General features: G+C 75.1%; 107 protein-coding genes, 1 tRNA gene and 1 pseudogene (2 of these 109 running past the window's edge). 54 read left to right on the plus strand and 55 right to left on the minus strand.

The features are described 5' to 3' along the window. From ACWIX7_RS11025 to ACWIX7_RS11035, 3 genes are all read left to right on the plus strand, one after another. Positions 1–527, plus strand: the 3' portion of a protein-coding gene (locus tag ACWIX7_RS11025) for a glycoside hydrolase family 3 N-terminal domain-containing protein (RefSeq protein ID WP_448621579.1). The gene continues 28 nt to the left of window position 1, outside the view; 527 of the gene's 555 nt are visible here — the last part of the coding sequence; its start codon lies off the left edge, out of view; it ends in the stop codon at positions 525–527. A gap of 124 nt (positions 528–651) precedes the next feature. After that, complete coding sequence (locus ACWIX7_RS11030; RefSeq protein ID WP_448621580.1) at positions 652–963, plus strand: hypothetical protein; 312 nt, start codon at positions 652–654, stop codon at positions 961–963. Positions 964–1,054: 91 nt separating this feature from the next. Then, on the plus strand, positions 1,055–1,294 hold the full coding sequence (locus ACWIX7_RS11035) for a hypothetical protein (protein ID WP_448621581.1): 240 nt from the start codon (positions 1,055–1,057) through the stop codon (positions 1,292–1,294). A 26-nt stretch (positions 1,295–1,320) separates the two neighbouring features. Here ACWIX7_RS11035 and ACWIX7_RS11040 read toward each other — a convergent pair whose 3' ends face one another. From ACWIX7_RS11040 to ACWIX7_RS11055, 4 genes are all read right to left on the minus strand, one after another. After that, positions 1,321–1,509, minus strand: a complete 189-nt coding sequence (locus ACWIX7_RS11040; protein ID WP_448621582.1) for a hypothetical protein — start codon at positions 1,507–1,509, stop codon at positions 1,321–1,323. 235 nt (positions 1,510–1,744) lie between these two features. Beyond that, positions 1,745–1,990 carry a hypothetical protein gene (locus ACWIX7_RS11045; RefSeq protein ID WP_448621583.1) on the minus strand — a complete coding sequence of 82 codons (246 nt, stop codon included), beginning with the start codon at positions 1,988–1,990 and terminating at the stop codon, positions 1,745–1,747. Between the two features lie 5 nt (positions 1,991–1,995). Then, positions 1,996–3,000, minus strand: coding sequence for an LCP family protein (locus tag ACWIX7_RS11050; protein ID WP_448621584.1), 1,005 nt, complete (start codon positions 2,998–3,000; stop codon positions 1,996–1,998). 8 nt (positions 3,001–3,008) lie between these two features. Then, on the minus strand, positions 3,009–3,203 hold the full coding sequence (locus tag ACWIX7_RS11055; protein WP_446769769.1) for a hypothetical protein: 195 nt from the start codon (positions 3,201–3,203) through the stop codon (positions 3,009–3,011). A 148-nt stretch (positions 3,204–3,351) separates the two neighbouring features. On the opposite strand from ACWIX7_RS11055, the gene ACWIX7_RS11060 reads away from it, so the two are divergent. Then, a complete protein-coding gene (locus ACWIX7_RS11060) occupies positions 3,352–3,570 on the plus strand; it encodes a hypothetical protein (protein WP_448621585.1) in 219 nt (72 codons plus the stop codon). Position 3,571: 1 nt separating this feature from the next. Here the strand turns inward: ACWIX7_RS11060 and ACWIX7_RS11065 are convergent, their stop codons facing one another. Then, the gene (locus tag ACWIX7_RS11065; RefSeq protein ID WP_448621586.1) at positions 3,572–4,618 is read right to left on the minus strand and encodes an NAD-dependent epimerase/dehydratase family protein; all 1,047 of its coding nucleotides are present in this window, start codon (positions 4,616–4,618) and stop codon (positions 3,572–3,574) included. 276 nt (positions 4,619–4,894) lie between these two features. Between ACWIX7_RS11065 and ACWIX7_RS11070 the strand changes: the two genes are divergently transcribed. Then, the gene (locus ACWIX7_RS11070) at positions 4,895–5,407 is read left to right on the plus strand and encodes a hypothetical protein (protein WP_448621587.1); all 513 of its coding nucleotides are present in this window, start codon (positions 4,895–4,897) and stop codon (positions 5,405–5,407) included. Positions 5,408–5,442: 35 nt separating this feature from the next. On the opposite strand, the gene ACWIX7_RS11075 is transcribed toward ACWIX7_RS11070, so the two are convergent. Further along, positions 5,443–5,718 (minus strand): hypothetical protein, encoded by a 276-nt coding sequence (locus ACWIX7_RS11075; protein ID WP_448621588.1) that lies wholly within the window; start codon positions 5,716–5,718, stop codon positions 5,443–5,445. A 42-nt stretch (positions 5,719–5,760) separates the two neighbouring features. Continuing rightward, positions 5,761–6,336: a hypothetical protein gene (locus ACWIX7_RS11080; RefSeq protein WP_448621589.1), complete on the minus strand. Its 576-nt coding sequence runs from the start codon at positions 6,334–6,336 to the stop codon at positions 5,761–5,763. A gap of 88 nt (positions 6,337–6,424) precedes the next feature. On the opposite strand from ACWIX7_RS11080, the gene ACWIX7_RS11085 reads away from it, so the two are divergent. Continuing rightward, on the plus strand, positions 6,425–6,973 hold the full coding sequence (locus ACWIX7_RS11085; protein WP_448621590.1) for a response regulator transcription factor: 549 nt from the start codon (positions 6,425–6,427) through the stop codon (positions 6,971–6,973). Between the two features lie 66 nt (positions 6,974–7,039). Here the strand turns inward: ACWIX7_RS11085 and nrfD are convergent, their stop codons facing one another. From nrfD to ACWIX7_RS11105, 4 genes and pseudogenes are all read right to left on the minus strand, one after another. After that, the gene (nrfD, locus tag ACWIX7_RS11090; RefSeq protein WP_448621591.1) at positions 7,040–8,098 is read right to left on the minus strand and encodes an NrfD/PsrC family molybdoenzyme membrane anchor subunit; all 1,059 of its coding nucleotides are present in this window, start codon (positions 8,096–8,098) and stop codon (positions 7,040–7,042) included. Between the two features lie 73 nt (positions 8,099–8,171). After that, entirely contained in the window at positions 8,172–9,242 is a 1,071-nt protein-coding gene (locus ACWIX7_RS11095; protein ID WP_448621592.1) for a 4Fe-4S dicluster domain-containing protein, read from the minus strand. A 25-nt stretch (positions 9,243–9,267) separates the two neighbouring features. Continuing rightward, a pseudogene (fdh, locus tag ACWIX7_RS11100) lies at positions 9,268–12,558 on the minus strand (formate dehydrogenase). Between the two features lie 311 nt (positions 12,559–12,869). Then, complete coding sequence (locus tag ACWIX7_RS11105) at positions 12,870–13,739, minus strand: type IV toxin-antitoxin system AbiEi family antitoxin (RefSeq protein ID WP_448621593.1); 870 nt, start codon at positions 13,737–13,739, stop codon at positions 12,870–12,872. 307 nt (positions 13,740–14,046) lie between these two features. Between ACWIX7_RS11105 and ACWIX7_RS11110 the strand changes: the two genes are divergently transcribed. The 6 genes from ACWIX7_RS11110 to ACWIX7_RS11135 all read left to right on the plus strand — a co-directional run bounded on the left by ACWIX7_RS11110 (position 14,047) and on the right by ACWIX7_RS11135 (position 21,136). Then, positions 14,047–14,847, plus strand: a complete 801-nt coding sequence (locus ACWIX7_RS11110; protein ID WP_448621594.1) for an MBL fold metallo-hydrolase — start codon at positions 14,047–14,049, stop codon at positions 14,845–14,847. Beyond that, the gene (locus tag ACWIX7_RS11115) at positions 14,844–15,470 is read left to right on the plus strand and encodes a DedA family protein (RefSeq protein WP_448621595.1); all 627 of its coding nucleotides are present in this window, start codon (positions 14,844–14,846) and stop codon (positions 15,468–15,470) included. Before ACWIX7_RS11110 ends, ACWIX7_RS11115 begins: the two co-directional genes overlap by 4 nt. Further along, on the plus strand, positions 15,467–17,611 hold the full coding sequence (locus tag ACWIX7_RS11120; RefSeq protein ID WP_448621596.1) for a phage holin family protein: 2,145 nt from the start codon (positions 15,467–15,469) through the stop codon (positions 17,609–17,611). The genes ACWIX7_RS11115 and ACWIX7_RS11120 overlap by 4 nt, the downstream gene beginning before the upstream one ends. An 84-nt stretch (positions 17,612–17,695) precedes the next feature. After that, on the plus strand, positions 17,696–18,670 hold the full coding sequence (locus ACWIX7_RS11125) for a glucosyl-3-phosphoglycerate synthase (RefSeq protein WP_448621597.1): 975 nt from the start codon (positions 17,696–17,698) through the stop codon (positions 18,668–18,670). Positions 18,671–18,968: 298 nt separating this feature from the next. Further along, a complete protein-coding gene (locus tag ACWIX7_RS11130; protein ID WP_448621598.1) occupies positions 18,969–19,931 on the plus strand; it encodes a glucosyl-3-phosphoglycerate synthase in 963 nt (320 codons plus the stop codon). Then, the gene (locus ACWIX7_RS11135; protein ID WP_448621599.1) at positions 19,928–21,136 is read left to right on the plus strand and encodes a glycosyltransferase; all 1,209 of its coding nucleotides are present in this window, start codon (positions 19,928–19,930) and stop codon (positions 21,134–21,136) included. Before ACWIX7_RS11130 ends, ACWIX7_RS11135 begins: the two co-directional genes overlap by 4 nt. 1 nt (position 21,137) lies before the next feature. Here ACWIX7_RS11135 and ACWIX7_RS11140 read toward each other — a convergent pair whose 3' ends face one another. Further along, a complete protein-coding gene (locus tag ACWIX7_RS11140) occupies positions 21,138–22,109 on the minus strand; it encodes a Gfo/Idh/MocA family protein (RefSeq protein WP_448621600.1) in 972 nt (323 codons plus the stop codon). Between the two features lie 345 nt (positions 22,110–22,454). On the opposite strand from ACWIX7_RS11140, the gene ACWIX7_RS11145 reads away from it, so the two are divergent. Next, complete coding sequence (locus ACWIX7_RS11145) at positions 22,455–23,171, plus strand: TetR/AcrR family transcriptional regulator (protein WP_448621601.1); 717 nt, start codon at positions 22,455–22,457, stop codon at positions 23,169–23,171. A gap of 2 nt (positions 23,172–23,173) precedes the next feature. On the opposite strand, the gene ACWIX7_RS11150 is transcribed toward ACWIX7_RS11145, so the two are convergent. The 4 genes from ACWIX7_RS11150 to ACWIX7_RS11165 all read right to left on the minus strand — a co-directional run bounded on the left by ACWIX7_RS11150 (position 23,174) and on the right by ACWIX7_RS11165 (position 25,753). Continuing rightward, on the minus strand, positions 23,174–23,767 hold the full coding sequence (locus ACWIX7_RS11150) for a TetR-like C-terminal domain-containing protein (protein ID WP_448621602.1): 594 nt from the start codon (positions 23,765–23,767) through the stop codon (positions 23,174–23,176). Between the two features lie 145 nt (positions 23,768–23,912). Then, a complete protein-coding gene (locus tag ACWIX7_RS11155; protein WP_448621603.1) occupies positions 23,913–24,245 on the minus strand; it encodes a hypothetical protein in 333 nt (110 codons plus the stop codon). Positions 24,246–24,338: 93 nt separating this feature from the next. Further along, a complete protein-coding gene (locus tag ACWIX7_RS11160; protein ID WP_448621604.1) occupies positions 24,339–25,229 on the minus strand; it encodes a 1,4-dihydroxy-2-naphthoyl-CoA synthase in 891 nt (296 codons plus the stop codon). Positions 25,230–25,258: 29 nt separating this feature from the next. Continuing rightward, positions 25,259–25,753, minus strand: coding sequence for a hypothetical protein (locus ACWIX7_RS11165; protein ID WP_448621605.1), 495 nt, complete (start codon positions 25,751–25,753; stop codon positions 25,259–25,261). A 462-nt stretch (positions 25,754–26,215) separates the two neighbouring features. On the opposite strand from ACWIX7_RS11165, the gene ACWIX7_RS11170 reads away from it, so the two are divergent. After that, positions 26,216–27,022 carry an endonuclease/exonuclease/phosphatase family protein gene (locus ACWIX7_RS11170; RefSeq protein WP_448621606.1) on the plus strand — a complete coding sequence of 269 codons (807 nt, stop codon included), beginning with the start codon at positions 26,216–26,218 and terminating at the stop codon, positions 27,020–27,022. 17 nt (positions 27,023–27,039) lie between these two features. Here the strand turns inward: ACWIX7_RS11170 and ACWIX7_RS11175 are convergent, their stop codons facing one another. Beyond that, positions 27,040–27,507, minus strand: coding sequence for an NUDIX domain-containing protein (locus ACWIX7_RS11175; RefSeq protein ID WP_448621607.1), 468 nt, complete (start codon positions 27,505–27,507; stop codon positions 27,040–27,042). A 54-nt stretch (positions 27,508–27,561) separates the two neighbouring features. On the opposite strand from ACWIX7_RS11175, the gene ACWIX7_RS11180 reads away from it, so the two are divergent. Both ACWIX7_RS11180 and ACWIX7_RS11185 read left to right on the plus strand, forming a co-directional pair. Next, positions 27,562–28,131 (plus strand): LOG family protein, encoded by a 570-nt coding sequence (locus ACWIX7_RS11180; RefSeq protein ID WP_448621608.1) that lies wholly within the window; start codon positions 27,562–27,564, stop codon positions 28,129–28,131. Beyond that, positions 28,128–29,291 carry an NAD(P)/FAD-dependent oxidoreductase gene (locus ACWIX7_RS11185; protein WP_448621609.1) on the plus strand — a complete coding sequence of 388 codons (1,164 nt, stop codon included), beginning with the start codon at positions 28,128–28,130 and terminating at the stop codon, positions 29,289–29,291. The genes ACWIX7_RS11180 and ACWIX7_RS11185 overlap by 4 nt, the downstream gene beginning before the upstream one ends. Here the strand turns inward: ACWIX7_RS11185 and ACWIX7_RS11190 are convergent. Beyond that, positions 29,236–30,324 carry a GGDEF domain-containing protein gene (locus tag ACWIX7_RS11190; RefSeq protein ID WP_448621610.1) on the minus strand — a complete coding sequence of 363 codons (1,089 nt, stop codon included), beginning with the start codon at positions 30,322–30,324 and terminating at the stop codon, positions 29,236–29,238. The two genes, ACWIX7_RS11185 and ACWIX7_RS11190, sit on opposite strands and share 56 nt — an antisense overlap. A 154-nt stretch (positions 30,325–30,478) precedes the next feature. On the opposite strand from ACWIX7_RS11190, the gene ACWIX7_RS11195 reads away from it, so the two are divergent. Together ACWIX7_RS11195 and ACWIX7_RS11200 are read left to right on the plus strand one after the other, a co-directional pair. Further along, on the plus strand, positions 30,479–30,796 hold the full coding sequence (locus tag ACWIX7_RS11195) for an STAS domain-containing protein (protein WP_448622147.1): 318 nt from the start codon (positions 30,479–30,481) through the stop codon (positions 30,794–30,796). Between the two features lie 82 nt (positions 30,797–30,878). After that, positions 30,879–31,166: an STAS domain-containing protein gene (locus tag ACWIX7_RS11200; protein WP_448622148.1), complete on the plus strand. Its 288-nt coding sequence runs from the start codon at positions 30,879–30,881 to the stop codon at positions 31,164–31,166. Here the strand turns inward: ACWIX7_RS11200 and ACWIX7_RS11205 are convergent. The 10 genes from ACWIX7_RS11205 to ACWIX7_RS11250 form a co-directional block, all read right to left on the minus strand. Continuing rightward, positions 31,123–31,209 (minus strand) — tRNA-Ser (locus tag ACWIX7_RS11205). The two genes, ACWIX7_RS11200 and ACWIX7_RS11205, sit on opposite strands and share 44 nt — an antisense overlap. Before the next feature lie 32 nt (positions 31,210–31,241). After that, entirely contained in the window at positions 31,242–31,472 is a 231-nt protein-coding gene (locus ACWIX7_RS11210) for a hypothetical protein (protein WP_448621611.1), read from the minus strand. Positions 31,473–31,648: 176 nt separating this feature from the next. Continuing rightward, positions 31,649–32,278 (minus strand): hypothetical protein, encoded by a 630-nt coding sequence (locus tag ACWIX7_RS11215; RefSeq protein ID WP_448621612.1) that lies wholly within the window; start codon positions 32,276–32,278, stop codon positions 31,649–31,651. Between the two features lie 283 nt (positions 32,279–32,561). Beyond that, entirely contained in the window at positions 32,562–33,269 is a 708-nt protein-coding gene (locus ACWIX7_RS11220; protein ID WP_448621613.1) for a class I SAM-dependent methyltransferase, read from the minus strand. A 46-nt stretch (positions 33,270–33,315) separates the two neighbouring features. Next, positions 33,316–33,798: an N-acetyltransferase family protein gene (locus ACWIX7_RS11225; RefSeq protein ID WP_448621614.1), complete on the minus strand. Its 483-nt coding sequence runs from the start codon at positions 33,796–33,798 to the stop codon at positions 33,316–33,318. Between the two features lie 212 nt (positions 33,799–34,010). Next, the gene (locus tag ACWIX7_RS11230; protein ID WP_448621615.1) at positions 34,011–35,039 is read right to left on the minus strand and encodes an ABC transporter ATP-binding protein; all 1,029 of its coding nucleotides are present in this window, start codon (positions 35,037–35,039) and stop codon (positions 34,011–34,013) included. Beyond that, entirely contained in the window at positions 35,036–36,028 is a 993-nt protein-coding gene (locus ACWIX7_RS11235; protein WP_448621616.1) for an ABC transporter ATP-binding protein, read from the minus strand. Before ACWIX7_RS11235 ends, ACWIX7_RS11230 begins: the two co-directional genes overlap by 4 nt. Next, positions 36,025–36,966, minus strand: a complete 942-nt coding sequence (locus ACWIX7_RS11240) for an ABC transporter permease (RefSeq protein ID WP_448621617.1) — start codon at positions 36,964–36,966, stop codon at positions 36,025–36,027. Before ACWIX7_RS11240 ends, ACWIX7_RS11235 begins: the two co-directional genes overlap by 4 nt. Positions 36,967–37,096: 130 nt before the next feature. Next, positions 37,097–38,038 (minus strand): ABC transporter permease, encoded by a 942-nt coding sequence (locus tag ACWIX7_RS11245; protein ID WP_448622149.1) that lies wholly within the window; start codon positions 38,036–38,038, stop codon positions 37,097–37,099. Next, complete coding sequence (locus ACWIX7_RS11250; protein WP_448621618.1) at positions 38,035–39,570, minus strand: ABC transporter substrate-binding protein; 1,536 nt, start codon at positions 39,568–39,570, stop codon at positions 38,035–38,037. Before ACWIX7_RS11250 ends, ACWIX7_RS11245 begins: the two co-directional genes overlap by 4 nt. A 276-nt stretch (positions 39,571–39,846) precedes the next feature. Between ACWIX7_RS11250 and ACWIX7_RS11255 the strand changes: the two genes are divergently transcribed. After that, a complete protein-coding gene (locus ACWIX7_RS11255) occupies positions 39,847–40,806 on the plus strand; it encodes a UDP-glucuronic acid decarboxylase family protein (protein WP_448621619.1) in 960 nt (319 codons plus the stop codon). A 7-nt stretch (positions 40,807–40,813) separates the two neighbouring features. Here ACWIX7_RS11255 and ACWIX7_RS11260 read toward each other — a convergent pair whose 3' ends face one another. Then, complete coding sequence (locus ACWIX7_RS11260) at positions 40,814–41,740, minus strand: hypothetical protein (RefSeq protein WP_448621620.1); 927 nt, start codon at positions 41,738–41,740, stop codon at positions 40,814–40,816. Positions 41,741–41,786: 46 nt separating this feature from the next. Then, positions 41,787–42,668, minus strand: coding sequence for a sulfotransferase domain-containing protein (locus ACWIX7_RS11265; RefSeq protein ID WP_448621621.1), 882 nt, complete (start codon positions 42,666–42,668; stop codon positions 41,787–41,789). A gap of 124 nt (positions 42,669–42,792) precedes the next feature. Between ACWIX7_RS11265 and ACWIX7_RS11270 the strand changes: the two genes are divergently transcribed. From ACWIX7_RS11270 to ACWIX7_RS11285, 4 genes are read left to right on the plus strand one after another with little or no spacing between them, the layout of a single operon-like run. Next, complete coding sequence (locus tag ACWIX7_RS11270) at positions 42,793–44,196, plus strand: hypothetical protein (protein WP_448621622.1); 1,404 nt, start codon at positions 42,793–42,795, stop codon at positions 44,194–44,196. After that, positions 44,193–45,521, plus strand: a complete 1,329-nt coding sequence (locus tag ACWIX7_RS11275; RefSeq protein ID WP_448621623.1) for a lipopolysaccharide biosynthesis protein — start codon at positions 44,193–44,195, stop codon at positions 45,519–45,521. The genes ACWIX7_RS11270 and ACWIX7_RS11275 overlap by 4 nt, the downstream gene beginning before the upstream one ends. Further along, positions 45,518–46,447, plus strand: a complete 930-nt coding sequence (locus ACWIX7_RS11280) for a sulfotransferase family protein (protein WP_448621624.1) — start codon at positions 45,518–45,520, stop codon at positions 46,445–46,447. Before ACWIX7_RS11275 ends, ACWIX7_RS11280 begins: the two co-directional genes overlap by 4 nt. Then, on the plus strand, positions 46,444–47,652 hold the full coding sequence (locus ACWIX7_RS11285; protein ID WP_448621625.1) for a glycosyltransferase family 4 protein: 1,209 nt from the start codon (positions 46,444–46,446) through the stop codon (positions 47,650–47,652). The genes ACWIX7_RS11280 and ACWIX7_RS11285 overlap by 4 nt, the downstream gene beginning before the upstream one ends. Here the strand turns inward: ACWIX7_RS11285 and ACWIX7_RS11290 are convergent. Both ACWIX7_RS11290 and ACWIX7_RS11295 read right to left on the minus strand, forming a co-directional pair. Further along, positions 47,603–48,868 (minus strand): glycosyltransferase family 4 protein, encoded by a 1,266-nt coding sequence (locus ACWIX7_RS11290; protein WP_448621626.1) that lies wholly within the window; start codon positions 48,866–48,868, stop codon positions 47,603–47,605. The two genes, ACWIX7_RS11285 and ACWIX7_RS11290, sit on opposite strands and share 50 nt — an antisense overlap. Continuing rightward, positions 48,838–49,755, minus strand: a complete 918-nt coding sequence (locus ACWIX7_RS11295; RefSeq protein ID WP_448621627.1) for a sulfotransferase family protein — start codon at positions 49,753–49,755, stop codon at positions 48,838–48,840. Before ACWIX7_RS11295 ends, ACWIX7_RS11290 begins: the two co-directional genes overlap by 31 nt. A 301-nt stretch (positions 49,756–50,056) precedes the next feature. Between ACWIX7_RS11295 and ACWIX7_RS11300 the strand changes: the two genes are divergently transcribed. Then, entirely contained in the window at positions 50,057–51,415 is a 1,359-nt protein-coding gene (locus ACWIX7_RS11300) for a sugar transferase (protein WP_448621628.1), read from the plus strand. A gap of 115 nt (positions 51,416–51,530) precedes the next feature. Further along, the gene (locus ACWIX7_RS11305) at positions 51,531–53,042 is read left to right on the plus strand and encodes a glycosyl hydrolase family 28-related protein (protein ID WP_448621629.1); all 1,512 of its coding nucleotides are present in this window, start codon (positions 51,531–51,533) and stop codon (positions 53,040–53,042) included. Positions 53,043–53,047: 5 nt separating this feature from the next. On the opposite strand, the gene ACWIX7_RS11310 is transcribed toward ACWIX7_RS11305, so the two are convergent. From ACWIX7_RS11310 to ACWIX7_RS11325, 4 genes are all read right to left on the minus strand, one after another. Then, complete coding sequence (locus ACWIX7_RS11310; RefSeq protein ID WP_448621630.1) at positions 53,048–54,796, minus strand: glycoside hydrolase family 2 protein; 1,749 nt, start codon at positions 54,794–54,796, stop codon at positions 53,048–53,050. Positions 54,797–54,889: 93 nt separating this feature from the next. Next, positions 54,890–55,747, minus strand: a complete 858-nt coding sequence (locus tag ACWIX7_RS11315) for a MaoC family dehydratase (RefSeq protein WP_448621631.1) — start codon at positions 55,745–55,747, stop codon at positions 54,890–54,892. Beyond that, positions 55,747–57,090, minus strand: a complete 1,344-nt coding sequence (locus ACWIX7_RS11320; protein WP_448621632.1) for a 3-oxoacyl-ACP reductase — start codon at positions 57,088–57,090, stop codon at positions 55,747–55,749. The genes ACWIX7_RS11315 and ACWIX7_RS11320 overlap by 1 nt, the downstream gene beginning before the upstream one ends. A gap of 10 nt (positions 57,091–57,100) precedes the next feature. After that, on the minus strand, positions 57,101–58,387 hold the full coding sequence (locus tag ACWIX7_RS11325; protein WP_448621633.1) for an acetyl-CoA C-acetyltransferase: 1,287 nt from the start codon (positions 58,385–58,387) through the stop codon (positions 57,101–57,103). 93 nt (positions 58,388–58,480) lie between these two features. On the opposite strand from ACWIX7_RS11325, the gene ACWIX7_RS11330 reads away from it, so the two are divergent. Continuing rightward, positions 58,481–59,137: a TetR family transcriptional regulator gene (locus ACWIX7_RS11330; protein WP_448621634.1), complete on the plus strand. Its 657-nt coding sequence runs from the start codon at positions 58,481–58,483 to the stop codon at positions 59,135–59,137. Continuing rightward, the gene (locus tag ACWIX7_RS11335) at positions 59,134–61,161 is read left to right on the plus strand and encodes an acyl-CoA dehydrogenase family protein (protein WP_448621635.1); all 2,028 of its coding nucleotides are present in this window, start codon (positions 59,134–59,136) and stop codon (positions 61,159–61,161) included. The genes ACWIX7_RS11330 and ACWIX7_RS11335 overlap by 4 nt, the downstream gene beginning before the upstream one ends. 129 nt (positions 61,162–61,290) lie before the next feature. Here ACWIX7_RS11335 and ACWIX7_RS11340 read toward each other — a convergent pair whose 3' ends face one another. Then, complete coding sequence (locus tag ACWIX7_RS11340; RefSeq protein WP_448621636.1) at positions 61,291–62,826, minus strand: amidase; 1,536 nt, start codon at positions 62,824–62,826, stop codon at positions 61,291–61,293. A 250-nt stretch (positions 62,827–63,076) separates the two neighbouring features. Here ACWIX7_RS11340 and ACWIX7_RS11345 point away from each other — a divergent pair, with 250 nt between their 5' ends. Continuing rightward, positions 63,077–63,796, plus strand: a complete 720-nt coding sequence (locus ACWIX7_RS11345) for a trimeric intracellular cation channel family protein (RefSeq protein WP_448621637.1) — start codon at positions 63,077–63,079, stop codon at positions 63,794–63,796. Positions 63,797–63,809: 13 nt separating this feature from the next. Here ACWIX7_RS11345 and ACWIX7_RS11350 read toward each other — a convergent pair whose 3' ends face one another. Further along, positions 63,810–66,557 (minus strand): SpoIIE family protein phosphatase, encoded by a 2,748-nt coding sequence (locus ACWIX7_RS11350; protein WP_448621638.1) that lies wholly within the window; start codon positions 66,555–66,557, stop codon positions 63,810–63,812. 151 nt (positions 66,558–66,708) lie between these two features. On the opposite strand from ACWIX7_RS11350, the gene ACWIX7_RS11355 reads away from it, so the two are divergent. Then, positions 66,709–67,830: an EAL domain-containing protein gene (locus tag ACWIX7_RS11355; protein ID WP_448621639.1), complete on the plus strand. Its 1,122-nt coding sequence runs from the start codon at positions 66,709–66,711 to the stop codon at positions 67,828–67,830. A 110-nt stretch (positions 67,831–67,940) separates the two neighbouring features. Here ACWIX7_RS11355 and ACWIX7_RS11360 read toward each other — a convergent pair whose 3' ends face one another. Continuing rightward, on the minus strand, positions 67,941–68,864 hold the full coding sequence (locus ACWIX7_RS11360) for an aldo/keto reductase (protein WP_448621640.1): 924 nt from the start codon (positions 68,862–68,864) through the stop codon (positions 67,941–67,943). A 205-nt stretch (positions 68,865–69,069) separates the two neighbouring features. On the opposite strand from ACWIX7_RS11360, the gene ACWIX7_RS11365 reads away from it, so the two are divergent. Continuing rightward, on the plus strand, positions 69,070–69,354 hold the full coding sequence (locus ACWIX7_RS11365) for an HU family DNA-binding protein (RefSeq protein ID WP_091223132.1): 285 nt from the start codon (positions 69,070–69,072) through the stop codon (positions 69,352–69,354). Positions 69,355–69,527: 173 nt separating this feature from the next. After that, entirely contained in the window at positions 69,528–70,781 is a 1,254-nt protein-coding gene (locus ACWIX7_RS11370) for a serine hydrolase domain-containing protein (protein WP_448621641.1), read from the plus strand. A gap of 162 nt (positions 70,782–70,943) precedes the next feature. Here the strand turns inward: ACWIX7_RS11370 and ACWIX7_RS11375 are convergent, their stop codons facing one another. Further along, positions 70,944–71,405 carry a MaoC family dehydratase gene (locus tag ACWIX7_RS11375; RefSeq protein ID WP_448621642.1) on the minus strand — a complete coding sequence of 154 codons (462 nt, stop codon included), beginning with the start codon at positions 71,403–71,405 and terminating at the stop codon, positions 70,944–70,946. A 72-nt stretch (positions 71,406–71,477) separates the two neighbouring features. Between ACWIX7_RS11375 and folP the strand changes: the two genes are divergently transcribed. From folP to ACWIX7_RS11395, 4 genes are all read left to right on the plus strand, one after another. After that, positions 71,478–72,338, plus strand: coding sequence for a dihydropteroate synthase (gene folP / locus ACWIX7_RS11380; RefSeq protein WP_448621643.1), 861 nt, complete (start codon positions 71,478–71,480; stop codon positions 72,336–72,338). A 136-nt stretch (positions 72,339–72,474) separates the two neighbouring features. Further along, positions 72,475–72,900 carry a PaaI family thioesterase gene (locus ACWIX7_RS11385; RefSeq protein WP_448621644.1) on the plus strand — a complete coding sequence of 142 codons (426 nt, stop codon included), beginning with the start codon at positions 72,475–72,477 and terminating at the stop codon, positions 72,898–72,900. Between the two features lie 162 nt (positions 72,901–73,062). Further along, positions 73,063–74,664: a 4-coumarate--CoA ligase family protein gene (locus ACWIX7_RS11390; RefSeq protein WP_448621645.1), complete on the plus strand. Its 1,602-nt coding sequence runs from the start codon at positions 73,063–73,065 to the stop codon at positions 74,662–74,664. Positions 74,665–74,693: 29 nt separating this feature from the next. Next, positions 74,694–75,662, plus strand: coding sequence for an alpha/beta hydrolase (locus ACWIX7_RS11395; protein WP_448621646.1), 969 nt, complete (start codon positions 74,694–74,696; stop codon positions 75,660–75,662). Positions 75,663–75,777: 115 nt separating this feature from the next. On the opposite strand, the gene ACWIX7_RS11400 is transcribed toward ACWIX7_RS11395, so the two are convergent. Then, the gene (locus ACWIX7_RS11400) at positions 75,778–76,830 is read right to left on the minus strand and encodes an AraC family transcriptional regulator (protein ID WP_448621647.1); all 1,053 of its coding nucleotides are present in this window, start codon (positions 76,828–76,830) and stop codon (positions 75,778–75,780) included. A gap of 95 nt (positions 76,831–76,925) precedes the next feature. On the opposite strand from ACWIX7_RS11400, the gene ACWIX7_RS11405 reads away from it, so the two are divergent. Next, positions 76,926–77,651, plus strand: a complete 726-nt coding sequence (locus ACWIX7_RS11405; RefSeq protein ID WP_448621648.1) for an NAD(P)-dependent oxidoreductase — start codon at positions 76,926–76,928, stop codon at positions 77,649–77,651. A gap of 180 nt (positions 77,652–77,831) precedes the next feature. After that, entirely contained in the window at positions 77,832–78,827 is a 996-nt protein-coding gene (locus ACWIX7_RS11410; RefSeq protein ID WP_448621649.1) for an NAD(P)H-quinone oxidoreductase, read from the plus strand. A 15-nt stretch (positions 78,828–78,842) separates the two neighbouring features. Here the strand turns inward: ACWIX7_RS11410 and ACWIX7_RS11415 are convergent, their stop codons facing one another. Next, complete coding sequence (locus ACWIX7_RS11415) at positions 78,843–80,066, minus strand: cysteine desulfurase-like protein (RefSeq protein ID WP_448621650.1); 1,224 nt, start codon at positions 80,064–80,066, stop codon at positions 78,843–78,845. A gap of 88 nt (positions 80,067–80,154) precedes the next feature. Here ACWIX7_RS11415 and ACWIX7_RS11420 point away from each other — a divergent pair, with 88 nt between their 5' ends. Continuing rightward, complete coding sequence (locus tag ACWIX7_RS11420; protein WP_448621651.1) at positions 80,155–80,718, plus strand: bacterial proteasome activator family protein; 564 nt, start codon at positions 80,155–80,157, stop codon at positions 80,716–80,718. A gap of 129 nt (positions 80,719–80,847) precedes the next feature. Here the strand turns inward: ACWIX7_RS11420 and ACWIX7_RS11425 are convergent, their stop codons facing one another. Genes ACWIX7_RS11425 through ACWIX7_RS11445 form a run of 5 tightly spaced genes read right to left on the minus strand, consistent with a single transcriptional unit; the run spans position 80,848 to position 85,867 of the window. Continuing rightward, the gene (locus ACWIX7_RS11425) at positions 80,848–81,207 is read right to left on the minus strand and encodes a glycerol dehydratase reactivase beta/small subunit family protein (RefSeq protein ID WP_448621652.1); all 360 of its coding nucleotides are present in this window, start codon (positions 81,205–81,207) and stop codon (positions 80,848–80,850) included. Next, complete coding sequence (locus tag ACWIX7_RS11430) at positions 81,192–83,087, minus strand: diol dehydratase reactivase subunit alpha (RefSeq protein ID WP_448621653.1); 1,896 nt, start codon at positions 83,085–83,087, stop codon at positions 81,192–81,194. Before ACWIX7_RS11430 ends, ACWIX7_RS11425 begins: the two co-directional genes overlap by 16 nt. 1 nt (position 83,088) lies before the next feature. Beyond that, entirely contained in the window at positions 83,089–83,682 is a 594-nt protein-coding gene (locus tag ACWIX7_RS11435; RefSeq protein WP_448621654.1) for a propanediol/glycerol family dehydratase medium subunit, read from the minus strand. A 3-nt stretch (positions 83,683–83,685) separates the two neighbouring features. Further along, a complete protein-coding gene (locus ACWIX7_RS11440) occupies positions 83,686–85,401 on the minus strand; it encodes a propanediol/glycerol family dehydratase large subunit (protein ID WP_448621655.1) in 1,716 nt (571 codons plus the stop codon). Between the two features lie 16 nt (positions 85,402–85,417). Continuing rightward, entirely contained in the window at positions 85,418–85,867 is a 450-nt protein-coding gene (locus tag ACWIX7_RS11445; protein ID WP_448621656.1) for a diol dehydratase small subunit, read from the minus strand. A gap of 173 nt (positions 85,868–86,040) precedes the next feature. Here ACWIX7_RS11445 and ACWIX7_RS11450 point away from each other — a divergent pair, with 173 nt between their 5' ends. Continuing rightward, the gene (locus tag ACWIX7_RS11450; protein WP_091223093.1) at positions 86,041–86,448 is read left to right on the plus strand and encodes a GlcG/HbpS family heme-binding protein; all 408 of its coding nucleotides are present in this window, start codon (positions 86,041–86,043) and stop codon (positions 86,446–86,448) included. Between the two features lie 98 nt (positions 86,449–86,546). Next, entirely contained in the window at positions 86,547–88,067 is a 1,521-nt protein-coding gene (locus ACWIX7_RS11455) for a GAF domain-containing protein (RefSeq protein ID WP_448621657.1), read from the plus strand. A gap of 156 nt (positions 88,068–88,223) precedes the next feature. On the opposite strand, the gene ACWIX7_RS11460 is transcribed toward ACWIX7_RS11455, so the two are convergent. Genes ACWIX7_RS11460 through ACWIX7_RS11475 form a run of 4 tightly spaced genes read right to left on the minus strand, consistent with a single transcriptional unit; the run spans position 88,224 to position 94,118 of the window. Beyond that, positions 88,224–89,027: a Cof-type HAD-IIB family hydrolase gene (locus tag ACWIX7_RS11460; RefSeq protein WP_448621658.1), complete on the minus strand. Its 804-nt coding sequence runs from the start codon at positions 89,025–89,027 to the stop codon at positions 88,224–88,226. Further along, entirely contained in the window at positions 89,020–89,946 is a 927-nt protein-coding gene (locus ACWIX7_RS11465) for an HAD family hydrolase (protein ID WP_448621659.1), read from the minus strand. Before ACWIX7_RS11465 ends, ACWIX7_RS11460 begins: the two co-directional genes overlap by 8 nt. Next, entirely contained in the window at positions 89,943–91,244 is a 1,302-nt protein-coding gene (gene serS / locus ACWIX7_RS11470; protein WP_448621660.1) for a serine--tRNA ligase, read from the minus strand. The genes ACWIX7_RS11465 and serS overlap by 4 nt, the downstream gene beginning before the upstream one ends. A 60-nt stretch (positions 91,245–91,304) precedes the next feature. Beyond that, on the minus strand, positions 91,305–94,118 hold the full coding sequence (locus ACWIX7_RS11475) for a response regulator (protein ID WP_448621661.1): 2,814 nt from the start codon (positions 94,116–94,118) through the stop codon (positions 91,305–91,307). A 111-nt stretch (positions 94,119–94,229) separates the two neighbouring features. Between ACWIX7_RS11475 and ACWIX7_RS11480 the strand changes: the two genes are divergently transcribed. From ACWIX7_RS11480 to ACWIX7_RS11505, 6 genes are all read left to right on the plus strand, one after another. Further along, positions 94,230–94,610: a response regulator transcription factor gene (locus ACWIX7_RS11480; RefSeq protein WP_448621662.1), complete on the plus strand. Its 381-nt coding sequence runs from the start codon at positions 94,230–94,232 to the stop codon at positions 94,608–94,610. Then, positions 94,607–95,659 carry a HEAT repeat domain-containing protein gene (locus tag ACWIX7_RS11485; protein ID WP_448621663.1) on the plus strand — a complete coding sequence of 351 codons (1,053 nt, stop codon included), beginning with the start codon at positions 94,607–94,609 and terminating at the stop codon, positions 95,657–95,659. Before ACWIX7_RS11480 ends, ACWIX7_RS11485 begins: the two co-directional genes overlap by 4 nt. Next, positions 95,659–97,098 carry a glycosyltransferase family 2 protein gene (locus tag ACWIX7_RS11490; RefSeq protein WP_448621664.1) on the plus strand — a complete coding sequence of 480 codons (1,440 nt, stop codon included), beginning with the start codon at positions 95,659–95,661 and terminating at the stop codon, positions 97,096–97,098. Before ACWIX7_RS11485 ends, ACWIX7_RS11490 begins: the two co-directional genes overlap by 1 nt. A gap of 95 nt (positions 97,099–97,193) precedes the next feature. After that, positions 97,194–98,636: a GuaB1 family IMP dehydrogenase-related protein gene (locus ACWIX7_RS11495; RefSeq protein WP_448621665.1), complete on the plus strand. Its 1,443-nt coding sequence runs from the start codon at positions 97,194–97,196 to the stop codon at positions 98,634–98,636. Continuing rightward, positions 98,633–98,980 carry a metallopeptidase family protein gene (locus ACWIX7_RS11500; protein WP_448621666.1) on the plus strand — a complete coding sequence of 116 codons (348 nt, stop codon included), beginning with the start codon at positions 98,633–98,635 and terminating at the stop codon, positions 98,978–98,980. Before ACWIX7_RS11495 ends, ACWIX7_RS11500 begins: the two co-directional genes overlap by 4 nt. A gap of 81 nt (positions 98,981–99,061) precedes the next feature. Next, positions 99,062–99,388: a GroES family chaperonin gene (locus ACWIX7_RS11505; protein WP_245700631.1), complete on the plus strand. Its 327-nt coding sequence runs from the start codon at positions 99,062–99,064 to the stop codon at positions 99,386–99,388. Positions 99,389–99,465: 77 nt separating this feature from the next. Here ACWIX7_RS11505 and ACWIX7_RS11510 read toward each other — a convergent pair whose 3' ends face one another. Then, positions 99,466–99,924 (minus strand): MarR family winged helix-turn-helix transcriptional regulator, encoded by a 459-nt coding sequence (locus tag ACWIX7_RS11510; RefSeq protein WP_448621667.1) that lies wholly within the window; start codon positions 99,922–99,924, stop codon positions 99,466–99,468. Between the two features lie 79 nt (positions 99,925–100,003). Here ACWIX7_RS11510 and ACWIX7_RS11515 point away from each other — a divergent pair, with 79 nt between their 5' ends. Then, positions 100,004–102,115 carry an MMPL family transporter gene (locus tag ACWIX7_RS11515; protein WP_448621668.1) on the plus strand — a complete coding sequence of 704 codons (2,112 nt, stop codon included), beginning with the start codon at positions 100,004–100,006 and terminating at the stop codon, positions 102,113–102,115. A gap of 162 nt (positions 102,116–102,277) precedes the next feature. On the opposite strand, the gene pheA is transcribed toward ACWIX7_RS11515, so the two are convergent. Then, a complete protein-coding gene (gene pheA / locus ACWIX7_RS11520) occupies positions 102,278–103,213 on the minus strand; it encodes a prephenate dehydratase (RefSeq protein ID WP_448621669.1) in 936 nt (311 codons plus the stop codon). A gap of 115 nt (positions 103,214–103,328) precedes the next feature. Between pheA and ACWIX7_RS11525 the strand changes: the two genes are divergently transcribed. The 3 genes from ACWIX7_RS11525 to ACWIX7_RS11535 all read left to right on the plus strand — a co-directional run bounded on the left by ACWIX7_RS11525 (position 103,329) and on the right by ACWIX7_RS11535 (position 108,060). Continuing rightward, positions 103,329–104,984 (plus strand): GGDEF domain-containing protein, encoded by a 1,656-nt coding sequence (locus ACWIX7_RS11525; RefSeq protein WP_448621670.1) that lies wholly within the window; start codon positions 103,329–103,331, stop codon positions 104,982–104,984. Between the two features lie 104 nt (positions 104,985–105,088). Continuing rightward, positions 105,089–107,809 (plus strand): diguanylate cyclase domain-containing protein, encoded by a 2,721-nt coding sequence (locus ACWIX7_RS11530; protein WP_448621671.1) that lies wholly within the window; start codon positions 105,089–105,091, stop codon positions 107,807–107,809. Between the two features lie 53 nt (positions 107,810–107,862). After that, entirely contained in the window at positions 107,863–108,060 is a 198-nt protein-coding gene (locus tag ACWIX7_RS11535; protein WP_448621672.1) for a hypothetical protein, read from the plus strand. A 7-nt stretch (positions 108,061–108,067) separates the two neighbouring features. Here the strand turns inward: ACWIX7_RS11535 and yczR are convergent, their stop codons facing one another. Continuing rightward, the gene (gene yczR / locus ACWIX7_RS11540; protein ID WP_448621673.1) at positions 108,068–109,501 is read right to left on the minus strand and encodes a MocR-like transcription factor YczR; all 1,434 of its coding nucleotides are present in this window, start codon (positions 109,499–109,501) and stop codon (positions 108,068–108,070) included. Between the two features lie 58 nt (positions 109,502–109,559). Between yczR and yczE the strand changes: the two genes are divergently transcribed. Beyond that, positions 109,560–110,183: a membrane protein YczE gene (gene yczE / locus ACWIX7_RS11545; RefSeq protein WP_448621674.1), complete on the plus strand. Its 624-nt coding sequence runs from the start codon at positions 109,560–109,562 to the stop codon at positions 110,181–110,183. On the opposite strand, the gene ACWIX7_RS11550 is transcribed toward yczE, so the two are convergent. Further along, positions 110,176–111,279 carry an MFS transporter gene (locus ACWIX7_RS11550; RefSeq protein ID WP_448621675.1) on the minus strand — a complete coding sequence of 368 codons (1,104 nt, stop codon included), beginning with the start codon at positions 111,277–111,279 and terminating at the stop codon, positions 110,176–110,178. The genes yczE and ACWIX7_RS11550 overlap by 8 nt on opposite strands. Positions 111,280–111,603: 324 nt before the next feature. Between ACWIX7_RS11550 and ACWIX7_RS11555 the strand changes: the two genes are divergently transcribed. From ACWIX7_RS11555 to ACWIX7_RS11565, 3 genes are all read left to right on the plus strand, one after another. Next, entirely contained in the window at positions 111,604–112,203 is a 600-nt protein-coding gene (locus ACWIX7_RS11555; RefSeq protein WP_448621676.1) for a TMEM165/GDT1 family protein, read from the plus strand. Between the two features lie 92 nt (positions 112,204–112,295). Then, complete coding sequence (locus tag ACWIX7_RS11560) at positions 112,296–112,676, plus strand: antibiotic biosynthesis monooxygenase (RefSeq protein WP_448621677.1); 381 nt, start codon at positions 112,296–112,298, stop codon at positions 112,674–112,676. Between the two features lie 42 nt (positions 112,677–112,718). Continuing rightward, positions 112,719–113,565, plus strand: the 5' portion of a protein-coding gene (locus tag ACWIX7_RS11565; RefSeq protein ID WP_448621678.1) for an ABC transporter ATP-binding protein. Its footprint extends 116 nt past the window's final position; only the first 847 of its 963 coding nucleotides appear in the window; the start codon lies at positions 112,719–112,721; its stop codon lies beyond the right edge, outside the window.

The following is a 113,565-nucleotide window of genomic DNA, read 5'->3' on the forward strand; positions in this document are numbered from 1 at the left end:
ACGGCCTGGCCGCGCACGGGGTCACCCCCACGCTCAAGCACTTCCCCGGTCTCGGCCGGGTGCAGGAGAACCCCGACAAGAGCCGGGACGCGACCGACGACGTCATCACCCGCGACGATGAGCAGGTCACCGCCTTCAGCACGCTCGCGACCTCGGACGCCGAACCCTTCGTGATGATGTCGTCGGCCACCTACACGCAGATCGACCCGAGCACCCCGGCCGTCTTCTCCCCCGTCGTCGTCACCGACCTGCTCCGCGAGCAGCTCGGCTTCGACGGGGTGGTCATCTCCGACGACATCGGCGCCGCCCAGGCCGTCCAGGACGTCCCGGTCGAGGAGCGGGCGGTCCGCTACCTCGAGGCCGGCGGCACCCTCATGCTCACCATGGACGCCGACCTGGTGACGGAGATGATCGACGCCATCGTGGCCCGCGCCGAGAGCGACCCCGAGTTCTCCGCCACGGTCGACGCCGCCGTCCGGACCGCGCTCACCGCGAAGGCCCGCACGGGACTGCTTCCGCCCGCGTAGTGCGGTCCCAGCAGTGGCCCTGCGCAGCCCTGTCATGCACCGAGCGGCTGAATCAGCCACACCTTCGCGTGAGCCGATGCTGGGTCGAGCGATTACACGGTGTGAGCCGGTTCACCCTCACGGCATGACGAGGTGGAAGCGGGCCAGGCTCGATGCGCTGCAGCGCTGGGCAGAGATCGAACGATCGGGCTACCTGTCTGCTGTCGTCCAGGACGCCGTGGCCCGGCACGCAGCGGGCGAACGACGAGCGGCCCAGCACGTGGCTCTCAACGTGCTGGAAGACGTGTGGCTGAGCAGCAGCTCCCGGCCGCTGGCCAACCTGGCCTACAGCCGGACGCTCGGCATCTGTCGCCAGGCCATCCATGACGCAGCGGCGACTACACCACCTGCGGTATCCCACGCGCGGCCGGATCGAACGTCCACCAGGACCGGGTGACCCAGACAGGGACACGAGAACCGGGATACCGCCCGCGGCCGCACACCCGGCTGACCAAGCCCCCATGCTCCGCTGACTCTTCACCGTTGTGGTGGCACTGATGCTGTCGGCGGTCGCCCTTCTCTGCGGCCCGGCGGTCCTCCGGCTGGGCGAGGACCACGGAATCCACCGCGACGACGCCTCAGGTCTTCAGCTGGGCGAGCGGCGCTGGTGTCCGAGGTGTGCTGATCCTGAGCGCCGACCCGCGCTCGCGCTCTCCGCCACGGTCGACACCGCCGTCCGGACCGCGCTCACCGCCAAGGCCGACGCCGGGCTGCTGCCAGAGTCCTGAGCGAACGCCTCTGGGGCGGAGGGTCCTCAGCCCCAGCTGCCGACGGCCCGCGCGGCCTCGTTCGGATCGACCCACACGTGGCGGCGGGCGGCGTGCGCTCGGGCGGCCGCCACCCCGGCACGCGGGTCCGGGAGGTACACGGCAGCGATCGCGGTGAAGACCGCCACGAAGACCAGGCCGAGGCCGATCCCCAGCGTGAGGACGAGGTACAGCACGGAGGAGTTCCTTCCGGAGGGTCGAAGGACAGAAGCGCAGGCCCTGCCGCGCGGGCGACTGAGGCCGGGGATGCGCCGATGCACTGGTCGTGGCCGACGGGAGCCTCCAGCCGGCCACAGCGGGATCACACACCGCGACAGTGCGGAATCGACTTCTCACTCAAGGTACCCAGCCGTTCTCCGCCGCGACGGGGAATCAGGCCGACCGTGAGGGGACTCACCGCCCGGTCGTCGCTCAGCCGGCCCGGTCGTCGTCCCCGGGATCGGCACCGAGCAGCACCTGCCGGCGCGCATCGACCACGAGCAGCAGCACGGCCAGCAGCGCGATGCCACCCGCGGCGAGGGCCACCGGCGTCCCCAGTGAGCCGCCGACCCGCCCCCAGAACACCGCCGCCCGCACGTCCAGCACGACGACTCCCAGCAGGACGGCGTACAGCGGCACCGTGAGCCACAGCGGCCGGCGGCCGGGAACGCGGGCCACGGCGGTCAGCCGAACTCGCCCAGGTGGGCGGCGAGGTCGTCCGCCTGCAGGTGACCCCACAGCGCGGCCGCGCGTTGCTCGTCGAGTCGGGTCACCGGCTCGCCCTGTTCCTCCCCCGCCGAACCGACCGGGGCGGGGACGAACTCCGGCTCCCCCACGCCGCGGAACTCCCACGCGGTCGCCACGAGGTCCTCGTCGGCCAGGGAGTCGTCGACCCGCAGGGCACCCGTCACCGAGTCGAGCAACCCGGTGAGCCGGCCCAGGTCGGAGAAGGCCCCCAGCTCGCCGATGCGGCCGAACAGCGCCTGCACCACGCGCTGCTGCCGCTCGGGTGCCCCAGGACGCGTCGCCTCGCTCGCGTCCCGCACGTACGCCACCACCGCGGCGCCGTCCATCCGCTGCGGCCCGGGCGCGAAGCTCCGCCCCCGGTTGCCGTACTCCTCGGGGACGTCGACGGTGATGCCGCCCAGCGCGTCGGTGACGGCCGCGAAGCCCGCGTAGTCCAGCTCGGCGTAGTGGTCGACGCGGACGTCGGTCAGCGTCTCCACCGCGCCCACCACGCCCTGCGGGCCGCCGGTCCCGAAGGCGCCCTCGAGCGTGGTGCTCCGCTCGGCGACCCAGGTGTCCAGCGGGAAGGTGACCACCTGGACGTGCCGGCGGTCGCCGGTCAGCCGCACCAGCAGGGCCGCCTCGGCCCGGGTGCCCCCCGTGGCGACGTCCGCGGGGTCGACGCCCACCACGAGGAACGTGAGGGCCTCCTGCGCCGCCTCGGCGACCTCCGGCCGGTCCTGCTCGTCGGGGAACGGGTCCCCGACCCGGTCGACGTCCTCGGCGACGGTGTCGACCTGCAGGGTGCCCAGCCCGACGGCCAGACCGGCGACGACGACCAGCACGGCGAGCAGGGCCAGCAGGACCGTGCGCGTGCGCGACCGCTGCGCGCGGTGGCGGCCGCCTCCCGCTCGCGGGGTGGCCGGCGCGCCGTCGTCCCTCCCGTCCGGCTCCCCGGTCATCGGGCCGGTCAGGCGACCAGCTCGACGGCGTGCTTGGCGCCGCAGTCCTCGCACAGCTCGTACACGCGCCGGTCGGCGTCGAAGCCCGGGCGCAGGCGGGCCAGGCCGCGTCGCACCAGCTGCGACTCGGTGAGGACCAGCCCCTGGTGTCCGCAGAGGCCGCAGGAGGTGTTGGTGTGCCCGATCGCCCGCCGCTCTCTCACACGGTCAGTGTCTCATCACCGAGCGTCATGGGGTACGACCGGTTCGTCACACGGGCGCGTCGTCCCGGGCACCCGATCGGAGGAGTCCACCGGTCGCCATCCACCGTCACGGGGCGGTCATCGGCCCCCGTGCGGCTACCGTCGAACGGTGCTCCGCTGGCTGTCCGCCCTCGTCGTCGCAGCGATCCTGTCGGTGTTCGCCGTCCTGCTGTTGACCGGGCACTACCTCGCCGACGGGCCCGTCCTCCTGCGTCTCGGTGAAGACCACGGGATCCACGCCGGTGACCTCCTGGTCGTCCTCGGCTGGGCGGTCGCCCTCCTCGCCGTGGGAGGCCTGCTGCGGGCCAGCGGTCGCCGGGACGGCTGAGTCACCCGGCGGCGTCCAGGTCGGGCCAGGACTCCGCCAGCCGGGCGAACCAGGCGACCTCCTCGGCCAGCCCCCGGTCCAGGTCGACCCTCGCCCGGAACCCCAGCAGCTCGCGCGCCCGCTCGGTGCGGCACACCACGTCACCGGCCCGGCGCGCGCCCACGTGCCGCGGCGGCGGGGGCAACTCGCCACGCTGCTCGGCCACGGCCCGCCGCACCCGCTGCGCCAGCGCCACCGTGCGCTCCGCCGTCCCGCTGCCGGCGTTCACCAGCCGGAACCGCTCACCGGCAGGCGACAGCGCGGGCGGCCGCGCCACCGCGCGCAGCACCAGTTCCGCGGCATCCTCCACGTACAGGTAGTCGCGCAGCTCCTGCCCGTCGCCGGTGATCGTCGCCGGGTGCCCGGCCAGCCCGGCCTGGATGAACGTCGGCACCGCCCACGGCATGGTCTCCCCGGGCCCGTAGAGCGTCGTGAAGCGCAGCACCGTGGCCTCCGGACCACCCGCCGCGGCGACCACCCGCAGCTGGTCCTCCAGCGCCAGCCGCGCCGCCGCCGCGGAGTCCTCCGGCGTCGGCCGCATCGACTCGTCCACCGGGGTCGCCGGCGCCCGCCCGTAGACCTCCACCGAGCTGCCCAGGACGACGTGGCCCAGGCCGTCCCCGAGCGCGGCCAGCAGCTCGAGGGTGCCCGCCACGCCCACCGCCACGTGGTGCCGCGCGGTGCCGGTCGCCGTCCGCTCCCCCGGCGGCACGGGCACCGCGTCCAGGTGCACCAGCTGCTCGGTCCCCGCCATCCGGCGCGCGATCCGCCGGGCCGCCTCGGGCCGCCACCACTCCGGTTCCTGGACCAGCTCGACGACGCCCTCGCGGATCGCCCGCCGCACCGGCTCCCGCCACCCCGGGTCGGGCCCGACGACGGCGACGCGGCACCCCGCGCGCAGGAGCCGCGGCACCAGCGCCGCCCCGAGGAAGCCCGTGCCACCGGTGACCAGCACCGGCATGTCGTGCAGCCGACCGTCGTCCACACCGTCCGGGTCGGTTGCCCGCACGCTGCCACCTCCTCGGATCGGCCGTCCGCGCCCGTCGGTCGACGGAGGCTAGGGGCGCCGGCGGTGCCAAGGACCGGTCCGGTCTGCGAGTGGTGGAGTCGCTCCAGCGTGTGCTGACCCGGTGTGTCGTCCCGGGACCCGGCCGTGGCGTCCACCCGGGACGGAGGTCCCGGCCCGGCGCCGGCCCCACCACCGGCCGTCACGGCCCGGACGCCGTACCACCCGTCCGGGTGGGCCCCTCTCCAGCGGAACGGGGGCGGCACCGATCAGAGGCTCATGTCCATCATGCACAACCCGTTCTCGATCTCGCTGCCGACCTCCTCGCTCCTCCCGCCGGAGGACGACGTCACCAGCCTGCTGCCCGGCCCCAACTCGGTCTCGGCCCACACCGCCGAGCGCCTGTCCGCCGTGCCCGCCGTCCCCGGTGCGCTGATCGTCCTGGGCCTGCTCCAGCGCGACGACACGTGGCCGACCCCCGTCAGCAGCCTCGCCGCTGCCACCTCGGTCGTGGCGCGCTCGCTGCGCGGGGACGACTGGCTCGGCCGCTCGGGTCCCCACGAGTTCGCCGTCCTGGTCAGCGGCACCGCCCAGGACGCCGAGGTCGCCGCCACCCGCCTGGCCGCCACCATCACCGAGCTGGGCATCCCCGGCCTGAGCGCCTGCGCCGGCGTCGTCGCGCTCGAGGAGGGCGCCACCGCCGCCGAGACGCTGCGCCGCGCCACCCTGTCCCTGCACACCGCCCGCTCACAGGGCGCCGGCTCCGTCGTCCGCTACCGCGGCACCCGCTGAGCCGACGGGCGTCCCCGACGACGCGGACGCCCGTCTCAGCCCCTCCCCCGGCGCCGCCGGGCCAACTCCCCCGCCAGCCGGGCGGACTCCGCGTCGTCCCCCCGCGCCCGCGCCCGCCGTCGCGCCCGCCACGACCGCGCCCGCCGCGACAGCAGCAGCCACGACACCGCCGCCAGCAGCGCCAGCCCGGTCAGCCAGCCGGCCGGCTCCGGGTTGCCGCCGAACCCGGCCGCCTCCCACACGGTGTACCCGACCACGTAGCCGAGGACGACGACCAGCAGCACCGGCACCGCGAAGACGAAGACCCCCACGCCCCCTCCTTCACCGTCGCCGTCCGCGCCGGACGCACCCGCTCAGCCTCCGCCGAGCCGCGGCTCCTCGCCGGGTGGCCACGTCCACGTGAAGCCCACCGTGACGCCCTCGATCTCGTCCATGAACCGGTGCGCCGAGCACTCGTCGTCCAACGACACCCGCTCGGCCGCCCGCAGCCCGGCGTCGGGGCCGTAGCCGTCCCACAGGGCCCAGTGCAGCTCGGCCGGCAGCCGCCCGGGCGTGAACGCCACCCGCATCTCCAGCCGCTCCACGGGCTGCCGCGCCGCCCGGCGCAGCTGCGGCGGCGGCACCGACTGCCAGTCGAAGACCGTCTCGTACTCCAGCGACGCGGTCTCCCCCAGGCCCAGCGGCCGCGGGAAGCACAGCTCCACCGCCGTGAACCCCTCCACGTCGAGCCGCGGCTCGCTCGCCGTCGCGCCGCGCAGCACCCGCACCGACGCATCGCGCCGGTCGACGCGAAAGGTGTACGAGGCCAGCCCGGGCTGCAGGGCGCGGACCACCTGCACCGTGCGGTGCCGGACCGGCAGGCCGTGCGGGCCGACGACGTGCAACTCGTGCATCGACACCGTGCGGTGCGGCGGTCCTTCCTGGCTCACGCGCGTCGCCTCCGTCGGGCCGGGCGGGACCGACCTGCGGCGCCCCGCTGTCGATGGGAACGTACCCGCAGGTGGGAGGGGGTGCCCGGTGCCAGAGGGGGACGACGAGACCACGCTCCGCGTTGCCGTCGTCGCCGCCGCCCCGCCGGACCGCGCCACGCTGACCGCCGCGCTCGAGGGCGCACCCGGCCTCGAGGTGGTGGCGTGGGCCGACTCCGCCGGGGCGCTGGTCGTCCTCGGGACCCGCGCCGACGTCTGCCTCTGCGACCGCCCCCCGGCCGCCGGGCAGTCCGCACTGCTCGCCGGCCGCGGCTGCCAGGTCGTCGTCCTGGAGCCCGGCGCCGACCCCGTCGACACGCTGCGGCGGGCGCGCGCCGGCCACCGGCCAGGGCCGACGCCGGTCCGGCCGCACCTGGCGCCCCGGCAGCGCGAGGTGCTGCTGGCCTACGTGTCGACCAACGACGTGCAGTCGGCGGTCGCCCGCTCGCTCGGCATGGACACCGAGACGCTGAAGACGCACCTGCGGCGGATCCGCGCCAAGTACGCCGACGCCGGCCGGCCGGCCCCGACCCGCCGCGACCTGTACGTGCGCGCGATCGAGGACGGCCTGCTGCCCCCGCCGTCGTCCTGCCACTGACCGGCTCCGGCGCACATCCGACGCCTTGCCCGCTGCCCGCAGCGGGAGGGCGTCCGGGTCGGCGCGTCAGCGGGTGATCGTCGGGGCGTGCCCGTTCGAGGCGACCTGCTGACCGGCTTCGCGGGCGGCGAGCCGCTCGCGCTGCGGGACGACGGTGTACTTCGGGTCCTTGGCGCTGGCCATGCCGGCCTCGAAGACGCCGAAGCGGGTGAGCAGCGACCCGGCCGCGAGCAGCGCACCCGCGGCGACCGCACCCGCGCGCCGCCGTCCGGCGACCACGGTGAGCGCCGCACCGGCCGCGGTGCAGGACTTGGCCGCCCGCAGCAGCTTGCCCGCCTTGCCCTCGTGGTACGGCTCGCTCACGATGCCGAACTCGGTCTCGACCCGGTGCATCGCGGCCAGCTCGACCACCGCACCGGCCACCGCCATCTTGCGCGACGGCCCGGCCTCCTCGATCGGGCTGATCGCCATCGTCAGGCCCCCGCCGGCAGCCATGCCGGAGGCGCCGAAGACGAACGGCAGCTCCTTGTGCGCGGCGTGCCACGAGGGGACGGCGGTGTTGGCGAACAGCACCCCGGTGTAGGTCGCCAGCGGGCCGCCGAACAGCGCCGCGACCACCCCGCCGAAGCGCTTGAGCCGCGGGAACCAGCCCAGCAGCTCCACCGCCGCCGTCGCCCCGGCCGCCGCGCTGAACGGCGCCAGGATGTAGGAGCCGATCGACAGCGGGGACGTCGGCTTGACCACCCGCAGCATGTGCAGGAACCGCTCGGGCCGGCCCAGGTCGTGGATGAGGAACACGACCGAGGCGATCGCCGCGCCCCCGGAGACGTACCGGGCGTTGCGGGTGAGCGCCGGCCGGTCGGTGAGGTCGGCCATCGCCGCCATGATCGACGACGAGCCGGCCGCACCACCGAGGAAGAGGTACAGCGGCACGTCCGGCGTCTTCCACACCGGCGGCTTGATGATCGGCCGGCCGTAGTACGAGGTGAACTCGGCCTCCTCGACCATCGCCACCTCGCCGCCGGGGCGGCCCCCGCCGCGGCGGCGCCGCTTCTGCCGCTTCTGCGCTGGCGGACCGTCCGCGCGGCGCCAGCCGGCGCCGGGCGTGGTGATGCCCTCGGTCACAGCTCCTCCTCGCCGGCGCTCGTCGCAGCTGTGCCGGACCGTGCTCTGCTCATGGGTGACCTCGCGAGCTCGGTCACCCGGGCCTCCTCGACCCGAGGACGGCGGACAGCGCCACCCCGAGGATCATCACGGCCGCCGCTCCGGCGGACTTCCACATCGCGGGCAGGTCGCGCGTGGTCACCACCGGGTCCGGCGGCAGGCCGTAGACCTCCGGCTCGTCGAGCAGCAGGAAGAACGCGCCCGCGCCGCCGACGCCGTCGTGCTCGTCCCGCCCGTACAGCCGGGCCGTCTCGACGCCCTGCGACTTCAGCGTGGCCAGCCGCGCGTCGGCGCGGGCCTGCAGCTCGTCGAGGTTGCCGAACTGGATGGACTGCGTCGGGCACGCCGTCGCGCACGCCGGCTGCAGGCCGTCGGTCAGCCGGTCGTAGCACATCGTGCACTTGAAGACCCGGCCGTCGCCCTTGCGCTGCTCGATGACGCCGTACGGGCAGGACGGCACGCAGTAGCCGCAGCCGTTGCAGATGTCGCCCTGGACGACGACGGTGCCGAACTCGGTGCGGAACAGCGCGCCCGTTGGGCAGACGTCCAGGCACCCGGCGTGCGTGCAGTGCTTGCACACGTCCGAGCTCATCAGCCAGCGGATCTGCTTGTCCGTGCCCGACTGCCCGGTCTGCGGGTCGAACTCCGACAGGGCCTCGGCGTTGAGCACGCTGGACTGCTGCGCCGTCGCCAGGCTCTCGTCGTTCGGGCCCTCGGTGACCGAGCGGCCGCTGTCCTCGCGGTCGTCCCCGGGCCGGCCGAACGTCGGCATCGGCAGGTCCACGGTGCGGGTCTGCTCGACGAACGCCACGTGCCGCCAGGAGTTGGCGCCCAGCTGCCCGGTGTTGTCGTAGGACATCCCGGACAGCCCGATGACGTCACGCACGCCGTGCGCGTCGTCCATCGGCAGGGTGTTCCACTCCTTGCACGCCACCTCGCAGGCCTTGCAGCCGATGCACACCGAGGTGTCGGTGAAGAAGCCCACCCGCGCCGGGTGGTCGCCGTCGTAACCCGCCTCGGCCTGCACGTCGGGCAGCGGCCCGAACAGCCGGTTGTCGGGGTCACGCCCGGTGAAGGCCGGGCTCGCCGAACTGATCGAGGTCACGCCGGCCTCCTCTCGTCCGTTCCGGTCACAGCGTCGATCCCTCGCCGGCCTCCGCCGCGACCGGATCGCGGCCGTTGACCCCGACCCGCCCGGACGCGACCCCGGCACGCCGCCGGTAGCCCTCCACGAACTCGATGAGCTCTGGGCCGCGCGGGCGCCGTCCCGGCCGGATGTCGGCGGTGCTGACCTTGTCCTCCTGGATGTGCGTGTTCGGGTCGAGCACGATCCCGAGCAGGTCGTTGGCCCCGTCGCCGGTCGAGATGCCGCTGTAGGACCAGTGGTAGGGCATCCCGATCTGGTGCACGACCTGGCCGTCCCGCAGCCGGATCGGCCGGATCCGCTCGGTGACCAGAACCTTCGCCTCGATCGCCGTCCGAGAGCTGACCAGCGTGGCGTACTCGCCGTTGGTCAGGCCGCGCAGCTCGGCGAGCTCCGGGCTGACCTCGACGAAGAACTCCGGCTGCAGCTCGGACAGGTAGGGCAGGAACCGGCTCATCCCGCCGGCGGTGTGGTGCTCGGTCAGCCGGTAGGTGGTCACCTGGAACGGGAAGACCTCGCTGCGCGGCGGGTTCTCCCGGTTCCACGGCCCCTCGATGTGCTCCAGCGTCGGGTTCGCCTGCTGCTTGTACAGGGCGTTCTCGACGACGGACTCGGCCGGCTCGTAGTGCGTCGGCAGCGGGCCGTCGACCAGCCCCGCGGGCGCGAACAACCACGCCTTGCCGTCGCCCTGCATGACGAACGGGTCGGTCCCGGCGATCGCGTCCTGCGCCCTGGCCCCCTCCGGTGGCACGTAGTCCGGCCGCTTGGTCGCCTCGAAGTCCGGGTTGTCGACACCCGTCCAGCGACCGGCCTCCTCGTCCCACCAGACGTAGGCCTTGCGCTCGCTCCACGGCTTGCCGTCCGGGTCGGCCGAGGCGCGGTTGTAGAGGATCCGCCGGTTGTACGGCCAGGCCCAGCCCCACTCGGACGCCACAGACCCCTGTTCGCGGCCGGGCCGGCGGCGGGCGGACTGGTTGACCTCGTCGGCGTAGACGCCGGAGTAGATCCAGCAGCCGCACGTCGTCGAGCCGTCGTCCGCCAGCTCCAGGTAGCCCGACACCGCACGCCCGTCCGGGCCGGTGCCGTTGATCTCCCGCAGGACGGCCTCGGCGCTCGGCTCCACCTCGGGCCCGTGAGTCGGGTAGTCCCAGGTGAGGTCCAGCAGCGGGCGGTCCCGCGGGTCGGTGGAGTCGGCCAGCCGCTCACGCAGGATGCGACCGAGGTGGAAGTAGAACCACAGGTCGCTGCGGGCGTCGTTCGGCGGCTCGACCGCCTTGTGCCGCCACTGCAGCAGCCGCTGCGTCTGGGTGAACGTGCCCTCCTTCTCCGCGTGCGTCGCCGCGGGCATGAAGAAGACCTCGGTGCCGATCGTGTCCGGGGCCAGCTCCCCCGTCTCGATCTCGGGGGACTCCTTCCAGAACGTCGCCGACTCGATCATCTGCAGGTCGCGGACGACGAGCCAGTCGAGGTTGGCCAGCCCGAAGCGGTTCATGCGCCCGTTGGGGTGCCCGACCGTCGGGTTCTCACCGACCAGGAAGTAGCCGGAGACCTTGCCCTTGATCATGTCGGCGATCGTGCGGTAGGAGCTGTGGTCGCCGTCGATCTTCGGGAGGTGGTCGAACGCGAAGTCGTTCTCCGACGTCGCGGCGTCCCCCCACCAGGCCTTGAGGAGGCTGACCATGTAGGCGCGCTTGTTGCCCCAGAAGCCGCCCTTGCCCTCGGCGTCGGCACAGTACTCGTCGAGGTCGCCGTGCTGCAGCGCGTGCGGCATGGGCAGGTAGCCCGGCAGCAGGTTGAACAGCGTCGGGACGTCGGTCGAGCCCTGGATGCTGGCGTGCCCGCGCAGCGCCAGGATGCCGCCACCGGGACGGCCGATGTTGCCCAGCAGCGTCTGCAGGATCGAGCAGGTGCGGATGTACTGCGCGCCGACGCTGTGCTGCGTCCAGCCCACCGAGTACACCCACGCCGTCGTCCGGTCGCGGCCGCTGTTCTCGGTCACCCACCGGGCGACCTGGAGGAAGACCTCCGGCTCGATGCCGCAGACCTCGGCCACCATCTCCGGGGTGTAGCGCGCGAAGTGCCGCTTGAGGACCTGGAACACCGAGCGCGGGTGCTGCAGCGTCTCGTCGCGCTTCGGCTTGGCCGCGATGGGCGGCCCGCCGCTGCCGGCGGACTGGGCGCGGTCGGACTTCTTGACGTCCGGGTGCTGCTCGATCGCCTTCTGCTCCGCGGTCTCGCCGGCGTCCGGCGAGCCCGAGTGCGGCGGCTCCTCCGGCTCGTACTGCCAGCTGGCCTCGTCGTACTGGCTGCGCTGCGGGTCGAAGCCGGAGAACAGCCCGTCGAGGTCCTCGGAGTCGACGAAGTCCTCGCTCACCAGCGCCGAGGCGTTGGTGTAGGCGACGACGTACTCCCTGAAGTACCGCTCGTTGTCGAGCACGTACTTGATCAGGCCGCCGAGGAACGCGATGTCCGTGCCGACCCGCAGCGGCACGTGCAGGTCGGCGATCGCGCTGGTGCGCGTGAACCGCGGGTCGATGTGCACGACCTTCGCGCCGCGCGCCTTGGCCTCGCTCACCCACTGGAAACCCACCGGGTGGCACTCGGCCATGTTGGAACCCTCGATGACGATGCAGTCGGAGTTCGCGAGGTCTTCCTGGAAGTTCGTGGCACCGCCACGGCCGAACGAGGCACCCAGACCGGGCACCGTGGCGGAGTGCTATATGCGCGCCTGGTTCTCGATCTGGATCGCACCCATGGCGCTGTAGAGCTTCTTCATGAGGTAGTTCTCCTCGTTGTCGAGGGTCGCCCCTCCGAGGCTCGCTATCCCCATGGTGCGGTTGACGCGCTTGCCGTCGTTCTCGTCCTGCCAGCCCTTGCGGCGGGCCTCGAGGACACGGTCGGCGATCATGTGCATCGCCGTGTCGAGGTCGAGGTCCTCCCACTCCGTCCCGAACGGACGGCGGTACTTCACCGTCGTCACGCGGGTCGGGCTGGTGACCAGCTGCTTGCTGGCGCTGCCCTTGGGGCACAGCCGGCCGCGGCTGATCGGCGAGTCCGGGTCGCCCTCGATCTGGACGATCTGCTCGTCCTTGACGTAGATCCGCTGGCCGCACCCCACCGCGCAGTACGGGCACACGCTCTGCACGACGCGGTCGGCGGTGGCCGTGCGGCTCACCACGTTCTCCGTCGCCTTGCTGCGTGCGGCCGCCCCGCGTCCGAGGGGGTCCGGCCCGGTCAGCTGCCGGAACACCGGCCACGCATCGAGCCAGGTCTTCACGTGCGCAACTCTGCCACTCCTGCGCCCACTCGGCGCCCCGGGACCTGCGGTCGCCGACGACAACCGTCCGTTGCGGTTCCGCCGTCCGGCCTGCGGTGATCCGCTCGTCCCCCTGCCTCACGCCTCCGCCGTCTGCCCCTCCCGCCGTCTCCCCCCTGCGGTCTCCCCTCCGCTGCCTCCCCCTCTGCGGTGATCATGGGGTCGTTGCACGCTCGACCGGTGCGCCGCCGCGTGTCCCCGGCAACAACCCCATGATCGACTCCGAGGCAGGGGTCGCTGGTGGCAGCGACCGACCCGCTGACGCCTGCGTGTCACGGGCGCCAGCCGCGGCTGAGCAGGGCTCGCCGGGTGCGGTCCACGACGACGACCGGGCTGCCCAGGTGCCGGCCGGCGAAGCGCAGGACCAGCCACCCGTCGGCCGCCATCAGCGAGTAGCGGTCGACGTCCCGCCCGAACTGGTCGCGGTCGGCGTGCTGCCGCCCCTCGTACTCCAGCGCCACCTCCCACTCCGGGTAGCCCAGGTCGGCGTGCGTCACCTCGCGGCCCCACCGGTCGTGCACCGGCACCTGCAGCTGCGGATCGGGCAGGTCGCTGGTCGCCAGCCGGTAGCGGACGAGGCTCTCCGGCCGCGACGCCGCCCGCCCGTCGAGCCGCGGAGCGTACGCACGGGCACGGACGACGCCCCGCACGCGGTCGGCCCGCCCGAGGCGCCGGGCCAACGACGCGGCGTCCATCTCCCCGGAGCGCACGAGCGCGTCACCGACCGCCACCAGCTCCGCGGCGGGCAGCCGGGCGGCGAGGTCGAGGAACGTCTGCGGGCCCGACGTCAGCGGCAGCCCGCCGACCACGACGACGTCCTCCTCGGCGAGGAGCCGTTCGTGGACGGTCAGCCCCGCGCGCCTGGGCAGCTGCCGCCGCGAGGGGACGACGACGTGCACCGTGGGCGGCTCCGCGATCGGCGCCCCGTGCAGCCGGGCCGCCGTCCCCAGGCCGAAGGCGGCGTCGCCCGGGAGCACCAGCCGCCAGGCGCGACACCGGGTGGCGAGGTCCGGCTCGACCGCGGAGGAGAGGTAGAGGCCGCGGCCGATGCGGACGCCGTCCTGGGCGATCTGCCCGCGGGTCGCGCCGCGGGACCGGGCGTCGTCCCAGGTGTAGGCCATGCCGAGGTCGATGTCGCTCATGCCGGCGACCGTCGGGGCCTCGTGGCGAGCGTGGCTCCCGCAGCGGACATCTGTGGACGCCGGCCCCGGCTGTGGACGCCGTCCTCGCTCGGCCCTGTTCCGGCCGACCCCTACCCGGCCGTGATCATGGGGTTGTCGCGGGTCCGGGCGGCGTGTCGTCGCGTGTCCACCTGCCACAACCCATGATTGATCGAGAGGGGCGGCCGAGGGAGTGGAGGCGGGCCTGGAGGAAGGCACCCACCCCTCGGGGCACTGCCATGGGTCGAAGCGGTGCCGGACCGTCGGAGGGGCGGTCGATACTGGACCGGTGGGCGGCCTGCACCTGCACTTCCTCGGCCACTCGACGGTGCGCGTCGAGTCGGCCGGGCACACGGTGCTGACCGATCCCCTGCTCACCGGGCGCGTCGGGCCGCTGCGCCGCGTGGTGCCGGCCCCAGAGCCGGAGACGTACGCCGGCGTCGACCTGGTGCTCGTCAGCCACCTGCACGGCGACCACCTGCACCTGCCCTCGCTGCGGCTGCTCGGCCCGGACGTGCGGGTCGTCGTCCCCCGGGGTGCGGGAGCGTGGCTGCGGGCGCGGGGCTTCCGGCACGTGGTCGAGGTGCTGCCAGGCGAGACGATTCCCCACGGCGCACTGCGGGTGACCGCCGTGCCCGCCGATCACTCCGGGCACCGCTGGGGCCCGCGGCTGACCCACGGCCCGGACACCGGCGCGGTCGGCCACCTGGTCGAGGGCGGCGGACGCACCGTGTACGCCGCCGGCGACACCGACCTGACCGACGCGATGTCGCTGCTCGGCGAGCGCGGCGTCGACGTCGCCCTGCTGCCGGTGTGGGGGTGGGGGCTCACCCTCGGCCCCGGCCACCTCGACCCGACGGGCGCGGCCGAGGCGGCGGCGCGGCTGCGGCCGCAGGTCGCCGTCCCCGTGCACTGGGGCACCCTCGCGCTGCGCGGCGCCACGCACCTGCCGCGGATGCGCCGGCTGCTCACCGAGCCGCCGCGCGACTTCGCCGCCGCGGTCGCCGCCCGCGGCCTGGACACCGCCGTGGTCGTCGTCGAGCCGGGCCGCGCGGTGCCGCTGCCGGACCCGGTCGGGACGACGTCGTGAGCGCGCTCGCGGCCGGCTGGACCGACGGCTCGATCGGCTACCCCGTCCTCTTCGGCGGCGTGCTGCTCGGCTCGGTGGTGCCCGTCGTCCCCACCGGGGCGGTGGTCGGCGCGGGCGCGGCCTTCGCCGTGACCGCCCACGAGCTCGACCTCGTGCTCGTCGTGGTGGTGGCCACGCTCGGCGCCTGGGCCGGCGACGTGGTCACCTTCGCCGTCTGCCGGTTCGGCGGGCCCGCGGCGGTCCGCTGGGTCGCCCGCGGCCAGCACGCCGAGCGCATCGAGGAGGTCCGGGAACAGTTCCGCCGGCACGGCTGGCAGATCGTCGTCGTCGGCCGGCTGCTGCCCGCGGGCCGCATCCCGGTGCTGCTGGCCGCCGGCGCGCTGGCCTACCCGTGGCGGCGGCTGCTGCCGGCGTCGCTGCTCGCCGCGTTCCTCTGGGCGGTCGCCTACGCCGCCCTCGGCGTGGTCAGCGGCGGCATCTTCGACTCGCCGCTGATCGCCGTCCTGCTGGCCACCGTGCTGGTGCTCCTCGTGGGTGCGGTGCTCAACGTGGTCGGCGCGCGCCGCCGGCGCACCCCCGACCCGGAGCCCGAGCCGGACCCCTCGACCTGCGGCCCGGCATGACCGCACCCTCCGGGCGGGTCCTCCAGCGGGGCCGCACGCCGGCGCGCGTCGTCCTCACCTGGGCGGCCACCACCGCCGCGCTCGCCGTCCTCGACCGCTGGCTCGGCGCGTTCACGATGCCGTCGTGGTGGCAGCCGCCGCTGATCGCGCTGCTGCTCGGCCTGCTCACCGGCGTCGTGTGGCCGCTGGTCATGCGGGTCGCGCTGCCGCTGGCCTTCTTCACCTTCGGCCTGGGCAGCTTCCTGCTGCTGGGGGCCGCGGTGCTCGGCCTGTCCTTCCTCGTGCCCGGCGTCGTCATCGCCGACCTGCGCACCGCGGTCGTCGTCGGCGTCGCCATGGCCGGGGTGTCCGGGCTGGTCAGCAGCCTGCTCGCGCTGAACGAGGACGAGCTCTTCTTCCGCCGCGCGCGCCGCCGGGCCCGGGGGACGGCGGAGGGCGAGCCGTGCCCGCCCGGCGTGCTGTTCCTGCAGATCGACGCGCTCTCCTACGACACCGCCCGCCGCGCCGTCCGCGACGGCTCGATGCCGAACCTGGCCGCCTGGCTGCGCTCGGGCAGCCACGTGCTGACCACCTGGCACACCGACTGGAGCTCGCAGACCGGCGCCTCGGTCTGCGGCATCCTGCACGGCTCCAACGCCGACATCCCGGGTTTCCGCTGGTACGACAAGGACCGCGACCACATCGTCCGGGTCTCCTCGCCGACCGACGCCGCCGAGATCGAGCGGGCGCACTCCGACGGCCGCGGGCTGCTCTCCGGCGGCGGGGCCAGCCACGGCAACCTGTTCACGGGGGACGCCGAGCACGTCAGCCTCACGATGAGCTCGCTGGCGTACGTCGTCCCCGCGGCCAGCCGGCGGGCGCGGCAACGGCGGCAGCGCGCCGGCACGGGCTACTACGCCTACTTCGCCAACCCGGGCAACGCGCTGCGCACCATCGCGGGCTCCCTCGTCGACGTGTACCGCGAGCTCCTCGCCGCCGCCCGCGAGCGCCGGGACGACGTCCGGCCGCGAGTGCCGCGCGGTGGCGTCTACCCGCTGGCCCGCCCGGGGACGACGGTCATCTCCCGCGACGTCGTGGTCTTCGCGCTGCTGGAGGACATGCTCGCCGGCCGGCCGGTCGCCTACGCGGACTTCCTCGGCTACGACGAGGCCGCCCACCACGGCGGGCTCGAGCGGGCCGACAGCCTGGCCGTGCTGCGCAGCATCGACCAGCAGATCGGCCGGCTGCACCGCGCCGCCCAGCTCGCGCCGCGCGAGTACCACCTGGTCTGCCTCTCCGACCACGGCCAGACGCAGGGCGAGTCCTTCGCCACCCGGTTCGGGGAGACCGTCGAGCAGCTGGTCGGCCGGCTCTGCGGCGGACGCGGCGAGCTGCCGGCCGGCCACCTCACCGGCCCGCGGGACAGCCGGCGGCTCACCGAGAGCTGGCAGGTCGGCGCGGCGCTGGCCGAGGGCGGGCCGATCGCCCGCCGGCTGCGCGAGCGGGTGGAGCGTGCCGAGGGCGTGCCGCACGCGCACGAGCTGCCCGCCGACCGCGAGGGCCGGGTGCCGCGGGTGGCCCCGGGGGTGGTCGTCGCCGTCTCCGGCCACACCGCGATGGTGTCCTTCGCCGACATCCCCGGCCGGGTGTCGCTGGAGGAGATCGAGCGGCACTGGCCGGCGCTGCTGCCCGGGCTGGTCGACCACGACGGCGTCGGGTTCCTGCTCGTGCACTCCGAGGAGCACGGCCCGGTGGTGCTCGGCCGCGACGGGCTGCACCGCCTGGCGACGCGCGAGGTGGTCGGCGAGGACCCGCTGCTGCCCTACGGCCCGCACGCCGCCGGCCTGGTGGCCCGCGGCTCGACGTTCCCGCACTGCCCGGACGTCGTCATCAACAGCCGCTACGACCCGGCCACCGACGAGGCCTCGGCGTTCGAGCCGCACGTCGGCTCGCACGGCGGCCTCGGCGGCCCGCAGCAGCACGCCTTCCTGCTGCACCCCCGCTCGTACCGGACGCCGGGCGAGGTCGTCGGCGCCGAGGCGCTGCACCGGGTCCTGCGCGGCTGGCTCACCGATCTGGGCCACCCCGAACCGACCGGGGACGGCGCCGCCGTCGGTGCACTCAGCGCAACGGCACGGCGCTCCTCCGACGTCCCGGTGTGACCTGCCGCCGCACAGGCGGTGACGTCCACGTGAACTCCGGTGCGCCCGTGGCGTCGCGGTGATCACCTCGCCGAGAGTGGGCCGATGCGACCCGATGCGCGCGCCTGGTTCGAGTCCCGGACCACGTCGGCTCCCTCCCTCGACGCACTCGACCTCGACGCGCTGCTGCGTGCCAAGCGCCGCGGGCAGCACCGGGTCAGCGTCGTCCTCCCCGCCCGGGACGAGGAGGCGACCGTCGGCGGGCTCGTCGCCGACCTGCACGAGCAGTGGGTCCAACGGGTGCCGCTGGTCGACGAGCTGCTCGTCGTCGACTCCGACTCGACCGACGCCACCGCCGCGGTGGCCCGCGCGGCCGGGGCCCACGTCGTCGCCGCGGCGGACGTGCTGCCGGGCCACGGCAGCCGCCCGGGCAAGGGCGAGGCGCTGTGGAAGGGGCTGGCCGCGACCACCGGCGACCTCGTCGTCTTCCTCGACGCCGACCTGCTCGGCGACGTGCGGCACTTCGTGCCCGGCCTGCTCGAGCCGCTGCTGATCGACCCGCAGGTCGAGTACGTCAAGGGCTGCTACACCCGGCCGCTCGACGTGGGCGGCGCCAGCGTCCCCGCCGGCGGCGGTCGAGTCACCGAGCTGACCGCGCGGCCGCTGCTCAACGCGCTGTGGCCGGAGCTGGCCGGGTTCGTGCAGCCGCTGGGCGGCGAGTACGCCGGACGGCGCTCGGCGCTGGAGCAGGTGCCGTTCGTGTCGGGCTACGGCGTGGAGGTCGGGCTGCTGGTCGACCTGCTGCAGCTCGTCGGGCTGGCCGGGCTGGCGCAGGTGGACCTCGGCGTGCGCCGGCACATCTCGCAGGGGCAGGAGGCGCTGGGCCGGATGGCGGGACAGGTCGTGTCGACGGTGCTCGCCCGGGCGGGGCGGGGGCAGGCCGGCGGGCTGCTCACCCAGTTCCGGCACGACGGCGCCGGGTTCGTGCCGCACAGCACGGCAGTGGCTGTCGACGAGCGGCCGCCGATGGCGACGGTGGCCGAGTACCGGCCGCCGCTCGGCGACGTCGTCGTCGGCTGAGGCCGCCAGCACCTCCACCTGGTCAACCTCAGGCCCTGCTTCCAAGAGGAAGCAGGGCCTGAGGTCCCGCAGGGGTGGTCGTGCTCCGGCGACCACGGGCGCGCCAGCGCGCGACTGCCCCTCCGCATGCTCGGACGCTGCTCACCATGCGGAGCAGGGGGTGAGCGTCCGGGAGCACACCCGTGGGCCGGGAGCGGGACGCGGACAGCGGCCGCAACCCCCGGTTCTCGTGCATCCTGGCGCCCGACGGGGACCGCCGTGCCGACACCGACGTCGGCACCCGGCCTGGAGGAGACGCGTGCGCCCTGACGTCCGACGCTGGCTCGATCACCGGACCTTCACCGCGGAGACCTGGCAGGCGCCGGACCTGGTCACCGCCAAGAGGTCCCACGGCTGCACCGTGAGCGTGGTGCTCCCGGCCCTCGACGAGGAGCGCACCGTGGGCAGCATCGTAGCCACCATCCGCGCGGAACTGGTCGAGCGCTGCCCCCTGGTCGACGAGGTGGTCGTCGTCGACAGCGGGTCCAGCGACCGCACGGCGGAGGTGGCGGCCGCGGCCGGTGCCCGCGTCGTCTCCGTCGACACGGTGCTCCCCCGGCACGGCAGCCGGCCGGGCAAGGGCGAGGCGCTGTGGAAGTCGCTGGCCACCACCAGTGGCGACCTGCTGGTCTTCGTCGACTCCGACCTCATCGCCTTCGACCCGCAGTTCGTCGTCGGCCTGCTCGGCCCACTGCTCACCGACCCCACCGTCGGCTACGTCAAGGCGCTCTACGACCGGCCGCTGACCACCACCGACGGCATCGTCCCCTCGGGCGGCGGCCGGGTCACCGAGCTCGTCGCCCGACCGCTGCTCAACGCCTTCTGGCCCGAGCTGGCCGGCTTCGTCCAGCCGCTGTCCGGGGAGTACGCCGGCCGCCGCGAGCTGCTCGAGCAGGTGCCGTTCGTCTCCGGCTACGGCGTCGAGCTCGGCCTGCTCGTCGACCTGGTGGCCCTGGCCGGCCTCGACGCCCTCGCCCAGGTCGACCTGGGCACCCGGCAGCACACCCACCAGGCCGACGCGGCCCTCGGCCGGATGGCCGGGCAGATCCTGCAGACCGCGCTGGCCCGCCGGCCCGGCACCGACCGGCCGGAGCGCGAGCTGCTGCAGTTCCTGCGCACGGCCGACGGCCTCGAGGGCGTCAGCTGGGACGTCGGGGTGGTGCAGCGCCCGCCGATGCGGTCGGTCCGCGCCGCCGAGGGCCGACCGAGGAGCCGGTCGTGAAGATCCTGATGGACGCCGGCCCGTGGCTGCCGGTGCCGCCGCCGGGCTACGGCGGCCTGGAGAACGTCGTCGCCACGCTGACCACCGAGCTGCGCGCCCGGGGGCACACAGTCGTCCTGGCCTCGGTGGGCGACTCGACGCTGCCGGTCGACGGGCTGGTGAGTGCCTTCCCCAGCGGCCGGTTCGAGCAGCTCGGCGGGCCGTACCCCCAGGTGGTCGGCACCGCGCACGCGCACGAGCAGGTGGTGCTGGCGACCCTCGCCGAGCACGCCCTGGCCGGCGAGCCCTTCGACCTCGTGCACAGCCACGTCGAGGTGGTCGGCCCGGCCCTGCTCGCCGGCCTGGGGGACGCCGCCCCGCCGACGCTGGCCACGCTGCACTGGGACACCCATCGCAACGCCGACTTCTGGGGCTCCTTCGACGGCGGGGGCCGGGTCTGGTTCGCCGGCGTCTCCGACACCCAGGTGGCGCAGGCGCCGGCGGCGCTGCGCGAGCAGGTGGTCGGCGTCGTCCCGCTGTCGGTGCCGGTCGACGGCCCACCTCCCGTGCCGCGGACGGACCGCTCCGGCTCCGTCCTGGTGCTGGCCCGGCTGTGCGAGCCCAAGGGCATCGACACCGCTCTGCGCGCCTGCCGCGCGGCCGGCGTCCCCCTGGTGCTCGCCGGCCCGGTCGGCGGGCTGCCCGACCGGGAGGCGCTGGAGGCGGCCCTCGACACCCCCGGCCACCCGGCCCGCTCGCACCCCGACGTGGCGTGGTTCCTCCAGCACGTCGACCCGCACCTCGACGGCGGAGCCGCGCGCTGGATCGGCAGCGTCGGCGGTGCGGCGAAGGAGGAGCTGCTGCGCACCTCCCGCGCGGTGCTGTTCCCCATCCGCTGGGAGGAGCCCGGCGGCACCGCCGTCTGCGAGGCCCTGGCCGCGGGGACGCCGGTGGTCGCCATGGCCCGCGGCTGCCTGCCCTCCCTGGTGGACGACGGCCGCACCGGCTTCCTCGCCACCGACGAGGCGGGGTTCACCGCGGCGCTGGGGCGGCTCGACGAGATCGATCCGGAGACCTGCGCCGCCGAGGCCCGCCGCCGCTTCGCCCCGGCCGTGATGGCCGACGGCTACGAGCGGCTCTACGCCGCGACGCTGGCCCGCGCGCGGGCCTCCACCCGGTCCCGCGGCCGGCTCCCGTCCCCCCGCCGGCAGCGTGCGCTGCGCTGAGTCAGGGTCGGACGGCCTCCCCGGTGCGGGCCGACTCGGCGATCGCCACCGCGACCCGGTGGGTGCGCAGCGCCTCGGCGTAGCCGACCAGCCCCTCCGCCGCTGCGCCGCCGGCCAGCACGTCGACGAACGCCCGGTCGACCGCGGTGCGCCCGTCGACCCGCGGCTCGCTGCGCTGCGCGCCGTCGGCGGTGGTGACGGACAGCGAGGTCTCGGTGAGCTCGACCGCCGCGCCGTCGCATACCACGTCGAGGCCCGCGGCCAGCTTGCCCGGCAGCGAGCAGGCGGCGGTCACCGTGCCGACGGCGCCGGACGCGAACGCGAGCAGAGCGGCGGTCGCGTCGTCGACATCGCGGCCCTCCGCGGTGGACGGCGCGGCCGTGGCGCGGACCTCGGCCACCTCACCGGCCAGCAGCCGGGCCAGGTCCAGCACGTGGGTGAGCTGCTCGACCACCTGTCCGCCGGAGCGCTCCCGCCGCGCCCACCAGGCCGGCGGCGGAACCTTGTCCCACCAGGTCGCGGAGACCAGCCGGGGCCGGTGCGCGGCGCAGACGGCGCGGGCGGCGGCGACCGTGTCCAGGTGCCGCCAGTGGTAGCCGGTCGCGGTGGGCAGCCCGGCCCCGGCCACGGCCCGCGCCACCTCCTCGGCGACGGCGACCCCGGTGGCCAGCGGCTTCTCGACGAAGAAGGGGACGCCCGCACGGACGGCGGCCAGCTCCAGCTCGCCGTGCGCGAAGGGCGGCACGCACAGCCAGACGCCGTCCAGCCGCTGTGCGAGCAGCCGGTCGACGTCCTCGACGACCGGCACGCCCAGCTCGCCGGCGAGCGCGTCGGCAGCACCGGGGACGGCGTCGGTCACGCCGACCAGCTCCACGTCGGGGAAGCCCGCCAGCGTCCACGCGTGGCGGGCTCCGACGCCGCCGGCTCCGACGAGTCCGACGCGGACGGGGGTGCCGGTGCTCGATGCGTCCATGGCGGGGTCCTGCCCCTCCCACGGAGCGCGCAACCGCAGGTCGGACGCGTGACCGACGCCCCGGGCGGCCGCGCAGCCCAGCGACACACCGCCGTACGTGAGGCACCCTGGGAGTGTGATGCCATCGTCCGCACCGGCCACGCGGCCCGGGGACGGACGGCGACGCGCCGGTCCACCGGCACACCCCCGTGGCCGACGTCGCCGCCCACCCCGAGGTGGTGGTCGATCTGCTCATCCGGGTGGAAGTGGAGGAAGGAGCCGTGCTGGCCGACCGGTCCGAGCGCACAATGGCCCGGTGAGGGGGAGCACACCGTGGCATGTACGAAACGGAGTTAACCTGACACCGTGAGTGAGGTCATGGACCGGCGCGCTCGGAAGAAGGCGCGGACCCGGACGCTGATCCGCGAGACCGCGCAGCGGCTGTTCGCCGAGCGCGGCTTCGAGGGGGTCACCATCGCGGACATCGCCGCCGCGGCGGACGTCGCTGTCCAGACCGTCTTCAACCACTTCCCGACGAAGGAGGACCTCTTCTTCGACGGGCACACGCCGTGGGTGGAGGGCGCGGCCGAGGCGGTGCGTTCCCGTCCCCGGGGCACCGCCCCCCTCGACGCCCTGCACGCCTACCTCGTCGACCGGGTCGCCCTGCACGTCCGGCAGCTCACGACTCCCGAGGGCCGGCTGTTCGACGCCACGCTGGAGGCCTCCCCCGCACTGCGCGCCCGCGAGCGGGAGCTGCACCACGAGGCGACCGGGCGGCTCGGTGACGCGCTCCACGAGGTCTGGACGACCGAGGGCGGCGCCCCCGCGGTCCCGGAGGACGTCCGCACGGCCGCCTCGGTGACCGCCGCGGTCTGGCTGGCCGCCCTCCGCACGCTGATGGTCCAGCACCGTGGGCTGCTCACCGGCCCGGCCGGTGCCCTGCTCGGTGACACCGAGCAGGGCGTCACCCTGGCCTGCTCGGTCGCCGACCAGGTGTTCAGCGGTCTGGGCACGGCGATGTCCCCACCGGCGAGCACGGCGATGTCCCCACCGGCGAGCAAGGGGCTGAGGCCCACCGGCTGACCTCAGACGACAGCGCGCTCCTCGTCGGGTGCCACCAGCGGCAGCAGCACGTCGTCCAGCACGTGCTGCACCTCCTCACGGCTCATGGGGCCGCGGGCGGAGGTGTAGCGCTGCCACCAGAACGCCTCGATCACCGAGCACAGCAGCGCCAGCCGTGCGGCGGGGACCGCCTGCCCCCGCTCGGCCTCCCGGGCGCCGATCGTCTGCACGGCCGCGGCGAGCGGGCGGACCAGCGCGGCCTCCAGACCGGCGCGCAGGTCCTCCTCGTGGCGGGCGGCGCCCACCAGGCTGGCCGCCGCCCGCTCCTCCCGGTCCAGGGGCCGGCGCCACCGGTCGACGAGCGCGGCGAGATCATCGCGGAGCGAGCCCCGGTCCGGCGGCACCCGGACGAGCGTGAAGCGTCCCACCGCCGAGCGCGCCATCGCGGCCATCGTGGGCCAGCGCCGGTAGATGCCGGCCTTGCCGGCATGGGCACGGGCAGCGACGCGGTCGCTGTTGAGCTTGCCCCAGCCCTCGTCGGCCAGGATGTCGACCGCGACGGTGAGCAGCTGCTCGGACAGTTCAGCGCTCAGCGGGCGCCCCGGCGCGCCGCTCACGTCGAGACCAGGGAGATACGGGTCACCGGGCCATGGTGACGTGCACCCGGAGTCGCCACAACGACGACGCCCGGGTGTTTCGACCTTTTTCGGTGATTCCACGTTCCGGAAAGGACCCGGGTCGCCGATCCCGTCGCCCTGCGCGTCAGGCGCCCGCGGCGCTCTCGACCCGGACCTGCAGACCGGACCCGTCGTCCACCAGGCGGCCCGCGTCGGCCGCCTCCGTGACAACGCCGTCCCACCGCTGCGCCCAGTCGCCACCGCCGGCCTGCGGCTCGGCCGCCGCCCGCAGCGCCGCGACCTCCAGCACGCCGGTCTGCGCGTCCTCCAGCCGGCCGAGGCCGGCGTCCCGCAGCGCCTGGTCGGCCTCCTCGTCGGTCACCGCACCGAGGGCCAGGTACACCGCGGTCAGGTCGTCGACGTCGACCACCCGCACCTCGGGCCGCTCGTCGGCGCCGCCCACCACCTCGACGATCACCAGAAGGACCCCCTTCTCCCCAGCCCTCGCAAGCTCGCGCCGGGACCCGGAAGGGGGCCGCGACGGCGGTACCGTTGGCGCACAGCGCGATGCTCAAACATGCCAGGGGAAGCGGCTGAAGTCCGGGTCCCGCTTCTCGAGGAACGCGTCCCGACCCTCGACGGCCTCCTCGGCCATGTAGGCCAGCCGCGTCGTCTCGCCGGCGAACAACTGCTGGCCGACCAGCCCGTCGTCGATGAGGTTGAACGAGTACTTGAGCATCCGCTGCGCGGTCGGGCTCTTGGCGACGATCCGCCGCCCCCAGTCCAGCGCGGTCCGCTCCAGCTCGGCGTGCGGGACGACGCGGTTGACCATGCCCATGCGGTGCGCGTCCTCGGCGGAGTACTCGTCGCCGAGGAAGAAGATCTCGCGGGCGTACTTCTGGCCGACCTGCCGGGCGAGGTAGGCCGAGCCGAAGCCGCCGTCGAAGCTGCCCACGTCGGCGTCGGTCTGCTTGAACCGGGCGTGCTCGGCGCTGGCCAGCGTCAGGTCCGAGACGACGTGCAGGCTGTGCCCGCCGCCGGCCGCCCACCCGGGGACGACGCAGATGACGACCTTGGGCATGAAGCGGATCAGCCGCTGCGCCTCGAGGACGTGCAGCCGGCCGCTCGAGCGGCCCTTGTCGTGCTCGTAGCCGTACCGACCGCGGACGCGCTGGTCGCCACCGGAGCAGAACGCCCAGCCGCCGTCCCTGGGGCTCGGCCCGTTGCCGGTGAGGAGCACGCAGCCGACGTCGGTGGACAGCCGCGCGTGCTCGAGCGCGGCGATCAGCTCGTCGACGGTCTGCGGGCGGAACGCGTTGCGCACCTCGGGCCGGTCGAAGGCGATGCGCACGACCCCCGCGTCGACGGCCCGGTGGTAGGTGATGTCGGAGAGGTCGAGGCCCTCGACCGGCTGCCACGCCGCGCTGTCGAAGATCTCGGAGACGTCGTCGCGGGCGGTCATGGACCGAACCTAGCGCCGGGGCCGGCCGGTCACGGCAGGAGGCCGCCGACCACCCGTCCCGCCCCGTCGGTCACCACACCGACGACGCCACCGAGGCCGTCCTCGACCGTCTCGCACAGGGAGGAGCGCGGCTGGGGTGCCGGCGCGGGGGTGGGCGCCGGCGGCTGGGGCGCCGGGGCGCCGCCACCCGTCGAGCCGCCACTCGTCGAGCCACCGCTCGCCGACCCACCACCGGCGCCGCCCATCGATCCACCACCGGTCGGGCTCCCGCCCGGTCCGCTGCTGGAGCCCCCGCTCGCGCCATCCGCCGGACGGCCGGCCGCGGTGCCGCCGCTCCCCTGCCGGGACGCCGTCCCCCCGGCGGACGACGTCCCGGCGGTGCCCGAGCCCGCTGCCGCGGCACCGCTGCCGGGCTGGGCGGCGACCGGTCGGTCGCCCACGGGGACGGTCCCGATCGGCGCCGCCGGGTCGGCCGCCCCGGCGGCGCCGGGTGCCGGGACGCCGGGTGCCGGGTCGCCCGTCACCGCGTCGCCCACCGCCGGTGCGCCTGCGACTGGCGCGCCGCCGGGGGCCTCGACCGGGCTCTGCGTCGCGGTGGGAGCCGCGAGCGGCGGCGTCCTCCGGGCCGGCGCGCCGATGCCCTCGCCGGGGTCGGCGGGCCGGACGGTCGTCGCGCCGGAGGCGTCGCGGTCGCTGCCCCGCTCGTCGGGGTGGGGGCGATGGCGATCATCCCCAGGGCCGCGGCGCCGAGGCAGGCGGCGAGGAGGAACAGCGCCAGGGGCACCCGGCAGAGCGCCGCGTCCGGGAGCAGGGCGGCCCGGGTCCGCCGCGGGCGGTCGGTGCCGGCGGCGAGGTGGCGCGGGCGGGAGGACACCGGCCGGCTCCCTCAACGTCGAGGACGGGGCGTGCACAGGGTAGGCACCTCTGCACGCAGCGGCACCTTGACGGGAACGGCCCCGCCACCTGCCGCGAGTACCGTCGCCGGGGTGTCCGAGGGGCCCGCCGTGCGAGTCGGCACCGTCAACGTGGCCTCGGGCCGCAGTCCGGGCGGTCCGGTCCTCGACGCCGAGGGCCTGGGGAAGGCGGTCGCCGGCCTGGACGTCGACGTGCTCGCCGTGCAGGAGGTCGACGCCGGGCAGCCCCGCTCCCAGCGCGTCGACCAGGCCGCTGCTCTGGCCGCCGGACTCGGCGCCGCGGACTGGCGCGCCGCGGCCACGGTGGCCGGCACCCCGGACCCCTTCCGCAGCTGGTCCCCGGCCGGGCCGGTGCTGCGCGGCCCGCACACCCCCGCGGACGGCCCGCTCTACGGGATCGCGTTGCTCAGCCGGCTGCCGGTGCTCGAGTGGTCGGTGCTGGACCTGGGCTCCGGCCGGGCGCGGCTGCCGGTGCAGGGCCCCGACCCGCGCACCGGACGGGTGCGCTGGTGGTGGTTCCCCGACGAGCCGCGGGCCGCCGTGGCCGCCCGGCTGGGTGCGCTGACCGTCGTCGCCACCCACCTGTCGTTCGCCCCGCACACCGCCGTGCGCCAGCTGCTGCGGCTGCGCCGGTGGATCGCCGGGATGCCCGGCCCGGTGGTGCTGGCCGGCGACCTCAACCTGCCCGGCGCGCTGCCCGCCCGGCTGCTGCGGGCGACCCCGCTCGTGCGCGCGCCGAGCTACCCGGCGTCCGCTCCCCGGGCCCAGCTGGACCACCTGCTGGCCGTCGGGGACGGGCTGCGCGCGAGCGACGGCGCGACCACCGTGCTGCCGGTCGGCGACCACCGCGCGCTCACCGCGACCGTGACCCCCGCCTGACGGGGGACCGCCAGGGCTCAGGCGGAGAGCAGGTCGTGCAGGCGGTACAGCGACGCCTCGAAGCCCGGGTGCAGCGGCACCGACACCAGGTCGCCGAGCGCGATCCAGGCCACGCCGTCGCTCTCGCCGTCCAGCTCCAGGTCGCCCGGCTCGATGTCGCGCAGCGGGCGGGCCAGCACGGTCGTGTACGACCAGCCGCCGTGGTCGTCGACCGAGGCCGGACCGAGCTCCAGGTCCTCCGGCAGCAGACCCAGCTCCTCCTGCACCTCCCGGAGGGCGCCGTGCTGCGGGGACTCCCCGGCGTGCAGCGCGCCGCCGGGCGTCCCCCACGTGCCGCCGTGGTGCGACCAGACGGCGCGGTGCTGCAGCAGCAGCTCCGGGCCGTCGGCGCCGGCGCGGTGCACGAGCAGCCCGGCCGCGCCGACCCGGCCCCAGTGCCGGTGGCCGAGCGCGCAGGTCACCCAGCCGTCGGTCGGAGAGAACACGCCCTCAGTGAACCCCGTCCGGCGGGCCGGCGCCGCCGTGACAGGCTCGACGTCGTGCGCGTCGCCGTCTTCACCGGGTCCCGGAGCGGGCCGCCGTCCCACCGATCCGCCGCGGCCGGGTTCGCCGCCGGGCTCGCCCGCGCGGGCGTCGGCATCGTCTACGGCGGCGGGCGCGCCGGGCTGATGGGTGTGGTCGCCGACGCCGCCCTGGCCGCCGGCGGCGACGTCGTCGGCGTCATCCCCCAGCACCTGGTGGACGACGAGCTCGCGCACCCCGGGCTGCCGCAGCTGGAGGTGGTCGGCTCCATGCACGAGCGCAAGGCGCGCATGGCCGAGCTCGCCGACGCCTTCGTCACGCTGCCCGGCGCGGCCGGCACGCTGGAGGAGCTGTTCGAGGCCTGGACCTGGGGGATGCTCGGCCTGCACGCCAAGCCGGCCGTCCTGGTGGACGTCGACGGGTTCTGGCAGCCGCTGCTGGCCCAGCTGCGCCGCATGGTCGACGACGGCTACCTCGACGGCCGCCGGCTGGACGCGCTGGGCGTGGTCACCGACGTGGCGGAGCTGCTGGCCTTCGTCGAGCGCTACGAGCACCCGGCCCGCAAGTGGGCGCCGACCCCGCCGTGACCGGGTGGGACCTGCGCCGGGCGCCCGGCGTGGGGCGGCTGCAGCGCTGGGACGTCGTCGTCGTGGGAGGCGGCCCGGCCGGATCTGCCGCGGCGCTGGCCGCCCGGCGCAGCGGCGCCTCGGTGCTGGTGCTCGACCGCGCCGACTTCCCCCGCGACAAGGTGTGCGGCGACGGCGTGGCCCCCGAGGCGCTCGACGTCCTGGCCGGCCTGGGCGTCGACCCGGCCGCGCTGACCTCCGGGTACCCGCCGGTCCCCCGGCTCGCGCTGCGCTCGCCGGGCGGGGCGGTCGTCGAGCGCGACACGCACCGGCCGTCGTCCGTCGTCCCCCGGGAGGTGCTCGACGCCCGGCTGCTGGCGGCGGCACGGGCGGCCGGGGCGGAGTTCCGCCGGTCCACCGTGCGCACCGTGGCGGCCGACGCGGACGGCGTGACCGTCGACGGCACCGTGCGGGCAGGCGTGGTCGTCGGGGCGGACGGCGCGGAGTCCGTCGTCCGCCGGGCGCTCGGGCTGGGGTCCAACCGCCCGGACCGGCTCGCCGTGGCCATCCGCGGCTACGCGCCCGCGCTGCCCGGCCAGGGCGCCACCCAGGTGCTGGTGACCACCGAGCAGCGGTGGCCGGCCTACGCGTGGTCCTTCCCGCTCGGCGACGGGCGGGCCAACGTCGGCTACGGCGAGCTGGTGTCCGGCGGCGCGACCCGCGCGGCGCTGGTCGAGGGGCTGCACCGGCTGCTGCCCGGCGTGGCGCCGGAGGGGCTGCGCGCGCACCGGCTGCCGCTGTCCACCGGCCGACCGCGGCTGCCCGACGGCCGGGTGCTGCTGGCCGGCGACGCTGCGTCGCTGGTCAACCCGCTGACCGGGGAGGGCATCTTCTACGCCGTCCTCTCCGGCGCGCTGGCGGGTGCGGCGTGGTCCGCGGGGGCCGGCGCGGGCGCCCGGTACCGGGAAGCGCTGCGGCGGCGGCTCGGCGCGCACCTGCGCGCCACCCGGGTCGCCTCCGAGCTCTCCCGCTGGCCGCGGCTGATGGACGCCGCCGTCCGCGCGGCCGGCGCGGACCAGCGGGTCTTCGACGACGTGGTGGCCCTCGGCCTGGCCGAGGGACGGCTCACGGGGCGGACCGTTGCCGCGGCAGCCCGTCGGCTGGTCCGGGAACGGGACTGACGGCGACCTCGACGCGGTCGCGGCCGGCCCGCTTGGCCTGGTACAGCGCCGCGTCGGCGGCGGCGTAGAGCTCCCGCACGGAAGCGGCGTGCAGCGGTGCGTGGGCCACCCCCACGCTGATCGACAGCGGCAGCGCGTCGCCGTCGGCGCGCGGCAACGGCGAGGCCCGCACCGTCTCGACCAGCTCCCGGGCGCGCCGGGCCGCGGTCCCGGCGGTGCAGCCGGGCAGCAGCAGGGCGAGCTCGTCACCGCCGAGGCGGCCGACCACGGCGTCCCCGGCCCGCACCTGGCGCCGGACCAGGCCGGAGAGGTGGACCAGCGCGTCGTCCCCCACGGGGTGGCCGTGCGCGTCGTTGATCTGCTTGAACGAGTCGACGTCCAGCAGCACCAGCGCCGTCCCGTCGCCCATGGGGTCCCGCTCGAGGGCGCCGGTCAGGGCGTCGTCCAGGACCCGCCGGGTGACCAGTCCGGTGAGCGGGTCGACGTCGGCCTGCTGCTGCAGCGCCGCGACCAGGCGGTCCTGCGTCGAGGCGGTCCGGACCAGGATCACGGCCGCCACGACGAGCACGGTCCCGATGACGAGATGGTCGTGCATCGCCGGCTCGACGGGCTGGAGCAGCACCTGGGTGATCCCGTTGCCCACCACGGCCGCGCCCGTCACCAGGGCGACGGCGGCCCAGCGCAGGTGTGACGCCGCCCAGAGCACCGGGAAGGCGAGGAACGCCTGGGCGCCGGCGGAGGGGTCGTCGGTCAGCACGTTCAGCACGCAGGTCAACAGCACGCCGCCCACACCGATGAGGGGGAAGGCGCCCCTGCGGTCCAGCCGCTCGGCCGGGACGAGGACGCACAGCGCGATCGTCGCGACCAGCGCGGCGACCCCCGCCCAGGAGGCGGCCTGCGTCGCGCTGCTGACCGAGTTGGGCCCGAACGTCGTGAGCAGCGCCAGGACGACGGTGGAGACGCCCATGATCAGCACGATCGAGTGCGCCGAGGTGCGTGGCGCCCGCGCACGCAGCGAGTCGGCGACGAACATGCCCCCTCCATCGTCGTCCCGGCGGTGCGGCTCCAGCAGGCCTCCCCCGCGCGGGTGACGCCGGCGGCAGCGGATTCCCACCCCAGGCCCAGGAAACTGTCAGACCGTGCGCGCAGGATAGCGATCAGTGATCACGAGGAGGACGCCTGTGACGATGGCACCCGCGCCGGCCCGGGCGCAGGAGGTGACGGTCCACCTCGACGACCGGCTGCTCGCCGACGGCCTGGCCGACGTCCGCTGGCTGCTGCTCGGCACGCTGCACGCCGGGGCCGGCTCCCTGGTGGTGGACGTCTCCGGGGTGCAGCGCCTGCCGGACGCCGTCGTCGCCGTCCTGCTGTGGGCGCACCGCATCTGCCGGGCCCGCGGCGGCGGGGTGGTGCTGCGCGGCGCCGACCGCCGCACCGAGGAGCTGCTGCACCGGACCGGCCTGTGGCGGGTGCTGGTCTGCGAGCCCGCGCTGGCGGTCGCGTGACCGAGCTCGCGAGGTCACCCAAGAGCACAGCACCGCCGGACACGTGGCCGACGAACGCCAGCGAGGAGGACGCGTGACCGGGGTGCTGAGCGAGGTCGTCGACCGGCGGGCGGGACTGATCACGGTGAGCGGCCACCTGACCTCGAGCGGCGCGGACCTGGTGCGGGGCACGGCCGACCGGCTCCGCGACGCCGGCCACGACCGCGTGGTGCTCGACCTCCGCGGCGTTGGTGCCGTCGACGTCGATGGTCTGGCGGTCCTCCGCGAGCTGCACCACGACTTCCGCGTGGACGGCGGCGAGCTGCTCATCCGCAGCTGGCCTGGAGCGGAGGGCGTGGGATTCGAACCCACGATGGGTGTCACCCCATAGCGGTTTTCAAGACCGCCGCCATCGGCCACTAGGCGAGCCCTCCTGGCGGGTCGAGGCTATCCCGCCCCTGGCCGATCAGTCGCCGGGCTCGTCCCGGGCGGCGTCCTGCTCCCTGCGGAAGCGGAGCGACTCGACCAGCACGTAGCCGAACAGGACGCTCCAGGCGGAGTAGAGGAACGCCTCCCCCCATGCGGCGTCGACGAGCTGCACCACCACCTGCACCAGGCTGTAGGCGAGCGCGCCGGCGGCCAGCACCTGCACGCCCCGGTTGCCGAACCAGGGCGGGCGGAACGGGGTGGGAGCCACGGCGTCACGCTAGCCCGGCGGGTCGCGGCTGCCGCGGCAGCGACGCCGATCCCGCCGCCCACCGGTGTTGATCATGGGGTTGTCGTCGGTCGGCACGCCGGATCGCGGTGTGTTCTCACGCAACAAGCCCATGATCAACTGCTGGAGGGAGGAGGGAGGCGATGGGAGCCAGACGCCTACTCGGCCGGCTCCCCCACACGGACGACGCAGGCGCCACCGAGCGGCTCCACCGCGAAGCCGCGCACCGAGAGCACCTCGGCCAGCGCCCGGTTCATCACCTGCTGCACCAGTGCGTCGGCGGCGGCGCCGTGCAGCTGGTCCAGGCTCATCCGGTCGTGCTGCCGCCAGCTCACGACGACGCCGTCCAGGGCCGCCTCAGGGGTCAGGCACACGCCACCGAGCTCGCCGTCGGCACCGGTGGGGTCGTAGAGGAACAGCCCCGCCTCGGCCAGCACCGCGACCACCTCGACCACCAGGCCGGGCAGCGGGTGCTCGTCGTCCATGTCGGCGTCCCAGCCTGCTGGCAGCCGGTCGACCTGCTCGCCGAGGAACGACCACCAGGCCCGGTCCTGCGGGGAGGAGCGGCGGCGCAGCAGGCCGTCGGCCCGGCGGACGCCATACACGGGGTGGACGTCGGCCGGGGCGTCCTCGAGGTCGTCGAGGGCCCACAAGGCCTCGTCGCGGTCCCCGAACGGACCGGCGAGGACGAACCCGGGGCCGTCCTCCTCCTCGACGACCAGCCACCAGCCCTGGCGGACGACGCCGCCCAGGACCACCTCGTTGAACCGGGTGCCCACGATGCTCATCGGTCACCAACCTCCCCCGACAACGGGCCGCCGCCGGGGAAGGGCGACGGTTCCCGTGCGCCGTCGACGGTGCGGACGGCGGTGCGGAAACCATAGGTCTCGCAGCGCGTTTCCCCGGGACGCGCGCGACGTGCCCCGGCGCCTGCGACGCCCAATCGTTGCCAATCACCCCAGCGACCACGGTGACCCGCCCCAGCACGCACCCACTTGTCGACCGGTCCGAGCGTGACGGGGGTCCCGGGGCGGTCGGTGACTCTCGGACGGCGGCGCGCCCGTCGGCGTGTCAGACCGCGACGGCGGTGACGAACGTGCAGATGCCCTCGCCGTGCTGCGCGCGCCGCCGCAGCCCGAGGAGCGCGAGCAGGGCCATCTCGACGCGGTAGGCCGCGCGGGTCAGGCCGGTGTAGAAGGTGTCGCCGCCGCGCGTGACGCGGATGTCGCCGAAGCCGGCCAGCCGGACGTGCTCGGTCAGCATCCAGTCCGGGAGGATCGTGATGTGCCCGGGCTCGTGGTAGTGCCGGGGGCCGAAGATGAACGGTGCGCCGCGGAGGAACATCTTCAGCCGCGAGTGCGGGTGGGTGACGTTGGGCGTGCTGACCAGCAGCTTGTCGCCGGGCCGCAGCAGCGAGCGGATCGAGCGGAGCACCTGCCGCGGGTTCTCCACGTGCTCGAGCGTCTCGACGCACACCACCATGTCGAACGGGCCGCGGGTCTCCGCGGTCCACTGCGGGTCGTCCAGGTCGAGCCGGTGGATCCAGTCGTGCGGCGGGTCCAGGTCGGTGGGGACGACGTCGAAGCCGGCCTCGCGCAGCCGCACCGCGAGCGCACCGCAGCCGGCGCCCACCTCGAGCACCCGCCCGCCGTCGGGCAGCGCCGTCCGCGCCAGCTCGACGGCGTACTCGTGCACGCCTGGCGCGGCGTGCACGGAGTGGCCCTCGTAGAACCCGTGCGCCGCCGTCCGGTGGCCGCTCTTCTGCTTGGTCGCCGCCATCGGGCCAGCCTGGCACAACGGGTCGTCGACCGAGCGGGCCAGGGGTTCAGCCGCCGAGGTCCTTGCGCATCTGCTGGCTGACGACCCGGTAGCCGGAGGACCTGTACAGCCCGATGGCCCGGGGGTTGTCCCCGAAGACGTTGAGCTCGACCGCCGCGACGCCGTGCCCGCGGACGACGTCCTCCCCCGCCGCCAGCAGCGCCCGTCCGAGCCCGCCGCCGCGGTGCGCCTCGGCGACCTCGATGTCGTAGACGAAGGCGCAGTCCGGGACGCCGCGGGGGTGGGTGAGCCCGAGCCACAGCCGACCGACCGGCGTCCCGTCGTCCCGCAGGGCGGTGAACAGCAGCATGCCCGGCGTCGCCGTCCCCTGGGGCAGCAGCTCGGCGCTGCCCTGCAGGGCCCGCTCGAGGGCCTCCTCGGGCGACCAGCCGCTGGTGGCGACCAGCTCGTCGGCGAAGGCCCGCGCCGTGGCCTGCCGGAACTGCGCGAACTCCGCCTCGGTCATCGGCCGCAGCGTCACCGTGCTCACCGCGTGATCGTGGCACCGCCGGCCCCGGCTCACGCCGCCCCTGATCGCCTCCCCACCCCGTGATCGCCTCCCCACCCCGTGATCATGGGGTTGTTGCCGCCGCACACGCTCCGCGCCGCGTGTCGTCGAGCACGAACCCCATGATCAACTCGGGAGCGCGGGCGAGGAGATGGGCCAGCGGGCCGGCCGGGGTGGACGACGGCGGCCCCGGCTCACTCCGCGGCGACGGCGTCCTCGCGTTCGACCGGGCGGCCGACGACGCCGTGCAGGTGGCAGGCGGCGAGCTGCCCCGGCGCGCCGACCGGCTGCAGCGCCGGGTCGACGTCGGGACACGGCTCGAAGGCGTACGGGCAGCGGGTGCGGAACCGGCAGCCGCTGGGGACGTTCGCCGGGGAGGGGACGTCGCCGCGCAGCACGATCCGCTGCCGGGTCCGCTCCAGCGACGGGTGCGGCACGGGCACCGCCGAGAGCAGCGCCTGGGTGTAGGGCATCTTCGGGTCCGAGCCGACCGCGGCCGCCGGGCCCACCTCGACGACCCGCCCCAGGTACATCACCGCGATCCTGTCGGAGACGTGCCGGACGGCGGACAGGTCGTGCGAGATGAACAGCAGCGTGAGCCCGAGCTGCCGCTGCAGCCGGCGCAGCAGGTTGAGCACCTGGGCCTGGACGCTGACGTCCAGCGAGGCGATCGCCTCGTCGCAGACCAGGAAGTCCGGCTCGCCGGCCAGCGCGCGGGCGATGCCGACCCGCTGCCGCTGCCCGCCGGAGAACTCGTGCGGGTAGCGGTCGGCCACCGCCGGGTCCAGGCCGACCAGCTCCAGCAGCTCGGCGACCCGCTCGGCGCGCTCCCGCCGTCCCGACCGCAGGCCGTGCACCTCCAGCGGCTCGGACACCGTCTGCCGCACGGTCCGGCGCGGGTCGAGCGAGGCGAACGGGTCCTGGAAGACCATCCCGGCGCGCCGGCGCAGCGCCCGCATCGCCCGGCGGTCGAGGCCGGTGACGTCGGTGCCGTCGAAGGTGACCGTCCCGCCGGTCGGCTCCACCAGCCGCAGCAGCGCGTTGCCCAGCGTCGACTTCCCGCAGCCGGACTCGCCGACGAGCCCGAGCGTCTCCCCGCGCCGGATGTCGAGGTCCACGCCGTCGACCGCGCGCAGCACACCCGTCGTCCGCCGCAGCGCAGTGCCGGAGCGGACCGGGAAGTGCACCTCCAGCCCGCGCGCGGAGACCAGCACGTCGCTCACGACCCCTCCTCGCACCACGTCGCCGCCCGGTGCGGCAGGGCCCCGCCGGACGCGCCCACCACCGCCAGCGGCGGCTGCTCGGTCGCGCAGCGCGGGTCGGAGCGCACCGGGCAGCGCGGCCAGAACACGCAGCCCGGCGGCAGGTCGGTCGGCGCGGGTGGCACCCCCGGCACGGTCGCGAGCTCACCGTCGCCCGCCGAGGCGAGGTCGGGCAGCGCGCCGAGCAGGCCGCGCGTGTACGGGTGCGCCGGGCGCTCGAGGACGTCGTCCACCGTGCCGTCCTCCACGCAGCGCCCGCCGTACATGACCAGCACCCGGTCGGCGATCCCGGCGACGACGCCGAGGTCGTGGGTGATCCAGATGACCCCGGTGCCGTGCTCGCTCTGCAGCCCCGCCACCAGGTCGAGGATCTGCGCCTGCACGGTCACGTCGAGCGCCGTGGTCGCCTCGTCGGCGATGAGCAGCGAGGGGTTGTTGGCGAGGGCGATCGCGATGACCACCCGCTGCCGCATGCCGCCGGAGAGCTCGTGCGGGTAGCGGTCCAGCGCGCGCTGCGGGTCGGGCAGGCCCACCTCGGCCAGCAGCCCGGCCGCCCGCTCCCGCGCCGCGGCCTTGGAGACCTCGCCGTGGGCCCGGATGCCCTCGACCAGCTGCCGGCCGATGGTCAGGACCGGGTTGAGCGAGGTCATCGGGTCCTGGAAGACCATGCCGACGCCGGGGCCGCGCACCTCGCGCAGCCGCTCGGGGGACATGGCGAGCAGGTCCTCGCCGTCCAGCCGCGCGGAGCCGGTCACCGTGGCCACGCGGGCGGGCAGCAGCCCGAGCAGCGCCAGGACCGAGACGCTCTTGCCACTGCCGGACTCCCCGACGACGGCGACCGTCTCGCCGCGCCCGACGGTGTAGCTCAACCCGTTGACGACCTCGGCCGGACCGCGCGGCGTGCGCAGCCGCACCCGGAGGTCGTCGACCTCCAGCAGCGGCGCGCTCACCTGCCGCTCCCGGCCATGAGCGTGCGCTGGCGCGGGTCGAGGACGTCACGCAGCCCGTCGCCGAGCAGGTTGAAGCAGAGCACGGTCAGGAAGATCGCCATCCCCGGGAAGAAGGCCAGCCACCAGGCCAGGTCGATGAAGCCGCGCCCCTCGGCCAGCATGAGCCCCCACGACGGGTTGGGCGGCTGGGTGCCGAGCCCGAGGAAGGACAGCGCCGCCTCGGCCAGGACGGCGAAGGCCAGGCTGATCGAGGTCTGCACGATGATCGGCGGCGCCGCGTTGGGCAGCACGTGCCGGGTGAGCAGCCGGAGGTCCGACGCCCCCACCGACCGCGACGCCCGCACGTACACCTCCTCCCGGACGCCGAGCACGCTGGCGCGGGTGACCCGGGCGAAGACGGGGATGTAGACGATGCCGATGGCCAGGGCGGTGTTGCCGGCCCCCGGGCCACGGACGGCGAGCACCGCGATCGCCAGCAGCACCGCGGGGAAGGCGAACAGGATGTCCATGAACCGCATCAGGACGTCGTCGACCCAGCGGCCGTAGTAGCCGGCCAGCAGGCCGATGAGGGCACCGACGACCAGTGCGAAGGCGACCGCCAGGAACCCCACGCGCAGCGAGACGGCCGCCCCGAGGATCACCCGGCTGAGGATGTCGCGGCCGAGGTCGTCAGTGCCGAACGGGTGCGCCAGGCTCGGTGGCTGCAGCCGGTCCTCGACCGCGATCTCGTTGGGGCCGCTCGGCGCGATGGTCTCGTCGAACACGGCCATGAGGACGATGAGCAGCAGGACCGTCGCCGCGACCGCCGCGGTGGGGTTGCGGGCGAGCAGGCCCAGCGTCTGCTGCCAGCGCGGCCGCGGGGGCCGCGCGGTCGAGGGGACGCCGGCGTCGGTGGCGGTCGGGGAGGCTGCGGGCTCGGGCAGGGGGGCGCCGGTCATCGCAGCGGGCTTCGGCTGTGTGTCATCGCAGCAGGACCCGGCTGGTGTGTCATCGCAGCAGGACCCGGCTGGTGTCTCATCGCAGCAGGACCCGGCTGGTGTCTCATCGCAGCAGGACTCGGCTGGTGTGTCACCGTCGGATCCGCGGGTCGATGGCGGTGTAGAGCAGGTCGACCACCAGGTTGATCAGCAGGAACACCACGGCGAACAGCAGGATCGCCCCCTGGAGGACCGGGTAGTCCCGGGACTGGACAGCCTGCAGGGCCAGCTGGCCGAGCCCCGGCCAGGAGAAGACGATCTCCACCACCACCACTCCCGACAGCAGGTAGGCCAGCTGCACGCCGGTGACGGTGACCAGGGGCAGCAGCGCGTTGCGCAGCACGTGCCAGGTGAAGACCTGCCGCGCCGGCAGCCCCTTGGCCTGCGCCGTCCGGACGTGGTCGGCACCGAGGGCCTCGAGGACACTGGACCGCACGAACCGGGTGATCACCGAGCCGGACACCACCCCGGTGACCACCGCCGGCATCAGCAGCCGCTGCGCCCAGCCGCCCGGGTCCTCGGTCAGCGGGACGTAGCCGCCCGAGGGGAGCCAGCCCAGCGTCCCGGCGAAGACCAGGATGAGCACGATCGCCATCCAGAACTCCGGCACGGAGATGCCGATCTGGCTGAGCACCGTGGCGACCCGGTCGACGACCGACCGGGGCCGCAGCGCCGACAGGGTGCCCAGCGGGACGGCGATGAGCAGTGCCACCAGGATCGAGGCGAACGCCAGGGTGAGCGTCGCGGGGAGCCGCTCGGCGATCAGCGAGGTGACCGTCTCCCCGCTGCGGAAGCTGACCCCGAGGTCCCCGGTGAGGGCCCGGCCCGCCCAGCCGAAGTACTGCGTGACCAGCGGCTGGTCCAGGCCGGACCGCGCGAGGAGCGCGTCGTAGGTCTCCTGGTCGAAACGCGTTCCGAGGGCCAACCGGATCGGGTCGCCCGGCACCAGCTGGACCAGGCCGAACACGATGACGCTCACCCCCACCAGGACGACGAGGGACTGGCCGACCCGGCGGAGGAGGTAGCCGGTCAGGGCAGCTCCACCGACTCGAAGTTGATCGCCTTGTCCGCCCGGATCTGGTAGCCCGCCAGGCCGGGCGCCCACGCCTGCACCACGTCGGGGTTGTAGAGGTACAGGTAGGAGACGTCGTCGACGATGATCTGCGCGGCCTGGTCGTAGATCTGCTTGCGGGTGGCCTGGTCGGTCTCCGTCGCCCCGGCCTGCAGCAGCTGGTCGACCTGCGGGTTGCTGTAGCCCTGGTAGTTGTTCGGCCCGTCGGTCTGGTGCTGCTCCTGGTAGTAGGCCGCCGGGTCGAGGTTGCCGAGCCAGCCGAGCATGAAGGCGTCGAAGTCGCCGGCGCCCTGCCGGTCCAGCCAGGTCGCGAGGTCCAGGGTCTCGATCTCCACGTTGATGCCGACCTCGCCGAGCTGGCTGGCGATCACCTGCGCGGCGGTGACCGTCTCCGGGAACTGGTCGGTGACCATCAGCCCCATGGTCAGGGGCGTCTGCACCCCGGCCTGCTCCAGCAGCTGGCGGGCCTGGCCGGGGTCGCGCTGGAACGGCGCGTAGTCGTAGTAGAAGAAGCTGTCCTCGGGGATCGCCGTTTGGTTGGGCTGGGCCGCCCCGAACCGCGCCGCCTCGGCCACCGCCTCGCGGTCGACGGCGAAGGAGATCGCGCGCCGCACGTCGCGGTTGTCGAAGGGCGCCTGCGCGTAGTTCATGGACATGTACCAGTAGTCCACGCTGGGCGTCGTCTGGAGCTCGACGGTGTCGTCGCCCTGCAGGGACTCGATCTGCTGCGGCGGGACGTTGTCGGTCCACTGCACCTCGCCGTTCTGCAGGGCGGTCAGCGCCGCCGCCGGCTCGGTGATGTAGCGGAACTCGACCCCGTCGACGCTCGGCGCGCCGCCCCAGTACTCCTCGTAGGCGGTCAGCACGGTGCTGCTGGCGTCGGAGCTCTCCAGCCGGAAGGGGCCGGTGCCGTTGGCCTCGGTGGTGAGGTCGAGGTCCTCCGCGGCGTTCTCCGGCAGGATCGCCATCCCCTTGAAGGCGCCGATCCGCTCCAGCAGGTTCGGCGTCGGCTGGCTGAGCCGGATCACCACGGTCTGCGGGTCGGGCGCCTCGACCGCGGCAACGTTGGCGAACCGGGTGGAGTTGCTCAGCTGCTCGTCGATGATCCGCCGGTAGGAGTAGACGACGTCGGCCGAGTCGAACGTGCTGCCGTCGTGGAAGGTCACGCCGTCCCGCAGCGTGAACGTCCAGGTCAGCTGGTCCTCGCTGGTCTCCCAGCTCTCAGCCAGGCTCGGCTCCATCGTGAGGTCCTCGGCGTTCGGGACCACGAGGGTGTCGTAGACGTTCTCCAGGACCTGGAAGCTCGGATAGGCCGTGGTGACGTGCGGGTCGAACTGGTCGGGCTGGGCGGACACCGCCGCGACGAGCGTGTTGCCCCCACCGCCCCCACCGCCGCCCCCGGTTCCGGTGTCGACGCTCTCCCCACCGCCGCCGCAGGCGCCGAGCACCAGGGCACCGGCGGCGAGCAGGGGCAGGAGTCGGTTGCTGCGCACGGGGACCTCCGGCGGCTCGACTGTCGCGGTCTGCGCCCGACCCTGGCCCGGACCGTCCCGCCTCGCAGTCCGGGACGGTGATCGTTGCCTCCCCGTGACCGAACCGGAACGACCCCGGCCGAGAGATCGGGCCCGGGAGGCCGCGTCCGACCTCCGCGGGGCAGGAGGATCACGGAACCGCCCGGTCCGGCTAGCGTCCGGGGTCCTCCGACCGGACCCGTGGGACGAACCCACCGTCCGCGTCACCGTGGAGGACCCCAGGAGAGAGGACGTGGCATGGCGCGCGCAGTCGTCACCGGAGGAGCGGGGTTCCTGGGATCCCACCTGTGCGAAGCGCTGCTGGAACGCGGCATGGAGGTGCTCTGCCTCGACAACTTCCTCACGGGGACGCCGGACAACGTCGAGCACCTGCTGGAGCACCCGCGGTTCCGTCTGGTCCGCGCCGACGTCACCGACTACGTGCACGTGCCGCAGCCGGTGGACCACGTGCTCCACTTCGCCTCCCCGGCGTCGCCCGTCGACTACGCCGAGCTGCCGATCCACACCCTGAAGGTCGGCTCCATCGGCACGCTCCACGCCCTGGGGCTGGCCAAGGAGAATCGGGCCCGCTTCCTGCTGGCCTCGACGTCGGAGTGCTACGGCGATCCGCTCGTCCACCCCCAGCCGGAGGACTACTGGGGCAACGTGAACCCGGTCGGGCCCCGCGGGGTCTACGACGAGGCCAAGCGCTTCGCCGAGGCACTCACCTCGGCGTACCGGCGTACCCACGGGGTGGACACGGCGATCGTGCGGATCTTCAACACCTATGGCCCACGCATGCGACCGCGGGACGGGCGTGCCATCCCCACGTTCATCCGCCAGGCGCTCGCCGGAGAGCCGTTGACCGTCGCCGGCGACGGCAGCCAGACGCGGTCCGTCTGTTACGTGAGCGACCTGGTCGACGGGCTGCTGCGACTCCTCCTGTCGAGTGCGCCCGGGCCGGTGAACATCGGCAACCCGCACGAGGTCCCGGTCCTGCACCTCGCGGAGCGGATCCGGGAGCTGACCGGCTCCCGGTCACCCATCGTCTTCGTCCCCCGCCCGGAGGACGACCCGACGGTGCGCCAGCCGGACATCACCCTGGCACGGAGCGTGCTGGGCTGGGCGCCGGAGGTGGCGCTCGACGAAGGCCTGGAGCGGACGATCGCGTGGTTCCGCGAGCACCCGGAGCTCGCTCCCGTCCGCGCCCGCGCCTGACCTGGGGTCAGCGGCGGGGCAGCCGGTCCGCCGCGGCCACGGCTCCCGCGGCGAGGACCAGGCCGGCGAGGACGCCGACCGCCAGGCTCTGGCGCACCGACCCGTTGGCGCGCCCCTCCGGGAGTTCGGCGGCGCTGCTCACGTACGCGATCGCCGCTCGGTCCCGCAGCACGGCCAGGTCGACGTCCAGGCCGGAGATCTGCGTCTCGAGGCGGCGGAGCTCGGCCTCGACCGGCTCGAGCTGGGCGGCCAGGCTGCGTTGCAACGCCAGTTGGCGGTCCAGCAGCTCCAACGACTGCGTCACGTCGGTCTCGGCAGCGATGGCGTCGTCCAGTGCCGTGACCGGCCCGAGTATCTCCTGCCGCTGCGCCGCCAACCCGTCCCGCTCGGCCACCAGGAGGTCGCGCAGAGCGGTGGTCTCGGCGACGTCGAGCTCGTGCCGGTCGGTCACGTAGGTCTCGGCCCAGGTCTGGGCGGCGGCCCGCGCCGCCTCCGCGTCATCGGCCTCGGCCACGAAGACCAGCGCGCTCGACCCGGGCTCGTAGCGCACCTCGACCTCCCCGGCATCCCCGGCGGCCTGGGCCGCGCGGTCCCTGAAGGCGTCGCCGTCCACGTACGCGACCTCGGCCTGCAGCGACCGGACCAGCGCTCCGGGTGTCGCCCCGCCCGTGCGGGGGAACAGCTGCCGGCTGTCCTCGGTGCGCAGCAGGACCTCCGCCTCCGCCCGGTAGACCGGCGTGAAGACGAACAACGACCCGATCGACAGGGCGAGCACGACGACGAAGACCACGAGCGCGGGCTTCCAGTGTCGGCGGAGCGCCGACCAGTAGTCCACGAGACCGGGGCCGGTGTCGGGGGAGCGCCGGCGTCGGCGAGGCTCGGGCGCGGCGGTGGGTGCGGCGGACTGCGTGTCCGTGGAGCCGGTCTCGGGCACGGCGGTCAAGCTACCGACGCAGCCGCTGGTCGGGGGGCTGCTCCGTTCACCCCTTCCACCCGTCGAGTGACCTGGCCAGGACCTCGGCGAGGGCGTCGTTCGGCTCGGCGAACCGCTGGTGCAGGCGCGCGGCGGTCTCGGGGGACATCAGTGGCAACGCGCTCCTCGTCTCGTTGAGCCGGTTCACCAGGTAGCGGGCCCGGTACAGCACCCGGCTGGGTACGTACCTCGAGGCCAGCGCCCGCGCCGGGTTCCCGGGCTGCTGGCTGGCGAGGAAGGCGCGCGCGAAGCGGGCGGACCGGGGCACACGGGCCTCGTTGTGGCCCCGCGAGACGTCCGGCAGGTGCGGCGGCAGCCCGGCGAGCTCGAAGAGCTCGGCGCACAGCCCCGCGGGGTCGGCGCGGAGGTCGTCGGCGAGGTACACCCGCCGGCGCTCCGGCGGGAAGACCTCCAGGACCTCGCGGACGTGCGGCGCGTAGACGCCGTCGCCGACGTACTGCATGTCCCGGGCGCGCCGGGGCGAGCTCACGGAGCGGCTGCCCTCCCGCGCCAGCCCCTCCTCGAAGGTGGCCGCGTCCTCCCAGCCGCGCAACCGTGCGTAGTGGAAGTGGGAGTGTGCCCGGCGGACCGGATCGCGCAGGACCGCCACGACGACCGCCGACGTCGACTCGGCGATGCGCCGCAGGGCGACGCGGTCGTACATGGCCATCGTGTGCTTGGCGACCAGCGGGTGGGCCTCCGACGACGGGGCGAAGTACTTCTCCAGAGCGAGGTCCCATCCGCGGGCGAACTCGTCGTCCCGCCCGAAGAACGGCATCTCCCGGTGGACGTGCGCGCGGACGTCGGGGTGGTCGGCGAGGTAGTGGAACAGCGCCGTCGACCCGCTCTTCGGCGCACCGACGATCATCAACCGTGGTCCGGGGGGCACCGCGCGGACGGTAGCGCAACGGCGGTCCGGGGGCGTCCCCCGTGCGCTACCCTCCCGACCTCGCGCCCCGACCGGGGACGGCGACCGTCGGCGGAAGCGCTGGCCAGGAGGTGGACCGGCAGTGGTGATCGTGCCCCTGCTGGCCGTTGCCGCCTCGGCCCTGGTCTGGACGTGGGTGTACCGCAGCGTCGTGCGCCACCCGCTCGACCCGATGGCCCTGACCCTGTACTACCTCGCGCTGCAGCTGCTCCTGCGCCCGCTGGTCCTCGCCCTCGGGCTCGACACCCCCTTCCCCACCGAGTTGTTCGTGGACCGCGACACGACGACGCTGGTCCTGCAGGGCCAGGCCATCGCCGTCCTGTGGCTGCTCGCACTGTGGGCGGGCGCCCGGGTGCCGGCCCCGCTCGCCGCGCCGGCCCGGCTGCTGTTCCCGCCGTCCCGCGGGTCCCTCACACCGCGGACCCTGGCGCTCCTCGCCGTGGCGCTCAGCGCACTGGCTCTCGTGGCCACCGCGCTGTTGTGGAGCCGCTACGGCGGCCCGTCCGGTCTGATCACCGCGTCGAAGGTCGACAGGGACGTCGCCGAGAGCCGGGCGCTGCGCTCGATCCCCGTACTCGCGGCCCTCTTCGCCGTCGCCGCGTTCTTCTCCGTCGGCCGCCGGGCGCCCCTGCTCCGGCTGCTGCCTCTCGGCCTCGTCGCGCTGAACGGCTACCTGAGCTGGACGTGGGGTGCGCGGGACGTGGCGGTGATCTCCGTCGTGGCGCTGATCGCCGGCACGTTGCTCTTCGAGGTCCACGGCGCCCACGGCGCCGCCCGACGCACGGAGGGGAGGTGGTGGGGTGACCCGCGGTGGCAGCGGCGTCTCCTGCTCGTGCCGGTCCTCGCCCTGCTCCTGGCCTTCTCCCTGCGGACGGCCCGCGACACCGTGCTCCTGGGCGACCTCGCGCCCACGATCGAGGGTCAGAGCACCGCGCGCATGGTGGCCGTGGCCACCAACAACACCTTCTACGACTCGCTGCTGCTCGTGATCGACGACTGGCCCGACGAGTTCGACTTCACCGGCGGTGCGGACTTCGTCGACGCCACGGTCGCCGCGGTGCCGTCGGTCCTCGTCGGCCAGCAGGACCCCTTCGTCTCACCGGCCGTACAGCTCGCACAGACCTACATCGACCGGAACAACGGGTTCCCGGCGACCGCGGTCGGCGACTGGTACGTGAACCTGGGGCTGCCCGGCGTCGTGCTCGGCGGCCTGCTGAGCGGCGTCGTCGCCCGTGCCGCCCAGGTCGCCCTCCGCCGGTCCGTCCGCGACCCGTTGATCTGGGGAGTCAGCCTGGTGTTCATGATCCGGGTCTTCCCCGGCGGCGTGTGGGCGACGTCGATGCCGAAGTGGGTGGCGATCGGCGTGCCGATCATCGCGGCGGTCCTGCTGGTGAACGCCTTCGTCCGCCGGGACCCGCAGGACGCCGGCCCCGTTCCGGGTCCACCGGTGGCTGCCGGTGCTCCGGAACGGGCAGGATCCGCCAGGTGACCGCGCAGCCGGTCAGCAGTCCCGGCAGCGCCGCTCGGCGGGGCACTCTGCGGCGCGACGCGACCCTCGTCGCCGTCGGGCAACTGGTGGCCGTCAGCAGCGCGTTCCTGCTGACGGTGGTCGGTGCCCGGTTGCTGCCCGCCGACGACTTCGGCGCGCTGTCGTGGGCGCTCAGCTGGCTGGCCCTCCTCGCGGTGCTGGCCCAGTCCGGGCTCACCCAGGTCTCCACGATCGCCTTCGCGCGGGAGGACGCGGCAGCCGGCCGGGTCCTGCTGTGGCGGCTGCTCGGAGCACTGGCGGTCGGCGTGACCGCGGTGGTGCTGCTGTGGACGGCTGCGCTCGGCCCCCTGGCGGCCGGCACCGGCACGCCGACGGCGGTCTACCGCCCCCTGGTGCTGGTCGTCGCGCTGTGGGTGTCGGTGGCGGCCGTCGGCCCGGTGCTGGCCGATGTGCTCCGGGCCCGGGCGCGGTTCGGCCTGGCCCTGCTCCTCGGCGAGCACGTCCGGCGGGTGGTGCTCGTCGGGGTCCTCGTCGCGGCGGCTGGGGCGTCGCACGCCCCGTCGCTGCGGACGCTGCTCTGGTGGGCGGTCGGGATCGAGACGGCGGTCTACCTCGCCGGCCTCCTCGTGGTCGTCGGCGTGGTCGGCGCCCCGGCGCCCGGCACGGTGGCCGCGTCACCGTGGCGGCTGCTGCGCCGGGGCAGCAGCTTCACCCTCGCGACGCTGGCGTCGGTCACCGTCCCCCAGGCCGGGGTCTGGCTGCTCGCGACGCTGGCGCCGGTCGGCCAGGTCGCCGTCTTCGCGGTCGCGGTCCGCATCGCCGTCCTGCTCGCCGTCCCGACCGCGATCGTCATGCGGACGCTCGCACCGCGCATCGCGTCCGCCGCGGCGACGGGCCGCCTCACAGAGCTCCAGGCACCCATCCGGCGCACCGCGTCCTGGTCGACGGCCGTGACGGCACTGGCCGTGCTGGTCCTCGCTGCGGCGGGGCCGTGGCTGGTCCCCGCCGTCTTCGGCCCCGGCTACGCCGGTGCGCTGACCCCGGCCCTGGTGATGTGCGCCGGCGTCCTGGTCAACGCCTGGACGGGGCCGTGCTCCGTGGTGCTGTCGCACGCCGGGCACGAACGCCTGGTCGCCGGGAGCGCGCTGGTGGCCGCGGTCGCCTTCTTCGGGCTCGGCTCCTGGTGGGGAGCGGCCTGGGGAGGCACCGGGGTGGCCGCCGCTGCGGCGGTGGCCATGAGTGCGCGCAACCTGTACCTGGCCCGAGCGGCCCGGCAGAGGTCGGGGATCCGGACGATCGCGACGACCGCACGGGGAGAGGGATGACGCTGACACCGCAGTTCCTGGTGATCGGTGCCGCACGGTCGGGCACCACGGCCCTGTACCAGTACCTGGCCGAGCACCCCGGGCTCTTCCTCACCGATCCCAAGGAGCCCCACTACTTCGCCCTCACCGGGACGACACCGGCCTTCACGGGCCCGGGGGACCGTCAGACGATCAACCGCCTGGCCGTCACCGACCGGGCCGCGTACCAGGACCTCTACCGGAGGGCTCGGCCGGACCAGCTCCGCGGCGAGGCGTCGGTCTCCACGCTGTACCACCCCGGCGCGATCCCCCGCGTCCGCGCGGAGGCCCCGGACGCGCGACTGGTGTGCGTGTTGCGCGACCCGGTCGACCGCGCGTTCTCCGCCTACGGCTTCATGCGCACCCGCGGGTGGGAACCGTGCGAGACGTTCGAGGAGGCCCTGGCCGACGAGCCGCGCCGGATCGACGCGGGCTGGCACCACATCTGGCACTACACGGCGATGGGCCGGTACGGGGAGCAGGTGCGGCGCGTCCTGGACGTCTTCCCCCGCGAGCAGCTCCTGGTGCTGCGGTACGAGGACCTGGTCGCCGACCCGGACGCGTTGCTCCGGCGGGTGTACGGGTTCCTCGGCGTGCCCGCGATCCGGCACGCCGTCCGCCCTGACCCGCACCGCTCGGGTGAACCACGCAGCAGGTTCCTCGGCCGGGTGGTGAGCACGCACCACCCGCTGAAGAAGCTGCTCTCCCCCGTCCTCCCGGCGGGTCTGCGACGCCGGCTGCGGCGGCAGATCGTGCACCGCAACATCGTGCGGACCACCTACCGCGACGAGACCCGACGCGCGCTGGTCGAGGCGTTCCGCGCCGACATCGACCTGCTCGAGAACCTGACCGGGCTCGACGTCGTCGCATGGCGCGATCCGGCCCGCAGGACGTCCGGCCCGGCATGAGCTCGCCTGCGGGGCACCTGCACATGACCCTCCGGCTCCCCGACCGCACCGGAGCGGCCAAGATGGCGCTCGGGTTCGCACGGGCCCTCCGGGAAGCGGGCTTCGACCTCACCCTCGTCCACGGCCCCGTTCCCCGGGGCGGGCCGAGCATCCTGTCCGACTTCGCCGCGATCGGGGCCGGTACCGAGCTCGAGTCCCGGCTGGACCGGCCTTGGGACCCGCGGCTCGTGCCGTCGCTGGCCGACCGGGTGCGCCGGCAGTCCGGACGGTGCGTGATCGGCGTCAACCAGCGCGACCGCGTCCCGGCGCTGCTCGCGGCTGCCCGGGCCGGCGTGCCCGGTGTGCTGATGGTCCAGAACCAGCACCACTTCTGGGGGCCACGCCCCGTGGCCGCCCTCAAGCGGGGCGCCTATCGGACGGCCGTGGCCCGCCGGACGACGCTCGCGGTCTGCACGTCCACCGTCGTCCGGGACGAGATGACCGGGTTCGGTGTGCCGGCCGACCGCACCGCCGTGCTGCCCAACGGCATCGAGATGCCCCCGCCGGTGGAGCTCACCGCCGCGGCGCGGACGGCCCTGCGCGCCGAGATGGGTGCGGCGGACGGGGACGTCCTGCTGGTGAACGTGGGACGCCTGGACCCGCAGAAGGGGCAGGACCTGCTGCTGTCCGCGCTCGGCGCACCGGGATCGCCGCCGCCCGTGCACGTCGCCCTGGTCGGGTCGGCCGGCGACTCGGTGGCCGCCCGGCGGACGGCGGACTACGAGGCCTCGCTGCACCGGCTGGTCGGCAGACACGGCCTGGCAGGCACCGTGACGTTCCTCGGCTGGCGGGACGACGTGCACCGGCTGCTGGCCGCGGCGGACGGGTACGTGCACACGGCCCGGTGGGAGGGACCGGCGTTGCCGCTGGCCGTCATGGAGGCCATGGCCGCCGGGTGTCCGACCGTCTTCACGGACTGCTCCGGCCGCCCACCGTTCTTCGAGGAGCCGCGGCACGGCCTGGTCGCCCGCACCGGGGACCCGACCTCCATCCGTCGCCAGATCGAGGAGCTGGTCGCCATGACCGCTTCCGAGCGGGGGGCCATGGGAGCCGAGGGGACCGCGCTGATCCGCGCGCACTACCGCGTGGAGGACCTCGGCCGTCGGTTCGTCGGGCTCATCCGCGACCTGCTCGACCGGCCCGCGGGAGCAGGGGCCACCGGCTGACCCGGCGCGGCCGTGCGAGCAGCCTCTCGTAGAGCTCGACGTGCTGCCGCACCATCGGCTCCGGCGTGAAGCACTCGGTGAACCGGCGGCGACCCGCCTCGCCCAGCCGTGCGGCCAGCTCAGGGTCGGTGAGCACCCGGACGAGGTCCTCCGCCAGCCGGTCGGTCGCCCCCGGCGGCGACAGCAGGCCCGTCTCCCCATGGACGACCACCTCCGGGACCCCCTCGACGGCGAACCCCACCACCGGCTTCGCCGCCGCCATCGCCTCCAGGTTCACGATGCCGAACGCCTCCCACCGGGACGGCAGTGCCAGGACGTCGACCGCCCGCGCCACGTCGGCGAGGTCGTGCCGCCAGCCGGTGAAGTGCACGCGGTCGGCGACCCCGAGCTCCGCCGCAAGCCGCTCCATCTCGGGGCGTCGGGTGCCGTCGCCGACGACCACGAAGTGCGCCTCCGGGACCCGCGCCACCACCGGCACGGCCGCGCGCACGAGGTGGTCGACGCCCTTCTGCTCCTCGATCCGCCCGACCAGGGCCACGAGCGGCACGTCCGCCGGCAGCCCGAGCTCGGCGCGCAGGCGGGCACGGTCGGCCTGCGTGGCGTCTGCGACCCGTGTCCGGCTGGAGTAGTGGATCACCGTGACGTCCTCGGGCGCGAGGATGCGCCGCCGCACCCCGGCGTCCCGGATGGCCGCCGAGCCCGCCACGTAGTGCGTCGTCGCCAGGTCGAGCAGTCGCTCCACCAGCCGGAAGACCGCCCGCCGTGGCTGGGGGACGGCGTCGTGGCTGGCGAACGCGTGCAGCATGTGCAGCCGGACCGGCGTGCGGCAGGACCACGCCGCGACCCTCCCCATCGCCCCGGCCACCGAGGTGTGCGTGTGCACGATGTCGTACCGGTTCCGCCGGATGTGCCCGCGGATGCGGAGGAACTGGCGCAGCAGCTCACGAGGCCCGTCCGGGGACGCCTGCGTGAACTGACCGCGGCCGTGCGAGGGGGCGTAGTCGAGCACCGGCAGGCCGGTCCCGTGGATCTCCGCGTCGAGCGGGCCACCGCCGGACAGCGCGATCCGGACGTCGAAGCGCTCCGCCGGCAGGAGCGCGGACAGCAGCAGCAGGTGCTCGGCCGACCCGCCGACGGTGATGCCGGTGAGCTGCAGGACCCGGATCCGGCCCGGTGCCACCGCGGTCACCTCCCCGACGTCCGGACGCTGGGCCACGGCAGGTCCTCCCGGCCGATCAGGAGCTGCAGCCTCGCCAGGTCCGGCGCGAACTCCTCGGCCAGGCGGGCGCGTGTCCCGGCCCGGAGGGTCGGACGCACGAGGTTGGCCGACCGCACCCGCTCGCGTTGGCGTCTCGGCACCACCGCCGTCACCACCCGGCGGGCGACGCGGGACCGGCGGACGAGGTTGAGCCCGCTGGTGACGGCACTGCTCCGGGGGATGCCGCCCTCGTTGACCCGGTGGCCGGCGTCGATGGCGACGTCCGGGTCGACGTCGAGGAACTGCAGCACCCGCCGCAGCTGCCGGTCGGGGTCAGCGGCGAACTCCTCCTGCACCACCACCAGCAACCGGTCCCCGAACGCGTGCACGAACGGCTCGAGCTGCTCGGCGTACCTGCTGAGCCGGGCGAGCTGCCACATGTGGCTCCAGCCGGCCGAGGTCCGCTCCTCCTCCACGGCCAGGCACTCCTCGAAGCTGCCGGCGTGGTGGCCCCTGGAGCGGAGGTACAGCCAGCTGGAGAACGCCCGGTCGACCGGGTCGCGGAGCATGACGACCAGCCGGCACCCCGGAGCGCAGAACCGGTCGATGGCGGGCAGGGAGGTCTCCGGGTGACACAGCGTGGTCACCGAGCCCTCCCCGAGCCGACGCTCGGTGCGGTGTCGGAACGCCGCGCGCCAGGTCTCCTCGTCCCGCACCGCGACCCGGTTGACCAGGTGGTCGTCCCCGGGGCCGGTGAACCGCGGCGCGCCCCCCGGGAACGCGAGGAAGTGCAGCTCCTTGGGCCGGGACACGGCGACGTCCGGGTGCTGGTCGAGGAACGAGGCCAGGGCGGTGGTCCCGCACCGCGCTGCTCCGATGATCAGGAAGTCGGGGCCCTCGGTCACCGCAGGAACGGTAGTGCTGCCGGAGCGCACCGGGCGGCTCGACTGCAACTCGGAACTCGGGGGTTCCGTCGAATTGAAACGTCACATAGCATCCCGGGTACCGTCGGCAACAGGGAGCTCGATGTCCGTCCGTTCTGCCACGCACAGCGCTGCACCGCAGCGGACGCTCCTCCCCGTTCCCCGTCCTCCCCACCTCGACCGCCCCTCCCCGGTCCCCGTCCCGGGGCGTCCGGCTGGACTCCGTGCCGACCTCGGCACCCACGAGCCCGCTGCGGGCCGACCTCGGCCGCGCCACGGCCTCGTGCGCTCCGTCCTGGTCGCGATCGACCTGTGCGCGCTGTCGCTGCCCATGGCGTGGGCCGCGGAGCCGACGCTGGCGGGTGTCGGCTTCGTCGTCGTCTCCCTGGTCCTCCTGGCCGCGGGCGGGGCCTACCGCCCCCGGATCACGCTGGCCGCCCTCGACCAGGTCCCGTACCTGGTCCCCCGGCTCGGCTGCGCGTTCCTGCTGGCCGCGCCCGTGGCGCTGGTAGGCGAGTGGGGTCCGGCCCTCGTCGTGCACGCCCTCTCCGGCGTGCCGGCGTTCGTCACCGGCCGCAGCATCGGCTACGCCGGACTCCGCTGGGCGCGGAGGAGGCGGCTGATCGGCGAGGTCGCCCTCGTCGTCGGGGGCGGCCGGCTGGCCATGGAGCTGCTGGACACCCTGGAGGACCACCCCGAGTACGGGCTGCACCCGATCGGGTTCGTCGACGACGGCCCGCAGCTCGACGACCGTGCACCGCTCGGTGGCATGACCGACGTCGACACCCTGCTCGACGCCCACGGGGTCCGCCGGGTCATCGTCGCCTACGGGCCGACCCGGGAGGCGGAGCTCGTCGGACTGGTGCGGAGCGCCGCCATGCGTGACGTCGAGGTGTGCGTGGTCCCCCGGTTCTTCGACGTCGGGATGACCTCGAGCGGCCCCGACGTGGACGACGTCTGGGGCATCCCGCTGCACCGGGTGCGCCGCGCTGCGCCGCGCCGCGGGGGCTGGCGGGTCAAGCGGGTCCTCGACGTCGTCGTCGCCGGGGGGCTGCTGGCCGTGATCTCCCCCCTGCTCGCCGTCCTCGCCCTGGCCGTCCGGGTCAGCAGCCCCGGGCCGGTCCTCTTCCGGCAGATCCGCACCGGGCGGTTCGGCGAGGACTTCGCCGTCCTCAAGTTCCGCACCCTGAGGGTCCCGGCGGCCGAGCAGGACGTGGCCGGACAGAGAGCCACCCGCTCGACGCGCAGCACGATGCACGCCCGGCGCATGGACGTCGAGCGCCGCCAGACGCCCATCGGGTCGTTCCTGCGCCGGACCAGCCTCGACGAGCTGCCCCAGCTGTGGAACATCCTGCGCGGGGACATGTCCCTGGTCGGGCCCCGGCCGGAGGAGCGCGGGTACGCCGCGCAGTTCGCCGACTCGGTGGACGGCTACCGCGACCGGCACCGGCTGGCTGTGGGTCTCACCGGTTGGGCGCAGGTCCACGGCCTCCGGGGGGACACCTCGATCCAGGAACGGGCGCGCTTCGACAACCGGTACATCGAGCACTGGTCACTGTGGCGCGACACCGTCATCCTCGTGCGCACCGTGGCTGCGGTGAACAGGCAGGCGTTCGGCGCGGTGCGGTCGGTCCGCCGGTGAGCGGCACGGGCGGCTGACGCCCGGAGCGCCGACGGACCCCTCGGAGGGGAGGCGACCCATGGACGGACGCACCCGACCTCCGCAGCCTCCTGCAGGTACCCCGCCCGGACCCCCGGTGGGCCGACGTGCGGTCCTCCTCGGCGCGGTGGGGCTGGCTGCCACGGCCGCCCTCGCGGGCAGCAGCGATCCACCGACGGTGGCGCCCGCTGCCGCCGCGCGGGCGCCGCAGAGCCGGCCGCCGCTCCGCGTGCGGGAGGACGGCCCCGTTGGGGACGGCGTCGCCGACGACACCGCCGCGGTGCAGGCGATCATCGACGCCAGCGCCCGTACCGGAGCCACGGGGGTGCTGCCTGCGGGCACCTACCGGTGCACGGCCAGCCTGCTCCTCCCGGCCGGCGCACGGCTCCACCTCGAGCCCGGCTCGTTCCTGGCCAAGGACTGGACGGCGCCCCCCGGGCTGGACGGCGCCTTCCTTCGCAACGCCGACTTCGCCGTCAAGTCCGACGGCGTGCGCATCTCCGGTCCCGGCACCATCGGGGCCGTCGACCACAGCCGGACCGGTGTCGTGCTGGCCCTCTACGGGGACGATGTCCACCTCAGTGACGTCACGGTCGACACCTACGCCGGTGGCCAGGCGGTGATGTTCGCCGGCGACCGGGGCCGCCTGGACCGGGTCCGCGTGCGCAACAGCGCGCCGGCGACGGGCACGGGGGGCATCCGGGTGTTCGGGGGCTCGGACTTCCTCGCCACCGCCTGCCACGTCGAGTCCGGCGACGACTGCCTGCAGTTCGCGCCCATCGGCGCCCCCGGTGCCCTGCTCCGGGGCCTGGACGTCACCGGAGGCCGGTTCGTCGACTGCACCGGTGCCAGTTCAGTGAGCCGCTTCATGGTCGCCGTGCTCGAGTGGACGGGCGGCGAGGACCGCATGACGGCCTCGATCCGCGACTGCTCATTCCACGGGTGCCGGGGCCGGGCCACCGGCCGCGGCATCGTCGTCAAGAACACGCACAGCAGCGGAGCGATCGAGCGCCTGTCGTTCACCGACTGCACCGTGGACATCGCCGATGGGGGCGACGACCGTTCCGCGGCCATCCGCGTGCAGACCGGTCCCGCCTCCAGGGGCTCCGTCCGCCACGTCTCCTTCACCCGCACCCGCACCACCCAGCCGGTGGACAGCGCCCTGCGGATCGGCGGGGACGGCACCAGCGACATCACCGTCGAGGACTGCACCTTCCCGGCTCCCCTGCGGGGGGCCGCCCCGGCCGCGGTGGTCGACGCGGCCGACCGGGTGCGGCTCCTGCGGAGCTCGTTCGCCGCCGCGCCAGGGGGTCCGCTGCTCGTCGTCGGGCCGAGGGTGCCGGTGACCGGGCTGTCCGTGGAGGCCTGCCGGCTCACCGGCATCGGAAGCGGCACCCATGGGATCCAACTGGTGGAGGTCGACGGCGCGCGGATCGCCGACTCGGTGTTCCTGCGGACCGGAGGGGCCACGAACGCCCGTGCCGTCCGGGTGGCCGCGACGTCGAGAGGGGTCGTCATCGAGGGCAACGACCTCACCGGCCTGAGCACCACCAGGACGATCACCGACCTCGCCGGCGACACGGTGGTCCGCGACAACCGCGAGGCGTAGGTCCCCTACGTCTCGCCGAGGGTGGCCCGGCGCAGCGCCTCGAGGTCGACCTTGGGCACCCGGTCCGCGCCCACCAGCCCGTTGCGCTCCTGGTAGGTGTCGGACAGCTGCGTCCAGCAGGCGCCGGCGAGCGCGGAGCTGCCGTGAACCGCGGCCCACTGGGCGCGGTAGCGGGCCAGCAGGTCCTCCGGCGAGGTCGCGTCGGCGTAGCCCCAGCCCTCGTCCTCCGGGGAGCGCAGCGCCACGCCGCCGAACTCCGAGAGGACGACGGCCCGGCCGGCGACGCCCGCGCGGTCGAGGTCGGCCAGGTACCCGTCGCGACGGCGTCCCGTGGCCACCCGCTCGAGGTCCGCGGCCGTGGCGTAGCGCTCGCCGAGCACCGCGGGGTCCTGCTCGTAGTCGTGGATGCCCAGGATGTCGCCGTCCAGGGTCTCCCAGCCGTCGTTGGCCGACACCGGGCGGGTGCCGTCGAGCGCGTCCGCCGTCTCCGTGAGCGCCCGGATCAGCCCGCGCTGCCGTTCGTCGACCTCCGCCTCCTGCACGCCCCACGACTCGTTGAGCGGCACCCAGGCCACCACGCTCGGGAACCCGCGGTGGGCGACCACCACGTCGGCCCACTCCCGCAGCAGCCGGGCGCTGGCCGTCGGGCCGGGCCGGTACGCCGAGGGCATCTCGGCCCACACCACGAGCCCCATCCGGTCGGCGAGGGCGAGGTACCGCGGGTCCTCGGTCTTCTGGTGCTTGCGGGCCCCGGTGAAGCCCAGCGCCCGGGTGAGCTCCAGGTCGCGCCGCAGCGCCGCGACGTCGGGCGGGGTGGCGCCGGTGTCGGGCCAGTAGCCCTGGTCGAGCACCAGCCGCATCGGCGTCGGCCGGCCGTTGACCAGCAGCCGCCCGTCGCCGACCCCGACCGAGCGCAGCGCGGTGTAGCTCTCGACCTCGTCGAGCACCTCGCCGTCGTCGGCCACCAGCGCCAGCTCGGCGTCGAGCAGCACCGGGTCGGGGCGGGGCCACCACACGAGCCCGTTGCGGTCGTCGACGCCGCCGTCCCCCACCTGGACGGTGCGCTCGACGACGGCGCCGTCCACCCGCACCGCGTCGTCCACCAGCAGCCGGTCCCCGGCGCGCAGCCGCAGGTGCAACCGGGCACCGGAGACGCGGACGGCGAGCCGCACGCGGACGTCGACCCGCAGCGTGCGCGGGTCCCCCCGCCACTGGACGTCGGTGATGTGCCGCGGCGCCACCTGCTCCAGCCAGACCGTGCGCCAGATGCCGGTCGTGCGCGGGTACCAGATGTCGTGCGGCTCGTCGCGCCAGTCCTGCTTCCCGCGCGGCGCCTCGAGGTCGAGCGGGTCGTCGTCGGCGCGGACCACCAGCTCGGCACCGTCGTCCCCCAGGAAGTCGGTGACGTCGACGCCGAACGGCGTGTACCCGCCCTCGTGGGAGGCGACGTGCGTGCCGCCGACCCACACGTCGCAGACGCGGTCGACGGCGCCGAAGTGGAGGACGGTGCGCCGGTCGCCGACGCGGCCGGGCAGCCGACGGCGGTACCAGGCGCGGCCGAGCCGCCCGGTCCAGTGCACGCCGCTGGCCGGGGTCTCCGGGGCGTAGGGCACCCGGATGGTGCGGTCGAACGCGATGCTGCCGACGGTGCCGGCGAGGTCGGGGTCGGCCGCGAACTCCCACTCCCCGTCGAGCGGGGTCCAGGGACGGCGCAGCAGCGGTCGGGGGTGCTCGGTCGGGTCCGTGTGCTCCACGCACCCACCTCACCGGAGGGGCCCGCGCCCCTCCAGTCGATCACCGGCGGGGAGCTGCCGTGGACGGCGTGTCGGGCAGCCACCCGCCGATGGTCACGGCAGCGGGCGGACGGTCCCCAGCAGGTGGTCGGCGCCGGTCTTCGCGTTGCGGACGGTGAGGTCCCAGCCGCCGTCCACCGGGGCGGTCGCGAGCGTGACCGTCGAGGGCAGCAACAGCGGCTTCTTGAACACCACGTCGACCGCCATCGCGTCGGGCAGCCGTCCGGTCAGCGCCGCGAGCGCCCGGGCCTTGACCCACATGCCGTGCGCGATCGCCCGCTTGAAGCCGAAGGCCTTGGCGGTCAGCCCGGAGAGGTGGATCGGGTTCACGTCGCCGGAGACCCGCGCGTAGCGGCGTCCGGCGTCGTCGGGCACCCGCCAGGTGGCGACGGGACGCGGCAGGTCCCCCACCGACAGCGAGAGGTCGGACCCCGGCGCGCCCTCCGGCGCCTGCGCGCCGCGGGACAGGTACGTCGACCGCGAGCGCCACACCTCGGCGCCGCCGGCCGAGACCGACGCGCACAGGTCGACCGTCGCCCCGCGTGGGTGCCGGGCGAACCGTTCGGCCCAGACCTCCAGGTCCAGCGCCTCGTCGGCCCGGACCGGCCGCAGCACGTCGACCCGGTTGCGCACGTGCACCAGGCCCGGCAGGGCGAGCGGGAACGACCTGTCGCTCATCAGCGCCAGCTGCAGCGGGAACGCCAGCACGTGCGGGTACGTGGCGGGGAGCGTGTCGGCCAGGGGGAAGCTGCAGACCCGGTCGTAGGCGGCCAGGTCGGTGGCCTCGACGCGCAGGCCGGTGCGGGCCAGCCGGGTGTCGGGCAGGTCGCCGCCGCGGCCGCGCGCGGTGGCCACGGCCCGGGCGAACAGCGCCGGCATCGACGGCGCGGCCTCCAGCACGGTGCGGGCCATCACGCCCCCAGGAAGGACTGGCCGCACACCCGCACGACCTGGCCGTTGACCCCGGCGGCACTCGGCTGCGCCAGCCAGGCGATCGTCTCCGCGACGTCCACCGGCAGGCCGCCCTGCTGCAGCGAGTTGATCCGCGAGCCGACCTCACGGGTGCCGAACGGCATCCTCGCCGTCATCTCGGTGACGATGAACCCCGGCGCGACCGCGTTGATGGTCGCGCCGCGCTCGGCGAACGCCGGCGCCCACGCCCGCACCATGCCGATGACGCCGGCCTTGGACGCCGCGTAGTTGGTCTGGCCGCGGTTGCCGGCGATGCCCGACTGCGAGCTCACGCAGACCACCCGGGCGCCGGACCCCAGCAGGCCCTCGGCGTCGAGCAGCGCCTCGGTGATGTCCAGCTGCGCCTGCAGGTTGACCGCCATCACCGAGTTCCAGCGGGCGGCGTCCATGTTGACCAGCAGCCTGTCGCGGGTGATGCCGGCGTTGTGGACGACGACGTCCACCCCGCCGTGCCGCTCCCGCAGGTGGGCGACCAGCCGCTGCGCGGCATCGGGCGCGGTGATGTCGAGCTGCAACGCCGTCCCGCCGATCTCGTTGGCCACCTCGGCCAGCGACTGGCCGGCGGCGGGGACGTCGACGGCGACCACGGAGGCGCCGTCACGGGCCATCACGCGGGCGATGGACGCGCCGATGCCGCGCGCGGCCCCGGTGACGACGGCGACCTCCCCGGCCAGCGGGCGCTCCTCGTCCTCGCCCGCCGGGACGTGCGCGGCCGCCAGGGTGACCACCTGGCCGTCGACGTAGGCCGAGCGGCCGGAGAGGAAGAAGCGGACCGGTCCGGGCGCGGAGGCCTCCGCACCGGTCGGCACGAACAGCAGGTTCGCCGTCGCGCCGTCGCGCAGCTCCTTGGCGACCGAGCGCACCAGGCCCTCCAGCGCCTGCCGGGCGGCGGCCTGCGCCGGGGAGCCGGCGTCCGACGGCGGGTCGGCCAGCACCAGCACCCGGCCCGACGGGCCCAGCCGCCGGACCGCCGGGGCGAGGAACTCCTGCGCCGCGGCGAGGTCGGCCGGGCCGGTCACGCCGGTGGCGTCGAGCAGCACGGCGCCCAGCCGCTCGCCGTCGGTGGCCGCCGGCGGCTGCACGGGGACGCCGGCGTCCTCGAGCACGCGGATCAGGGTCTCGTGCAGCCGACCCCCGCCGGTGGTGCCGACCACGGCCGGGCCGGTCAGCAGCGGTACGCCCGGCTCGTATCGGCGTAGCACGGCCGGGCGGGGCAGGCCGAGCTGCCCGACCAGGGTCGAGCCGACGCCGGAGTTGGCGAAGTCGCGGTACCAGTCACCCACGGGTGCTCCTTCAGGACTCGAGGACGGCGACGACGCCCTGGCCGCCGGCCGCACAGATGGAGATCAGGCCGCGCTTGCCGGGGCCCGCCTCGTGCAGCTGCTTGGCCAGCGAGGCGACGATGCGCCCGCCGGTCGCGGCGAACGGGTGGCCGGCCGCCAGCGACGAGCCGTTGACGTTGAGCCTCGACCGGTCGATGGCGCCCAGCGGGGCGTCCAGACCCAGCCGCTCCTTGCAGAACGCCGGGTCCTGCCAGGCCTCCAGCGTGGCGAGCACCGTCGAGGCGAACGCCTCGTGGATCTCGTAGTAGTCGAAGTCCTGCAGCGTCAGGCCGTTGCGGGCCAGCAGCACCGGGACGGCGTACGCCGGGGCCATCAGCAGGCCCTCGCCCCCGTGCACGTGGTCGACCGCGGCGGTCTGCGCGTCGACGAGGTGGGCGAGCACCGGCAGGCCGTGCTCGGCGGCCCACTCGTCGGAGGCCAGCAGGACGGCGGAGGCGCCGTCGGACAGCGGCGTCGAGTTGCCCGCGGTCATGGTGGCGTCGGGGTCGCCCGTACCGAACACCGGCTCCAGCTTCGCGAGCTTCTCCACCGAGGTGTCCGGCCGCAGGTTCTCGTCACGGGTCAGGCCCAGGTAGGGGGTGACCAGGTCGTGGAAGAAGCCGCGCTCGTAGGCCGCGGCGAGGTTGTGGTGCGAGCGGACGGCCAGCTCGTCCTGGGCCTCGCGGCTGATCCCCCACTCCCTGGCGGTGATCGCCTGGTGCTCGCCCATCGACAGGCCGGTGCGCGGCTCGGCGTTGCGCGGGGCCTCGGGCACGAGCATCCCGGGTCGCACGCCGGCGAGCGCCCTGAGCCGCTGCTGCACCGTCCGGGCGCTGCTGAGCGCGATCAGTACGCGGCGCATCTCGTCGTGGATGGCCAGCGGGGCGTCGGAGGTGGTGTCGACGCCGCCGGCGATGCCGGACTCGATCTGCCCCAGCGCGATCTTGTTGGCGACCAGGATCGCGGCCTCGAGCCCGGTGCCGCAGGCCTGCTGCACGTCGTAGGCCGGGGTGGCGGCCGACAGCCGCGAGCCGAGGACCGCCTCACGGGTCAGGTTGAAGTCGCGGGAGTGCTTGAGGACCGCACCCGCGACGACCTCCCCGACCCGCCGGCCCTGCAGCCCGAAGCGGGCGACCAGCCCGTCCAGCGTCGCGGTGAGCATGTCCTGGTTGGACGCCTGCGCGTACGCGGAGTTCGAGCGGGCGAAGGGGATGCGGTTGCCGCCGACGATCGCGGCCTTCCGGGTCTGCGGAGCCATCGGGACCCTCCGGATCACTGGATGGGGGCACGGGCGGCACGGCACCGCCCCGATAAGTGTCTGGAACCGAGGGTATCAGGTACCGTCGGTATCGTGAGAGCCGAGCCGTCGAGGCGCGACCGCCGCGACTCCCGGTGGGACGAGCACCGTCGCGCCCGCCGCGAGCAGCTGGTCGACGCCACCATCGCCGCGGTGGGCCGGCACGGCGCGGGCGTCGGCATGGAGGAGATCGCCACCGCCGCCGGCACCAGCAAGACCGTCGTCTACCGGCACTTCGCCGACCGCACCGAGCTGCACGTCGCCGTCTGCAGCCGGGTGGCCGCCTCCCTCACCGCGCGCCTGCGCGAGGCGATGGAGAGCACCGGCGAGCCGCGGCAGATGATGGCCGCCGCCGTCGAGACCTACCTGACGTTCCTCGAGGCCGACCCCGAGCTGTACCGGTTCGTCGTCCAGGCACCGGACCGCCCGGGCGGCCAGGGCCCCGGTGACGCGGACCCGATCGCCAACCTCTCCCACCTCGTCGGCGACCAGGCCGCCGCGCTGGTCGCCGTGACCCTGGAGCAGGCCGGCCGCGACCCCGCCGCCGCGCTCCCGTGGGGCCACGGCCTGGTCGGCCTCGTCCGCTCGGCCGCCGACTGGTGGCTGCAGGCCGATCGTCCGATGCCCCGAGTGGAACTCGCCGCGCACCTGACCGATCTCGCCTGGGCCGGGCTCTCCGGCGTCGTGTCCCGCAACGAGGAGGAACTGTGACCACGAGCCTGCCGCACGCGGTGGACGCGAAGACGCTCACCGAGGTGCTCGACGGCCGCTGGGGCCACGTGCGCCGCGACGCGCGCGAGAACCTGCACGACCCCGACCTGCTGCCGGTCTACGGCGAGAACGTGCAGGAGGCCCGGGAGCGGGTCACCCGGATGGCGGCGGAGATCGCCCGTTCCGGCCGGGTCACCCTCGGCTTCCCCAAGGAGTACGGCGGCGAGGACGACGCCGGCGGCTCGGTCACCTCGATCGAGATGCTGGCGTTCACCGACCTGTCGCTGATGGTGAAGGCCGGCGTCCAGTGGGGCCTGTTCGGCGGGGCCGTGCAGGCGCTGGGCACCGAGCGGCACCACGAGGCGTACCTGCGCGACATCATGAGCTTCGCGCTGCCCGGGTGCTTCGCCATGACCGAGACCGGGCACGGCTCCGACGTCCAGCAGCTGCGGACGACGTGCACCTACGACCCCGAGACGCAGACCTTCGACCTGCACACGCCGCACGAGGCAGCCCGCAAGGACTACATCGGCAACGCCGCGAAGGACGGCCGGATGGCGGTCGTGTTCGCCCAGCTGGTGACCCAGGGCCGCAGGCACGGGGTGCACGCCTGGCTGGTGCCGATCCGCGACGAGCGGGGCGACCCGATGCCGGGCGTCACCATCGGCGACGACGGCCCCAAGGCCGGCCTGCTCGGCGTCGACAACGGCCGGCTGAGCTTCGACCACGTGACCGTGCCGCGGGACATGCTGCTCGACCGCTACGGCCAGGTCGCCGAGGACGGCACCTACACCAGCTCGATCGGAAACGAGACCCGCCGCTTCTTCACCATGCTGGGCACCCTGGTGCGCGGCCGGGTGAGCGTCGGCGGCTCCGCGTCGGCGGCGACCAAGCTCGCCCTCGACATCGCCGTCCGCTACGGCGAGACCCGCCGGCAGTTCTCCGCGCCGGGTGCCGACCGCGAGGTCCTGCTCAACGACTACCTCGTGCACCAGCGCAAGCTGCTGCCGGCGCTGGCCGCCACCTACGCGTACTCCTTCGCGCAGGAGGAGCTGGTCGGCACGATGCACGACGTCCAGGGCGCGGAGGACCTCGACGAGGGCGCGCAGCGCGAGCTGGAGTCCCGGGCCGCCGGGCTCAAGGCCGCGCAGACCTGGCACGCCACGCGGACCATCCAGATGGCCCGCGAGGCCTGCGGCGGTGCGGGCTACCTGCAGGAGAACCGGCTGCCGCACCTCAAGGCCGACACCGACGTGTTCACCACCTTCGAGGGCGACAACACCGTCCTGCTGCAGCTGGTCGCCAAGGGCCTGCTCACCGGCTACCGCGACGCCTTCGGCTCGCTCGACGGCTGGGGCAAGGTCGGGTTCATCGCCGACATGGTCCGCGAGACCGTGCTCGAGCGGACGGCGGCCCGCGGCCTGATCGCCCGGCTCGTCGACGCCGTGCCCGGCCGGGAGGACGAGGTGCCGCTGCTCGACCGCGGCTGGCAGCTGAAGATGCTCGAGGACCGCGAGAAGCACCTGCTCGAGAGTGCGATCCGGCGGCTGCGGCGTGGCGCGGACACCCCCGGCGCCCGGCCCTTCGACGTGTTCAACGACGTCCAGGACCACGTGCTGCGGACGGCGCAGGCGCACATCGACCGCATCGTGCTGGAGGCCTTCGTCGCCGGCATCGAGCGGACCACCGACGTCGACGCGCGGGCCCTGCTCGAGCGGGTCTGCGACCTCTATGCGCTCACGACCATCGAGGCCGACCGGGCCTGGTTCCTCGAGCACGGCCGGCTCACCCCGAACCGCTCCAAGGCGCTCACCGCCACGGTGAACGCGCTGCTCAAGGACCTGCGCCCGCACATGGTCACGCTGGTCGACGCCTTCGCCATCCCGGAGGACTGGAAGGGCGCGGCGATCCTCCGCGAGGAGCCCGGCCGCCAGGAGGCCATGTCCAGCCACGACGGGGCGACCCGGGACGCCCAGCTGCGCCGCGGGACGGCGACCTCGCTGGAGGTCCCGCCCGGCCAGTGACAGGGCCTCGTCCGGGGGCCGCCATTGATCATGGGGTCGGCGCCGCCGACACGGCTGGACACGCCGCAGCGGCCGGCGACGACCCCATGGTCAACAGCGGGAGGGGTCGGCGGGGTCGGAGCGAGCGCGTCAGCGGGCCGGGGGGCTCGGGAAGCCGCCGACCAGCTGCTCGAAGGCGTGCGCCACCTTCAGCGGGGTCGTGTCCTCGAACCGGCGGCCGACCAGCATCATCCCGACCGGCAGCCCCTGCGAGAGCCCGGCCGGGACGCTGGTGGCCGGGTGGCCGCTGACGTCGAACGGCGCGCAGTTGACGATCATCTCCAGCGCGCGGGCCACCCGGGTCTCCACCGGGTCGTCCGGCGCCGGGATCTCCGGGGCCACCATCGGCACGGTCGGCATCACCAGCAGGTCGACGTCGGCCAGCGCGGCGTCGTACTGCCGGCGCACCTCGGTGGCCAGGTTCTGCGCCATCGCGTAGTGCCGGGTCTGCTCCCGCTCGTACGACCAGCGGCCGGACAGCGCCACCGCCGTCACCGTCGGGGACCACCGGTCGACCACCTCGCGGCGCTGGCGGCCGTAGTGGGCGATCAGCTCGGGGTCGTAGCGGCCCTCGTAGTTCCAGCCGTAGCCGTTGCCCTCGATCATCTGCACCGTGGCGCCGTCGGTGGCGATGACGTTCCAGACGTGCAGCGCGTGCCGGTGCCAGGGCAGGTCGAGGTCCACCACCTCGATGCCCAGCTCCCGCAGCCGCCCGGCGGCCGCCCGGACGGTGTCGTCGACGTCGGCCTCGGAGAGCTCCGCCCAGCCGAAGCCCTGGGCGACGACCCCGACCCGCAGCCCCGCGACGTCCCCGCCCAGCGCGGCGGCGTACTGCTCGGGCACCACGTCGGCGGGCTGGCGCGGGTCGTTGCCGTCCCGGCCGGCGAGGACGTCGAGCATCGCTGCCGCGTCGGCGACCGTGCGGGTCATCGGGCCCAGGTGGTCGAGGGTCAGCTCGATGGGGAACGCGCCGGTGTAGGGCACCAGCCCGTGCGTGGGCTTGTGGCCGACGATGCCGGAGAAGGCCGCGGGCATGCGGATCGAGCCGCCCTGGTCCCCGCCGACCGCCAGGTCGACCACCCCGGACGCCACCAGCGCGGCGCTGCCGCTGGAGCTGCCACCGGTGGTGCGGGACGGGTCCCACGGGTTGCGCACCGGCCCGGTGACGGAGGTGTGGCTGCCGCCGGAGAAGCAGAGGTCCTCGCAGACGGACTTGCCGGTGATCGTCGCGCCGGCCTCGAGCAGGCGGGTGACGACGGTGGCGTCCTCCCGTGGGACGAACCCCTCGACGGTGTGCGAGCCGTTCATCATCGGGACGCCGGCGACCTCGACGTTGTCCTTGACCGCCACCGTCCGGCCGGCCAGCGGCCCGTCCGCGGCACCGCGGATCTCGGTCGTGACGTACCAGGCGCCGAGCGGGTTGTCGGCGTCGTCGGGGCGGGTGCTCGGCCGGTCGGCGGGCGCCTGCGGGGCGATCCCGGCGTAGAGCTCCTCGACCGCGTCGTAGGAGCTGAGGAAGGCCGCGACGATCGGGGTGTAGGCGGCCACCTCCTCGGCGGTGGGCTTCATGCCGTAGCTGGCCGCGAGCGCGGCCACCTCGTTCTCGTCCGGCGGGCGTACGGGCACGGCGACCTCCTGGGGAGCGGCGGGTGGAGCCGCAAGCTAGCGGCGTCCCCACTCTCCTGTCACCGGCGGTGACGCCGTCCTCACCGTGTTGATCATGGGGTCGTCGCCGCCGACACGGCGCGACACGCCGCCGGCGCGTGCAACAACCCCATGATCACCGCAGCGAGGGAGCAGCGAGAGAGCACCAGGGAGGGACGGCGGAGGCGGAGGCTGCGGCCGGGGCCGACGGACGGCGCGGCAGGATGCGGCCGTGGAGATCCTGGCCGCGGCCACCGAGACGCTGCGGGTGCCGGCGGCGGTCGACCTCGCGGCGATCGTGGTGGGCGCGCTGACCGGGGGGCTGCTCGCCGCCCGCGAGGGGTTCGCCGTCTCCGGCGTGCTGCTGCTGGCCTTCACCGGCGGGCTCGGCGGCGGGCTGGTGCGCGACGTGCTGCTCGGCGACCTGCCGCCGGTCGCCCTGACCAACCCCGCCTACCTGCCCACGGTGGCCGTCACCGCGACGGTGACGTTCTACTTCTCCGGCTGGCTGTCCCGGCTGACCGGCCTGCTCGTCGTCCTCGACGCGGTCACCCTCGGCTTCTTCACCGTCATCGGCGCGCAGAAGGCGCAGCTGGCCGCGCTGCCCAGTCCCAGCGTGGTCTTCGTCGGCACGGTCACCGCGGTCGGCGGCGCGGTGATCCGCGACGTGCTGCTGGCCCAGCGCGCCGACATCGTGCAGCCCGGCCCGTACAACGCGGTCGCCGCGCTGCTCGGGGCCATCGCGCTCACCGTGCTCTCCGGCCCGGCCGGCCTCGACCCGATCCTGGTCGCCGCCCTGGTCATCGTGCTGGTCGCCGCGCTGCGGGTGCTCTCGGTGTGGCGCGGCTGGGAGGCCCCGGTCGCCGTCGACCTGCCCGACCGGGCACGCCACCGGCTGCTGCGCGTGCGCGCCGTGCGTCCGGCCCGCTGGCGCCGCCGCGACCGCCGCTGAGTGGATCCCGGCGTCAGACCAGGGGCACGGCCCGGGTCAGCCGGACGGCGAGCAGCGCGACGTCGTCCTCGGCGTCGGGCAGGAACAGCCGCTCGAGGACCCGGTCGCACAGGTCGGCCAGCGGCAGCGTGGCGTACTCGGCCAGCACGGACACCAGCGCGGTGGTGCCGGTGTCGAGGTCGCGGTCGCGGCGCTCGACCAGCCCGTCGGTGTGCAGGAAGACCGTGCTGCCGGCGGGGAGGACGGCGACCCGGTCGTGCCGCGCCACCGAGGGGTCGACGCCGAGCAGCAGGTCGGGCAGGTCGCCGTCGAGCACCTGCACCCGACCGTCGGGCCGGAGCAGCACCGGCGGCGGGTGACCGGCGCTGGACCAGCGCAGCAGCGTCCGGTCGGCGGCCCGGTCGTCGTCCCCCTGCTCGAGGCGGGCGACCACCGCCGTGGCCATCGTGTCCAGCCCCAGCCCGCGGACGGCGCGGTCGACCTGGGTCAGCACCTGCGCCGGCGGGGCGCCGCTGGAGTAGCTGATCCCGCGCAGCAGGCCGCGCAGCTGGCCCATCGCCGCGGCGGCCCGGACGTCGTGGCCGACGACGTCGCCGATGGCCAGCACGGTGGCCCCGCCCGGCTCGAGGAACGCGTCGTACCAGTCGCCGCCGATCTCCGCGCCCTCTGCGGCGGGCACGTACCGGACGACGATCTCGCAGTGCTCCGGCTCCGGCGGGTCGGTGAGCATGCTGTGCTGCAGTGCCCCCGCCAGCGCCCGCTGCTGGCCGTAGAGCCGGGCGTGGTGCAGCGCCAGCCCGGCCCGGCGGCCCACCTCGACCGCGGTCTCGACCTCGGCCGGCGTGTGCGGTCCCCGCTCCGCGCCGTTGAACAGGCCCAGCGCGCCGAGGGACTGCCCGCGGGCGACCAGCGGCACGATCACGCCGGAGGCCAGGCCCAGCCGGCCCAGCAGCTCTCGGGTCGCCGGCTCGGGGATGGCGCGCTCGATCCGCGCGGCGTCGATCCGGGGCAGCACGAGCGGGCGGCCGGTGCGGGTGACCACCGACGCGGCGGCCTCCTCGGTCATCACCGCGACCATCGAGTGCACGTACAGCTCCAGCTCCGCGCGCAGCCCGGGGTCGCGGTGCGCCGAGGCCATCTCGCGCAGCCGGCCCTGCTCGTCGGTGACCACCAGCCAGCACCAGTCGGCCAGGGTGGGGACGACGACGTCGGCGAGCTGGCCGACCTGCCGGGTGATCTCCAGCGTCCCCGACAGCACCCGGCCGGTGTCGGCCAGCAGCTGCAGCCGGGCGGTGGCCGCGGTCATGGCGGCCACCGCGTCGGCGCGCACGGCGTCGGCCCGCAGCCGGGAGGCGGTCAGCGCGATCTGGGCGGTGAGCCCCTCGAGCAGCTCGACGTCGCGGTCGGGGAAGGCGTGCTCGGTCGTCCAGACGACGACGAAGCTGCCGAGCAGCCGGCCCTCGACCCGCAGCGGCAACGCGGCCAGGGCCCGCGTGCCCAGGACCGCGTTGACCTCGGCCATCCGCGGGAAGCGGGCCTCGACCTCGGCGGCGTCGGGGAACAGCAACGCCTCGCCGTGCCGGGCGACCCACTGGGTGGGCAGCTCGTCGTCCAGCGGCGTCTGCACCCCGCCGGACGGCAGCTGGACGTCGGCCGCGCTGGCCATGGTGTCGACGATGCGCCGGGTCAGGTGCAGGTACAGCTCGTCGTCGCGTGGGTCGAACACCGCCAGGCCGATCGACTCCGCGCCCAGGACGGCAGCGGCGCGCAGCGCGATCTCGGCGAGCTGGGTGACCTGCGTGGCGCCGGCGAGCTCGGCGGCGACCTCGGCGATCGCGGCGGCACGGCGGACGGCGTCGAGCTCCCGGTCGGCCTGCTCGTGGGCCTCGGTGACGTCGACGACCGTCCCCACGATCCGCTGCGGCGCGCCGTCCGGACCGGCCAGGACCCGGCCGCGGCTGATCGTCCAGCGCACCCCGCCGTCGGTGCGGACCACGCGCAGCTCGACGGCGTACTGGGCCACGGCGTCGATCGCCGCCTGCATCTCCCGCTGCGCGCGCTCCCGGTCGTCGGGGTGCACGTGCTCGGCGAACAGCCGGTCCATCCCCAGCCGGACGGTGGAGTCGTAGCCGAAGACCGCCGCGCAGCGCTCGTCCCAGTCGATGGTGTGCTGCTGCAGGTCGACCTCCCAGGTGCCCACGGCACCGGCCTCCAGCGCCAGCTCCAGGCGCATCAGGGAGGCGTCCGCGGCCGACCGGGCCGCGGACACCTCGAGCTCGGCGACCACCGAGGCGGCCAGCTGCCCGAGCGGGATGACCTGGTCCGGCGACCAGTCCCGCCGGACGCCGTCGAACACCGCCAGCGTCCCGACGAGCTGCCCGGACCGGGTGCGCAGGGGGACGCCGAGGTAGGCGACGAGCGCCCCGTCGACCGCCGCGGGCAGCGCGGCCAGCCGCTCGTCCTGCGCCGCATCCGGGACGACGACGGGGGCGCCCCGCCCGACGGTCACCGCGCACGGGGAGCCGTCGAGCGGCAGCGGACCGCTGACGACCGACGCCGGCAGCCCGCAGGACCCCACGGGCACCTCGGCGTCGGTGACCAGGCAGACCAGCGCCGCCGGGGTCTGCGTCAGCCGCGCCGCGAGCTCGGCGAGCCGGTCGTGGACGCCGGGCGAGGCCTCGGCGAGCAGCCGACGGGCCGCCGCGACGCGCTCGGGGTCGGTGAGCACGTCGGTCCGAGGGGGCGGGGGTGCTGACGCCATGCGCGCGCTCCCTCGTCCGCTGTGGGTGGCCCGTGCGCCAGCCGCGTCGACCCCACATCCTGACACGCACCGTCCCCGCGACCCCCGAACGTCCCCCGCACGTGTCACCCCCCGTCGTCCACCCCGTCGGGTGAGGTGGGCCGGGTCCCGGGTGGAGCCCGGCAGCGCCGGCGCCGATGGGGTGACCGTGACGGCGATCCTCACCAGCCGGCTGCCGGACTGCCGTCCGCTGCTGGCCGACCCCGACGACCTCACGCTGGTGTTCCAGCCGGTCGTCGACCTCGCCACCGCGCGGATCGTGGGCTACGAGGCGCTCTCCCGCTTCCCGGGGACCGCCGGGCCCGACGTCTGGTACGCGGCCGCCGCCGACTGCGGCCTGGCCGCCGAGCTCGAGGCGCTGGCGGTCACCAAGGCGCTGGCCGCCGTCCCGCTGCTGCCCGACGGCACGTCCCTCACCGTCCCCGTCAGCCCGCACCTGCTCGGCAGCGCCCCGGTCCGGGAGGCCCTCGCCACCCGGTCGGACCTGTCCCGCGTCGTCGTCCAACTCGCCGGGCACACGCCGGTCGACGACCTCGACGCGCTGCGCCGGCAGACCGACGCTCTGCGCGCCCGCCGGGCCCTCGTCGCGGTGGACGACGCCGCCTCGGGTCTGCCGCACGTGGCCGCCGTCCGCCCGGAGCTCGTCGGCCTCGACCGGACCCTGGTGACCGGCGCCGACGGCGACCCGGTCCGCACCGCGCTCACCGAGGTCGTGCGCGACCTCGCCGGCCGGATCGGTGCCCGCCTCGTCGCCGGGGGCGTCGAGACGGCCGGGGAGCTCGCCGTGCTGGCCCGGCTCGGCGTCCCGCTCGCGCAGGGCTGGCTGCTCGGCCGGCCGACGCCGGAGCCCGCCCCGCTGGCCCCGGAGGTCGCCGCGCTGGTCCGCACCTCCACCGCCCGCGCCCGGGTCCCTGCGGGGCTCGCCGCGCTCGTGCGCCCGGTGCGCCAGTGCGACGTCGGTCAGCCGCCGCCCGTCGTCCCTCCGGCGGTGCTGGTGGGCGGGCGGGGGGAGCCGGTCGCGCTGTGGCTGGCCTGTCCGCGCACCGGGGAGCCGCACCTGGCGCCGGTGTCGCTCCAGGCCCACCTCACGGACGACGTCGCCGCGACGCTGCAGCGGGCGGTGACGCGGCCGCCGGCGCAGCGCTTCGACCCGGTGGTCTGCACCGACGCCACCGGGGCGGTCGTGGGCCTGCTGCGCATCGAGGACCTCGCCGCGGCGGTCACCCGCCGTTGAGGAAGGCCCCCCTGCCCCCACCGGAGGAGGATCCCGTCCTCCCCACCCCTCGCAGGCTCGGGGCGGGCCCCTGGACGGGGCCGGCGGCGGGGCCCTGCAGGGCGGCCGCTTCAGGCGCTGGCGGCGTCCAGCGCCTGCGTCTCCTCCTCGGTGAGCACGAGGTCCTGCATGGGCAGCAGGTCGGCCAGCTGCTCCACCGAGCGGCCGCTGGCGATCGGCGAGACGACGGTGGGCCGGTCGGCCAGCCAGCGCAGCGCCACCGCCGCGACCGTCACCCCGTGCCCGTCGGCCACCTGCTGCAGCGCGGCCAGCACCCGGTCGCCCCGGTCCCCCACGTAGGCCGAGGCGCCCTCCGCCCGCGGCGAGTCGACCTGCCCGCCGGTCCGGTACTTCCCGGTCAGGAAGCCCTTGGCCAGCGCGTAGTAGGGCAGCACGCCCAGGTCGTGGGCGGCCACGACGTCGCGCAGCCCGTCCTCGTACGCCGCCCGTTCCATGAGGTTGTAGTGCGGCTGCAGCGCCACGTACCGGGTCGACCCCAGCCGCTCGGAGGTCTCCAGCGCCTCGGTCAGCCGCTCCGGCGAGTAGTTCGACGCCGCGACGCAGCGGACCTTGCCCGCCTGGACCAGCTCGTCGAACGCGCGCAGCGTCTCCTCCAGCGGTGTGCTCTCGTCGTCGTGGTGCGCGTAGTAGAGGTCGATCCGATCGGTCTGCAGCCGGCGCAGCGAGCCCTCGACCGCCGTCCGGATCTCCGCGGCCGACAGCGGGTGCTCCTTGTCCAGCCGCGAGGCCTTGGTCGCCACCACCATGCGGTCGCGCAGGCCGCGCTCGGCCATCCAGTTGCCCAGGATCTGCTCCGAGGCGCCGCGGCCGTAGGACTCGGCGGTGTCGACGAACGGCGACAGGGTGCTCACCGTCGCGTCGGTGAACCGGTCCAGCAGGGCGAAGGACGTCGGCCCGTCCGCCGTCCAGCCGAACACGTTGCCGCCCAGGCAGAGGTCGCTGACGGTGAGGTCGGTCCCGGGGATCACTGGCATGCCCGGACCGTAGACAGGCGCTGGGTCGGCGGCCGTCGGGGCGGCGCGCGCGACCCGGTCCACCGCGAGGGACCGGTGGGACGCGAGGGACCCGTTCGACCCCCTCGGTGGCGGGCTGTCAGGGGGGCATGGCACCGTGCCTGCGGTCCGACCTCGCCATCCGGCGTCGTCCGGCACGCTCTGTCACCGACACGGAAGGAACCCCGTGAACAAGGCCGAACTCGTCTCCGCCATCGCCAAGCGGGCCGACGTGCCCACCTCGACCGTGGACTCGGTGCTCGCCGGGCTCCAGGACGAGCTCGTCGACGCGATCACCCGCGGCGAGAAGGTCGCCGTCTCCGGCCTGCTGACCGTCGAGCGCACCCAGCGTTCCGCGCGCACCGGCCGCAACCCGCAGACCGGCGAGTCGATCGACATCCCCGCTGCCAACACGGTCAAGGTCACCGCCGGCTCGAACCTGAAGAAGGCGGCGAGCAACGTCCCCGTCTGAGCAAGGACCCCCTTGCCCCCTCACCGCTCGCACGCTCGCGGCGGGACCCTGCAAGGGGGCCGTCCTCCGCCGTCGGGACGGCGGCTGCCCCTGTGACCGGGCCCACGACCGCGTGGGTGAGGATGCCGGGCAGTCGCCGTCCGACGGCGGGCGGCACGAGGGACGGAGGACCCGTGACGGCACTCGAGGTGGACACCGACCCGACCGAGGTCGGCTTCGACGCCCATCGGCTGGCCCGGCTGGACCGGCGGCTGGCCCGCTGGGTGGACGACGGTCAGCTGCCCGGCTACCTGGTGACCGTGGCCCGCCACGGACGCCTGGTGCACGTCAGCTCGGCCGGGTACCGCGACGTCGAGGCCGGCCTGCCCGTCGAGCGGGACACCCGCTGGCGCATCTACTCGATGACCAAGCCGGTCACCTCGGTCGCGGCGATGATGCTGTACGAGGAGGGCGCCTTCGAGCTCTCCGACCCGATCTCCCGCTGGCTGCCCGAGTTCGCCGGGACCCGCGTCTACGTCGCGGGCTCCGCCCAGAAGCCGGTCACCCAGCCACAGATGGAGCCGATCCGGGTCCGGCACCTGCTCACGCACACCTCCGGGCTCACCTACGGCTTCCACCACGCCCACCCGGTCGACGCGATGTACCGGGCCGCCGGGCACGAGTGGGGCACCCCCGCCGGCGCGGACTCCGCCGAGGTCTGCCGCCAGTGGGCGGCGATCCCGCTGGTCTTCCAGCCCGGGTCGGAGTGGAACTACGGCGTCTCCACCGACGTCCTGGGCCGGCTGGTCGAGGTCGTCTCCGGCCAGCCGCTCGACGAGTTCTTCGAGCAGCGCATCTTCGCCCCGCTCGGGATGACCGACACCTCCTTCGGCCTGCGCGAAGGCGACGACCCCGAGTCGCTGGCCCGGCTCTACGCCGCCGTCCCGGGGCAGCCCGGCGGCGCCCCGACCGGGTTCGCCCCGTACGACGCGATGGGCGCGACCGCGCTCTCCAAGCCGGTGTTCCTCTCCGGTGGCGGCGGGCTGGTCTCCACCGCCGCGGACTACCTGCGCTTCGTCGAGCTGCTGCGCCGCAGCGGCTCCTACGACGGCGGCCGGCTGCTGGGCTCGCGCACGATCGCGCTGATGACCCGCAACCACCTGCCGGGCAACCAGGACCTGGAGACCTTCGGACGGCCGCTGTTCGCCGAGACGCCGCTGCGCGGGGTGGGCTTCGGGCTGGGCTTCTCGATGGTGATCGACCCGGTGCGCTACGGCGTGCTGTCCAGCCTCGGCGACTACAGCTGGGGCGGGGCGGCGTCCACTGCCTTCTACGTGGACCCGGTGGAGGACGTGACCGTCGGCTTCTACACCCAGCTGCTGCCGTCGAGCACGCTGCCGATCCGCAACCACCTCCGCCAGCTCGTCAACCAGGCCCTGGTCGACTGAGCAGGGACCTCCTGCTCCCCACCACTCGCAGGCTCGTGGCGGGACCCGGGACGGGCCGCCCGATGATCAGCTGGGATCACGGTCCCGGGTCCTGGCTCACCACCGGTGGTGAGCCAGGACCGGCGACGATCAGGTCAGCTGATCACTGCGTGGGACGACGCCCTAGAGGTAGCGGCGGAAGAGGATCGCAGCGACCATCGCCGGCTTGGGCTGGTTCTCGATCTCCATCGTGATGCCCAGGGTCATCTGCACGCCGCCCTCGAACTGCTTGGCCTCGTCGAGGGTCGCCGAGGCCCGGATGCGGGCGCCGACCGGCACGGGGGACATGAACCGGATCTTGTCGGCGCCGTAGTTGACGCCCATCCGGAAGCCCTTCGCCTCGATGATCTGCGCGGACAGCGCCGAGACCAGCGACAGCGTCAGGTAGCCGTGGGCGATGGGGCCGCCGAAGGGGCTCTCCTTCTTCGCCCGTTCGACGTCGACGTGGATCCACTGGTGGTCGTGGGTGGCCTCGGCGAACTGGTTGACCTGCTCCTGGGTGATCTCGAGCCAATCGCTGTGCCCGAGGTGCTGGCCGACCTTCGCCAGCACGCCGTCGATGCCCTCCACCGTGGTCTGCGCCATGAGCGCCTCCTCCTGCTCCGCGGGTCTGGTTTGCTGACTCCACCACACAGCGCGACGGCGAGGGGAGCGGGGTTGCTGCGGCTCGGTGCCCTGTCCGTGCCGGACGGCGCCTTCGTCGTGATGGCCATCGTCAACCGCACCCCGGACTCGTTCTACGACCGCGGCGCGACCTACGCGCTCGCCGCCGCCGTCGAGCGCGTCGACCGGGTCGTCGCCGAGGGCGCGGACATGGTGGACGTCGGCGGCGTCAAGGCCGCACCCGGCGAGGAGGTCGACGCCGCCGAGGAGATCCGCCGGACGGTCGACCTGGTCGCCGCCATCCGCGCCGCACACCCGACCCTGCCGATCTCCATCGACACCTGGCGGGCGGAGGTGGCACGCGAGGTGCTGGCCGCCGGGGCCGACGTCGTCAACGACGCGTGGGGCGGCGTCGAGCCGGAACTCGCGGAGGTGGCGGCCCAGGCCGGCGCCGGGCTCGTCTGCACGCACGCCGGCGGCCTGCCGCCGCGCACCCGCCCGCACCGGGTGACCTACGACGACGTCGTGGCCGACGTGGTGACCCGCACGACGGCGCTGGCCGAGGCTGCGGTCGCGGCGGGCGTGGACCGCGACCGGGTGCTGGTCGACCCGGGGCACGACTTCGGCAAGAACACCCGGCACTCGCTGGAGGCGACCCGGCGGCTCGACGAGCTGGTCGCCACGGGGTGGCCGGTGCTGGTGGCGCTGTCGAACAAGGACTTCGTCGGCGAGACCCTCGACGTCCCGCTGGAGCAGCGGCTGACCGGCACGCTGGCGGCGACCGCGGTGAGCGCCTGGCTCGGTGCGACGGTGTTCCGCGCGCACGACGTCGCGGCGACCCGCCAGACGCTGGACATGGTGGCCGCCATCCGTGGCGACCGCCCGCCCGCGCGCACCACCCGCGGCCTGGCGTAGTCACTGCGGTCCTCCGGACCGCACTGCGGCCACGTGCCATCCCCGACCTGAGCTGAGCCCACCCGGCCACTCGTCGGGGACCCTCCGAGCCCCACTCCTCGCGGCCACGCCCTCGCCCGTCACTACGTTGCTGCTCATGGCCGCCACCGGGTTCCACACCGCCGACGAGCTCAACGCGCTGCTGCCGGGCACCTTCCCGGGCCTGCTGGGGCTGACGATCACCGCGCACGAGCCCGGCCGGCTGGAGGCCGCGCTCGACGTCCGCCCGGACCTGCTGGCACCCAACGGCTACCTGCACGCCGCCACCGTGGTCGGGCTGGCCGACACCGCCTGCGGGCTGGCCACCCGGGCGCTGCTCCCGGAGGGGGCGGCCGGCTTCACCACCATCGAGCTGAAGAGCAACTTCCTCGGCACCCTGCGCGAGGGCCGGGTGACCACCGTGGCGACCAACGCGCACGCCGGGCGGACGACGCAGGTGTGGGACGCCGTGGTCACCGCGGACGGGACCGGGAAGACGATCGCGCTGTTCCGGTGCACCCAGTCGGTGCTCTGGCCACGCTGAGGAAGGGCCCCACCGCTCCCCACCACTCGCACGCTCGCGGCGGGCCCCTGCAGTGGGGCCGCGCTGACCACCCGTCCGGGTACTCACCGGTAACCCCCCTGTGGCCGCGGCCACGGCGGATGTGAGACTGACGCCACACCGATGTGCGAAGGAGCTGCACCCGTGGCGCTGGCCAGCCGTTTCCCCGACGTCGAGATCCCCGACGTCTCCGTCCCCGAGTTCGTCCTCGCCGCCGGCCGGGAGAAGCCCGACGCGCCCGCGCTCATCGACGGTCTCAAGGGCGACGTCATCACCCACGGCCAGCTGGCCGCCTACGTCGACCGCGTCGCGGCGGCGCTGCACGCCCGCGGCCTGCGCAAGGGCGACGTCGTCGCGATGTTCTGCCCGAACACGCCCTGGTACCCGGTGGTCTTCCACGGCATCGCGGCCGCCGGCTGCGTCATGTCGCCGGTCAACTCGCTGTACACGCCCGACGAGATCGCGTTCCAGCTGCGCGACTCGGGCGCGAAGATCCTCATCACCGTCTCGCCGTTCCTCGACCGGGCGCTGGCGGCGGTGGCCGAGTCCCCGGTCGGCGAGGTCGTCGTCATGGACGGCGCCGAGGGCCACGCCTCCCTGGTCGACCTGCTCTCCACCGACGCGCCGTCGGTCCAGGTCGACATCGACCCGGCCAACGACCTGGTCACGCTGCCCTACTCCAGCGGCACCACGGGCCTGCCCAAGGGCGTCATGCTCACCCACCGCAACCTGGTGGCCAACGTGACGCAGTGCCGTCCGCTGATCCGGCTCGGCGCGGACGAGCGGATCATCGCCGTCCTGCCGTTCTTCCACATCTACGGGCTCACCGTGCTGATGAACCAGGGGCTGGCCTGGGGTGGCGCGGTCGTGACGCTGCCGCGCTTCGACCTCGAGGACTTCCTGCGCACCATCCAGGAGCACGAGATCACCCGGGCCTTCGTGGCGCCGCCCATCCTGCTGGCGCTGGCCAAGCACCCGCTGGTCGACCAGTACGACCTCTCCTCGCTGACCTCGGTCACCTCCGGTGCCGCCCCCCTCGACGAACAGCTGGCGCTCGCCGCCGAGCAGCGGCTGCGCAGGGGCGCCGACACCGGCGTCACGGTGGCGCAGGGCTACGGGATGACCGAGCTGTCGCCGGTCTCGCACACCACCCCCGACCTCGGCGCCGAGCCGCCGGGCGTGCCCGCGGGGTCGGTCCCCAAGGGCTCGGTCGGCTTCGCCGTCCCGAACTCCGAGTGCCGGCTGGTCGACCCCGCCACCGGCCAGGACGCCGCCACCGGCGAGCGCGGCGAGCTGTGGGTGCGCGGCCCGAACGTCATGAAGGGCTACCTGAACAACCCCGAGGCGACGGCGGAGACGATCGACGCCGACGGCTGGCTGCACACCGGGGACGTCGCGATCGTCGACGAGAACGGCTGCTACACCGTCGTCGACCGGGTCAAGGAGCTGATCAAGTACAAGGGCTACCAGGTCGCCCCGGCCGAGCTCGAGGCCGTGCTGATCAGCCACCCGGAGATCGCCGACGCCGCGGTCATCGGCGTCCCGGACGAGGAGAGCGGCGAGGAGCTGCCCAAGGCGTTCGTCGTCCGGTCCCCCGGCTCGACGCTGACGCAGGACGCGGTCATCGAGTACATGGCCGGCAAGGTGGCGCCGCACAAGAAGATCCGCATCGTCGAGTTCATCGAGGCGGTGCCGAAGTCCGCGGCCGGCAAGATCCTGCGCAAGGACCTCCGCGCGGCGGGCTGAGGACGGTGGGGACGAGGCAGGGCCGGCCGATGGCACGGATGGACCTGCGGGTGCGGCTGCTGGGACTGCTGTCCCGGCGCTTCTCGATCACCCGCCTGGACGCCCAGGGGATCGCGAGGGCGCAGGCGCGGCACCCGGGCCACAACCGCGTGGTCGACGTCGTGTTCGGCGGGGTGACGCCCGGCACCGAGCAGGAGGAGATCGAGGTGGCGGGCCAGGTCGGGCACCTGCCGGCGCGGGTGCACCGACCGGCGGGCGCGGAGGGTCCGCTGCCGCTCGTGGTCGACTTCCACGGCGGCGGCTGGGTGCTCGGCGACCTCGACGGGGTCGACTGGCACTGCAGCAGCGTCGCGGCCGCGGTGGGGGCGGTCGTGGTGTCCGTGGACTACCGGCTCGCGCCCACCCATCGCTGGCCGGCCGGCCCCGAGGACTGCTACGCCGCGCTGTGCGACGTGGTGGCCCGCGCGGCGGAGCTCGGCGCCGACCCCGACCGTGTGGCGGTGATGGGCGACAGCGCCGGCGGCAACCTCGCCGCCGTCGTCGCGCTGATGGCGCGGGACCGCAACGGGCCCCGGATCGCCTTCCAGGGACTGGTCTACCCGGCCACCGACCTCACCTTGTCCAGCCCGTCGATCGACGAGAACGCGGACGCGCCGGTGCTGACCAAGGCCGACTGCGTGGCATTCCGGGACCACTACCTGGGCGGGCAGGACCCCCGCGATCCGTACGTCTCGCCGCTGTTCGCGACCGACCACTCCGGGCTGCCGCCCGCACTGGTCCAGGTGGCCGAACTCGACCCGATCCGCGACGACGGCCTGCGCTACGCGGCCGCGCTGCGAGCGGCAGGGGTGCCGGTGCGGACGACGACGTACGTCGGCATGCCGCACGGCTACCTCAGCTTCCCCGGTTTCTGCCGCAGCGCCCCGCAGGCGATGGCCGAGCTGTGCGCCGAGCTGGCCCTCCACCTCCGCGCCGAGGCGCCGACGCCCCGCTCCTGAACGAGGACCCCTCCTCCCCACCGCCCGCCCCCTGTCGGGCACCGCCGCGAGCGTGCGAGCGGTGGGGAGGAGGGGGTCCTCCTACCCGCAGGGGCCGGCGAGGCCGCCAGGGGTCTCAGCCGGCCGCATCCGCTGCGGCCGGCGCCTCGGCGCGTCCGGGGTCCCTCCGCGCCGCCGTGACCGGCGGGACCCCGACCACCCGCTTGTAGGCCCGGGAGAAGGCGGCCTCCGACTCGTAGCCCAGGTGCCGAGCGAGCTCGCCGACCCGCGCGCCGTCGGCGAGAGCCATGGTGGCCAGGTGCATCCGCCAGCGGGCGACGTAGTGCATGGCCGGTTCCCCGGCGAGCTCGGTGAAGCGGGCGGCGAACGAGGAGCGGGACATCCGCGCCTCCCGAGCCAGGCGGGTCAGCGTCCACGCCGCCCCGGGCTCCCGGTGCAGCCGCGCCACCGCCCGTCCCACCTGGGGGTCGCGCAGTGCGCGCAGCCAGCCCGGCCCGGTGGCCGCGGTGTCGAGCCAGGAGCGCACGGCCTGGATGACCACGACGTCGGCGAGCCGGGTGACCACCGCCTCGGACCCGGGCCGGTCGTGCCGGACCTCGTCGGCGATCACCCCGAGCAGCACCGGCAGCCAGCCGGCGCGAGCGGCGTCCCGGCCGTCGACGCGCAGGACCGGCGGCAGCAGGTCGAGCAGGTGGGCCGCCCCGGGCCGGTCGGGCTGGACGACGCCGCACACCATCCCGGCCGACGCCCCGCCGCCGTCCAGCCTCAGCACCGAGTAGTGGTCTGCGAGGTACTGCTGGGGCAGCAGGTCGGCCCGGCCGGCGATCGGCGCGTCCGGGTCGCTGCGCAGCAGGTGCCCCCGGCCGTGCGGCACCAGCGCCAGGTCCCCGGGCCCCAGCACGGACCGCACGCCGTCGACCTCCAGCACGCAGCTGCCCTCGGTGACGACGTGGAAGCTCATGCAGCCGTCGAGGGCGGGCATCGCCACGCCCCAGGGAGCGGTGGCCTCCGCCCGGCAGTAGAAGACGCCCCGGATCCGCAGGTCGGCGAGCACGCCGCCGACCGGGTCGACCGGCGTCCACGGCCGGTCGGGCGCCGCCTCGGGAACCACGTCCCCACCCTGGCCGGGGGAGCACCGGACGTCCAGGCCGTCCGGACGAACGGGCACGGGCTCCGGACGCGCGGTCATGGGCCGCGCGGCCCGGGCTCGCCAGTCTCGGAGGTGCCGGTCAGCGGGCCGGCACTCCCGAGAGGAGCAGGGACGTGAAGGTGCTGGTCGTGGGGGCAACCGGGGGATCGGGCCGGGCGGCGGTGGAGACGCTCGCCGGCCGTGGGCACGAGGTGACCGCCTTCGCCCGCCGGCCGAGTGCGGTGTTCGGGGGCCGTGCCGGGGTCCGGGCGGTGGACGGCGACGCCACCGTGCCGGAGGACGTCGGGCGCGCCGTCCGTGGGCAGGACGCGGTGGTGGTGACGCTGGGTATCAGCGAGCCGCCGCTGCGGGTTCGGCTGCTCGGCAGCACGGGGACCACGCCGGACGTGCGCTCGCGCGGCACCGCGACCGTGGTCGCCGCCATGCGGGAGCACGGCGTGCGGCGACTGGTCGTCCAGTCCTCCTACGGCGTCGGGGAGACCAGCGACCGGCTGCCGCTGTCCAGCCGGCTGGTGTTCGCCCTCCTGCTGCGCCCCCAGATCGCCGACCACGAGCGGCAGGAGCAGATCGTCCGCCGCAGCGGGCTGGACTGGACGCTCGTGCAGCCGGTGAACCTGACCGACGGCGACGAGCCGGCCTCCCTCTCCGGCACCGGGGACACCGAGGGGATGCGGGTGTCGCGGCGGGCGGTGGGCGGGGTCCTCGCGGACCTGGCAGAGGTCCCCGGCGACGGCCCGCGCAGCGTCGCGGTGTCGGGAGCGCGGGTGCGTGCGGCCCGTGGCAGCGCACTCCCGGGCCTCCCCGGGCCTGCGAGGCAGACCGGGAGGAGCCCCGCCTGAGCCCGAGCCGGGTGGGCCCCGTCTCGGGCCCCGCCCGGCGTGCGGGGTGGGGAGGACGCGGCCCCCCTCGCAGCTCCCGCCACGAGCCTGGGAGCGGTGGAGGGCGGGGCGGCCCCCTCCCAGGACACCACCCCCGGGCTCGCGAGGGTGACGGGGACGGGGTCCTCCTAAGGTCGGGGCATGCGCGCGGTGACCCTCAGCGGATCCGGTGGCCCCGAGGTGCTCGAGTGGGGCGAGGTCCCCGACCCGGTGCTGCGGCCCGGCGAGGTGCTCGTCGACGTCGTCGCCACCGCGGTGAACCGGGCCGACCTGCTGCAGCGGGCCGGGGCCTACCCACCGCCGCCCGGGGCCAGCGAGATCCTCGGCCTGGAGTGCAGCGGGGTCGTCAGCGAGGTCGGTGAGGGCGTGACCGGCTGGTCGGTCGGCGACGAGGTGTGCGCGCTGCTCTCCGGCGGCGGCTACGCCGAGCGGGTCGCCGTCCCGGCCGGGCAGCTGCTCCCCCGCCCCGCCGGGGTGGAGCTGGCCACCGCGGCGGCGCTGCCCGAGGTCGTGTGCACCGTGTGGTCCAACGTGTTCATGCTCGCCGGGCTGCGCCGCGGCGACACGTTCCTGGTGCACGGCGGGTCCAGCGGCATCGGCACCATGGCCATCCAGCTGGCCGCTCGGGCCGGTGCCCGGGTGTTCACCACGGCGGGCACCCAGGCCAAGCTCGACGTCTGCCGCGAGCTGGGCGCGGAGGTGGGCGTCAACTACCGCGACGAGGACTTCGTCGAGCGGGTGCTGGAGGAGACCGACGGGGCCGGCGTGGACGTCGTCCTGGACAACATGGGCGCCAAGTACCTGGCCCGCAACGTCGACGTCCTGGCCACCGGCGGCCGGCTGGTCTGCATCGGGATGCAGGGCGGCACCAGGGCCGAGCTGGACCTCGGGAAGCTGATGCGCAAGCGCGCCTCGGTGCACGCCACGACGTTGCGCGCCCGGCCGGCGACCGGTCCCGGCGGCAAGGCCGAGATCGTCGCGGCGGTGCGGCACGACGTGTGGCCCGACGTCGAGCGTGGCGTGGTGCGGCCGATCGTCGACCGGCGGCTGCCCATGTCCCAGGCCGCCGAGGCGCACCGCGTGGTCGACGCCAGCGAGCACGTCGGGAAGGTCCTGCTGCTCACCGGCGGGGCGTGATCTCGGGGCCCTTCTTCAGCGGGGGCGCAGCGCGGCGACCGCGTCGACGAGGTACCCGACCTCCTCGGCCGTGTTGTAGTGCATCAGCCCCAGCTGGACGGCGCCGCCCTCCTCGTTGGCCCCCAGCGCGTCGAACAGCTCCCGGGCCGAGAGGTCGCCGTCCCAGGCGCAGATGCCGCGCCGGGACAGCTCGTGGGCCACCTGCCGCGGGCGCATGCCCGCGACCGTGAGCGACAGCGTCGGTGTGGTGCGCGGGGCCGAGCCGATGACCTGCACGTGGCGCATCGCGCGCAGCGCCTGGTCCAGCCAGTCGAACAGCGCGCGCTCGTAGGCGGCCACCGCGGCCATCGAGGCGCGCAGCCGATCCCGCCGGGTGCCGGTCGCGAGGTCGTCCAGCGAGGCCAGGTGCTCGACCGCCGCGGTGACCCCGGCGAGCAGCTCGAAGGCGTGCCCGCCGCTCTCGAACCGGTCGGGTACCCGGTCGGACACCGGCAGCAGCTTCTCGGGCTCCAGCTCCGCCAGCAGCTCCGGGTCGGCCACCACCGCCCCCACGTGCGGGCCGCACCACATGTCGGCGGCGACGGTGAGGAAGTCGGCCCCCAGCGCACGGACGTCGAGGAGGTCGTGCGCGGCGGCGTGCGTACCGTCGACGTAGACCAGCGCACCGACCGCGTGCGCGCGCCGGGCGATCGCCGCGACGTCCGGGCGGGTGCCGATCGCGGAGCTGGCCGCCGTCACCGCGACCAGCCGGGTGCGGGGGCCGAGCAGCTCGTCGTACTGCCAGTCGGGCAGCTCGCCGGTCTCGATGTCCACCTCGGCCCAGCGCACGGCCACGCCGGCGCGGGCCGCCAGCTCCACCCAGGGCCGCACGTTGGCGTCGTGGTCGAGCCGGCTGACCACCACCTCGTCGCCGGGCCGCCAGGTCCGGGCCAGCGCGCGGGCCACGGTCCAGGTCAGCCGGGAGGGGTCCGGCCCGAGGACGACGCCGGTGGACACCCCGCCGACCAGGTCGGCGACGGCGGTGCGGGCGCTGGCGACCAGCCCCTCCGCACGGGCGGACGCCGGGAAGACCCCGCCGCGGTCGGCCACCGGCACCCGCATCGCCTGCGCCACCGCGAGCACGACGTTCTCGGGCAGCAGCGCGCCGGCCGACCCCTCGGCGTGCACCAGACCGTCGGAGAGCCCCGGGAACAGGCCCCGGACACGGGCGACGTCCAGCCGCCCCTCCCCCGGTCCCATGGGCTTCGACCCTAGACGTTGCCCCCTGCGGCCGGAGCCGACCCGGGCCGCCACGGCAGGCGTCCGCGACGCCGGGGAGGATGGGGGCATGACCGCACCTGACAACGGCAGTGGACGCCCTCAGCAGGTCGTCGTGGTCGGCCCCGACGGCCGGCCCGTCGGCACGATGCCCGTGCCCGACGGCGGGTCGCTGGGTGGGCGGGACGACGATTCAGCCGGCGAGGGCGGGAGCATCGGTGACATGGTCGAGCAGCCGGCGAAGGTCATGCGGATCGGCACGATGATCAAGCAGCTGCTCGAGGAGGTCCGCGCCGCGCCCCTGGACGACGCCAGCCGCAACCGGCTGCGCGACATCCACGCCTCCTCGATCCGCGAGCTCGAGCAGGGCCTGGCCCCGGAGCTGCGCGAGGAGCTGGAGCGGATCACCCTCCCGTTCAGCGAGGGCGAGACCCCGTCGGACGCCGAGCTGCGCATCGCCCAGGCCCAGCTGGTCGGCTGGCTGGAGGGCGTCTTCCACGGCATCCAGACCGCGCTGTTCGCCCAGCAGATGGCCGCCCGGGCCCAGCTGGAGGAGATGCGCCGCCGCGCGCTGCCCGGCGGCTCGCAGCCGGCGCCGGGGCCGCACCCGCACGCCGGCGGCCAGTACCTCTGACGCGATGCCCGATGATCAGCTCAGATCACCGTTCCGGTTCGTGGCTCACCACTGGTCGTGAGCCAGGAACCGGGATGATCAGCTGAGCTGATCGTCGGGACCCGACCCGGGCGAGACGTGTGCGGGCGGTCAGACCAGCGGCAGGTGCTTGACAACCCGGGCTGCGATCCGGCCGACCCGTCGCCAGTCCGAGGAGAGCGACCGGGCCGGCATCGCGACCACCGGCGTCCGCTCGGGCAGCGTGCCGTGGTGCACGGCGGCGGCACCGGCCGCGTCCAGGCCGATGCCCACGCCCAGCCGGGACTCGCCGGCTGCCGCGTGGGCCAGGGCGGTGGCGTCGTCCGGGCCGGGGACCTCCGTGACGTCCGTGGGCACGCCCTCCTCCTCGACGCCGGCGCAGACCTGCCGCAGCACCGCCGCCGGGGTCCCGGGGTGCCGGTACACCAGCACGGCCGGCCGCGGCCCCGGCGCCGTCACCTGCTCCGGCACCGGGCCTCCTCCGCCACCAGGGCGGCGTGGGCGCGGACCAGACCCGATGCGACCGCGTTGCGAGGCCCCTCGGTGCCGAGCACGTTGCCCGTGCCGCAGACGATCCCGTGCGGGGCGAGGGCGTCGGCGATCATGTCCGGGATCTCGAAGTCCAGCGCCGAGCCGCCGAGCAGGACGACGAACTCCAGCGCCCGCAGGTTGCCCCCCGGCGCCACCTGGCGCAGTGCGCGCAGGGCGTTGACCACGAAGACCCGCCGTTTCGCCTCGCGGCGCACCCGCCGGACGTGGTCCAGGCCGTGCCGGGTGGGGACCGGAGCGGGACCGTCCGGGGTCAGCACCACGACTCGGGCGAAGACGTGCGGCGGGAGCGGCTGATCGACGAACTCCACCGTGCCGTCCTCGTGGCGCAGGTGGAAGAAGCTCTCGACCTTGCCCAGGGGGAACCACTTGACGCCCTCGGCCACGTCTCGGTCGCCCAGCGCCAGCTCGGAGTCGATCAACTTGGTGACCAGCTCCCCGGCCCCGGCCACGTGGACGGCGGTGCACTCGCCCTCGCGGGTGAGCAGGGCGGCGTCCGTCGAGCCGCCGCCCAGGTCGAGGACGGCGATCGGCCGGTCGACACCGGGCGTGGTGAGCGCGCCGCCCACCGCCATCTCGCCCTCGACCCCGCCGATCTCCGCCGCAGCGCCCAGCCCCTCGGACACCAGGTCGGCGACCAGCTGCATCCGGCTGCGGCTGGTCCGCACCATCGCCGCGAGCGCGACCGCGTTCTCCAGGGCCACCTCCCCGGCCAGCCCGCCGCGCACCTCGGCCGGGACGAACGTGTCGACCGCGAGCACGTCACGGATGGCGATCTCGGACACCGGCACGTCCGGCTGGCCGGCGATGTCCATGACGTCGGCCATCGTGTCGCGGACCTGGGCGAGCATGCCGCCGACATGGGTCCCGGGCTCCCCGCGCGCGTCGTCGAGGGGCTGCGCCCGGCCGACGACCTCCATGATCGCCTCCGCGCCGGCGTCGACGTCCACCCGCAGCGTCTTGCCCGCGCCGTGCAGCACCAGCTCGCCGACCGGGATGCGCCGATCGGTGACGTCCCCTGTCGGCGTGCGCACGACCACCGCCGAGCGATTGCCGGTCAGCGCCCGGGCCACCGGGGACACCTGCCGGGTCTGGACGGGGTCCAGGCCGAAGACCGTGGCCAGGCCGTAGGAGTTGGACAGCGTCCGGATGGTCCGCCCCGGTGCCGCCACCTCGACGGCGGCCAGCATGCCCAGCGGGACCTTCTCCACGGCGGAGACCTCGTCCACCACCGGGATGGGCCGCTCGAGCCGGTTGGTGACCAGGACGGCGTCGTCCCCGGCCAAGATCGCCGCGACGACGTCCACACCAGCGGCGACGGCGGCGTTCAGCGCCGCCGCGACGTCGTCGAAGTCCCACCCGTGCGGCACGACGCACACCACCGGCTCACCGGGCTGCTGCTCCCCCAGCTCGCCGATCGACCGCGTGGTGCCGACGCCGAGACCCTCACCACCCGGGGTGGTGGGGTTGTGCCCGATCATCGTCGACTCGGTGATGATCGTCTCGGTGATCGTCTCCATGGCCAGGCCGCTGATCACCGGCGTCGCCTCGTTCAGCAGCACGGTCTCGACCTGGCCGGCGCTCCGGCCGGCCCTGGCGAGGGCGCCGCGGATCGCCTTGAGGGCGCCCTCGGTGTTGTCCGGGGTGCCCTTCACACCGGTGGTCCGGGTCAGGTCGGTGCCCAGGTAGGTGATCGAGCCGTCGGGCGCGACGACGGCCAGGCACGCCTCGGTCGTCGAGTTGCCGATGTCGACGCCGACGACGAGCAGCCCCTCCGGCGGACCGCCCTCGCGTGCGTCCACCTCAGCCGGTGGTGCCCGGACCGAAGACCGCCTCGACCTCCACCGGACCCCGGCCCGCCTCGATGCAGTCGAACTCCTTCAGGTGCAGCAGTGCCGCCTTGGCCTGCCAGCGGGGGCGGGCCATCTGGTCGTTCCGGGTCGGCACCGGCTGCGGGGACTCCCCCTTGGCGTACTGCGCGGCGTTCGAGCCGATCATCCGGAACACCGGGGCGTCGAGCAGCGGGGACTGCGGGAAGAGCTCCAGGTTGCTCAGCCGCGGGAGGTCCTTCTGGTGGATCATCGTCGTGCCGCGGGAGAGCACGCCCACCGAGATCCCCGACCCGGACAGCCTCGCCGCGGTGTGCGAGATGGCCGCCAGGTCCGCGGTGTCGAGCACCCGCACCAGCCGAGCCGTCACGCCCTGTTCTTCGACGCCGGCCATCAGCTGGCGGAGGACCTCGGCGTGCGGGACGTCGACGATCGTCTTGGTGAAGTGCCCGGCGAAGGCCGGGGACAGCGCGATGACGACCTCGTCGGGGCGGGTGCCGCGCCGCGCGGGGCCCAGCTCCCGGAGGCTGACCGTGCGTTGCGGCGCGGTCGTCGTCGGAGTGGTCATCGTTCAGCCCACCTCGGTCTCGGGGTTGGTCGACGACGTGACGTGGCGCAGCTTCTTGAGCTGCTCCCAGCGCTCGCCCTGGAGCCGGTACCCGGTGCCCGGACCGGCGTAGTCGTTGGGGTCGTTGATCGCCGACAGCGGCGTGAAGTCCGCGGTCAGGACGGCGGAGGTCTGCAGCAGGTCACCGGACACCCGCTGGCGCAGGACGGTGAGCAGGTTCTCCGCGACGTCGTGGAAGCCGGCCGACTCCAGGCCCTTGACCAGGTCCAGGCCGGTGATCTCCCGGTCCATCACGGACTGCGCGCCCTTGAGGTCGGCGAGCACGTCCCGGAGCGGGTAGTCGTTCGAGGAGTTGGCGTAGGTGGCCGCCTCGATCTCGTCGTCGGTGATCGGCGGGAGGTCGAGGTGGGCGAAGACCGCCTGCAGCGCGCGGGCCGCCTTGTTGCGGGCGGCGAGGATCTCGTTCTCGCGGACGTGCCGGAGCCCCCCGTCGACCTGGAAGTCCCGCTGGATGGTGTTCCAGTCGTCGAAGTCCTCGGTGTCGAAGTTCGACCCGGCGAACATGTTGTCGGCGTTCGGGACCGACGAGTACCCCGAGCACACGAAGTCGGTGCCCGGGAGCATCTGGGGCATCGCCCGCGCCGTTCGGCGCATGGCCGAGTGCGAGAACGACTGGTCGTTCCCCGACGCGCACTCCAGGTCGACCATGCTGGCCACCAGGTTCTCCGCGGCCACCGCCCGGAGGCCGCCAGGTACCGCCCCGGGCACGCCGATGCAGCTGATCGAGCCGTTCTGCAGCCCCTGCACCCCGGCCCCCTTGGCCATCAGGATGCAGCGGATCTCCAGGTACAGCATCGACTTGCCCTCGGCGTTGCCCATCTGCACCTCGGACCCGGTGCCCGAGGTGAAGCGCATCTTGATCCCGCGTGAGGCGTAGGCCGCGGCCAGGAACGACTTGGACCACGGGGTGTCGTCCCCGTCGACGAACACCGACTCGGTGCCGTAGATCGAGATGGTCTCCGCGTAGGCGGTGATGCCGCGCATCCCGAGCTCGAGTTCGGTGGCCTCCTCCAGCGCGCACTGCGTGAGCACGCCGCCCCGGCCGACCTGGGCGCCCACCTGCAACGCGATGGCCACCAGGGGGGCGTACCGCAGGACCCCCAGCGTCGTCTCCAGCTCGGCGAACCCGCGCAGGGCTCCCTCGGCGGCGTCCGCGGCGACCTGGATCGGGTTGTCCCGGGCGCTGGTGGAGTGCCCCTGGTTCGCCGGTGTGCGCCGGGCACGCATCTTCTGCATCCCCTGCATGATCTCCACGACGTTCATCAGCTTGACGACGTCGAGGACCTTGGCCGGCGTGAGACCGCGGGTCACCGCGAGCACCTCGTCGCGGGAGACCCCCGGGTCGATGAGCATCCGCGCGATCTGGGCCGAGGGGATGGCCATGGACGCCTCGGCCGACGCGACGTCGATCGCGTGGTTGGCGATGAAGGTGTCCATGAAGTCGAAGGCGTCACGCGACCTGCCGTCGAGCTCGACGATCCGACCGCCCTCGACCCGCACGCTGGGCGCCGGGTCGAACTCGCTCTCCATGGCGACGAGGCCCTTCTCGGGCCACTCCTCGACGAACCCGTCGAGGTTGACCGGGCGGGCCTCGAGGATCTCGGTCCTCAGCGACTGCTTGGCGGCGGCGCCGGTCGGCCGGGGCGCGGTGGTGGTCATCTGCGGGAGCCCTCTCTCACTGGTCGGAGTCGGCGACGGGGCGGGCGAGCAGGTCGCGGCGCCCGTAGACCTCGGCGGCCTCGCGGACCAGGGCCGCGCAGACCGGCGCCGAGTAGGTGCGCTCCAGCCGGTCGGCCATCTCCTCCAGGGCGGCGCCGGTCGAGGCCCGCGGGCGCAGCGCGTTGTACATCGCGAGCACCTCGGCATCGGGGATGGCCGTCATCTCGGCGGCCCGGCGGAAGTTCGCGGCCAGCTGGGGCCGGCCGCTGGCGTCGGCGAGCTGTGCCTGCAGCTGCAGGGTCTCCGGGGTGATCCGCAGGTCCTCGGGCGACAGCTCGCCGGAGACCACCGCGTCCATGGTCAGCGCCGTGATCGGCTTGCCGCTGGGCGTGCGCAGCAGTTCCGGGCGGTTGATCGACAGGGGGTAGTCCGCAGCGGTCAGCTCGGGAGGCGGCGAAGCGCTCATCGCAGGCTCACTCCTCGGTGGGGCGTCACGACGTCGGCCCACTGTGGCACGCGCCACGTTGCACCGACGTTGCTCTCCTCCGGTCCCGACCGGGACCTCTCCACCCGGAGGGGCCGGGACCTGCCCAACCGGAGAGGTGTCCGGTCCGGCCCGGTGCGGTTTGCTCCCCGGACATGGGTGCCTCGCTGACGTACGACTCCGCCCGCCGCGTCCTGGACGCCGGGATCGCCCGTGCCGAGGAGATCGGCCAGCCGATGAACATCGCCGTCGTCGACGACGGCGGTCACCTGCTGGCGTTCGGACGGATGGACGGGGCGATCAAGGCGAGCATCGACATCTCCACCCGCAAGGCGGTCACCTCGATCCTCATGGCCCTCCCGACGGAGGCCCTCACCCCGCTGGTGCAGCCCGGCGCGGAGCTCTACGGGCTCGAGCAGACCGCCGGCGGCCTCGTGGCCTTCGGCGGCGGCGTGCCGCTGTACCGCGACGGCGAGATCGTGGGCGCCGTCGGCGTCAGCGCGGGGTCGGTGGAGCAGGACGTCACCGTCGCGAAGGCGGCCGCCGCCGCGCTGGAGGGCTGAGGTCGGCTCCTCCGGCGTGCCTTGCTGGCCGGACGGGCATGGGTGATGATCCCCGGCAGGCCGGCGCCGCCCGCCCGGCGAGGACGCTCGGGGGTGTCATGACCCGCTCAGTGCGGCACCGGCTCGCCTGCACCGGCCCCGACGTCGTCGGTACCGATGCCGCCGCCCGCGCCAGGCAGCTCGCCGAGACCTTCGACGCCGTGCTCGGCAGCGGTCCGGTCCGCCGGGCGCCGCGCCCGGTCGTGTCCGCCTCCTGGGAGCGCAGCCTCGCGGCCCGCGTCGACCCCGACCGCCGGACGCCGCCGGTGGTGCACGCCCCCGACGAGCTGCGCGACATCCGGGCGGCCCACCCGCTGGGCGCCGTCATGCCCCTGGTGCGGAACAACCTCGTCGGCATCGCCGAGGACGCGGTGCACCTCGTGCTCGTCACCGACGCCGCGGGCCACGTCCTCTGGCGGGAGGGTGCCGTCGAACTGCTCGGCCCGGCCGACCGGGTCGGCCTCTTCCCGGGCACCAACTGGAGCGAGGCCGCCATCGGGACCAACGCGATGGGCACCACGCTGGCGGTGGACGCGCCGGTGCAGATCCACTCCGCCGAGCACCTGGTCCGCACCTACCACTCGTGGACCTGCGTGGCCGCGCCCGTGCACGACCCCGACACCGGGGCGGTCCTGGGCGCGGTCGACGTCAGCGGACCGCTGCGGAACACGCACCCGTCGCTGGCCCAGCTGGTGGCGACCACCGCGCAGCTGGCGGAGACCGAGCTGCGGGTGCGACTGGCCGAGGCCGACCAGCGCTTCCTGCTGCGGAACACGCCGCACCTGGCCTCCCTGCGGGGCGCGGCCGGCGCGCTCGTCACCCCCACCGGCCGGGTGCTCGCCACCGACCCCTCCGGCGGGTGGCCCGCACGCGTCGACCTCGATGGGAGAACCGATCGGGTGCTGCTGCCGGACGGCCGGGAGGTGCTGGTCGAACCGCTCGCCGAGGGCTACCTGCTCCGGGTGCCGCAGCGCCCCTCCCCAGCGGCGGGCCCGTCGCGCCCGTCGGCGCTGTCGCTGAGGGTCACGGGCAACGGTGCACCGAGCGCGGTGCTCGACGGGCGCGCCGTCCCCCTGCCGCTGCGCGCGGCGGAGATCCTCACCGCGCTCGCCCTGCACCCCGAGGGCCTGACCGGGGAGCAGCTCGCCTACCTGCTCTACGGGGACGACGGCAACCAGACGACCGTGCGCGTCCAGGTGCGCAGGCTGCGCACGCTCATCGGCGCCGACGTGCTGCGCACGCGGCCCTACCGGCTCGTGGGCGCGGTGGACAGCGACTTCGGCTCGGCCCGCCGCGCGCTCCGGGCCGGGCAGGTGGCCACCGCGCTGCGGGCGTGCGCCGGTCCCCTGCTACCGCGGTCGGACGCCACCGAGATCCGGCAGCTGCGCGAGGAGCTGACCGCCGGGCTGCGTTCCGCGGTGCTGGCCGCCCGTGACGTGGGGCTGCTGCACGCCTTCGTGCTGCACCCCCAGGGCGAGGACGACCTCGACGCCCACGACCGTCTCCTCGCCCTCCTGCCGGCCGGGGACCCGCGGGCGGCCGGTGTGGCCCTGCGAGCGGCCCGGCTCCGCGCCGAGTGAGGCGATCACATCGTCGACCTACCGGTCGACACCGCGGCCACGTGCCGTACCCCTCCTGCGCTGAGCCGCTGCCCGTGTCCCGGCCGGGGAGCCTCCGGCCCCCGCAGCCGCGCCACCCCGGCCAGGTGCCGTACCCGGCTTGCCCGGAACTGGGGCCTACAAGGCGGAGAGGAAGGCCGCGACCCCGTCGTCCTCGTTGGTGACGGTGGCGTCGGTGGCCGCGGCCAGCAGGTCCGGGTGGGCGTGCGCCATGGCCACCGCCCGGCCGCCGCCCTCGCGCACCCAGTCGAACGCGGCGATGTCGTTGGGCATGTCGCCGAAGACGACGACGTCCTCGGGGCCGACGCCGTGCTTCGCGGCGACCTTGGCGATGCCGGTGGCCTTGGTGACGCCGCGCGCGGAGATCTCGGCCAGGGCGTCGGTGGAGGAGTGGGTGACCGTGGCGGTGTCGCCCACGACCCGCTCCACCAGCGCCACGAACTCGTCGCGGGGCAGCGTCTCGTGGCGGGCCAGCAGTTTGGCCACGGGAGCGGCGACCATCTCCTCCAGCGTCGCCACCGCCACGCCGGGCGCGTCGACGTCCCACCGCGGCTGGTAGACCGGCTCGTGGCGGAACTCCAGGCCGTACTCGACGGCGAACCAGGTGTCGGGCTGGTGCCGGCGCAGCTCCGCGGTGACCTGCTGCAGCACCTCCGGCTCCAGGGCGTCCTCCTCGAGCACCTCGAAACCGGCCAGGTCCAGCAGGACGGCGCCGTTGCAGCACACGGCCGTGCCGTACCGGAGCACCTCCCGGATGCGCACCATCCACCGCGGCGGCCGGCCGGTCGCCAGCACGACCGGCACGCCCTGGGCGCGCCAGCGCTCCAGCTCGGCCACCGTCGCGTCGCTGACGGTGTCGTTCCCGCGCAGAAGGGTGCCGTCCATGTCGGTCGCGATCAGTCGCGGTTTCCAGTCAGACACCCGGGCGCCTCCCGTCGAGCAGGGCCTCCAGGTACCGGGCGACGCCGTCGACGTCGTGCCCGCTGGTGACCAGTGGTGTGGCCGCCCGGACGGCGGGGTGCGCGTTGGCCACCGCGACCGCCCGGCCGCCGGCGTCGCGCACCGCCTCGATCATGGGCAGGTCGTTGGGCATGTCGCCGAACACCAGCACGTCGCCGAAGCCGACGCCGTAGCGCTCGAGCGCGATGGCCAGGCCGGTCGCCTTGGTGATGCCGGGCGGCAGCACCTCGATGAAGCCGAGCCCGGCGTGGGTGACCTCGGCCTCGGCCGGGTCGACCACGTCGCGGGCGCGGGCGAGCAGCTCGTCCTGGCCGAGGGTCTGGGAGCGGAGGAAGACCTTGAGCACCGCGCCGGTCGGCAGCACCTGGTGCCGGGGCAGCAGGTGCGCCGGCTCGGGGTAGGGCCAGTCGAAGCCGTGCTGCACCCGCAGCGGGGAGTGCACCTCGCCCTGCTCGGCGGCGTCCTCCACCGCGAGGACCAGCTCACCGGCGACCGACTCGATCCGCTCGATGACCGCGGTGGCCTGGTCGCGCGGCAGGCCGACCGTGCGCAGCACCTCGTCGCGCTCCAGGTCGACGACGAAGCCGCCCTGGGCGAGGACGGCGATGCCCCGCCCGTCGAGCGCGGCGCGGACGCTGTCGAACAGCCGCGGACCGCGACCGGTCACCCCGACCACCGGGATGCCGGCGTCCCAGCACGCGGCCAGCGCGGCCCGGGTGCGCGGGCTGACCTCCCCGTCGGAGGTGAGCAGCGTGCCGTCGAGGTCGCTGGCCACCAGCTTGGGCCGCCAGGTACCCAGGTCACCCAGCTCGACGACGTCGTCCGCTCGGGCACCGGCCCTGCCGGTGCTGGGGAGCACGCCCGGCCGGTCAGCCGTCATGCGACCGGCGCCGGCGTCGGCGCCGTGAGCGTCATGCCGGGGGTGAGCGCCTCGACGCCGCCCAGCCAGGGGCGCAGCGCCTCCGGGACGTGCACCGACCCGTCGGCGCGCTGGTGCACCTCGAGCAGGCAGGCGATGGTGCGGGCCACCGCGCACAGCGTGCCGTTGAGCGTGGCCGCGGTCTGGTTCTTCCCGTCGGCGTCCCGGTAGCGGGTGTGGAGCCGCCGGGCCTGGAAGGTGGTGCAGTCCGAGGTGCTGGTCAGCTCGCGGTAGGTGTCCTGCGACGGGAACCAGGCCTCGATGTCGTACTTGCGGGCGGCGCTGGTGCCCAGGTCGCCCGCGGCGATGTCGACGACGCGGTAGGGCAGCTCGAGGGCCTGCAGGAACTGCTCCTCCCAGGCCAGCAGCCGCAGGTGCTCCTCGGCGGCCTCCTCGGGCCGGCAGAAGCTGAACATCTCGACCTTGTCGAACCAGTGCACGCGGATGATGCCGCGGGTGTCCTTGCCGTAGGAGCCGGCCTCGCGGCGGAAGCAGGACGACCAGCCGGCGTAGCGCAGCGGCCCACCGGAGAGGTCGAGGACCTCGTTGCTGCGCATCCCGGCCAGCGCGACCTCGGAGGTGCCCACGAGGTAGAGGTCGTCGCGCTCGACCCGGTAGACCTCCTCGTCGTGCTCGCCGAGGAAGCCGGTGCCCTCCATGGCCGCGGGCTTCACCAGCGCCGGGGCGACGACGGGGGTGAAGCCCGCCGACACCGCCTGGCCGATCGCCAGCTGGGCCAGCGCGAACTCCAGCATCGCGCCCGGCCCGGTGAGGAAGTAGAAGCGGGCGCCGGAGACCTTGGCCCCGCGCTCCGTGTCGATCGCGCCGAGCGCCTCGCCGATCTCCAGGTGGTCGCGCACCGGGAAGTCGTAGGCGGGCACCTCGCCGACGGTGCGCAGGGTCACCGCGTCGTCCTCACCGCCGGGCGGGACGCCGTCGTGCACGACGTTCGGGATGCGCAGGTGCGCCTCGCGCAGCGCGGCGTCGGCCGCGCGCAGCGCCTCCTCGGCCTCCTTGACCTCCGTGGCGAGCGCGCGGGCCCGCTCGAGGACCGCCGGCCGCTCCTCCGGGGACGCCTTCTTCACCGCCTGCGAGGCCGCCTTCTGCTCGGCGCGCAGGTCGTCGGCGCGCTTGACGGCGTCGCGGCGGGCGGCGTCGGCGGCGAGCAGCTCGTCGACCCGGGACTCGTCGGCCCCGCGGGCTCGCTGGCTGGCCTTGACGAGGTCGGGGTGCTCACGCACCAGGCGCAGGTCGATCACTCTGACCAGTCTCTCATCCCCGGGGTGGCACCGCGGCCAGGTGCCCGTGGAGGACCCCACTCACCCGGCCTGTCCACCCCGGCCGGTGCCGGCGAGCAGTGCGGTGACGGCGGCCCGCGCCCGGGACCGTTCCCGGTCCAGGGCGGCCAGCGTGTCGCCCACGGCGAGGGTGCCGGGGTCGACGGTCTCCAGGCTGTGGCACACCTGCGCCAGCGCGGTCGCGCCCAGCGCCGCGCTGCTGCCCTTGAGCCCGTGCGCGAGCCGGGGCACCGAGCCCTCGTCGTCCACCGACCAGGAGGGCCGGTCGGCCGCGGCCACGATCGCGGCGACCGCCTCGTCGAGGGTGGCGAGGTAGCGGTGGTAGAGGTGTGCGAAGGCCTCGTCGCCGAGGTCGCGCAGGTCCTCGACCGTGTCGGGGTCGAGCTCGGCACCCGGCTCCGGTGCCGGGGCGGCCGGCGCGGCGGACGGCGTCAGGGCGACCTCGTCGAGGGCGTCCCGCAGCGTGGCCATCCGGATCGGCTTGGTCAGGAACCCGTCGGCGCCGGCCTCGAGGAAGGCCGTGCGGTCGGCGGCGAGCACGCTGGCGGTCACCGCGTAGACCCGCGGCTGCCTCGCCAAGGGCAGCAGGCGGATGGCGGCGGTCGCCTGGACCCCGCCGAGGACCGGCATCTGGGCGTCCATCAGGACGACGTCGTAGGAGCCGCGCAGGACGGCGTCCACCGCCTGCTCGCCGTCGCCGACGTGCGTGCACTCGTGGCCCAGCTGGCGCAGGTAGAGGCCCATGAGCTGGGCGTTCACCGCGTTGTCCTCGGCGACCAGCACGCGCAGCGACCGGGCCGGGACGGGCAGCGCGGGCCTCCCCCGCTCCCCGCCGGCGGCGCCCTCGGCCCGGCCGCGGAGGGCGACCGAGCGCACCGTCTGGGCCAGCCGCTCGGGCCGGACCGGCTTGTTGAGCCGGGCGTCGAAGTCGGCGTAGCGCTCCGGGGGCAGCGTCGCGGAGCTGCTCACCAGGACCAGGGGCAGGTCCGCCGTCCCGGGCCGGGCCCGCAGCCGCGCGGCGAGCACGTCGCCGTCCATGCCCGGCATGTCGAGGTCGAGGACGGCCACGTCGATCCCGGTCCCCCGGTCGAGCAGCTCGAGGGCCGCGGGACCGCTGCCCGCGAGGACGCACTCGGCACCGTGCCGGGTCAGCTGGTGCTCGAGGATCCGCAGGTTGGTGGGGCTGTCGTCGACCACCAGCAGCCGCAGGCCGGTCAGGGCGTCGGCGGACGGGCCGTCGGGCACGGCCGGGGCCAGCGGCAGGTCGAGCGCCACCGTGAAGGTCGACCCGACGCCGAGCTCGCTCTGCACCTGGATGTCGCCGCCCATGGCCCGCGCGATGCGCTGGCTGATCGCCAGGCCCAGGCCCGTGCCCCCGTAGGATCGGGTCACCGAGGCGTCGACCTGGCTGAAGGAGCGGAACAGCCGGTGGCGCTGGTCGGGGCCGATGCCGATCCCGGTGTCCGCGACCGACAGCCAGCACCGCAGCCGCCCGTCGGAGGCCACCCCGGTGAGCCGGAGGACGACGTGGCCCGCGGAGGTGAACTTGACCGCGTTGCCCACGAGGTTGGTGACGACCTGGCGGAACCGGCTGCCGTCGCCGACCACCTGCCACGGCCCGTCGCCGGCGACGTCGACGAGCAGGTCCAGCCCGGCGCCGCTGGTCGTGGGCGCCAGCAGCTGGGCCACGTCGTAGACGACGCCGACCAGGTCGAACGGCGCGGCCTCCAGGTCCAGCTCGCCGGCCTCGATCTTGGAGAAGTCGAGGATGTCGTTGATGAGGGACAGCAGGCTGTCCCCGCTGCCGGCGACGGTCTCGAGGTGGCCGCGCTGCTCGTCGGTGAGGTCGGTCGCGAGCAGCAGGTCGGTCAGGCCGAGGACGGCGTTGAGCGGCGTCCGGATCTCGTGGCTCATCGTCGCGAGGAACGCGGTCTTGGCCTGCCCGGCGCGCTCGGCGTCGTCCCGCGCGGCGACCAGGTCCTGCTCTCGGGCGGCGACCAGCTCGTTGCGCTCCTGCAGCACGTTCCCGAGGGCGTTGACGTCGGCGGCGATCCGGCGCAGCTCGGCCGACCCGGACTCGCCGGCGCGGCGGGTGAGGTCCCCGGCCGCCAGTGCCGCGAGGGCGTCGCGCACCTCCTGGGTGGGCGGGACGACCTGGGTCTCCAACCGGCGGTACGCCCGCCGCAGGACGGCCGCGACCGCCACCGCCGTGCCCAGCCCGAAGAGCGCACCAGCGTAGAGCGCGAGCTGCTGCAGCGCCATCGCACCGGCCCGCCGCTCCTCGACCGCGGCGCGCGCCTGGGCCTCGACCGCCCGGTAGTGGTCGAACAGCGCCTTGTCCTGGCTCAGCAGCTCGGCCAGCGCGACGGCGTCCCCCACCGCCGGCTGCTCGGACAGCATGGGGCGCACCCAGTCCTCGGTCCACTCCTGGTGGGCCGTCGTCAGCTCGGCCAGCCGGCCGGCCAGCTCGGCGTCGACCCCGGTCCACGAGGCGATCTCCGCGTCGACCGCCTCCAGGTCGGCCACCCCCGCCTCGTAGGGCTGCAGGAAGCGCTCCTCACGGGTGATGAGGTAGCCGCGCAGCCCGGTCTCCTGGTTGAGCATCGCGACGTGGCTGTCCTGCAGGGCCCACGCCATCCGGTCGTACGTCGTGATCCGGTTCCCGAGCACGGGGACGACGAGCACCGCGAGCCCCAGCAGGGTCAGCGCGACGACGGACACCCCGGACAGCGCCACGAGCAGGGGACGCCGGAGCAGCACCCGGAGGGGCAGCGGCTCGGCGGCGGGACGGCGTGCGCGATGCGGTAGCACGCTCCGGGTGTCGGCCGCCGGCACCGCTTCCTTGAACCGAACGCGGTCGCGACCGGATCGCCACAGGTACCACTTCAGTCACACGTGTGTCCTGCCGATACCGGGTTCGTCCACCCCATCGGATGGGAGAGCACCATGCCGCACGTCCTCGTGGTCGACGACGACCCCGTCGTCGCCGACCTCGTCGCCTTCCGCCTGCAGCGGCTGGGCCTGGAGGTGACCGTCGAGTCCGACGGCGAGTCCGGGCTGGCCGCCGCCCGCCGGCTGCGCCCCGACCTCGTGGTGCTCGACTGGCTCATGCCGCGGATGGACGGCCTGGAGGTGTGCCGGGCGCTGCGCGCCGACGCCGACCCGGCCCTCGCCCGGACGCCGGTGCTGCTGCTGACCGCCAAGTCGCAGGACCCCGACCTCGAGCGCGGCTTCGCCGCCGGTGCCACCGACTTCATCGCCAAGCCGTTCAGCACGCGCGAGCTGGTCAGCCGGGTCACCGCGGCCCTCCCCGCCGTCCCGGCGTGAACTCCCTCGCCGCGCCGGCCGCGGTGGCGACGGCCGTGCTCGGCGTCCTGGTCGTGGTGCTGCTGGTCGCGGTCGCGGCGGTGCACACCACCCGGGCCCGCCGGCTGGCCGCCGCCGAGGAGAACCGGGCCGGGCTCATGGCCCTGGTGTACGACCTGCTCGACGACGGCGACCCCGACGCCGTCACCGCGGCCCCGCCCGACCTCGACGAGGTCCTGCTGCACCTGCTGCCCCAGCTGCGCGGCGCCGACCGCGAGGCGATCCAGACCGCGCTCACCCGCCGCGGCGCCGTCGCCCGCGCGGTCGCCGACCTGGACGCCCGGGCGGCCTGGCGCCGCGGGCGCGCCGCGACGCTGCTGGGCAGCACCGCCGGCCGCGACCACCTCGCCCGGCTGACCGCGCTGCTCGCCGACCGCTCGATCGAGGTGCGCTGCGCCGCGGCCCGCGCCCTGGGCCGGGTCGGCGACCCCGCCGCCGTCCACGGCCTGCTGGCCGCCCTGACCACCGCGCGCCCGCTGCCCGCCGGCGTCGTCGGCATGGCCGTCCTCGACCTGGGCACCGCCGTCCTGCCGGCCCTGCGTGCCACGCTCGTCACCGGGTCGCCGGCCGCCCGGGCGCTGTCGGCCGACGTCGTCGGCCTGCACGGGGACGTCGTCGCCTGCCCCGCCCTGGCCGAGCTGCTCACCGACCCGCGCCAGCCGGAGGACGTCCGGCGCGCCGCGGCCACCGCGCTGGGCCGGATCGGCGACCCGGGCTGCACCGAGCCGCTGGCCGACGTCCTGGTCGACGTCGCGCTCCCCGCGCTGCGCCGGGCCGCTGCCGAGGCGCTCGGGCGCATCGGCGACCCCACCGGGGCGCCGGCGCTGCTCGCCGGGCTGACCTGCCCCGCCCGCGAGGTCGCGGCCGCCTGCGGCGACGCGCTGGTCGCCCTCGGCGCCGAGGGCGAGTCGCTGCTGTCCGACGCCGCCGCCCGCGGCGGCCCCATCGGGGCGGCCGCCGCGGCCACCCTGGACGCAGTGCCGCGGCGCCGCCGGCTGGTCGGTGCGTGATGCGCGAGCTCGGACTCGACGTCCTGCTCACGATGAGCTGGGTCGTCCTCGGCTACACCCTGCTGCTCGACCTGGTGATGCTCGGGCTGGTCCTGGCCGGTGCCCGCCGGGTCTCGCACAGCCGCCGCTGGGACGGCTCCGAGGGCCACGAGGAGATCTTCGCCAGCCCGCTCACCCCCGGCGTCTCGGTGCTCATCCCCGCGCACGACGAGGAGGCCGGCATCCTCGACACGCTGGCCGCCGTCCTCGCCCAGCGGTACCCGGTGCTCGAGGTCGTGCTGGTGGACGACGGATCGACCGACCGCACCTTCGAGAAGGTCGCCGAGCGCTTCGGCCTGGTGCAGGTCGCCGCCCGGCCGACCGCCGACCTGCCGGTGGACGGCGAGGTCCTGTCGGTGCACCGCGCGACGACCGGCGACCCGCTGACCGTCGTCCGCAAGACCAGCGTCGGACGGCGGTCCGACGCGCTGAACGCAGCGCTCAACGTCGCCCGGCACCCCCTGGTGTGCATGGTCGACGCCGACTCGCTGCTCGAGCCCGAGGCGCTCGTGCAGGTGGCCCGCCCCTTCGTCGAGGACCCGGCCAACGTGGTCGCCGCCGGCGGCGTCATCCGGGCCGCCAACGGCGCGCGGGTGGCCCGCGGCAGCGTCCTGGAGCCGCGGCTGTCCTCCCGGTGGGTGGTCCGCTTCCAGGTCGTCGAGTACCTGCGCTCGTTCCTCCTCGGCCGCACCGGGTGGGCCGACGCCAACGCGCTGCTGATCATCTCCGGCGCCTTCGGTCTGTTCCGGCGCGACCTGGTCGTCGAGGTCGGTGGCCTGGACGCGCTCTCCCTCGCCGAGGACGCCGAGCTGGTGGTCACCCTGCAGGAGCACCTGCGCCGCCAGCGCCGTCCGCACCGGGTGGTGTTCGTGCCCGAGCCGGTCTGCTGGACCGAGGTGCCCGAGACCCTCGCCGTCCTCGGTCGGCAGCGCCGCCGCTGGTCGCACGGGCTGGCCCAGCTGCTGTGGAAGCACCGGCGGATGATCGGCAACCCGCGCTTCGGCCCGGTCGGCGTCCTGGCGCTGCCGTTCTTCCTGCTCTTCGAGCTGCTCGGGCCGGTCGTGGAGGTCGTCGGTCTCGCCTCCGTGGTGCTGGCCGCGTTCCTCGGGGCCCTCGACACGAGCACCGCGCTGGTCATGTTCGGGCTGGCCCTCGGCCTGGGCACGCTGCTGTCGACCGCCGCCGTCGCGGTCGAGGAGTTCTCCTACGCCCGCTACACGCGCGGCCGCGAGGTCGGCGTGCTGCTGCTCGCCGGGCTGCTCGAGAACGTCGGCTACCGGCAGCTGCACGCCTGGTTCCGGCTGCGCGGGCTGGTCGCCGCCCTGCTGCGCCGCACCCCGGTGTGGACGGCGATGCCGCGCACCGGCTTCACCGAGGCCGAGCCGGTCCCGGTGCCCTGATCCGGCGAGATCGCGCGATCTCGCACGGACACGGGGCCGCGAGCGTGCGAGATCGCGCGATCTCGCCCGGCCCTGCGTGCGGGACAATGGCCGTCATGCGGTTCCTGAACGGCCAGCGCCCAGCCACCGACCTCACCTACGCCGACGTCTTCATGGTGCCCAACCACAGCACCGTGGGCTCCCGGCTCGAGGTCGACCTGACCACCCCGGACGGCGTGGGCACGACGATCCCGGTCGTCGTCGCCAACATGACGGCCATCTCCGGACGGCGGATGGCCGAGACCGTGGCGCGCCGCGGCGGGCTGGCCGTGCTGCCGCAGGACATCCCGGTGGACGTCGTCTCCGAGGTGGTGTCCTGGATCAAGACCCGCCACCCGGTCTACGACACCCCGATCACGCTCTCCCCCACCTCGACCGTCGCCGACGCGCTGTCGCTGCTGACCAAGCGCGCGCACGGCATCGTCGTGGTGGTGGATGGCCGGGACGGTCTCGTCCCCGTCGGCGTGGTCACCGACGGCCAGTGCCAGGGCGTGGACCGGTTCACCCAGCTGTCCCAGGTCATGACCGAGGACCCGCTCACCGTCCCCGCCGGCACCGACCTGCCCAAGATCTTCGACGTGCTGTCCGGTGAGCGGATCAGCGCCGCGCCCGTGGTCGAGGGCGACCGGCTGGTCGGCGTCATCACCCGCAAGGGCGCGCTGCGCTCGGCGCTCTACCAGCCCGCGGTGAACGCCGACGGGCACCTGCTCACCGCCGCGGCCGTGGGCATCAACGGCGACGTGGCCGGCAAGGCCGGGGCGCTGCTGGCCGCCGGCGTCGACGTGCTCGTCGTCGACACCGCGCACGGGCACCAGGAGAAGGCGGTGGAGGCGGTGCGCGCCGCCCGGTCGGTGGCGGGGTCGGCGCCGGTCGTGGCGGGCAACGTGGTCACCGCCGAGGGCACGCGCGACCTGATCGAGGCGGGGGCGGACGTCGTCAAGGTCGGCGTCGGCCCGGGCGCCATGTGCACCACGCGGATGATGACCGGCGTCGGCCGGCCGCAGTTCTCCGCGGTCGAGGAGTGCGCGGCCGCGGCCCGGGCGCTGGGCAAGCACATCTGGGCCGACGGCGGTGTGCGGCACCCGCGCGACATCGCCCTGGCCCTGGCCGCGGGTGCGGCGAACGTGATGGTGGGCTCGTGGTTCGCCGGCACCTACGAGAGCGCCGGCGACATCCACGACGACGGCTCGGGCCGGCTGTACAAGGAGTCCTTCGGCATGGCGTCGGCCCGCGCGGTCAGGGCCCGGACGTCGACCCAGAGCGGCTTCGACCGGGCGCGCGCCGGCCTGTTCGAGGAGGGCATCTCCTCCTCGCGGATGTACCTGGACCCGGCGCGGCCGGGCGTCGAGGACCTGGTCGACGGGATCGTCGCCGGGGTGCGCTCGTCGTTCACCTACGCCGGCGCCCGCACCGTCGACCAGTTCCACGAGAAGGCGGTCGTGGGCGTGCAGAGCGCGGCCGGCTACGAGGAGGGCCGGCCGCTGCCGACCTCCTGGTGAGGCCGCTCCCCCTCAAGGTGTTCGAGGGCCTGGTCGCCGACGCCCTCGACCAGGTGCCGCCGGAGCTGCTGGCCCTGATGGACAACGTCGTCGTCCTGGTGGAGGACCGCAACGCCGACGAGCCGGACCTCCTCGGCCTCTACGAGGGGTACGCGCTCACCGAGCGCGGCTGGGAGTACGGCGGCGCGCTGCCGGACCGGATCATGATCTACCGCGAGGCCATCTGCGCCATCTGCTCGACCGCCGAGGAGGTCGTCGAGGAGGTCACGATCACCGTCGTGCACGAGATCGCGCACCACTTCGGCATCGACGACGACCGGCTGCACGAGCTCGGCTGGTCATAGCAGAAGGACCCCATCCCCTCACCCCTCGCGTGTTCGGGGTGAGCTCCGGATGGGGCCGCACCGCCGCGTACCGTGATCGGCGTGCCGGACACCGCAGGGAAGCTGCCGATCAAGATGCTGCACGACCGCATCCTGGTGGCGCTGCGCAGGGAGGACGGCGAACGCCGCTCCAGCGGCGGCATCCTCATCCCCGCGACCGCGCAGGTGGCCAAGCGGCTGGTCTGGGGCGAGGCCCGCGGCGTGGGGTCGAGCGTGCGCCAGGTGAAGGTCGGCGACCAGGTGCTCTTCTCCCCCGAGGACCAGCACGAGGTCGAGGTGCACGGCGAGGAGCTGATCATCCTGCGCGAGCGCGACGTGCACGCCGTCGCCGCCGAGCGGATCGAGGAGTCCACCGGCCTCTACCTCTGAGGACTCGCCACCCCGGCGCTGTGTGCACCGGTGGTCGTCTCAGGGGTCGCTCAGACCACCACCCGTGCACAGAGCGCTCAGCCGCCAGGCCGGGCGTGCCGCACCACCACGTCGGTCACCTGTTCGAGGAACCGGCGGACGACGGCCAGCTCCTCGTCGGTGTGGCCGGCCATCGCGGCCACCAGGTCGCGCTGCAGCCCGCCGAAGAACTGCCCGCCGGCGGCCATCGCCGACTCCGACATCTCCAGCACGACCCGGCGCCGGTCGGCAGGGTCGCGCACCCGGCGCACGTGGCCGGCCCGCTCCAGCCGGTCGACCAGCGCGGTCACCGACGCCGAGCTGAGGTCCACGGCCCGGCCGAGCGCGCCGGCCGTCAGCGCCTCCCCGCGGCGGGCGGCGTCCATGATCGCCACCATCGCCCGGACGTCGGTGCGCCCCAGCCCGTGCAGCTCGGCGAACCGCTGGCCGACGGCGTCGAGCTCCACGGTGAGCCGGCGCAGCAGCAGGGCGAGCTCCCGGCGCTCCTCGACGTCCACTCCGCCTCCCGTTGCCCACGACCGCCGCTCAGCCTAGTCTCTCGATCGTCGAGATTGTCGAACATCGAGAGAAGATCCCATGGCCCGGCTCCGCTGGTTGCTCCCCGCCCTCGTCCTGCTCGTCTGGCTCGGTGGGGCCGGCCCGCTGTCGGCGCTCAGCGCGCAGCTCACCGGGCTGCAGGAGAACGACACGGCGGCCTTCCTCCCCGACAGCGCCGAGTCCACCCGCGTCGCCGACCTGCAGCAGCGCTTCTCCCCCGTGCAGGCGATCCCGGCGATCCTGCTGTGGGAGGGCGACGGGCCGCTCGACGCCGCCACGCTGCAGGCCGTCGGCGAGCGGGCGCAGGAGGCGGCCCGGGTCGCCGAGGACGCCGGGGCGCTGGCCGCACCGCCGTCCCCACCCATCCCCTCGGCGGACGGCGCGGCGGTGCAGGTGCTGCTCCCGCTGGACCCCGAGGTCGGCGACGAGATCGTCCCGCTGGTCGAGGACCTGCGCGCCACGCTCGACGTGGAGGGCACGGACACCTTCGTCACCGGCCCGGGCGGGATCTTCGCCGACTTCGCCAACGGCTTCGCCGGCATCGACGGCCTGCTGCTGCTCGCCGCGTTCGGCGTCGTCCTGCTGATCCTGCTGGTGGTGTACCGCAGCCCGATCCTGCCGTTCCTGGTCATCGCGACCGCCGGCCTCGCGCTGACCGCCGGCAACGCGGTCGCCTACCTGCTGGCCGATGCCGGGGTGATCACCGTCAACGGTCAGAGCCAGGGCATCGCGTCCATCCTGGTCGTCGGCGCGGCCACCGACTACGGCCTGCTGCTGGTCGCCCGCTTCCGCGAGGAGCTGCGCCGCGAGCAGTCGAAGTACGCGGCCATGGCGGTCGCGCTGCGCCGGTCGTGGGAGCCGATCGTGGCCTCCGGCGCGACCGTCGTGCTCGGCGTGCTGTGCCTGCTGCTGTCGGACCTGGCCTCCAACCGCGGCCTGGGCCCGATCTCCGCGGTCAGCGTCACGCTGTCGGTGCTGGCCGCGCTGACCTTCCTCCCCGCGGCACTCACCCTGCTCGGCCGGGCCGCGTTCTGGCCGTTCCGCCCGCGGTACGGCGTCGAGCCGCCGCAGGGCCGCGGCTGGCAGCGGGTCGCCGCCGCGGTGGGACGCCGTCCCCGCCGGGTGCTCGCGGTGAGCACGCTGGCGCTGGTGGCGGCCGCCGTCTTCGCACCCAGCTACGACGCCTCGGGCATCACCTTCACCGACGCCATCCGGGGCGAGTCCAACGGCGTCGCCGGTCAGGAGGCGCTGGCGCGGCACTTCGACGCCGGCTCGGGCAGCCCGACCGTCGTCGTCACGCCGGAGGACAGCTGGCCGGCGGTCGCCGAGGCGGCCACGGGCACGGACGGCGTCGCGACCGTGGCGCCGTTCACGGGAGGAGCCCCGGGCGGCCCGCCGGTCGTCGTCGACGGCCTGGTCCGGCTCGACGTGGTGCTCGGCGTCCCGGCCGACAGCACCGAGGCCATCGAGGTGGTGCAGCAACTGCGCACCGAGCTCGACGCCGCGGACCCGGCCGCGCTCGTCGGCGGCGACACCGCGAGCAACCTCGACGCCCGTGAGACCGCCGCCCGGGACCTGCGGGTCATCGTGCCGACCGTGCTCGTCGTGATCACCGTCGTCCTGGCGCTGCTGCTGCGCGCGCTGGTGGCGCCACTGCTGCTGATGGCGACCGTCGTCCTCAGCGTCGGGGCCACGGTCGGGGTGGCCGCGCTGCTCTTCGACGGCGTCTTCGGCTTCCCGGGCAGCGACCCCGGCATCCTGCTGATCGGCTTCGTGTTCCTCGTCGCGCTGGGCATCGACTACAACATCTTCCTCATGACCCGCGCCCGCGAGGAGTCGCTGCGGCACGGCACGCGGGACGGCGTCCTGCGGGCGCTGGCGGTCACCGGCGGGGTCATCACGAGCGCCGGGCTGGTGCTGGCAGCGACCTTCGGCGCGCTGTCGGTGCTGCCCCTGCTGTTCCTCGTGCAGCTGGCGTTCCTGGTCGGCTTCGGCGTCCTGCTCGACACCTTCGTCGTCCGCTCGCTGGTGGTGCCCTCGGCGGTCGCGCTGCTGGGCGACCGCACCTGGTGGCCCGGCCGGCTGGCCCGGCGGCGCCCCACCCCCGAGCCCGAGCGGGAGCTGACCGCGTCCGCCTCGTCCCCCACGTGATCGCAGCGGCCCCGAGTCGATCATGGGGTTGACGCGGGCGACACGCGACGACCCGCCGCAGGAGTCGGCGCCAGCCCCATGATCAACTGCGGAGGGTGCGAGCGGCCCTCCTGCAGGGGCCCGCCGCGAGCGTGCGAGCGGTGAGGAGGACGGGGTCCTCCCTCAGACGCGGCCGGCGCGCACCCGCTGGAGCCAGCCGGCGGCCTCGCGGAACGCCGCGTCGGTCGACACCGGCGTCACGGGCTTGTTCTCCCGGCCGTCGGCGCGCGGGTAGGAGCCGAGGAACCGCACGTCGTCGCAGACCCGGTGCAGGCCGGAGAGCGCCTCCCCCACCCGTGCGTCGGCGACGTGCCCCTCGCAGTCGAGGGAGAAGGAGTAGACGCCGAGCCGCTCGCGGGTCGGCCGCGACTCGATGCGGGTCAGGCTGATGCCGCGGACGGCGAACTCGCCCAGCACCTCCAGCAGCGCGCCGGTGCGGTCCCCGACGACGGCGACCAGCGAGGTCTTGTCGTTGCCGGTCGGCTCGGGCAGCGGCCCCGGCGGCGCGACCAGCACGAACCGGGTGACGGCGCCGGGCCGGTCGGCGACGTCCTCGGCCAGTGCGGTCAGCCCGTACCGCTCGGCGGCGATCGGCGCGCACACGGCGGCGTCGTGCTCCCCGGCCGCGACCTGCCGGGCAGCCTCGGCGGTGGAGGTGGCCGGCAGCGGGACGACGCCGGGCAGCAGCCGCGCCAGCGAGCCGGCGGTCTGCGCCAGGGCGTGCGGGTGGCTGACCACCGAGCGGACGTCGGCCGGCGTCGTCCCCGGGCGGCCGGCGAGGACGAAGGAGACCGTCAGGAACACCTCGCGGGTGATCAGCAGCGGGTCGCCGTCGGCCAGGCCGTCCATGGTGGCCGGCACCGAGCCCTCGACCGAGTTCTCCAGCGGGACGAGCGCGGCGTCGGCGTCCCCCGAGCGGACGGCGGCCAACGCCGCCGGCACCCCGGCGGCGGGCTGCCGGACACCCTCGTCCGCGCCAACGGCACTGATCAGAGCCGATTCGGCGAAGGTACCCTCAGGGCCGAGATAGGCGTACCGCGTCGGAGGCGTCCCAGGCACCCGACGAGGGTAGAGCGGTCGGGCGAGGGCGGATGCCCCACCCGGGGGGAGTCGCCACGCTGGTCATCGGACCCGTGGTCGCGCAGCGGCCGGACACCGTGGTGGGAGGCAGTGCGTGACCCCCGGCCCAGAACGCCTCACCGAGGGTGACCTCGACGATGCGCTCTGGCGCCTGCTGTCCGCGAGCGACCGCGACGACCCCGCCGCCTTCACCGCCGAGCACGACCGCGCCGCCGCGACCCTGGACGCCGCGACCGACCCCTGCTGGGCCGCCTGGCGGCACGCGCTGGCCGCCCGCCGCGGCCTGGTGGACGGCGACCCCGAGACCGTCACGGCCGAGGTGTCGGCCGCCCGCGAGGCCCTGGGCAGCTGCCCGCCCTCCGCGCAGACGGCGCTGACCCTGGCCCACCTGGCCCACGTGGAGGTGGCCGCCGACCACGCCGACACGGGGATGGTGCTGGCCATCGACGCCAGCCTGCTGACCGAGACCGCGGCAGCCGAGAAACCGTCCCGCGCTCTGCACCAGGCCCACCTGTGGCTCGCACTGACCCTGGCCGCGCTCGACCTGGAGGAGCTCGCCGTGGCGCAGGCGCTCCAGGGCTCCCGGGTGGCGGACCAGCTACCGGGCCTGGCCGACCGCTGGCGGCTGCTGCAGCTGTGCGCCCAGCAGCACGCCGAACTGGCCCAGACGCTGCACCGCCGCGGCCAGGCCGAGCGCGCTCGCGAGCTGGCCGGGACGTCGGTGGACTGCGCCGAGGCCGCCCGCGCGCTGGACTGGGAGCCCGCGCCCGGCGACCAGGACCTGCTCGACGTCGTCCAGGCGTGGGCGATCGCCTGCTGCGGCGAGGTGGAGGACGGCCTCGGCCCCATGCGCCGCGCGCACAAGCGCGTGCACCGGGACGGCGGGACGTGGCTGCGCGGCTACGCCGACCTGGTGCTCGCCCGACTGCTGACCCGGCTGGCCCGGAACCGGTCCGGCGGCGGCCACGACGCCGAGGCGACCGACCGGCTGGTCGACGCGGCCGGGGCCTTCGCTGCCGCCGGCGACCGCAGGCGCTACCGGCAGTGCCTGCTGGAGCTGGGCCAGGGCACCGCGGCGATGGGCCGCCCGGTCGAGGCGCTGCACTGGCTGGAGGCCTACCGCGCCGACACCGGCCGCGCGCACGCCCGCGGCCGGGAGCTGTGGGCGGAGATGTTCGTGCGGCGCAGCCGGCTGCGCGAGGCCGAGCGGCAGACCGCGCACCTGCGCCGGGTGGCGCTGGAGGACCCGCTCACCGGCCTGGGCAACCGGCGCAGCGCCGAGCGCCGGCTGGGCGGCATGCGGCTGGGCGCCGAGCCGGTGTCGCTGGCCGTGGTCGACATCGACCGGTTCAAGGCGGTCAACGACGACACCTCCCACTCGCACGGCGACCAGGTGCTGCGCCGGGTCGCCGACCTGCTGCGCGAGCACTGCCGCACCGGCGACGAGGTGTACCGGTGGGCCGGCGACGAGTTCCTCGTCGTCCTGCCGGCGGCGACGGCGGCCCAGGCGCTGACCGCCGCCGACCGGCTGCGCGCCGCGGTGGCCGACGCCTACTGGGGTGACCTGCAGCTGCCCGAGCCGGTGACGGTGAGCATCGGTGTGGCCACCGCCGCGGCCACCGAGGACGAGCCGCTGGGCTGGCGCTCGCTGTTCGACACCGCCGACCTGCACCTGTTCACCGCCAAGCGCGGGGGGCGCAACCGGGTCCGCGCCCACGGCGGCCGGACCGCCGGCGAGGGTGCCCCGTGACGGCGCGGACCGGGTGGGACGACAGTGACGGGAGTGCCCGGGACCCCCGGCGTGCCCCCCGTCCGGTGCTCGACTCCATTGACAGCGGCAGGCACAGTGCGCTCGTGCCTCCCGGAGCCCTGCACCACCGGGTGACCGCCGCTCTCGCCAACTGGCAGCTCGACGACGCCGAGGAACTGCTGGCCGAAGTCGGCACCGACTCCTCCCCCTACGTGGCCCCCGCACCGCGGGACGGCGGTCGTCCCGCCGACCTGGGCCGGGCCTGGGCCGACACGCTGCGCGCCGAGCTGCTCGTGCGACGGCTGCGGAGGGCCGGCTTCACCCTCGTCGGCGACCCCGTCGGGCCCGCGTCCGGACCCGGCGCGGCGGCCGGGCTGGACCTGCACGCCGGCGTGGCCGAGCTGATCGACGGCGCCACCGCGTCCGAGGACGGCGATCCGCGCGCCTCCCACGCGGCGCTGGCCATCGCGCTGGTGCGCTCGGCCAAGGCCGCCTTCGACGCCACCGAGGACGAGCTGCAGCGGGCCGCCGGCCTGGCCCGGCACGCCCGCATCGAGCTGCTCTCGCGCCGCATCGACGCCGCCATGGACGAGGCGGTGGAGGCGGCCAGCCTGCTCCACCCCGCGCTGCCGCCGTCCACCCTGCTGGTGGAGACGCTGACCGCCCTCGCCGGTGTGCTCGCCGACCTCGAGCTGATGCCGCTCGCGCTGGACTACCAGCGCCGGGCGCACGAGACCGCCGTGGCCGCGGCAGCCGTCCCCGATGCGCTGCGGCCGGACGACAGCGGGCCCGACGTCCTCGTCGCCCGCGCGGCCAGCTGCCTGGGCGAGCTGTGCGCCGAGCTCGGCGAGGCGCTGCTCGACGACGGCGACCCCGACGCGGCCGCCCCGCACTTCGCCGAGGCCCGCGCGCTGGCCGAGCAGGCGCTGGCGTTGCTGCCGCCGGAGTCGGCCGAGGCGGTCGTGGCCGCGCAGGTGGTGCACGGCTGGGCGCTGGTGGGCCTGGGTGAGCACGCCGCCGCCATGGACCCGCTGCGTGCCGCCGTCCGGACCACCGCCACCGCCGACCGGGCGCTGCACGCGGCGGCGCTGCTCGCCCTGGGCCGCGCGCTGCGTCGGCAGGGGGACGGCCGCGACGCCGACGAGCAGCTGGCCCAGGCCCTCGCCACGGCGACCGAGCAGGGCCTGCCGCGGCTGCGCCGGGCCGCGCTGCGCGAGCTGTGCACGCTGCACGCCGAGCTGGACGACGCCGGGCGGGCACTGCCCTACCTGCAGGCCTACCTGGCCGACGAGCTGGACCGGGTCGACGAGCGGCGCACCCGCTGGGTGGAGCTGTTCGGCCGGCGCAAGAGCCTGCTGGAGACCGAGCGGGCCGCCGGGCAGCTGCGCCGGCAGGCCTACGAGGACCCGCTCACCCACCTGCCCAACCGCCGCTTCGCCGAGGCCACCCTCGACGGTCTCCTCAGCAGCGGTGCGGCACCGGCGCTGGCCGTGGTGGACGTCGACCGGTTCAAGGAGGTCAACGACGCCGTCGGCCACGCCGGCGGGGACGACGTCCTGCGCCGGGTCGCCGACATCCTCGTGGCCGGGTGCCGCGACACCGACGACGTGTGCCGCTGGGCCGGTGACGAGTTCGTCGTCCTGCTGCCCGACACCACCGCCGAGCAGGCGGAGCTCGCGCTCGAGCGCTGCCGCCGCGCGGTCGCCGGGACCGACTGGGCCGCGCTCGGGATGCCCGTGCCGGTGACCATCAGCGTCGGCATCGCCTCGGCCACCCGCGGCGACGACCGGCGCACCCTGTTCGCCGCCGCCGACGGCGTCCTCTACGACGCCAAGCGCAGCGGCCGCGACCGCGTCGTCCGGCTCTCGGCGGTGACCCAGACCCGGGCCGTCGACGGTCCACCGGACGCGCTCGCCGGCCCGGCCGGGGCTGCTGTGACGGACGGGTCCTCCTGGGACGACACGGTGCCCGCGGGCTCCCCGGAACCGGTCGCGCCGGCCCCTAGGGTCCCTGCCGTGCAGCCTTCCCCGCTGACCGACCCCACCGCGGTGACCAGCGGTTTCGCGCCGCTGCTCGTCGAGCCCACCGACCCGCCCCTGGGCCTGGGCAGCCCCGCCGAGCCGACCCTGGCCCCGGTGCCACCGACCACCCCGCCGTCCCTCGAGCCGCCCGTCCCGCCGGCCGCACCGGCCCGTGGGACACGGGCCGAGCCCGACGTCATCTGGGCACCCGGCCGCAGCACCGAGCAGGTGCTCGCGCTGGTCCGCGAGGCGCGCCGGCAGTGCCCGGACCGGCCGGCGGTCGTCGTCCGGGCACCCGCCGAGACGCTGGTCGCGCTGGCCAGCGAGCACGACGCCTACACCACGGTCGACGCCGCCTCGATGTCCGCGGCGGTCGGCCCGCTGCCCGAGCCCGTCGGCCGCATCGGGGTGCTGTGCGGGCTCGGCGGTGACCTCGCGGTGGCCGCCGAGGCCGCCTTCGCCGCGCGCGTCACCGGCACCGCGGTGCTGCGGGTGGACGACGTCGGCGGCAGCCGGTTCCGCCCCGGGCTGCCGGGCGACGCGCTGCCCGAGGACGTCGACTGCCTGGTCGTCGTCGCGGGCCTCGACGCCTCGCTGGCCGGCCTGCTCAGCGTGCTCACCGACGTGCCGATCGTCGCCGTCCCGACGTCGACCGGGCAGCCGGGCTCCTTCGGCGGGTTCAGCGCGCTGCTGACGATGCTGAACTCGGCCTCACCCGGCGTCGTGGTGAGCAACATCGACAACGGCCACGCCGCCGGCGTCTTCGCCGCCCGCATCGCCCGCCGGAGCCACCGCCGCGGCTGAGCCTTCCGTGATCAGCTGGGATCACCGTCGCGGGTCCTGGCTCACGACCGGTGGTGAGCCAGGACCGGCTGGGATCAGCTCAGCTGATCATCGGGCGAGGCGCCGCCGGCGGGGTCGGCGACCTGGCGGGCCTGGCGGCGTCCCTGGGCTGGTTCGACCAGGCCCACGTCAGCCGCGACTTCCAGGCGGTCACCGGCACGACGCCCTCGGCCCACCTGCGACGGGCCCGCGCGGTCCAGGGCACCGGCTGAGCCCGGGTCAGACCACCGACTGCGGCTCGTCGACGGCGGCCGCCGGCGGCCGGGCCGCGGTCGCCTCGGCGTCGGCCCGCGCGAGCAGGGCCACCGCCCGGCGCAGGACGTCCGGCGGCTGCGTGTAGGGCAGCCGCAGCCGGTCGTCGAGGGCGTGGCCGGTGCCGAACAGCGGGCCGGCGGCCAGTCGCAGCCCCAGCCGCTCGGCCGCCGCGACCAGCGCGCGGGAGCGCGGCGAGGGCAGTCCGCACCACAGCACCAGGCCGCCCGCCGGCTCGGGCACCCGCCAGTCGGGCAGCCGCTGCCGCAGCTCGGCGGCCAGCACCGACCGGCGCTCGCGCAGCAGCTCGCGCCAGGCCCTCAGTGACCCGTCCAGGCCGTCGAGCAGCGCGCAGGCGGCGAGCTGCTCGACGACCGGTCCGGACATCGAGGTCCGGACGGCGACGGCGGTCAGCCGGCGGACGACGTCGGCCTCGGCGCGCACCCACCCCACCCGCAGGCCGCCCCACGCCACCTTGCTCAACGTCCCCACGGAGAGGTGCCCGGCGCCGAAGGCGGCCAGCGGCGGCGGCGCCGCCGTGTCGAGCCCGAGCTCGGCGAACGTCTCGTCGACCACCGCGGGGACGCCGCTGCGGCGCAGCGCCCGGGCCAGCCGCTCCCTGCCGGCTCCGTCGAGCAGCACGCCGGTCGGGTTCTGGAAGTCCGGCATCAGGTAGGCGGCCGCGGGCCGGACGGCGGACAGGGTGCGCTCGGCGGTGTCGAGCCAGGTGGCGGGCTCGTCGGGGTCGAGTGCGACGGGGACGACGCGAGCGCCGAGGGCGCGGGCGGCCTGCAGGGCGTTGGGGTAGCTCGGCTGCTCGACCAGCACCCGCTGCCCGCGCCGCACCAGCGCCGAGAACCCGATCGAGACCCCGTGCAGCGCGCCGTTGGTGATCAGCACCTGCTCGGGGGTCGTGGGCAGGCCGCGGGCGGTGTAGCGCGCGGCGATCCGCGCCCGCAGGTCGGGCAGGCCGGCGGGGTGGTAGCCGTGCGTGGCCAGGAAGCGGGGCAGCTCCTCGAGCGCCGCGGCCAGCGCGGCCGGGACGGCGGCGGGTGCCGCGGGTGCGGCGTGGGCGAGGTCGATCGCGCCGTCGTCCGCCGGCCCGGGCACCCACGCACCGCGGTGCGGCCCGGCGGGCAGCGCCGCGAACGTCCCGGCACCCTGCCGGGCGGTGGCCCACCCGTCCTCGCGCAGCCGGGTGTATGCGGCGGTGACCGTGGCCCGGCTGACCGCGAGCGCCGTCGCGAGCTCCCGCTCCGCCGGCAGCCGCGTGCCGAGGGGCACCCGGCCGTCGGCGACCAGCCGGCGGATGCGCCCGGCCAGCGCCGCGTAGCGCGGCGGCCGGTCGGTGGCGAGGTCGCCGACGAGCACGGCGAGCGACCGCGCGGACGTCATCTCCATGCCACCTCCTGCTGATTGGCCTGTGGTCGGCAGGCCAATCGTGACGGAGGATCGGGGCATGCACCAGTTCCTGACCGCCCGTCCGGCCCGCCGCCTCGTCCAGCTCTACGCGGGCCTGGTGCTCTACGGGCTGTCCATGGCCCTGCTCGTGCGCTCGGGCCTGGGGGTCATGCCGTGGGACGTGCTGCACCAGGGCCTGGCCCGCCAGCTCGGCTGGTCGCTCGGGGTCGTCACGATGGTCGTCGGCGCGCTGGTGCTCCTGGCCTGGGTCCCGCTGCGCGAGCGGCCGGGGCTGGGCACGGTGAGCAACGTCGTCGTCATCGGCCTGGCGCTGGATGCCGCGCTCGCCGTCCTGCCCGAGCCGTCGTCCCTCCCCCTGCGGGTCGGGCTGGTCGGCCTCGGCATCGCGCTCAACGCCGTCGCCACCGCCGCCTACATCGGCGTGCACCTCGGCCCGGGTCCGCGCGACGGGCTGATGACCGGTCTGGTGCGCCGCAGCGGCCGCTCGGTGCGGCTGGTGCGCACCTCGATCGAGGTCGCGGTCGTCACCCTCGGCTGGCTGCTCGGCGGCACGCTGGGCGTCGCCACGGTGCTGTACGCGCTGGCCATCGGTCCGTTGGTGCATGCACTGCTCCCCCGGCTGTCGGTGGACCTCCGTCGCGCTCCCGCCCGCGTCAGCTGACCGGCGGCCGGCGCAGGCCCACCGCCACCACGGGGACGACGGCCAGCACGAGGACCGCCACCGCCGCGACGCCGCCCAGCGCCCAGGCCGCGAACACCAGCAGGGCGGCCAGCTCGGTGCCCAGGCCGGCGACCGAGGTGACCGTGGCCCGGCGGGCGCTGTCGATCCGCTCCTGCAGGCGGGCCTCGGCCACCACGAGCACCGCCAGGTAGAGCGCGTAGGAGGCGGCCACCAACGCCAGCGCGGGCGGCCCGGAGACCACGGCCGCCGCCCCGAGCAGCACGCCCGAGAGCAGCAGCGGCACGGGCAGCACACGGTCGGGCAGCCGGTCGGTCCGGTCACCCAGGGCGGCGCCGACCACCCCGGCCAGCGTGATGCCCAGGACGGCCGCCGGGACGGCGACCGTGGGTACCCCGCGGTCGCCGGCGAGCACCGGGAAGTACTCCTCCACCGCGTCGATCGCCCCGACCAGCGCGACCGCGAGCACGGTGAGCCGCAGCGCGGGGACGCGCACGACCTCGGCCACGCCGCAGCGGAGGGTGGCGAGCAGCGTCGCGCCGTCGCGCTCCCGCGGCGGCTCGGGGAAGAGCAGGGCGAGGGCCGCCCAGGTCAGACAGACCGCGACGCTGGCCCAGCCCACCAGCGCGTAGCCGCCGAGCGCATAGAGCCCGCTGGCCGCGGCCGCGGTCGGGATCTGCACGAGCAGCTCGGCCGACGTCATCGCGCCGTTGACCCGGGTGAAGGCGGCCTCGGCGCCCACCTCGGCCAGGCCGTCGTAGACCAGGGCCTCGACCGTGCCGGAGACCAGCGAGCTGGCCACGCCCCAGACGACGAAGCCGGCGAGGAAGCCGGTGGTCTGCGGCGCGACGGTCCACACGACGAAGGCGGCCGCCTCCAGGACGCCACCGGCGACGAGCGCGCCCCGGCGGGACCAGCGGTCCGCCAGCGCCCCGGCCGGCACCTCGGTCAGCAGCGCCGTGACCGACCAGGCGGCGAACAGCAGTGAGATCTCGGCGGCCGAGAGGCCGGTGTCGAGGAACAGCAGCGCGTAGAGCGGGTACAGCGGTACCAGCTCGGACAGCGCGGTCCAGCCCACCGCCAGGCGCGCGAGCGGCCGGGCGGCGGGCGGCAGGGGTGCCCTGGCCGGGCGTCAACGGAACGGCACGGCGCGGACCGTAGCGCGGGTCACCCCGGCCCGCAGCCGGATTACCGGCACCGCTGGGTTAGGCTCGGCGGCCGAGAAGGGGAGTAGCCCCCCGTCCGCTGGTCGACACGCTGGCGCCTCCGGGTGCCCGGTCAGCGGGCCCACGCTCGGCCGTGGGTGGGCGAGACCTTCGACCGCAGTCGCCCTCGCCGGCAGCTGCCGGTCGGAGGCGTGCCCGCATCCGTCCGGCAGCGCCCCGACGGAAGTGAGAACCCCGTGTCCCTGACGGTCGTGCTGACCGCCTTCGTGCTCGTCCTGCCGGTCGAGCTCCCGGACAAGACCCTGTTCGCCAGCCTCGTCCTGGCCACCCGCTTCCCGCCCCTGCCGGTGTTCGTCGGCGTCGGGACGGCGTTCGGGCTGCAGGTGGCCATCGCGGTCACCGCCGGCTCGTTGCTGTCCCTGCTGCCCGACGCGCTGGTGAGCGGCGTCGTCGCCGTGCTGTTCCTCATCGGCGCGGTGCTGCTCTGGCGCAGCGCGAACGAGGGTCCCGAGGACGCCGACGACGTGGCGGAGGGCAAGGAGGCGCACTCGTTCCTCAAGGTCGCCGCCATCTCCTTCGGCGTCCTGTTCGCCGCCGAGTGGGGCGACCTGTCGCAGCTGGCCACCGCCGGACTGGCCGCGCGCCTGGACGACCCGGTGTCGGTCTTCGTCGGTGCCTGGGCCGCGCTGCTCACCGTCTCGGCCCTGGCCGTGTTCCTCGGCAAGAAGCTGGCCGACCGGTTGCCGGTGGCGCTGATCCGCCGGGTGGCCGCGGTGCTGTTCCTCGTCTTCGCCGTCGTCGCCGCGGTCGAGACGGTGCGCATCCTCGCCGGCTGAGAGAGGACCCCGGTCGGGCCCAAGGCCACTCCACGGCCGTGGCGGAGGGACCTAGCCTGGCGCCCCACAGGGGCGACACCGAGGAGGTCACCGTGGCCGTCATCCCCGATCTGCCGTGGACCGCCGAGCACGTCGGGGACGGCCCGGGCGTCGTCGTGGTCACCCACCTGCACCTGCGCCGGCTCCGCGACGTCCCGGCGTTCTTCCGCGACTCGCTGGCCATCCGCGCCCAGACCACGGCCGCTCCGGGCGCGAGGTCGCTGTACCTGCGCGCCCAGCCGCTGGCCCGGCACTTCACCACCGTGTCCTGGTGGGACGACGAGGCCGCGATGCGCGCGTTCGTCCGGACCGACCCGCACCGCTCGGCGATGCGGCGCTGGGGCCCGGAGATGCGGGAGTTCAGCAACCGGTCGTACCCCGGCACCACCGGCGTCGTCCCCACGCTGCAGACGGCTGCTGCGCTGTCCGCGTAACCGACTCGGCCCCGGCTCGTCCCGGTGGCAGCATGGCCGCTGATGGATGCGGCCGTGCAGGTGACCGACCTCGTCAAGCGCTACCCCGGCCGGCCGGTCAACGCCGTCGACGGGATCTCCTTCACGGTGGCGCGCGGCGAGGTGTTCGGCCTGCTCGGCCCCAACGGCGCGGGCAAGACGACGACGATCGGCGTCCTCACCACCCGGGTGCTGCCCACCTCGGGCACCGCCAGCGTCGCCGGGGTGGACGTCGCCGCCGACCCGGTCACCGCACGCAGCCGGCTGTCGGTGGTGCCGCAGCGGTCCAACCTCGACCGCGCGCTGACCGCCCGCCAGAACCTGGTCTTCCACGCCGCCTACCACGGCGTCGGCCGGGCCGAGCGCAACCGCCGGGCCGACGCGCTGCTCGAGCAGCTGGGCCTGGGCGGGCGCGGCGGGGACAAGGTCGACGACTACTCCGGCGGGATGGCGCAGCGGCTGCTCATCGCCCGCGCGCTCATGCACGCCCCGCAGGTGGTCTTCCTCGACGAGCCGAGCACCGGGCTGGACCCGCAGGCCCGGCTGTTCGTGTGGGACCGCATCCGCGAGCTCCGGGCCGGCGGCGTCACCGTCGTCCTCACCACCCACGACATGGACGAGGCGGCCGCGCTGTCGGACCGGGTCGGGATCATGGACCACGGCCGGCTGCTCGCCCTGGACACCCCCGCGGCGCTCACCCGTTCACTGCCGGGCAGCGCCACTCTGGACATCGACGTGGCGCGCGCGCCCGAGGACACCGACGACGCGGTGCTGGCCGCGCTCGCCCCGCTCGCCGAGCGGGTCGAGCAGGTGGCCGACGGTTCGGGGCTGCGGGCTCGCCTCTACCTCTCCGGTGACGCTGCGGCGCTGG

The sequence above is a fragment of the Geodermatophilus sp. URMC 65 genome, from assembly GCF_053502545.1.

Excerpts from the sequence above, each read along its gene's own strand:
- ACWIX7_RS11030 (WP_448621580.1), top strand. The coding sequence starts at position 652 with ATGACGAGGTGGAAGCGGGCCAGGCTCGATGCGCTGCAGCGCTGGGCA.
- ACWIX7_RS11050 (WP_448621584.1), bottom strand. The coding sequence starts at position 3,000 with ATGACCGGGGAGCCGGACGGGAGGGACGACGGCGCGCCGGCCACCCCG.
- ACWIX7_RS11070 (WP_448621587.1), top strand. The coding sequence starts at position 4,895 with ATGTCCATCATGCACAACCCGTTCTCGATCTCGCTGCCGACCTCCTCG.
- ACWIX7_RS11105 (WP_448621593.1), bottom strand. The coding sequence starts at position 13,739 with ATGAGCGACATCGACCTCGGCATGGCCTACACCTGGGACGACGCCCGG.
- ACWIX7_RS11120 (WP_448621596.1), top strand. The coding sequence starts at position 15,467 with ATGACCGCACCCTCCGGGCGGGTCCTCCAGCGGGGCCGCACGCCGGCG.
- ACWIX7_RS11125 (WP_448621597.1), top strand. The coding sequence starts at position 17,696 with ATGCGACCCGATGCGCGCGCCTGGTTCGAGTCCCGGACCACGTCGGCT.
- ACWIX7_RS11140 (WP_448621600.1), bottom strand. The coding sequence starts at position 22,109 with ATGGACGCATCGAGCACCGGCACCCCCGTCCGCGTCGGACTCGTCGGA.
- ACWIX7_RS11160 (WP_448621604.1), bottom strand. The coding sequence starts at position 25,229 with ATGACCGCCCGCGACGACGTCTCCGAGATCTTCGACAGCGCGGCGTGG.
- ACWIX7_RS11190 (WP_448621610.1), bottom strand. The coding sequence starts at position 30,324 with ATGTTCGTCGCCGACTCGCTGCGTGCGCGGGCGCCACGCACCTCGGCG.
- ACWIX7_RS11195 (WP_448622147.1), top strand. The coding sequence starts at position 30,479 with ATGGCACCCGCGCCGGCCCGGGCGCAGGAGGTGACGGTCCACCTCGAC.
- ACWIX7_RS11215 (WP_448621612.1), bottom strand. The coding sequence starts at position 32,278 with ATGAGCATCGTGGGCACCCGGTTCAACGAGGTGGTCCTGGGCGGCGTC.
- ACWIX7_RS11220 (WP_448621613.1), bottom strand. The coding sequence starts at position 33,269 with ATGGCGGCGACCAAGCAGAAGAGCGGCCACCGGACGGCGGCGCACGGG.
- ACWIX7_RS11240 (WP_448621617.1), bottom strand. The coding sequence starts at position 36,966 with ATGACCGGCGCCCCCCTGCCCGAGCCCGCAGCCTCCCCGACCGCCACC.
- ACWIX7_RS11255 (WP_448621619.1), top strand. The coding sequence starts at position 39,847 with ATGGCGCGCGCAGTCGTCACCGGAGGAGCGGGGTTCCTGGGATCCCAC.
- ACWIX7_RS11280 (WP_448621624.1), top strand. The coding sequence starts at position 45,518 with ATGACGCTGACACCGCAGTTCCTGGTGATCGGTGCCGCACGGTCGGGC.
- ACWIX7_RS11285 (WP_448621625.1), top strand. The coding sequence starts at position 46,444 with ATGAGCTCGCCTGCGGGGCACCTGCACATGACCCTCCGGCTCCCCGAC.
- ACWIX7_RS11315 (WP_448621631.1), bottom strand. The coding sequence starts at position 55,747 with ATGGCCCGCACCGTGCTGGAGGCCGCGCCGTCGATGCCGGCGCTGTTC.
- ACWIX7_RS11325 (WP_448621633.1), bottom strand. The coding sequence starts at position 58,387 with ATGGCTCCGCAGACCCGGAAGGCCGCGATCGTCGGCGGCAACCGCATC.
- ACWIX7_RS11350 (WP_448621638.1), bottom strand. The coding sequence starts at position 66,557 with ATGGCGTCAGCACCCCCGCCCCCTCGGACCGACGTGCTCACCGACCCC.
- ACWIX7_RS11360 (WP_448621640.1), bottom strand. The coding sequence starts at position 68,864 with ATGCCAGTGATCCCCGGGACCGACCTCACCGTCAGCGACCTCTGCCTG.
- ACWIX7_RS11375 (WP_448621642.1), bottom strand. The coding sequence starts at position 71,405 with ATGGCGCAGACCACGGTGGAGGGCATCGACGGCGTGCTGGCGAAGGTC.
- ACWIX7_RS11385 (WP_448621644.1), top strand. The coding sequence starts at position 72,475 with ATGGCCGCCACCGGGTTCCACACCGCCGACGAGCTCAACGCGCTGCTG.
- ACWIX7_RS11395 (WP_448621646.1), top strand. The coding sequence starts at position 74,694 with ATGGCACGGATGGACCTGCGGGTGCGGCTGCTGGGACTGCTGTCCCGG.
- ACWIX7_RS11410 (WP_448621649.1), top strand. The coding sequence starts at position 77,832 with ATGCGCGCGGTGACCCTCAGCGGATCCGGTGGCCCCGAGGTGCTCGAG.
- ACWIX7_RS11415 (WP_448621650.1), bottom strand. The coding sequence starts at position 80,066 with ATGGGACCGGGGGAGGGGCGGCTGGACGTCGCCCGTGTCCGGGGCCTG.
- ACWIX7_RS11420 (WP_448621651.1), top strand. The coding sequence starts at position 80,155 with ATGACCGCACCTGACAACGGCAGTGGACGCCCTCAGCAGGTCGTCGTG.
- ACWIX7_RS11435 (WP_448621654.1), bottom strand. The coding sequence starts at position 83,682 with ATGACCACTCCGACGACGACCGCGCCGCAACGCACGGTCAGCCTCCGG.
- ACWIX7_RS11440 (WP_448621655.1), bottom strand. The coding sequence starts at position 85,401 with ATGACCACCACCGCGCCCCGGCCGACCGGCGCCGCCGCCAAGCAGTCG.
- ACWIX7_RS11445 (WP_448621656.1), bottom strand. The coding sequence starts at position 85,867 with ATGAGCGCTTCGCCGCCTCCCGAGCTGACCGCTGCGGACTACCCCCTG.
- ACWIX7_RS11450 (WP_091223093.1), top strand. The coding sequence starts at position 86,041 with ATGGGTGCCTCGCTGACGTACGACTCCGCCCGCCGCGTCCTGGACGCC.
- ACWIX7_RS11455 (WP_448621657.1), top strand. The coding sequence starts at position 86,547 with ATGACCCGCTCAGTGCGGCACCGGCTCGCCTGCACCGGCCCCGACGTC.
- ACWIX7_RS11465 (WP_448621659.1), bottom strand. The coding sequence starts at position 89,946 with ATGACGGCTGACCGGCCGGGCGTGCTCCCCAGCACCGGCAGGGCCGGT.
- ACWIX7_RS11480 (WP_448621662.1), top strand. The coding sequence starts at position 94,230 with ATGCCGCACGTCCTCGTGGTCGACGACGACCCCGTCGTCGCCGACCTC.
- ACWIX7_RS11490 (WP_448621664.1), top strand. The coding sequence starts at position 95,659 with ATGCGCGAGCTCGGACTCGACGTCCTGCTCACGATGAGCTGGGTCGTC.
- ACWIX7_RS11495 (WP_448621665.1), top strand. The coding sequence starts at position 97,194 with ATGCGGTTCCTGAACGGCCAGCGCCCAGCCACCGACCTCACCTACGCC.
- ACWIX7_RS11515 (WP_448621668.1), top strand. The coding sequence starts at position 100,004 with ATGGCCCGGCTCCGCTGGTTGCTCCCCGCCCTCGTCCTGCTCGTCTGG.
- yczR (WP_448621673.1), bottom strand. The coding sequence starts at position 109,501 with ATGGAGATGACGTCCGCGCGGTCGCTCGCCGTGCTCGTCGGCGACCTC.
- yczE (WP_448621674.1), top strand. The coding sequence starts at position 109,560 with ATGCACCAGTTCCTGACCGCCCGTCCGGCCCGCCGCCTCGTCCAGCTC.